106 protein-coding genes, 1 pseudogene, 4 CRISPR repeat arrays and 2 riboswitches (2 of these 113 only partly in view) are annotated in these 115,343 nt (G+C 30.1%); of the genes and pseudogenes, 23 read left to right on the top strand and 84 right to left on the bottom strand.

The features are described 5' to 3' along the window. A protein-coding gene (locus ACZ41D_RS03855; protein WP_464152617.1) for a TetR/AcrR family transcriptional regulator crosses the window boundary here: on the top strand, nucleotides 1-247 show its 3' end. 359 nt of this gene lie to the left of the window's left edge; the window shows 247 of its 606 coding nt (coding positions 360-606); its start codon lies beyond the left edge, outside the window; it ends in the stop codon at nucleotides 245-247. 65 nt (nucleotides 248-312) lie between these two features. Beyond that, nucleotides 313-630: a MazG nucleotide pyrophosphohydrolase domain-containing protein gene (locus tag ACZ41D_RS03850; protein WP_464152616.1), complete on the top strand. Its 318-nt coding sequence runs from the start codon at nucleotides 313-315 to the stop codon at nucleotides 628-630. A 105-nt stretch (nucleotides 631-735) separates the two neighbouring features. Then, nucleotides 736-2,849: a CRISPR direct-repeat array (repeat unit 30 nt; unit sequence GTTTCAATTCCTTATAGGTAGAATACAAAC). Nucleotides 2,850-3,034: 185 nt separating this feature from the next. Here the strand turns inward: ACZ41D_RS03850 and cas2 are convergent. The 8 genes from cas2 to ACZ41D_RS03810 form a co-directional block, all read right to left on the bottom strand. Then, the gene (gene cas2, locus ACZ41D_RS03845; RefSeq protein WP_464152615.1) at nucleotides 3,035-3,298 is read right to left on the bottom strand and encodes a CRISPR-associated endonuclease Cas2; all 264 of its coding nucleotides are present in this window, start codon (nucleotides 3,296-3,298) and stop codon (nucleotides 3,035-3,037) included. Nucleotides 3,299-3,310: 12 nt separating this feature from the next. After that, nucleotides 3,311-4,303: a type I-B CRISPR-associated endonuclease Cas1b gene (gene cas1b, locus ACZ41D_RS03840; protein WP_464152614.1), complete on the bottom strand. Its 993-nt coding sequence runs from the start codon at nucleotides 4,301-4,303 to the stop codon at nucleotides 3,311-3,313. Nucleotides 4,304-4,316: 13 nt separating this feature from the next. Continuing rightward, the gene (gene cas4, locus ACZ41D_RS03835; protein WP_464152613.1) at nucleotides 4,317-4,817 is read right to left on the bottom strand and encodes a CRISPR-associated protein Cas4; all 501 of its coding nucleotides are present in this window, start codon (nucleotides 4,815-4,817) and stop codon (nucleotides 4,317-4,319) included. Nucleotides 4,818-4,838: 21 nt separating this feature from the next. Then, the gene (cas6, locus tag ACZ41D_RS03830; protein ID WP_464152612.1) at nucleotides 4,839-5,579 is read right to left on the bottom strand and encodes a CRISPR-associated endoribonuclease Cas6; all 741 of its coding nucleotides are present in this window, start codon (nucleotides 5,577-5,579) and stop codon (nucleotides 4,839-4,841) included. Between the two features lie 259 nt (nucleotides 5,580-5,838). Next, entirely contained in the window at nucleotides 5,839-8,154 is a 2,316-nt protein-coding gene (gene cas3 / locus ACZ41D_RS03825) for a CRISPR-associated helicase Cas3' (protein ID WP_464152611.1), read from the bottom strand. Between the two features lie 15 nt (nucleotides 8,155-8,169). Further along, complete coding sequence (gene cas5, locus ACZ41D_RS03820; protein WP_464152610.1) at nucleotides 8,170-8,886, bottom strand: CRISPR-associated protein Cas5; 717 nt, start codon at nucleotides 8,884-8,886, stop codon at nucleotides 8,170-8,172. Nucleotides 8,887-8,896: 10 nt separating this feature from the next. Next, nucleotides 8,897-9,778 carry a type I-B CRISPR-associated protein Cas7/Csh2 gene (gene cas7b / locus ACZ41D_RS03815; protein ID WP_464152609.1) on the bottom strand — a complete coding sequence of 294 codons (882 nt, stop codon included), beginning with the start codon at nucleotides 9,776-9,778 and terminating at the stop codon, nucleotides 8,897-8,899. Further along, nucleotides 9,762-11,714 carry a TIGR02556 family CRISPR-associated protein gene (locus tag ACZ41D_RS03810; RefSeq protein WP_464152608.1) on the bottom strand — a complete coding sequence of 651 codons (1,953 nt, stop codon included), beginning with the start codon at nucleotides 11,712-11,714 and terminating at the stop codon, nucleotides 9,762-9,764. Before ACZ41D_RS03810 ends, cas7b begins: the two co-directional genes overlap by 17 nt. Before the next feature lie 81 nt (nucleotides 11,715-11,795). Continuing rightward, a CRISPR array of direct repeats spans nucleotides 11,796-14,590; the repeat unit is 30 nt; unit sequence GTTTCAATTCCTTATAGGTAGAATACAAAC. A gap of 238 nt (nucleotides 14,591-14,828) precedes the next feature. On the opposite strand from ACZ41D_RS03810, the gene ACZ41D_RS03805 reads away from it, so the two are divergent. After that, complete coding sequence (locus ACZ41D_RS03805; RefSeq protein ID WP_464152607.1) at nucleotides 14,829-15,710, top strand: alpha/beta fold hydrolase; 882 nt, start codon at nucleotides 14,829-14,831, stop codon at nucleotides 15,708-15,710. A gap of 29 nt (nucleotides 15,711-15,739) precedes the next feature. Here the strand turns inward: ACZ41D_RS03805 and prxU are convergent, their stop codons facing one another. The 11 genes from prxU to ACZ41D_RS03750 all read right to left on the bottom strand — a co-directional run bounded on the left by prxU (nucleotide 15,740) and on the right by ACZ41D_RS03750 (nucleotide 33,835). Continuing rightward, a complete protein-coding gene (gene prxU / locus ACZ41D_RS03800; protein WP_464153111.1) occupies nucleotides 15,740-16,351 on the bottom strand; it encodes a thioredoxin-dependent peroxiredoxin in 612 nt (203 codons plus the stop codon). A gap of 226 nt (nucleotides 16,352-16,577) precedes the next feature. After that, the gene (locus ACZ41D_RS03795) at nucleotides 16,578-17,633 is read right to left on the bottom strand and encodes a DmpA family aminopeptidase (RefSeq protein WP_464152606.1); all 1,056 of its coding nucleotides are present in this window, start codon (nucleotides 17,631-17,633) and stop codon (nucleotides 16,578-16,580) included. Nucleotides 17,634-18,420: 787 nt separating this feature from the next. Then, nucleotides 18,421-23,481: direct repeats of the CRISPR family, unit length 30 nt; unit sequence GTTTCAATTCCTCATAGGTAGAATAATAAC. A 98-nt stretch (nucleotides 23,482-23,579) separates the two neighbouring features. After that, nucleotides 23,580-25,348: a CRISPR direct-repeat array (repeat unit 30 nt; unit sequence GTTTCAATTCCTCATAGGTAGAATAATAAC). Between the two features lie 552 nt (nucleotides 25,349-25,900). Continuing rightward, entirely contained in the window at nucleotides 25,901-26,242 is a 342-nt protein-coding gene (locus ACZ41D_RS03790) for a hypothetical protein (RefSeq protein WP_464152605.1), read from the bottom strand. A 40-nt stretch (nucleotides 26,243-26,282) separates the two neighbouring features. Further along, a complete protein-coding gene (locus ACZ41D_RS03785) occupies nucleotides 26,283-26,441 on the bottom strand; it encodes a hypothetical protein (RefSeq protein ID WP_464152604.1) in 159 nt (52 codons plus the stop codon). 69 nt (nucleotides 26,442-26,510) lie between these two features. Continuing rightward, nucleotides 26,511-28,223 carry a Na+/H+ antiporter NhaC family protein gene (locus ACZ41D_RS03780; protein ID WP_464152603.1) on the bottom strand — a complete coding sequence of 571 codons (1,713 nt, stop codon included), beginning with the start codon at nucleotides 28,221-28,223 and terminating at the stop codon, nucleotides 26,511-26,513. 326 nt (nucleotides 28,224-28,549) lie between these two features. After that, a complete protein-coding gene (gene fabF, locus ACZ41D_RS03775; protein ID WP_464152602.1) occupies nucleotides 28,550-29,785 on the bottom strand; it encodes a beta-ketoacyl-ACP synthase II in 1,236 nt (411 codons plus the stop codon). Between the two features lie 88 nt (nucleotides 29,786-29,873). Then, complete coding sequence (acpP, locus tag ACZ41D_RS03770; protein ID WP_464152601.1) at nucleotides 29,874-30,104, bottom strand: acyl carrier protein; 231 nt, start codon at nucleotides 30,102-30,104, stop codon at nucleotides 29,874-29,876. 33 nt (nucleotides 30,105-30,137) lie between these two features. After that, the gene (gene fabG, locus ACZ41D_RS03765) at nucleotides 30,138-30,881 is read right to left on the bottom strand and encodes a 3-oxoacyl-[acyl-carrier-protein] reductase (protein WP_464152600.1); all 744 of its coding nucleotides are present in this window, start codon (nucleotides 30,879-30,881) and stop codon (nucleotides 30,138-30,140) included. Nucleotides 30,882-30,891: 10 nt separating this feature from the next. Further along, the gene (gene fabD, locus ACZ41D_RS03760) at nucleotides 30,892-31,836 is read right to left on the bottom strand and encodes an ACP S-malonyltransferase (RefSeq protein WP_464152598.1); all 945 of its coding nucleotides are present in this window, start codon (nucleotides 31,834-31,836) and stop codon (nucleotides 30,892-30,894) included. Between the two features lie 43 nt (nucleotides 31,837-31,879). After that, the gene (fabK, locus tag ACZ41D_RS03755; protein ID WP_464152597.1) at nucleotides 31,880-32,821 is read right to left on the bottom strand and encodes an enoyl-[acyl-carrier-protein] reductase FabK; all 942 of its coding nucleotides are present in this window, start codon (nucleotides 32,819-32,821) and stop codon (nucleotides 31,880-31,882) included. An 18-nt stretch (nucleotides 32,822-32,839) separates the two neighbouring features. Beyond that, nucleotides 32,840-33,835, bottom strand: a complete 996-nt coding sequence (locus ACZ41D_RS03750) for a beta-ketoacyl-ACP synthase III (protein ID WP_464152596.1) — start codon at nucleotides 33,833-33,835, stop codon at nucleotides 32,840-32,842. A gap of 184 nt (nucleotides 33,836-34,019) precedes the next feature. Here ACZ41D_RS03750 and fabZ point away from each other — a divergent pair, with 184 nt between their 5' ends. Further along, entirely contained in the window at nucleotides 34,020-34,442 is a 423-nt protein-coding gene (gene fabZ / locus ACZ41D_RS03745; protein WP_464152595.1) for a 3-hydroxyacyl-ACP dehydratase FabZ, read from the top strand. 56 nt (nucleotides 34,443-34,498) lie between these two features. Here the strand turns inward: fabZ and ACZ41D_RS03740 are convergent, their stop codons facing one another. Continuing rightward, nucleotides 34,499-34,918, bottom strand: a complete 420-nt coding sequence (locus tag ACZ41D_RS03740) for a PPC domain-containing DNA-binding protein (RefSeq protein ID WP_464152594.1) — start codon at nucleotides 34,916-34,918, stop codon at nucleotides 34,499-34,501. A gap of 221 nt (nucleotides 34,919-35,139) precedes the next feature. On the opposite strand from ACZ41D_RS03740, the gene ACZ41D_RS03735 reads away from it, so the two are divergent. Continuing rightward, nucleotides 35,140-35,934 carry a methyl-accepting chemotaxis protein gene (locus ACZ41D_RS03735; protein ID WP_464152593.1) on the top strand — a complete coding sequence of 265 codons (795 nt, stop codon included), beginning with the start codon at nucleotides 35,140-35,142 and terminating at the stop codon, nucleotides 35,932-35,934. 40 nt (nucleotides 35,935-35,974) lie between these two features. On the opposite strand, the gene ACZ41D_RS03730 is transcribed toward ACZ41D_RS03735, so the two are convergent. The 28 genes and pseudogenes from ACZ41D_RS03730 to ACZ41D_RS03595 all read right to left on the bottom strand — a co-directional run bounded on the left by ACZ41D_RS03730 (nucleotide 35,975) and on the right by ACZ41D_RS03595 (nucleotide 64,142). Further along, nucleotides 35,975-36,364, bottom strand: a complete 390-nt coding sequence (locus ACZ41D_RS03730; RefSeq protein ID WP_464152592.1) for an ROK family protein — start codon at nucleotides 36,362-36,364, stop codon at nucleotides 35,975-35,977. After that, nucleotides 36,361-36,537 (bottom strand): annotated as a pseudogene (locus ACZ41D_RS03725) (ROK family protein); the annotation flags it as partial. The pseudogene ACZ41D_RS03725 and the gene ACZ41D_RS03730, both read right to left, overlap by 4 nt. Before the next feature lie 167 nt (nucleotides 36,538-36,704). After that, complete coding sequence (locus ACZ41D_RS03720) at nucleotides 36,705-37,244, bottom strand: 2-oxoacid:acceptor oxidoreductase family protein (RefSeq protein ID WP_464152591.1); 540 nt, start codon at nucleotides 37,242-37,244, stop codon at nucleotides 36,705-36,707. Next, nucleotides 37,245-37,991 carry a thiamine pyrophosphate-dependent enzyme gene (locus ACZ41D_RS03715; protein ID WP_464152590.1) on the bottom strand — a complete coding sequence of 249 codons (747 nt, stop codon included), beginning with the start codon at nucleotides 37,989-37,991 and terminating at the stop codon, nucleotides 37,245-37,247. It lies immediately after the preceding gene. After that, complete coding sequence (locus ACZ41D_RS03710) at nucleotides 37,991-39,052, bottom strand: 3-methyl-2-oxobutanoate dehydrogenase subunit VorB (RefSeq protein ID WP_464152589.1); 1,062 nt, start codon at nucleotides 39,050-39,052, stop codon at nucleotides 37,991-37,993. Before ACZ41D_RS03710 ends, ACZ41D_RS03715 begins: the two co-directional genes overlap by 1 nt. A gap of 30 nt (nucleotides 39,053-39,082) precedes the next feature. After that, nucleotides 39,083-39,310, bottom strand: coding sequence for a 4Fe-4S dicluster domain-containing protein (locus tag ACZ41D_RS03705; protein WP_464152588.1), 228 nt, complete (start codon nucleotides 39,308-39,310; stop codon nucleotides 39,083-39,085). Between the two features lie 77 nt (nucleotides 39,311-39,387). After that, entirely contained in the window at nucleotides 39,388-40,062 is a 675-nt protein-coding gene (locus ACZ41D_RS03700) for an ATP-binding protein (protein ID WP_464152587.1), read from the bottom strand. Between the two features lie 29 nt (nucleotides 40,063-40,091). After that, nucleotides 40,092-41,168 (bottom strand): butyrate kinase, encoded by a 1,077-nt coding sequence (gene buk / locus ACZ41D_RS03695; protein ID WP_464152586.1) that lies wholly within the window; start codon nucleotides 41,166-41,168, stop codon nucleotides 40,092-40,094. Between the two features lie 17 nt (nucleotides 41,169-41,185). Beyond that, on the bottom strand, nucleotides 41,186-42,091 hold the full coding sequence (gene ptb / locus ACZ41D_RS03690; protein ID WP_464152585.1) for a phosphate butyryltransferase: 906 nt from the start codon (nucleotides 42,089-42,091) through the stop codon (nucleotides 41,186-41,188). Then, nucleotides 42,084-43,175: a butyrate kinase gene (gene buk / locus ACZ41D_RS03685; RefSeq protein ID WP_464152584.1), complete on the bottom strand. Its 1,092-nt coding sequence runs from the start codon at nucleotides 43,173-43,175 to the stop codon at nucleotides 42,084-42,086. The genes ptb and buk (ACZ41D_RS03685) overlap by 8 nt, the downstream gene beginning before the upstream one ends. Nucleotides 43,176-43,437: 262 nt before the next feature. Then, a complete protein-coding gene (locus tag ACZ41D_RS03680; RefSeq protein ID WP_464152583.1) occupies nucleotides 43,438-45,159 on the bottom strand; it encodes a sigma 54-interacting transcriptional regulator in 1,722 nt (573 codons plus the stop codon). A gap of 52 nt (nucleotides 45,160-45,211) precedes the next feature. After that, nucleotides 45,212-46,432, bottom strand: a complete 1,221-nt coding sequence (locus ACZ41D_RS03675) for a CdaR family protein (RefSeq protein ID WP_464152582.1) — start codon at nucleotides 46,430-46,432, stop codon at nucleotides 45,212-45,214. Further along, entirely contained in the window at nucleotides 46,413-47,246 is an 834-nt protein-coding gene (gene cdaA, locus ACZ41D_RS03670) for a diadenylate cyclase CdaA (RefSeq protein WP_464152581.1), read from the bottom strand. The genes ACZ41D_RS03675 and cdaA overlap by 20 nt, the downstream gene beginning before the upstream one ends. A 97-nt stretch (nucleotides 47,247-47,343) precedes the next feature. Continuing rightward, complete coding sequence (locus ACZ41D_RS03665; RefSeq protein WP_464152580.1) at nucleotides 47,344-48,564, bottom strand: CapA family protein; 1,221 nt, start codon at nucleotides 48,562-48,564, stop codon at nucleotides 47,344-47,346. Between the two features lie 74 nt (nucleotides 48,565-48,638). Further along, nucleotides 48,639-49,346: a PrsW family intramembrane metalloprotease gene (locus ACZ41D_RS03660; protein ID WP_464152579.1), complete on the bottom strand. Its 708-nt coding sequence runs from the start codon at nucleotides 49,344-49,346 to the stop codon at nucleotides 48,639-48,641. 143 nt (nucleotides 49,347-49,489) lie between these two features. Beyond that, complete coding sequence (ptsP, locus tag ACZ41D_RS03655; RefSeq protein ID WP_464152578.1) at nucleotides 49,490-51,202, bottom strand: phosphoenolpyruvate--protein phosphotransferase; 1,713 nt, start codon at nucleotides 51,200-51,202, stop codon at nucleotides 49,490-49,492. 14 nt (nucleotides 51,203-51,216) lie between these two features. After that, on the bottom strand, nucleotides 51,217-51,480 hold the full coding sequence (locus ACZ41D_RS03650; protein ID WP_464152577.1) for an HPr family phosphocarrier protein: 264 nt from the start codon (nucleotides 51,478-51,480) through the stop codon (nucleotides 51,217-51,219). Between the two features lie 100 nt (nucleotides 51,481-51,580). Beyond that, nucleotides 51,581-53,593 carry a BglG family transcription antiterminator gene (locus ACZ41D_RS03645; protein WP_464152576.1) on the bottom strand — a complete coding sequence of 671 codons (2,013 nt, stop codon included), beginning with the start codon at nucleotides 53,591-53,593 and terminating at the stop codon, nucleotides 51,581-51,583. 137 nt (nucleotides 53,594-53,730) lie between these two features. Continuing rightward, nucleotides 53,731-54,555 (bottom strand): Cof-type HAD-IIB family hydrolase, encoded by an 825-nt coding sequence (locus ACZ41D_RS03640; RefSeq protein ID WP_464152575.1) that lies wholly within the window; start codon nucleotides 54,553-54,555, stop codon nucleotides 53,731-53,733. Between the two features lie 282 nt (nucleotides 54,556-54,837). Further along, entirely contained in the window at nucleotides 54,838-55,455 is a 618-nt protein-coding gene (locus ACZ41D_RS03635) for a DUF5317 domain-containing protein (RefSeq protein WP_464152574.1), read from the bottom strand. Then, nucleotides 55,445-56,731 (bottom strand): HD-GYP domain-containing protein, encoded by a 1,287-nt coding sequence (locus tag ACZ41D_RS03630; protein ID WP_464152573.1) that lies wholly within the window; start codon nucleotides 56,729-56,731, stop codon nucleotides 55,445-55,447. Before ACZ41D_RS03630 ends, ACZ41D_RS03635 begins: the two co-directional genes overlap by 11 nt. A 207-nt stretch (nucleotides 56,732-56,938) precedes the next feature. Next, a complete protein-coding gene (locus tag ACZ41D_RS03625; protein WP_464152572.1) occupies nucleotides 56,939-57,565 on the bottom strand; it encodes a hypothetical protein in 627 nt (208 codons plus the stop codon). 100 nt (nucleotides 57,566-57,665) lie between these two features. After that, nucleotides 57,666-59,579, bottom strand: coding sequence for a ribosomal protection-like ABC-F family protein (gene abc-f / locus ACZ41D_RS03620; RefSeq protein ID WP_464152571.1), 1,914 nt, complete (start codon nucleotides 59,577-59,579; stop codon nucleotides 57,666-57,668). Between the two features lie 223 nt (nucleotides 59,580-59,802). Beyond that, entirely contained in the window at nucleotides 59,803-59,934 is a 132-nt protein-coding gene (locus ACZ41D_RS03615) for a hypothetical protein (protein ID WP_464152570.1), read from the bottom strand. A gap of 170 nt (nucleotides 59,935-60,104) precedes the next feature. Then, entirely contained in the window at nucleotides 60,105-61,604 is a 1,500-nt protein-coding gene (locus ACZ41D_RS03610) for an IS1182 family transposase (RefSeq protein ID WP_464152569.1), read from the bottom strand. 105 nt (nucleotides 61,605-61,709) lie between these two features. Continuing rightward, nucleotides 61,710-62,507 (bottom strand): metal ABC transporter permease, encoded by a 798-nt coding sequence (locus ACZ41D_RS03605; RefSeq protein ID WP_464152568.1) that lies wholly within the window; start codon nucleotides 62,505-62,507, stop codon nucleotides 61,710-61,712. Beyond that, the gene (locus tag ACZ41D_RS03600; protein ID WP_464152567.1) at nucleotides 62,500-63,252 is read right to left on the bottom strand and encodes a metal ABC transporter ATP-binding protein; all 753 of its coding nucleotides are present in this window, start codon (nucleotides 63,250-63,252) and stop codon (nucleotides 62,500-62,502) included. Before ACZ41D_RS03600 ends, ACZ41D_RS03605 begins: the two co-directional genes overlap by 8 nt. Before the next feature lie 11 nt (nucleotides 63,253-63,263). Continuing rightward, complete coding sequence (locus tag ACZ41D_RS03595; RefSeq protein ID WP_464152565.1) at nucleotides 63,264-64,142, bottom strand: metal ABC transporter solute-binding protein, Zn/Mn family; 879 nt, start codon at nucleotides 64,140-64,142, stop codon at nucleotides 63,264-63,266. A gap of 168 nt (nucleotides 64,143-64,310) precedes the next feature. Here ACZ41D_RS03595 and ACZ41D_RS03590 point away from each other — a divergent pair, with 168 nt between their 5' ends. From ACZ41D_RS03590 to ACZ41D_RS03565, 6 genes are all read left to right on the top strand, one after another. After that, nucleotides 64,311-64,478 (top strand): spore coat associated protein CotJA, encoded by a 168-nt coding sequence (locus ACZ41D_RS03590; protein ID WP_464152564.1) that lies wholly within the window; start codon nucleotides 64,311-64,313, stop codon nucleotides 64,476-64,478. Between the two features lie 14 nt (nucleotides 64,479-64,492). Next, nucleotides 64,493-64,753, top strand: a complete 261-nt coding sequence (locus tag ACZ41D_RS03585; protein ID WP_464152563.1) for a spore coat protein CotJB — start codon at nucleotides 64,493-64,495, stop codon at nucleotides 64,751-64,753. A 13-nt stretch (nucleotides 64,754-64,766) separates the two neighbouring features. Beyond that, a complete protein-coding gene (locus ACZ41D_RS03580) occupies nucleotides 64,767-65,339 on the top strand; it encodes a manganese catalase family protein (RefSeq protein WP_464152562.1) in 573 nt (190 codons plus the stop codon). A gap of 201 nt (nucleotides 65,340-65,540) precedes the next feature. Next, nucleotides 65,541-65,816 carry a FeoA family protein gene (locus tag ACZ41D_RS03575; protein WP_464152561.1) on the top strand — a complete coding sequence of 92 codons (276 nt, stop codon included), beginning with the start codon at nucleotides 65,541-65,543 and terminating at the stop codon, nucleotides 65,814-65,816. A 12-nt stretch (nucleotides 65,817-65,828) separates the two neighbouring features. Further along, nucleotides 65,829-66,608: a FeoB small GTPase domain-containing protein gene (locus ACZ41D_RS03570; protein ID WP_464152560.1), complete on the top strand. Its 780-nt coding sequence runs from the start codon at nucleotides 65,829-65,831 to the stop codon at nucleotides 66,606-66,608. Then, on the top strand, nucleotides 66,605-68,002 hold the full coding sequence (locus tag ACZ41D_RS03565; protein ID WP_464152559.1) for a nucleoside recognition domain-containing protein: 1,398 nt from the start codon (nucleotides 66,605-66,607) through the stop codon (nucleotides 68,000-68,002). The genes ACZ41D_RS03570 and ACZ41D_RS03565 overlap by 4 nt, the downstream gene beginning before the upstream one ends. Nucleotides 68,003-68,065: 63 nt before the next feature. Here ACZ41D_RS03565 and ACZ41D_RS03560 read toward each other — a convergent pair whose 3' ends face one another. Then, the gene (locus ACZ41D_RS03560) at nucleotides 68,066-68,488 is read right to left on the bottom strand and encodes a metal-dependent transcriptional regulator (protein WP_464152558.1); all 423 of its coding nucleotides are present in this window, start codon (nucleotides 68,486-68,488) and stop codon (nucleotides 68,066-68,068) included. Nucleotides 68,489-68,727: 239 nt separating this feature from the next. Here ACZ41D_RS03560 and ACZ41D_RS03555 point away from each other — a divergent pair, with 239 nt between their 5' ends. Both ACZ41D_RS03555 and ACZ41D_RS03550 read left to right on the top strand, forming a co-directional pair. After that, the gene (locus tag ACZ41D_RS03555) at nucleotides 68,728-69,276 is read left to right on the top strand and encodes a manganese efflux pump MntP (RefSeq protein ID WP_464152557.1); all 549 of its coding nucleotides are present in this window, start codon (nucleotides 68,728-68,730) and stop codon (nucleotides 69,274-69,276) included. A 143-nt stretch (nucleotides 69,277-69,419) separates the two neighbouring features. Further along, nucleotides 69,420-69,653, top strand: a complete 234-nt coding sequence (locus tag ACZ41D_RS03550; protein ID WP_464152556.1) for a small, acid-soluble spore protein, alpha/beta type — start codon at nucleotides 69,420-69,422, stop codon at nucleotides 69,651-69,653. 85 nt (nucleotides 69,654-69,738) lie between these two features. Here ACZ41D_RS03550 and ACZ41D_RS03545 read toward each other — a convergent pair whose 3' ends face one another. The 4 genes from ACZ41D_RS03545 to ACZ41D_RS03530 all read right to left on the bottom strand — a co-directional run bounded on the left by ACZ41D_RS03545 (nucleotide 69,739) and on the right by ACZ41D_RS03530 (nucleotide 71,869). Then, nucleotides 69,739-70,248 carry a ferritin gene (locus ACZ41D_RS03545; protein WP_464152555.1) on the bottom strand — a complete coding sequence of 170 codons (510 nt, stop codon included), beginning with the start codon at nucleotides 70,246-70,248 and terminating at the stop codon, nucleotides 69,739-69,741. A 91-nt stretch (nucleotides 70,249-70,339) separates the two neighbouring features. Further along, nucleotides 70,340-70,711: a fluoride efflux transporter CrcB gene (gene crcB / locus ACZ41D_RS03540; protein ID WP_464152554.1), complete on the bottom strand. Its 372-nt coding sequence runs from the start codon at nucleotides 70,709-70,711 to the stop codon at nucleotides 70,340-70,342. A 100-nt stretch (nucleotides 70,712-70,811) separates the two neighbouring features. Then, nucleotides 70,812-70,955: a hypothetical protein gene (locus tag ACZ41D_RS03535; protein WP_464152553.1), complete on the bottom strand. Its 144-nt coding sequence runs from the start codon at nucleotides 70,953-70,955 to the stop codon at nucleotides 70,812-70,814. A 149-nt stretch (nucleotides 70,956-71,104) separates the two neighbouring features. Beyond that, a complete protein-coding gene (locus ACZ41D_RS03530) occupies nucleotides 71,105-71,869 on the bottom strand; it encodes a L,D-transpeptidase family protein (RefSeq protein ID WP_464152552.1) in 765 nt (254 codons plus the stop codon). A 334-nt stretch (nucleotides 71,870-72,203) separates the two neighbouring features. On the opposite strand from ACZ41D_RS03530, the gene ACZ41D_RS03525 reads away from it, so the two are divergent. After that, nucleotides 72,204-73,025, top strand: coding sequence for a CsxC family protein (locus ACZ41D_RS03525; RefSeq protein WP_464152551.1), 822 nt, complete (start codon nucleotides 72,204-72,206; stop codon nucleotides 73,023-73,025). A 120-nt stretch (nucleotides 73,026-73,145) separates the two neighbouring features. Continuing rightward, nucleotides 73,146-73,985: a CsxC family protein gene (locus tag ACZ41D_RS03520; RefSeq protein ID WP_464152550.1), complete on the top strand. Its 840-nt coding sequence runs from the start codon at nucleotides 73,146-73,148 to the stop codon at nucleotides 73,983-73,985. Between the two features lie 9 nt (nucleotides 73,986-73,994). On the opposite strand, the gene arcC is transcribed toward ACZ41D_RS03520, so the two are convergent. After that, entirely contained in the window at nucleotides 73,995-74,927 is a 933-nt protein-coding gene (gene arcC, locus ACZ41D_RS03515) for a carbamate kinase (RefSeq protein WP_464152549.1), read from the bottom strand. A 326-nt stretch (nucleotides 74,928-75,253) separates the two neighbouring features. Continuing rightward, a complete protein-coding gene (locus tag ACZ41D_RS03510; protein WP_464152548.1) occupies nucleotides 75,254-75,397 on the bottom strand; it encodes a hypothetical protein in 144 nt (47 codons plus the stop codon). Between ACZ41D_RS03510 and ACZ41D_RS03505 the strand changes: the two genes are divergently transcribed. Then, nucleotides 75,351-76,199 (top strand): [Fe-Fe] hydrogenase large subunit C-terminal domain-containing protein, encoded by an 849-nt coding sequence (locus tag ACZ41D_RS03505; RefSeq protein ID WP_464153110.1) that lies wholly within the window; start codon nucleotides 75,351-75,353, stop codon nucleotides 76,197-76,199. The two genes, ACZ41D_RS03510 and ACZ41D_RS03505, sit on opposite strands and share 47 nt — an antisense overlap. Nucleotides 76,200-76,310: 111 nt before the next feature. Here the strand turns inward: ACZ41D_RS03505 and ACZ41D_RS03500 are convergent, their stop codons facing one another. Together ACZ41D_RS03500 and ACZ41D_RS03495 are read right to left on the bottom strand one after the other, a co-directional pair. Continuing rightward, nucleotides 76,311-77,678 (bottom strand): MATE family efflux transporter, encoded by a 1,368-nt coding sequence (locus ACZ41D_RS03500; RefSeq protein WP_464152547.1) that lies wholly within the window; start codon nucleotides 77,676-77,678, stop codon nucleotides 76,311-76,313. Between the two features lie 106 nt (nucleotides 77,679-77,784). Beyond that, nucleotides 77,785-78,561, bottom strand: a complete 777-nt coding sequence (locus ACZ41D_RS03495; protein WP_464152546.1) for an ECF transporter S component — start codon at nucleotides 78,559-78,561, stop codon at nucleotides 77,785-77,787. A gap of 122 nt (nucleotides 78,562-78,683) precedes the next feature. Between ACZ41D_RS03495 and pdxR the strand changes: the two genes are divergently transcribed. Then, nucleotides 78,684-80,096 (top strand): MocR-like pyridoxine biosynthesis transcription factor PdxR, encoded by a 1,413-nt coding sequence (gene pdxR / locus ACZ41D_RS03490; protein WP_464152545.1) that lies wholly within the window; start codon nucleotides 78,684-78,686, stop codon nucleotides 80,094-80,096. A gap of 25 nt (nucleotides 80,097-80,121) precedes the next feature. On the opposite strand, the gene ybaK is transcribed toward pdxR, so the two are convergent. After that, complete coding sequence (gene ybaK / locus ACZ41D_RS03485; RefSeq protein ID WP_464152544.1) at nucleotides 80,122-80,610, bottom strand: Cys-tRNA(Pro) deacylase; 489 nt, start codon at nucleotides 80,608-80,610, stop codon at nucleotides 80,122-80,124. 168 nt (nucleotides 80,611-80,778) lie between these two features. Here ybaK and ACZ41D_RS03480 point away from each other — a divergent pair, with 168 nt between their 5' ends. Continuing rightward, nucleotides 80,779-80,901 (top strand): hypothetical protein, encoded by a 123-nt coding sequence (locus ACZ41D_RS03480; protein ID WP_464152543.1) that lies wholly within the window; start codon nucleotides 80,779-80,781, stop codon nucleotides 80,899-80,901. A 241-nt stretch (nucleotides 80,902-81,142) separates the two neighbouring features. Then, nucleotides 81,143-82,336, top strand: a complete 1,194-nt coding sequence (locus tag ACZ41D_RS03475; protein ID WP_464152542.1) for an MFS transporter — start codon at nucleotides 81,143-81,145, stop codon at nucleotides 82,334-82,336. Between the two features lie 136 nt (nucleotides 82,337-82,472). Here ACZ41D_RS03475 and ACZ41D_RS03470 read toward each other — a convergent pair whose 3' ends face one another. Both ACZ41D_RS03470 and ACZ41D_RS03465 read right to left on the bottom strand, forming a co-directional pair. Beyond that, nucleotides 82,473-83,039: a glycerol-3-phosphate responsive antiterminator gene (locus ACZ41D_RS03470; protein WP_464152541.1), complete on the bottom strand. Its 567-nt coding sequence runs from the start codon at nucleotides 83,037-83,039 to the stop codon at nucleotides 82,473-82,475. A gap of 80 nt (nucleotides 83,040-83,119) precedes the next feature. Beyond that, nucleotides 83,120-84,493, bottom strand: a complete 1,374-nt coding sequence (locus ACZ41D_RS03465; protein ID WP_464152540.1) for an NAD(P)/FAD-dependent oxidoreductase — start codon at nucleotides 84,491-84,493, stop codon at nucleotides 83,120-83,122. A 232-nt stretch (nucleotides 84,494-84,725) separates the two neighbouring features. On the opposite strand from ACZ41D_RS03465, the gene ACZ41D_RS03460 reads away from it, so the two are divergent. Then, complete coding sequence (locus tag ACZ41D_RS03460) at nucleotides 84,726-85,826, top strand: AI-2E family transporter (protein WP_464152539.1); 1,101 nt, start codon at nucleotides 84,726-84,728, stop codon at nucleotides 85,824-85,826. Between the two features lie 53 nt (nucleotides 85,827-85,879). Here the strand turns inward: ACZ41D_RS03460 and lpdA are convergent, their stop codons facing one another. The 5 genes from lpdA to gcvT all read right to left on the bottom strand — a co-directional run bounded on the left by lpdA (nucleotide 85,880) and on the right by gcvT (nucleotide 91,805). Beyond that, complete coding sequence (lpdA, locus tag ACZ41D_RS03455; protein WP_464152538.1) at nucleotides 85,880-87,283, bottom strand: dihydrolipoyl dehydrogenase; 1,404 nt, start codon at nucleotides 87,281-87,283, stop codon at nucleotides 85,880-85,882. A 29-nt stretch (nucleotides 87,284-87,312) separates the two neighbouring features. Beyond that, nucleotides 87,313-88,773, bottom strand: a complete 1,461-nt coding sequence (gene gcvPB, locus ACZ41D_RS03450) for an aminomethyl-transferring glycine dehydrogenase subunit GcvPB (protein WP_464152537.1) — start codon at nucleotides 88,771-88,773, stop codon at nucleotides 87,313-87,315. Beyond that, nucleotides 88,770-90,116 (bottom strand): aminomethyl-transferring glycine dehydrogenase subunit GcvPA, encoded by a 1,347-nt coding sequence (gcvPA, locus tag ACZ41D_RS03445; RefSeq protein WP_464152536.1) that lies wholly within the window; start codon nucleotides 90,114-90,116, stop codon nucleotides 88,770-88,772. Before gcvPA ends, gcvPB begins: the two co-directional genes overlap by 4 nt. Nucleotide 90,117: 1 nt before the next feature. After that, the gene (gcvH, locus tag ACZ41D_RS03440; RefSeq protein WP_464152535.1) at nucleotides 90,118-90,501 is read right to left on the bottom strand and encodes a glycine cleavage system protein GcvH; all 384 of its coding nucleotides are present in this window, start codon (nucleotides 90,499-90,501) and stop codon (nucleotides 90,118-90,120) included. A 197-nt stretch (nucleotides 90,502-90,698) separates the two neighbouring features. Next, nucleotides 90,699-91,805 carry a glycine cleavage system aminomethyltransferase GcvT gene (gcvT, locus tag ACZ41D_RS03435; RefSeq protein WP_464152534.1) on the bottom strand — a complete coding sequence of 369 codons (1,107 nt, stop codon included), beginning with the start codon at nucleotides 91,803-91,805 and terminating at the stop codon, nucleotides 90,699-90,701. Between the two features lie 179 nt (nucleotides 91,806-91,984). After that, a riboswitch (glycine riboswitch) is annotated at nucleotides 91,985-92,062 on the bottom strand. A 2-nt stretch (nucleotides 92,063-92,064) separates the two neighbouring features. Continuing rightward, a riboswitch (glycine riboswitch) is annotated at nucleotides 92,065-92,158 on the bottom strand. Nucleotides 92,159-92,371: 213 nt separating this feature from the next. Between gcvT and ACZ41D_RS03430 the strand changes: the two genes are divergently transcribed. Further along, the gene (locus ACZ41D_RS03430) at nucleotides 92,372-93,505 is read left to right on the top strand and encodes an aldo/keto reductase (RefSeq protein WP_464152533.1); all 1,134 of its coding nucleotides are present in this window, start codon (nucleotides 92,372-92,374) and stop codon (nucleotides 93,503-93,505) included. An 80-nt stretch (nucleotides 93,506-93,585) separates the two neighbouring features. On the opposite strand, the gene ACZ41D_RS03425 is transcribed toward ACZ41D_RS03430, so the two are convergent. From ACZ41D_RS03425 to ACZ41D_RS03395, 7 genes are all read right to left on the bottom strand, one after another. Next, on the bottom strand, nucleotides 93,586-95,046 hold the full coding sequence (locus ACZ41D_RS03425; RefSeq protein ID WP_464152532.1) for a 4Fe-4S dicluster domain-containing protein: 1,461 nt from the start codon (nucleotides 95,044-95,046) through the stop codon (nucleotides 93,586-93,588). Between the two features lie 18 nt (nucleotides 95,047-95,064). Continuing rightward, nucleotides 95,065-96,237 (bottom strand): SpoIIE family protein phosphatase, encoded by a 1,173-nt coding sequence (locus ACZ41D_RS03420; RefSeq protein ID WP_464152531.1) that lies wholly within the window; start codon nucleotides 96,235-96,237, stop codon nucleotides 95,065-95,067. Next, nucleotides 96,234-97,958: a [Fe-Fe] hydrogenase large subunit C-terminal domain-containing protein gene (locus ACZ41D_RS03415; RefSeq protein WP_464152530.1), complete on the bottom strand. Its 1,725-nt coding sequence runs from the start codon at nucleotides 97,956-97,958 to the stop codon at nucleotides 96,234-96,236. Before ACZ41D_RS03415 ends, ACZ41D_RS03420 begins: the two co-directional genes overlap by 4 nt. Before the next feature lie 2 nt (nucleotides 97,959-97,960). Beyond that, a complete protein-coding gene (locus tag ACZ41D_RS03410; protein ID WP_464152529.1) occupies nucleotides 97,961-98,206 on the bottom strand; it encodes a (2Fe-2S) ferredoxin domain-containing protein in 246 nt (81 codons plus the stop codon). Between the two features lie 420 nt (nucleotides 98,207-98,626). After that, on the bottom strand, nucleotides 98,627-98,962 hold the full coding sequence (locus ACZ41D_RS03405; protein ID WP_464153109.1) for an N-acetylmuramoyl-L-alanine amidase: 336 nt from the start codon (nucleotides 98,960-98,962) through the stop codon (nucleotides 98,627-98,629). A 44-nt stretch (nucleotides 98,963-99,006) separates the two neighbouring features. Then, entirely contained in the window at nucleotides 99,007-99,348 is a 342-nt protein-coding gene (locus ACZ41D_RS03400) for an N-acetylmuramoyl-L-alanine amidase (protein ID WP_464152528.1), read from the bottom strand. A gap of 131 nt (nucleotides 99,349-99,479) precedes the next feature. After that, a complete protein-coding gene (locus ACZ41D_RS03395) occupies nucleotides 99,480-99,920 on the bottom strand; it encodes a hypothetical protein (RefSeq protein WP_464152526.1) in 441 nt (146 codons plus the stop codon). Nucleotides 99,921-100,302: 382 nt separating this feature from the next. Here ACZ41D_RS03395 and ACZ41D_RS03390 point away from each other — a divergent pair, with 382 nt between their 5' ends. Both ACZ41D_RS03390 and ACZ41D_RS03385 read left to right on the top strand, forming a co-directional pair. Beyond that, nucleotides 100,303-101,685, top strand: coding sequence for an ISLre2 family transposase (locus ACZ41D_RS03390; protein WP_464152524.1), 1,383 nt, complete (start codon nucleotides 100,303-100,305; stop codon nucleotides 101,683-101,685). Between the two features lie 57 nt (nucleotides 101,686-101,742). Then, nucleotides 101,743-102,216, top strand: a complete 474-nt coding sequence (locus ACZ41D_RS03385; RefSeq protein WP_464152523.1) for an MATE family efflux transporter — start codon at nucleotides 101,743-101,745, stop codon at nucleotides 102,214-102,216. Nucleotides 102,217-102,259: 43 nt separating this feature from the next. On the opposite strand, the gene ACZ41D_RS03380 is transcribed toward ACZ41D_RS03385, so the two are convergent. From ACZ41D_RS03380 to ACZ41D_RS03325, 12 genes are all read right to left on the bottom strand, one after another. Continuing rightward, complete coding sequence (locus ACZ41D_RS03380; RefSeq protein ID WP_464152522.1) at nucleotides 102,260-104,113, bottom strand: ABC transporter ATP-binding protein; 1,854 nt, start codon at nucleotides 104,111-104,113, stop codon at nucleotides 102,260-102,262. Next, complete coding sequence (locus ACZ41D_RS03375; protein WP_464152521.1) at nucleotides 104,110-106,260, bottom strand: ABC transporter ATP-binding protein; 2,151 nt, start codon at nucleotides 106,258-106,260, stop codon at nucleotides 104,110-104,112. Before ACZ41D_RS03375 ends, ACZ41D_RS03380 begins: the two co-directional genes overlap by 4 nt. A gap of 29 nt (nucleotides 106,261-106,289) precedes the next feature. Then, nucleotides 106,290-106,739, bottom strand: a complete 450-nt coding sequence (locus tag ACZ41D_RS03370; RefSeq protein WP_464152520.1) for a MarR family winged helix-turn-helix transcriptional regulator — start codon at nucleotides 106,737-106,739, stop codon at nucleotides 106,290-106,292. A 246-nt stretch (nucleotides 106,740-106,985) separates the two neighbouring features. Then, on the bottom strand, nucleotides 106,986-107,198 hold the full coding sequence (locus tag ACZ41D_RS03365; protein WP_464152519.1) for an aspartyl-phosphate phosphatase Spo0E family protein: 213 nt from the start codon (nucleotides 107,196-107,198) through the stop codon (nucleotides 106,986-106,988). A gap of 891 nt (nucleotides 107,199-108,089) precedes the next feature. After that, nucleotides 108,090-108,401, bottom strand: coding sequence for a PTS fructose-like transporter subunit IIB (locus ACZ41D_RS03360; RefSeq protein ID WP_464152518.1), 312 nt, complete (start codon nucleotides 108,399-108,401; stop codon nucleotides 108,090-108,092). Nucleotides 108,402-108,453: 52 nt separating this feature from the next. Continuing rightward, on the bottom strand, nucleotides 108,454-109,509 hold the full coding sequence (locus ACZ41D_RS03355; RefSeq protein ID WP_464152517.1) for a PTS fructose transporter subunit EIIC: 1,056 nt from the start codon (nucleotides 109,507-109,509) through the stop codon (nucleotides 108,454-108,456). A 148-nt stretch (nucleotides 109,510-109,657) separates the two neighbouring features. Then, nucleotides 109,658-110,329 (bottom strand): fructose-6-phosphate aldolase, encoded by a 672-nt coding sequence (gene fsa, locus ACZ41D_RS03350; protein WP_464152515.1) that lies wholly within the window; start codon nucleotides 110,327-110,329, stop codon nucleotides 109,658-109,660. Nucleotides 110,330-110,348: 19 nt separating this feature from the next. Continuing rightward, nucleotides 110,349-110,810 (bottom strand): PTS sugar transporter subunit IIA, encoded by a 462-nt coding sequence (locus tag ACZ41D_RS03345; protein WP_464152514.1) that lies wholly within the window; start codon nucleotides 110,808-110,810, stop codon nucleotides 110,349-110,351. Then, on the bottom strand, nucleotides 110,791-112,830 hold the full coding sequence (locus ACZ41D_RS03340) for a BglG family transcription antiterminator (RefSeq protein WP_464152513.1): 2,040 nt from the start codon (nucleotides 112,828-112,830) through the stop codon (nucleotides 110,791-110,793). Before ACZ41D_RS03340 ends, ACZ41D_RS03345 begins: the two co-directional genes overlap by 20 nt. 219 nt (nucleotides 112,831-113,049) lie before the next feature. Beyond that, complete coding sequence (locus tag ACZ41D_RS03335) at nucleotides 113,050-114,183, bottom strand: Gfo/Idh/MocA family protein (protein WP_464152511.1); 1,134 nt, start codon at nucleotides 114,181-114,183, stop codon at nucleotides 113,050-113,052. A 3-nt stretch (nucleotides 114,184-114,186) separates the two neighbouring features. After that, nucleotides 114,187-115,125: a 1-phosphofructokinase gene (pfkB, locus tag ACZ41D_RS03330; RefSeq protein ID WP_464152510.1), complete on the bottom strand. Its 939-nt coding sequence runs from the start codon at nucleotides 115,123-115,125 to the stop codon at nucleotides 114,187-114,189. An 11-nt stretch (nucleotides 115,126-115,136) separates the two neighbouring features. Then, nucleotides 115,137-115,343, bottom strand: the final stretch of a protein-coding gene (locus tag ACZ41D_RS03325; RefSeq protein WP_464152509.1) for a type I phosphomannose isomerase catalytic subunit. It continues 768 nt past the right edge of the window; 207 of the gene's 975 nt are visible here — the last part of the coding sequence; its start codon lies beyond the right edge, outside the window; the stop codon is at nucleotides 115,137-115,139.

Genomic DNA, 115,343 nt, shown 5'->3' with positions numbered 1-115,343 from the left:
AAGAAAATTTTATTTCGATTATGGTATAGATAATTTCATGCAATCGAATATTGATAAATTATACAAAGATAAAGAAAAAGGATTACTTAGAGACGATGTAGACATAGAGTTTGTTTCATACTTATTTACTACATTAGAATACAATATTATAAAGTATTTTGAATTTAAAAATATCTCTGATAAACAAGAAAAAAATAGGATTATAGAAAATTTTATAGAAATGGCTTTTAGGAGCATTTATAAATGATATTGTTTAAATAACAATATAGGATTTACTAATAGAAGTAAAATATAAAGTTTAAGGAGGAAAATATGAACTTACTTGAAATACAAGATTTGATAAAAAAGTTTACTGAAGATAAAAATATAAATTCACCAGTTAGTGTTAGAGTTATAGACCTAGCTTCAGAAGTAGGTGAACTGTCAAAAGAAGTCTTAAAAGGTACTAGCTACGGTAATAAAAAATTTGAAAAAACTAAAGAATGGAATAGTGAAATTGGAGATGTATTGTTTTCTTTAATTTGTATTGCTAACGAAACAGAAACTAATTTAGAAGATTGCCTAAAATACGTACTTAATAAATATGAAAATAGATTCGCTAATAAAGGAGATTTAGGTTCTGGAAGATAATATTAGTTCAAAATAACTGCATATATAAGCTTTAAATTGAAAATCAAAATAAGGAAGGAAAATATTGAAATATTTTCCTTCCTTATTTTATTACCTTTTTCCATTAATACAATTCCTTATAGGTAGAATACAAACTTGCCCATGCTTCCAGCTTCAGTAAACCTTCACTGGGTTTCAATTCCTTATAGGTAGAATACAAACCAAAAAGATGGAACAATGCTTTGCCCTGAAATACTTTCGTTTCAATTCCTTATAGGTAGAATACAAACCATGCTTTACCCTTTCTTGCATTTCTGTGTGCTAATTGGTTTCAATTCCTTATAGGTAGAATACAAACAAGAGCAGCAATAAAGAATTTATTCCCAAAGAAGTATTGTTTCAATTCCTTATAGGTAGAATACAAACAATCATACCGCCTAACAAACTAATATCATTTTTATTGGTTTCAATTCCTTATAGGTAGAATACAAACAATTAAACGATACTATCGACAATGCAAACATTGCAAAGTTTCAATTCCTTATAGGTAGAATACAAACCTTGTCCCTTCTCTTTACAAAAAACTTAAAATAATTTGTTTCAATTCCTTATAGGTAGAATACAAACGAAGCAGGTTACATTGAATATCGGAATTTATCACAAGAGTTTCAATTCCTTATAGGTAGAATACAAACAAACTTGCAGAAATGAGAGAAATACAAACCTTTGAAAGGTTTCAATTCCTTATAGGTAGAATACAAACGGATTTATATATCCAATTTTCTTTAATTCAACAGAGTTGTTTCAATTCCTTATAGGTAGAATACAAACGGAAAAACTTCTAACTTAATTATTGAACAAACTTTGAAGTTTCAATTCCTTATAGGTAGAATACAAACAATTGCAATCAAGAATAATATATTTGAAGATTTTGCAGGTTTCAATTCCTTATAGGTAGAATACAAACTCTCCTGGCGGTATCATTTTTATGTTGTTTTGCTCTGGTTTCAATTCCTTATAGGTAGAATACAAACTTCAGTGACCTGTTTTTGCATTTTTGGAAGGAGGCGGAGTTTCAATTCCTTATAGGTAGAATACAAACTGGTACGATAGCGTATACACATACGTAGAAACACAAGCTGTTTCAATTCCTTATAGGTAGAATACAAACCATCATCAGGTGGTACTGTATTGCCTAATTCATAATCAGCGTTTCAATTCCTTATAGGTAGAATACAAACTGGGACATCTGATAGTAAAAAAATATCGTCATCATGTTTCAATTCCTTATAGGTAGAATACAAACTATGTTGTAATTTGGTATACTAGGTTTTTCTACTGCAAGTTTCAATTCCTTATAGGTAGAATACAAACTTTTGTTCTGTAATCGGTTCTATAACAAATCGAGTCAAGTTTCAATTCCTTATAGGTAGAATACAAACTCCGCAATAGCAATATCAATATTGTCTTCTATTACCTTGTTTCAATTCCTTATAGGTAGAATACAAACCCTAAATGACCATAATTTTCTTTAGTAAAATAAGTTTGTTTCAATTCCTTATAGGTAGAATACAAACTAGATCCAAAAGCAATTGTTGATATACAGAATCAAAGTTTCAATTCCTTATAGGTAGAATACAAACCATTACCAACTTTTTTGACTACTTCATAAAAGTCTTGTTTCAATTCCTTATAGGTAGAATACAAACAATATTTACCCAATACAGGCACAGCAACTTGTGCATTGTTTCAATTCCTTATAGGTAGAATACAAACATTTCAAAGTTACATATGCAGATGGAAGAATAGAAGGTTTCAATTCCTTATAGGTAGAATACAAACGAAAATTCAATTATGATAACCAAACGATACATAGAAAGTTTCAATTCCTTATAGGTAGAATACAAACAATTTCAAGAAGAGAAGGTAAAGATTGAATAACAGCGTTTCAATTCCTTATAGGTAGAATACAAACATCTCTCATTGGACATTTTTTAGCTTTCTTATCATTGTTTCAATTCCTTATAGGTAGAATACAAACTGGTAATAGTAAAACATTAGATATATATAAAGATGAAAGTTTCAATTCCTTATAGGTAGAATACAAACCCACCGGACGGAAAGTTTACATATATCCCTTTATCAGTTTCAATTCCTTATAGGTAGAATACAAACAAGTGCTACTGGAGATGCCAAGGACCTATTAAAGCGTTTCAATTCCTTATAGGTAGAATACAAACCCATTTAGGTATTGGTTTTACTATATTTTATATTTTCTATACATTTTAGAAAAATCCTTCTTTTTCATTAAATTTTTAATTAATTGTTGATATTTCAATGAAAACTGACAAAATAAAATTGTCGTCGATCCCCAGGGGTTTTTACGCTATCTAGGGTCGACGACAATTTTATTTTCTCAAATATGTTACAATATATTTTCTTCTCCACCTTTTTTTATTCCCATAGTTTCAAATTCTGAATACTTGGTACTTCTAAATTTATATATCATTACTGAATCTTTATCTTCGTTTATTATTCTACTAAGTTCTAACTTTAGTTTAATCAAATTTGCATCAGTTATTTCGCCTTCAAATACTGAATTTTGTACCCAATATAAATATTTTCTACAAGTTTTTAATACTTTTGCTACTCTTTTTTGCTGCACATCATATACGAGAATAACAAACATATCCCCACCTCATTACCATCTTGATACATATGGGATATATTCTTTTTCTCCCAATAAATGTTTTTCCAATTTATATAATTCCATTCTTATCAATCTTCTATATGAAACACTTCTTCCTAGTTCTCTATGCTTAATAGTAGTTTTAAGCCTTTTATCGAATTCTTCTATGAATTTTTTTCGTCCTCCTTCATTTAGTATTATTCCTCCCATGTCTTTTTCAAAATCTTTATCAGTTATCATCTTTTTTGATATTAGAGTAAATATTATCCTATCAATTATAATAGGTTTGAAAACCTCAGCTACATCTAAATTTAATGTAAACCTTCTAAAATTTGTAGTATGTAAATAACCTATTCTAGGGTCTAAATGTGTCTTATATATTTCTCCTAAAACAAGGACATACAAAAGTGAATTCCCAAAACTAATTAACGAGTTTAGATGATTTTTAGGTGGCCTCCTTGTTCTCTGCTCAAAGATAAAGTTTTCATTATCTATTATTTCATCGAATGCTTTATAGTAAGTATCTCTTATATTCCCTTCAATAGCCATCAATTCATTTATATTTTTGCAAAGGTTAATTCGACTACTCAATAAATCTATACTATTTTCAACATCAGTAAGTTCCTTGCCCCTATTTTTATAATACTTTATTATATTTAACATATTTTTACTGCTTCCTTCAACAAATTTAGCAGCAATTAATAGCCGCTTATCTTCATCAAGATAATGCTCAGACTGTTTCAATATAACATATCCCGAATTTAAATGTTCCCTAGGATAATATGTTCCTACATAATACCCATAATAGTTAAAAAAATGCAACAATATCTCTTTTTGTGACACAAATTCAAGAAATCTTTTGTTTAAATCTACTTCCCCAAATATAAAAAAGTCACTTATATCTTCTATGGGAATATATTTCTTTCCTCGTTCTGTTTCAAAATACAAGGTATTATTTTTCCGCTTTAACTGTCCATCATTAAATATATAAATGGTTTTTTTCATTTACTCACCTCGTTTAAGACCAACAAAATTCATTGTAAGCACATTTCTTACAAAGACTTATTTTTTTAGGTTCCTGTGGCAATGGTTCATAAATGATTCTTAATATATCTTTTTCAACAAATTCAAGTTTATCGATAATGTCATCAGTTAAAACTACTTCTTCCCTTTTTTTCTCTTTAGGAAACATAAGTATCCCTGTACCTTCTATCCCTTGTTTTTTTAATTCCCAAAGATAATAAGCAAGCTGCATTTTGGCACTTTCTTTATATTTTGAGCTTTTTTTAACTTCACCAACTACTACTTGTCCATCTTTTTTATGAAGAATATCAACTTTTATATGACCAAAAGATATTTCTTTTCTTTCTCTCATATATGTATTCTCATGTAAAAATCTACCTAAATCTATATATTCATTTTCTTGATCAGGTATTAGATTACGAGCCATAAGCCATACTTCTCTTTTGCAAATGTAATAATACCATATCAAAGTCCCATTTACTTTTATATCCTCCATTGTTTCACTCCTAGATTGCAATTATTTATTAATTTCAAAACACCCAAATCCTTGAGCATTTTTGCTTCCTAATCCAGTATCATATGCAAATCTAATAGCTTCAGGACTAGCTATCAATTGATATTCTCCTATCCATCCTTTTATAATAAATTCTTTATATTTAGTTATAATCTGTTTTGTCTTATTTTCATTTAAAGGTTGTATATGAAAACGGGATTTTTCTAAATCTTTACCATAAAAAGATTCATACTTTTTAAGTAAGTTTTGATAAATAAGTTTATCAAATACGTCATCATCAGGTTTATGATATATAGTTTTTTTCTTTCCATAAACTTCTACTGTACTATAAGTTACCATAGGTGAAAGCATTGTTATAGGTACACTTTCAGTATTAATCTCAGGTTTATATGCCGATATCTCCTTAAGCACAATATCAGTATTACCTAAAAAAAGAATATCTTTTTTTAGTAATGTACTACCAAAATCATTGATAAAATCATCTAAAACTGATGATACAACAATTGTTATTGGTGAAATAAAATTTATCGTTTTGTTACGACTATTTATTTCAAACTTTCCATTTATCCTAGAAAAGGTGAATAATTTAAAATTTCTTTTTTCATATTTATAGCCTTCGTCATGTAAAAATTTTCTAAAAATCCTATCTGATATGTTTTCATAAATAAATCCTTGAATAATATGATTATAATGAATAGGAAGAGTAAGTTTGTCCTCAAACGAAAGTTTCATTTTTAGTCTCACAATTATCCTCCTAACTTTTAACCTTTATAATTAACCTTTATAATTAGAGGAAATTGCAAAATTTCTTGAATTGCTTTATTATGTGATTTCCTCATTGTACTTGGTAATATATTCTACATATAATATTAATTTTCCTTCTTTGTAACAATTTTGTGATATAAACTTTCAATATGATCCCAGTTTTACTTGGGATAAAAATTGAAAAACTCATCCCAATGGATTGTTTTAGTTTCCATTTGGATGAGCAAAATAATAATCTTTAAAAAATCAAGCAATCATCATTTTCTTCCCTTTTAAAACCTGTTGTATCAACATAAAATTGTTCAATACCTTCTCTAGGTAAAAATATCATTCCTCTTTCTACTGCAAAATCTTTGAAATATTTATTTGGAATTGACAATATATAATTCTTCATATCTTTTCGTATATCTAAATAGAGTTCCCTTTTTTCATTGAAGTTTTTTATTTTGGACAAACTTAGATATTTCTCATAAGTTTCTTCAGCTACATCATCATATATAAAAAACACATCTATGTATGTCGGGTTATTTTGAATTAGAGAAAATCTATTTAACGAATATTCTCCCTCAGAAAAGTCTATTGTTTTTATTGATTCTATATACTTCCTAGATTCTTCTTTTGACTTGTTTTGTTTTATCATATTAAAATACTCATTTATAAACTTAAAATATTCTTCTTCATCAATTTTTTCCTTGCCTTTAAGGAGTCTTTCTGAAATATCTATTAAAGTATTCCCGTACACATATTTTGCATAACTTTTCCCTTTTTCATCAATTATAGAGTATACATGCACATCACCTATTTCATTTTTATTATTTCTATTACACCTTCCTGCACACTGAATTATCGAATCTATTGGTCCGATATCTCTTATAACCATATCAAAATCTAAATTTACTCCTGCTTCAACTACTTGAGTTGAAACAAGGATTATCTTATCATTATTTTTAAGTCTTTCATCTATTTCTTCTATTCTCTTTCTTCTATGAATAGGAAGAATATTAGTTGATAGATAATATACTTCTCTATCAATTTGCTCTAATTTTTTATAAACACTTAAGGATTCTTTGATTGTATTACAAACTATCATATAAGATTTTTCTTCTAAATTCTCAATAAATTTATCAGTAAATTCATCTATAGTAACTTTTTCTATTTTAGGTATCAATCTAGTTCTTTTAAAATATTTAAAATATTTTTCACTATCTTCTAATAATTCTAATGAATCTGTTAATATAAATGGTTTTGTAGCTGTCATAATAATTATCTTTACATCTAAATATTCACATGCTTTTCTCAAAATATAATCTACTAAATCAAAATATTTTATATCTATAGCTTGAATTTCATCTAATATTATTATTGAACCTTTTATTGAATTAAATTTTTTAAGCATCCTATTTCTTGTGCCAATTAAAGTCTCCAAAAGCTGAACAAATGTAGTAACTACTACTCCACTAGACCAATTTTCAATTAATAACTCAGCTTCTGTCTTAGTATAATCTCTATATTCACTTTCATATTCTACAGTTGATAAATTATGGTGTTTAATAATATAGCTGCTATAATTCTTTTCAAAATTTTTTATGCCCTTATTAAATATATCAAATAATACACCATAATTTTGTTCTATAATTGAAGTAAAAGGCAGTGAATATATTATCTTTCTGTCATCTCCAAGTAATTCTTTAAGTTTTAGTGCTGCAAAAAATCCTGTAATAGTTTTACCTGTACCCGTTGGAGCAGTTATAGAAAATGTATTATAATTTTTATAATTCCTCTCAATATTTTCTAATACTTTTTCAAATATTTCTGTTCTAATTTTATCTATAAATTCTGTTGATTTTCCAAACTTATTTTCTCTTACAGTATTTAATGTTCTATAATTAGCAAATTTCTCCTCAGGAATAAAAGTATTTGAAGCACTTATTTTATCCGCAGAAATCAATGCTGAATACAATATCTGATGGACAAAGTAATTTTTTTCTGATTTTAATCCTCTAATAGATAAAAGGTCTAATTTTTTAAGTTTACCTAAAGTTTTTTCTACAACGCAATCCTCATATATAAATTCTTCAAACTCATTTAATATCCCTAAATTTTTCATGTCCATTTTTATAAATTCTATATTATTTTTCATATCCTCAATTTGTTGATATGCTATATCTATTTTTTCCAATACATTTATAGGAAAATTAGTTCTAGATATTTTTTTGAATTTATCAGGAAGATTTACTGAAAAACTTTCTAGGTTTCCATGATGGTGTAATACCGTATTATATATAATTAAAGGAAGGATATTACCTTCCCCAAATTGTCTTAATCCTAAGTAGCCACTAAATACTGCAGATATAAAACCATGATTTGATAAACTAGTTTTTTTCTTATTTTTTAAGTATTTTTGAAAATAAGAAGTATATTTTCCAAAATCATGACATAATGCAACTATTTCATAAGCTTTTTTATATTCATTTGGAACTTGATCTATGGAAATGTCCCTTACCTCTGTTAAGTGTTTGATCATTGTTTTTTCAGGATGAGAATAATATTTCATATATACCACCTTTGTTTATAAAAAAACTATATTTTCTCCATTAGAAAGCTTAATATATTCTCCAATAATTTGTACTTCCAATGGTTTTCCTTCTTCTTCATAAATATAAGTTGTAACTTCTTCAATTAGCCTATTATTTCCAAAATCTCTCGGCATTCTCTCTTTAATCAAAGACCCTTCAAATTTTTCTATATTTATTTTTTTTATTTTATCACTCTTAATAGCTGTAGAAATTACCTCATATCCCTCATTGTTAACTTTCTTATACTCTACTTCGTCTATATATTCAATATAACAACTAAAAGGAGCACTTCCAAAATATAAAGGATATACTGGCTTGTTTCTATATATTCTTTCTTTTATTTCATTAAATATTTTTTCATCTTCATGAGTTAGATAAAATCTATATCGTATATTTTCATCTCCTGTTAAAAGTTCAAAGGGAATTTGAGTATGAGATTTTGGAAGAATAATTTCTCCAATTCCAGTAGCTTTTATATAATTTAAAGATTGCATTATTTTTCTAATCTTTCCCATATTTCTAACTGCTAAATGCAAATTATCTGAATTTAATATCTCATAATAGCTATCTCTTTCATAGCCCAACAAAGCTCCAACCATACCTTCAATAGTTGTTCTAGGAGGTATTGAATAAGATAACGAAGAAGAATTTGTGTAGAACTTCCTAAAATGTGCAAATTTACCCCACAAATCAAAAATTACGATTTTCATATCAATCACCCTATTTTACCTGAATTAGTGGTAGGTCTTTAAAAGCCTCCTCAAAAGCAACCTTTTTATTATTTAATATTAAAGCTAAGTTTTCGTCAGCAAAGTAATATATACCATTAATTTTATCTTTATTTTCTTTAAATAAATCAACTAATCTATCTACTGTTAAAGAACATTCAGTAATATCTCTAACATTTGAAACATTTTCTTGCAGCTTAATATAATCTCTATAATCTCCTAAAATAGTTTCACTATCTTTGTATTCTACTCTAATATATAGTCTTGGGTATTGTCCTATTTTACTCCTAGTCGCAAGATTTGGAATAGCATGTTTCATAGCTTCATCTAATAAAATCAAGTCTTCATCCTTTAAATTCGTCTTCTCTGCTCTCTTTCCACTTATTACCCCTGAAAAAGCAATCAATGAATATTTAACTCTAAAGTCTTTACCTATTGTACCTTGTGTAGCTGTATTGCTAGTTGAAAAATGAGAAGTAATACTTGCTTCAAGAAGTTCAACTTTATTTAATGAATATCCCCAATTAAATTGAATAGGTCCAATAAATGTTTTATTGTCTCCTTTAACAGTCATAGTTGCTCCAAACATTCTTACATCAGTTAAATTTTCTAAAATCCATTCATTTGATGAATCCTTTAAATCCTTTATTCTCTTGTCAGCTGTTACATATTTATCATCTACTCTCCTAACAAATATATCATGACCTTTTAGCATTAAGTAATCTCTAATATAGCGCTTTAATCTTAAATCTGATACTAAATTCATCTCCCTTTCATAATCCATACGTGGTCTGTTTTCTTCATCTGGATCTCCATTAGGATTAGTTAATTTTGCATCATATAAATATAATATTTCATTATTTTTCACTGTCATTATAATCTTCCTCCTTTTTCTTTAACATTGGCATTGCTGTTGCATAAGAATATCCTGAAAGTACATAAAATAAGCTCTCGTCCTTATTTAATTTCCAATCATTAATATTTTTATCTAACAATCTTTTCATATCAAAAAAAGTTACTTCATTATATTGTATAATTTTTTGTCCATTTGAATCTTTTTCTTGATTTAATTTATTAAATACATCTTTTGTGAGTCTTATAATTTTTGATCTATCTAAACCATTAAAATTAAGTTTATTAAGTATTGGCTTATTTCCTTCATCTGTTTTTTTGTATTGAGCATTTCCTATTTCTCCTATTAGATATCCTAATAAAAACATTGCTGTTTCTTGCTCGTCATATCCCAGTTTTTCAATATAATTTTTTATAGAATCTTTCACCTTCAATTCTGATACGTCCAATCCTTTTCCCTCCTTCAAGCATCCCATATATTCAAGGAATTTAATATACATGTTAGCTCTTATTACATAAAATTCTAAAACTTCGTTATTAGGATTAATATTGTATGAACCTTTAGAAAACCTTATAATTTTAATACATTCAATCAAATTATCAATGAGGTGTTTTTTGTTTAATTTTTTGCCAGTTAATATAGCATCATAAGTTTCTAGCAAATCTCTATACTGAGTGGCTTCTCCTTTCCTTGTCCTTATAGGAGTCATATAATAAATAGATGTTAAAGTAATAGCTCCTTTATAGTCTTGTCCTAGAACATTAACAAAATCTCTTCTTGCCTTGTCTGAAGCATGTCTAACTTTTTCAAAGATAGAAGGGTTTACATCTTTTATGAGCCTTTGTATCTTTGTAGCTTGTTGACTACTCTTAAAAAATATAAAGTTCAATAAAAAGTAGCTATCTTCATCTCTCAAATCTAATGAGCCATCTATTTCATTTCTTAATTTACTAATACCTTCATAAGATTTTACCGTATTAAAAGAATTAGTTATTTTTTTTGTAGCAATATTTAATTCACTTTCATCAAGAGGTTCTCCGTAAATAAATTGAGGAATTATGTATACATCAAAAGCTGCGAGTCTAGTTTGTAAGTTGTTCAAAATATAATTCTCGCCTGCTAAAAATTTAAACATACAATCTGAACACATTTGCATATTTTTATAGTAGTTGCTTTTAGTTACATCACTAGCAAATATTATTTGATTAGTAGTATAATATTTAATCTTCATTTTTGTCATATTTGATGTTACATTTTTATTGTTACCACAAATACTACATACTCCTGTATTTTTCTTTCCTCCTTTTAATCTTTTTGATTCTACTACTACATCACGATATTTTTTAAAATTCGATATTGGCTCTCCATCAATAAATATAGTATACAAACCTATATCATTTGGGTTTATGTCTTTTACATCTTTTAAATACTTTTCAAACTCTCTCTTTTCTGCTTCTAAAAGCTTTTTACCTAATTTTTTTTCATCATTTACTTGATCCTTTATTTTTTTAAAAAGTTCATCCATAGTAATATCTATAATACCACATTTATTCAAATTTAACGCATATCGATATTTTGGTTTTAATTCATCTCCAAAATCTACATAAAAATCCTTAAATACTTTCTTAATCTTTGCATTCAATTCTTCTCCAAAATCTATATTTGATAAATTATAAACAGTTTCAGTTAAATGATAATTACTAGATTTACTAGATACATACCATTGTGGTGCATTAGGCCCATCAGCTGAACCAACAAAAGAATATTTATGAGCAGTATGTTCATCCATCTCTTCTGCTACATCAATATCTAATTTATTTTCATCAAGTAAAAAATTAAACTTTAATACATTTAGCTGTTTGTTTTTTTTAGTAGATTGCAAGTCTTCTATAAAATTTGAAATTATATCATCTGATTTTAATAGTGCTTGTCCTATTTGGATTATTCCTTCAAGCATCTTTTCACCTCCTCTTTAATTTTTATAAAAAATAGTATTTATTTTAATTAATAGAAAAAATAACTTGAAAATTAATAAAATACTTTTATTCCTCATAGGTAGAATACAAACAGTGGTGAATGTACTGGAAGTTGTACAGGAACTTGTAGGTTTCAATTCCTTATAGGTAGAATACAAACTGATTAGTTTAGATATTGATAAATTTATAAATAAATTGTTTCAATTCCTTATAGGTAGAATACAAACTCATTAAACCAATCACAAAAAATAACTGCAAAGAAAGTTTCAATTCCTTATAGGTAGAATACAAACCATTGTATAGCACGTGCCTTACAGCATTTTTATCTCCACGTTTCAATTCCTTATAGGTAGAATACAAACCAGATTTTAATATGTTGTTTGCAGAAAGTGAAAAGCAGTTTCAATTCCTTATAGGTAGAATACAAACTATACGAGGTGATTCAAATCCAGATGATTTAGCAGTAGTTTCAATTCCTTATAGGTAGAATACAAACTATTATATCACAGAATATTAAATATATATGATATTGTAAGTAAAGTTTCAATTCCTTATAGGTAGAATACAAACAAGGGTATAAATTATGCGGTATTCCTTTTATTGATATGTTTCAATTCCTTATAGGTAGAATACAAACGAATAATAAGCAAAGATTTAAAAAAATAGCAACCTAAGTTTCAATTCCTTATAGGTAGAATACAAACAAAACTACTCTTGCTGCAAAGATAGTGCAAAAAGAATAGTTTCAATTCCTTATAGGTAGAATACAAACTTCCCAAATACCGTCATGAATACTTTTCGAAAAATTAGTTTCAATTCCTTATAGGTAGAATACAAACCTAAAACAATGGAATTGGATATGCACGACCACAATATAGTTTCAATTCCTTATAGGTAGAATACAAACGGAAAGGCTGGTAATGTAGTTTTTCCTGAAGGAGTACAGTTTCAATTCCTTATAGGTAGAATACAAACAATATTGCAAGGATAAAGGATTTACTAAAGAAGAATATAGTTTCAATTCCTTATAGGTAGAATACAAACGGCGACACGGCAACAGGTTATGAAGAATATAAAGAAGAGTTTCAATTCCTTATAGGTAGAATACAAACTATTATAGTATACTATAGATGTCGAAGTCAAGGGTCTAGTTTCAATTCCTTATAGGTAGAATACAAACCGGCTCTCATCCATATCAAAATATTGAAAATTAAATTGTTTCAATTCCTTATAGGTAGAATACAAACGCCTAATGGCCACGGCAAACCCATTATATATATTAATGTTTCAATTCCTTATAGGTAGAATACAAACCCTTTTCTTCTCCTAATTCTTTTATAGATATTACTTGTTTCAATTCCTTATAGGTAGAATACAAACAATTTATTAAATGTTATTGAAGAAGTAAAGCAAACTATGTTTCAATTCCTTATAGGTAGAATACAAACTCTTTATTATCTTTCCATGACCTACTATCTAAAAAAGTTTCAATTCCTTATAGGTAGAATACAAACACTGTTAAAAAAGTATTATCACCTACCAACAACTCTGTTTCAATTCCTTATAGGTAGAATACAAACTAAAAAACCTAGAAATATATCCAATTAGATATATCTAGTTTCAATTCCTTATAGGTAGAATACAAACGCTTTTGTTGCCTTGAGGAGGACGATCCCTCAAGGCGGTTTCAATTCCTTATAGGTAGAATACAAACTCTACCTTTATCATTACACCAACTTATTGCATATACATGTTTCAATTCCTTATAGGTAGAATACAAACCTTGTGCTTCGCACCCAGCCAAACCTCATATTTTTTTGTTTCAATTCCTTATAGGTAGAATACAAACGAACCATCTACAGCGTCAATACATGCCCAATCATCTAGTTTCAATTCCTTATAGGTAGAATACAAACTTTTAATTAAGCTGTAGGGGTGTTTTGTCCCCTACAGGTTTCAATTCCTTATAGGTAGAATACAAACATTAAAAGCACTCTTGAGGGCACGTACGATTAGGAAACCGTTTCAATTCCTTATAGGTAGAATACAAACCTAAAACAATGGAATTGGATATGCACGACCACAATATAGTTTCAATTCCTTATAGGTAGAATACAAACGGAAAGGCTGGTAATGTAGTTTTTCCTGAAGGAGTACAGTTTCAATTCCTTATAGGTAGAATACAAACGGGGAATTTCACCCCTCTATTTTATTTAGTTTTTAGTTTCAATTCCTTATAGGTAGAATACAAACCACTAGGTCCAACTGTATTTTCTTGTTGATATCCAAACAGTTTCAATTCCTTATAGGTAGAATACAAACAATATTTCTTTTGCATACAAACCTACCTTATCTTTGGTTTCAATTCCTTATAGGTAGAATACAAACCCAGTATCTCCTGAGCCAGTATCTCCAGTATCATCTAGTTTCAATTCCTTATAGGTAGAATACAAACCGGCATAAAAATTATACCAGAACCAAATGATTGGGATAGTTTCAATTCCTTATAGGTAGAATACAAACTTGAAGAAACATCAACAAATGATATCAAATCAGTAGTTTCAATTCCTTATAGGTAGAATACAAACTGAGTTTGATTCATCTTGGTTATTATACCAAGAACAATGTTTCAATTCCTTATAGGTAGAATACAAACTCTATTTTGGAGTACACATTTTTATAGTTTGGTAGATAGTTTCAATTCCTTATAGGTAGAATACAAACCATGATGGAACAGATCTAAGTTGGTCTATTATTGCTTGTTTCAATTCCTTATAGGTAGAATACAAACCAACAAATCATATGGTAAAAAGCTTAGTTACTAGAAGTTTCAATTCCTTATAGGTAGAATACAAACCCATTTGGGTATTGGTTTTACTATATTTTATATTTTCTATACTTTTTATTAAAGTCCTTCTTTTTTTATCAAATTTTTAGTTAATTGTTGATATTTCAATGAAAACTAACAAAATAAAATTGTCGTCGATCCCCAGGGGTTTTTACGCTATCTAGGGTCGACGACAATCAATTTACTAATGTTGTAAGGAATCTATATATTTAGTATAGTATAATAAATATATACAAACAAGAAAGAGATGATTAAAGTGTATAATATTTCTAGGGAAAATGTTATTTTTGAAAAAGGTGATGGGAATAGTTTGTACTTTAATAGTCCATTTCCTTCTGGAAATGAATATGTTGATAAAGGAAAAGCTCTGCTTTATAAAGGTTATAAATCAGAAGGTATTGTATTTGTACATGGTTTAGGTAGTAGAAATTTTGAATATTTAAAGTACTATCCAAAAAATCTAGTAAAGTACGGTTATACAACGATAATGCTTGTACTTCCTTATCATTTTGAAAGAATGCCAAAAGATAAAAATATATCTTTTCTTTCAGGTACTTCAAATGATATAGAAAAAAGATTTTACCAATCAGTAGCAGATGTATTATCTTGTGTTGATTATTTATATAGTATAGGTATAAAAAAGGTACATATTATAGGGTTTAGTTTTGGTGGGATGATAAGTACAATAGCTAAAGCTATTGATAACAGACTTGATAAAGGAATATTTATAGTTTCTGGAGGTAACTTCTTGCATATCACTTGGAAAAGTGTTGCTACAAAGATATTGAGAGTACGCTATGAAGATGAAGATAGCTGCAGTATAGAAAAATGTCATAAACTGCATGATAACTTTGATAACATAGTAAAAGATTTTAATAGCTTAAATGATTTAAATAATCTACCTAGCTGTTTTAGATATGATCCTTCACTTTTTGCTAAAATGATAGATCCCAATAAAGTAATTATGATAAATGCAATGTTTGATCCATTTATACCTAGAAAAGCTTCTGAAGATTTATGGGATAAAATGGGACATCCTAAAAGATACTGGTTGCCTTCTGGACATTTGACCTCTCATTTATGGTTTAAAAGATTTATTCTTAAGAAAATCATAGAATTTTTGGAATAAATTAAGAGAGCATTATGCTCTCTTAATCATTATTTATCAAATGCTTCGTCCACTTTCCAAACCTTCCATACATTACCTACTAAATCTGGTCCTGGTTTTAATGTAGTTTTACCTGGTTTCCATCCAAAAGGTGTAACTTCTGCTCCATTTGTAGCTCTCACTAATTGGAATGCTTTTATTTGCCTTATAGTTTCTTCTACATTTCTTCCAACTGGTGGTGTAAGTACTTCAAACCCTTGTACTATACCATCTGGGTCTATAATAAATCTACCTCTTGTTTCTACTCCACTATCTTCATCATATACTCCATACATTTTGCCTATACTTCCATCCTGATCTGATAACATTGGGAATGGTATATCTTTGCCGATCATCTTTGATAATTCATGTTCATTCCAAATCTTGTGAACAAATACTGAATCTACACTAATTGATAAAACTTGTACATCTAATCCTTTCAATTCTGGATACTTTTCAGCAACTGCTGAAACTTCTGTAGCTCAGACAAAAGTAAAATCTCCAGGATAAAAACAAAGCAATACCCATTTTCCTCTATAATCTTCTAGATTAACATTGATAAACTTGCCTTCATGATAAGCTGGAGCAGTAAATAGTGGTGCTGGTTTACCTACCTTTAACATTTTTTGTTTCTCCTCCTTAATAATATTTTCTGATGTTTCATTAGAAGTTTTTATTTGTTGATTATCTAATTCAGGTCTCGCACATCCTACTTTTATTTCCTTTGTCAAGTGAACACCTCCTATAAAATTTATCTATAATCTCTAATCCCATTATAGATATTCTTATTATATTTATACCAATTAAAAACAACTCGAAACAAAATTTCCAATATTTTTTAACTTATATTTATTTATCAAGTATTTGCTCAATATAATCTTTTAAACTTTCTACTTTATTTCCTCCATATCCTTTTACTCTATTAGCAGTTACCATTGAATTTAACACTGCTTCTTCACAGGCTTCTGCTACTGCTCTAAAAAGCAAATCTATTTTACTTTCATTTATTATATTTATACCAACTATATCATTTTCTTTGTCATAACTAATATTATTTGCAGTAGTAAAACCTACTACTATTTCACCACTACCATGTCCAATAAATGAGCCTAGCCTCGCCAATCCAACACCTGCTCTTTTACATACTCTTTTTAGCTGTCTACTCGATACAGGTATATCTGTAGCTACTATTATAATTATTGAACCTTTATCTGATTTTTCTTGAACATTTACATTTTTAGATATTTCTTTTCCAATACTATTACCATTTATCATAAAATCTTCTAATTTACCATGGTTTGATTGAACTAAAACACCTAATGTATATTCTTTTCCATCTAATTTGACTATACGTGATGCAGAACCTATACCACCTTTTAAATTATGACATGTCATACCTTTTCCTCCGCCTACATCTCCCTCTTGGAAGTCAACGCAACTATTTTTTATAGCACGAAACACATGCTCCTTTTTTACTGCTCTTTTTTTTATATTGTTCAGTTTGCTATCATTGCACTCACATACTACAGGATTTATTGAATACATATCTATATTATCTTTTTCGCATTCATTTATCATGTATTCTACAATTGCGTCATGTACAATACCTACATTTAATGTGTTAGTAAGTGCTATAGGTGTCTCTAATGTTCCTAATTCATCTATCTGAATTAGACCAGTGGTTTTACCAAAGCCATTTAACACATATGTTGCAGCAATCAGTTTGTTTGCAAATATATTTTTCTCTTGTGGTATTATAACTGTAACTCCTGTCTTGTTCTCTTCTGTATCTATAGTACAATGACCCACCTTAACTCCTTTTACATCTGTTATTTTATTTAATTTTCCTTTTGGTAATTTACCAATTTTTATGCCATAATCCTCAATTCTCCTTTGATTTAACATCTGTTTCCCCCCCAATTTGTATTATTTTCATACCTTATACCAAATACAAATAAAGCATAGGCTTACACAATACAAGCCTACGCTTTATTACTAATCCACTATAATTCTATTAAAACTCTAAACTCCATTATATGAAAGATAAGTGGGAAATGATTTCAATTCCACTGTGGTCCGATTAAAACTTTCTATGGTAATTATGGTTTTATATCCAAGAAAGATATTTCAATTCCACTGTGGTCCGATTAAAACAGTATATAATATAGTCAAGAAAATAAATTTTTTAAGGATTTCAATTCCACTGTGGTCCGATTAAAACTCTTTAATATGATTAAATTCAAATGTTTCGTGTGGATTTCAATTCCACTGTGGTCCGATTAAAACCTTGTAAGCGTAGTAGACAAGATATACATATATGGAAATTTCAATTCCACTGTGGTCCGATTAAAACCCATCAGTTTGGTGTAAAAATGACCATTTATATTTTTATAGATTTTCATTTTAAAAAATTACTTCTAGTACTTATCAGGGTTTAAAGGTAATTTCGATTTGTCGACCCCTAGAAATTTTTGCATCACCGAGGGTCGACAAGCTATTCTTCAGTGTCATTTCTATTCCTACTTTAAAATATTTCTACATTTTATTTAAAAATCCTTCTTTATTTTCATTATATATTCAGCTAGCTATTATTAATAAAATATAAAGTAATTATTGTTTTTCAATTATATAGCTTCCTCATAAGTAGAATAATCACCATTCCTGTAAACCTCAGTTGGTCATTAGATCAACTGTTTCAATTCCTCATAGGTAGGATAGTAACCATTACCAGAAAAAATTTCCGTTGCAACCCTCTTTTTGTTTCAATTCCTCATAGGTAGAATAGTAACGTGGGGCTTGTTTTAAAATAGATGATATGGAGGAGAATGTTTCAATTCCTCATAGGTAGAATAGTAACCTTGTCTGCCGTAAATACATATTCAGGAACAACTTTGTTTCAATTCCTCATAGGTAGAATAGTAACAAGGCATGAAAAAAGATTAGAATACCTAGACGAAGAATGTTTCAATTCCTCATAGGTAGAATAGTAACAAGGCATGAAAAAAGATTAGAATACCTAGACGAAGAATGTTTCAATTCCTCATAGGTAGAATAGTAACGTCGTTATAAGCAATATGTTTTGTTTACCTATAGTGTGTTTCAATTCCTCATAGGTAGAATAGTAACTCAATATCAACTTCACTATCTGAATCATCCATTTTATCGTTTCAATTCCTCATAGGTAGAATAGTAACCAATTGTTTTACATGGTTACCAAGTGAAATATATACTTGTTTCAATTCCTCATAGGTAGAATAGTAACTCTTTTTCTATAACTTTTTTAGTTTTTATGTTATGTTGTTTCAATTCCTCATAGGTAGAATAGTAACAAACTAGAGAAAGCTATTCTCTAGTATAGGACACTAGTTTCAATTCCTCATAGGTAGAATAGTAACAATATTAAGCTGTATAATCCACTTTCGTTAATTAAGGTTTCAATTCCTCATAGGTAGAATAGTAACAAGTGGAGGTGGAGTAGATGAAACTTAAAAACAAAAGTTTCAATTCCTCATAGGTAGAATAGTAACTTTGGTAACCGCTACCTCACTTCGTATATTTTCCTCGTTTCAATTCCTCATAGGTAGAATAGTAACTCTTAACTGTTTCGCCGTTTATGTTTTTTTGATTAGCGTTTCAATTCCTCATAGGTAGAATAGTAACAAGAATTCTAGTAAGGAACTCACTAAAACAGAAGCAAGGTTTCAATTCCTCATAGGTAGAATAGTAACATATGAGTAAAATTATATACTTAAATAAAAAAGAAGAGTTTCAATTCCTCATAGGTAGAATAGTAACACTCAAAAATCAAAAAATCAATTGCACGTCAAAGAGATGTTTCAATTCCTCATAGGTAGAATAGTAACCACCTAATACAGATAAAGCTAGCAAAATTGACAATTGTTTCAATTCCTCATAGGTAGAATAGTAACTATTGTACAATCCTAAAACAAAGGAAATATATACACCGTTTCAATTCCTCATAGGTAGAATAGTAACCAGATAGTGAAGAATTTGAAGAATTTGAAACTTGGCGTTTCAATTCCTCATAGGTAGAATAGTAACCTAATATACTTAATCAAGAAAACATAACAGAAACAGCGTTTCAATTCCTCATAGGTAGAATAGTAACAAGAATATGACATTAGATGAATTGCCTAAATTTATTAAGTTTCAATTCCTCATAGGTAGAATAGTAACCTAAAAAAATAGGAACAGAAAAATATATACCAAGTAGTTTCAATTCCTCATAGGTAGAATAGTAACCTAAAAAAATAGGAACAGAAAAATATATACCAAGTAGTTTCAATTCCTCATAGGTAGAATAGTAACTTTTTTTATTTATTTTTTCTATATATAGTATTTCAACAGTTTCAATTCCTCATAGGTAGAATAGTAACGTAGCAAAAAAATATTAATTAGGAGGGTTAAATATGAGTTTCAATTCCTCATAGGTAGAATAGTAACTATTGTATTTAAATTATTAGCATCTTTTATCCATTCGTTTCAATTCCTCATAGGTAGAATAGTAACGCTTCGCAGTCCTTCCAAGTTTCAAGGCGTTCATTGTTTCAATTCCTCATAGGTAGAATAGTAACATAAAATAAAAATAGGAGAATTCACATTTGTTGCAGAGTTTCAATTCCTCATAGGTAGAATAGTAACCTGAATAATGATACTTCTAATACTACAGCTGTTCCTGAGTTTCAATTCCTCATAGGTAGAATAGTAACTAGACACACGTCGTATATATGACGTGTTGGTATTCCAGTTTCAATTCCTCATAGGTAGAATAGTAACAGCATTATTTGCATTTCCTAGAAGTGGTCATGGCTTGTTTCAATTCCTCATAGGTAGAATAGTAACGGACATGAAGGACACATAAGAGGACACATAAGAGGACAGTTTCAATTCCTCATAGGTAGAATAGTAACATATGTACTCACAAAAGAGTACGAACCATTTTATGTGTTTCAATTCCTCATAGGTAGAATAGTAACTAGAAATAAATACATAAAATTGCTTGACAATACATACAAGTTTCAATTCCTCATAGGTAGAATAGTAACAGTGGTAAGCATTTAAAAAGTAAAAATGCTTATTACAAGTTTCAATTCCTCATAGGTAGAATAGTAACTTGTATTTAAATACAAGCTTGGGTACTATTAGTGGAGTTTCAATTCCTCATAGGTAGAATAGTAACCATATCCAGCAGATAAATCTACAAGAATATCACTTATGTTTCAATTCCTCATAGGTAGAATAGTAACTTCTTCTTCATCTACTGCATATACATAGCTACTTGCGTTTCAATTCCTCATAGGTAGAATAGTAACAAGAAGTTCTCTGTTTAAAGCACATTGTATGGCTTTGTTTCAATTCCTCATAGGTAGAATAGTAACCAGGTTTCTATGAAAATGTTGAAATTGATTGGAATTGTTTCAATTCCTCATAGGTAGAATAGTAACTGTTTTTCATCATCCCAAAATTCAGGTTTTGATATCCGTTTCAATTCCTCATAGGTAGAATAGTAACTATATAAGTAAGTAGGTGTTATGTGTGATATTAGAAATGTTTCAATTCCTCATAGGTAGAATAGTAACCATAGAAAATGAATATAGTTATTATTTAGCGTATAGACAGTTTCAATTCCTCATAGGTAGAATAGTAACTGACGAAGATTTACCAGAAATGCCTTTATAATATGCAGTTTCAATTCCTCATAGGTAGAATAGTAACAGGCAACGTTCGCAAATATCTCCTTCTTTGAATGATTCGTTTCAATTCCTCATAGGTAGAATAGTAACTCAAGATGGAGTAATTAAGTCAAATAGTTTAAGTAAAAGTTTCAATTCCTCATAGGTAGAATAGTAACACCTATTATAATCGAATATTCGTTTAAAGATTGTCCTGGTTTCAATTCCTCATAGGTAGAATAGTAACTATACTATAATAGAAGGAAAAAACAAGGGACAACCACAGTTTCAATTCCTCATAGGTAGAATAGTAACACAAATGAACTAAATATCCAAATCCAAAAGAAAATCCAGTTTCAATTCCTCATAGGTAGAATAGTAACGAATTAGGGCATGGGAACAGCAAGAAATAAGTAGTCGTTTCAATTCCTCATAGGTAGAATAGTAACTATGGATATGTATTACCACTCAGCCATATCCAAGAACCGTTTCAATTCCTCATAGGTAGAATAGTAACTTTATTTTATAATAACATATTCCGCCAAACAGCCAGGTTTCAATTCCTCATAGGTAGAATAGTAACAAGGTACTATCTTACGCCATACATAAAGAAATGTAGGTTTCAATTCCTCATAGGTAGAATAGTAACATGAAGTATTAGAAAACATTATTAAAAATGAAATAGAGTTTCAATTCCTCATAGGTAGAATAGTAACCAGCGCCACAGAGAGAGAAGCATCGATAGCATTCTTGTTTCAATTCCTCATAGGTAGAATAGTAACCATATTTAGTTTGTTTATTTTCAATACATTCTACATGTTTCAATTCCTCATAGGTAGAATAGTAACTGTTTCTGACATGATTCCAATTTGGATGGAATATGGCGGTTTCAATTCCTCATAGGTAGAATAGTAACTATGCAGATTGCTTACATTTCTTTTTGAGTATTGGGTTTCAATTCCTCATAGGTAGAATAATAACCCTGCCTTTTCTGCAAGAAAAAAGAGCCTATTGGCTCTGTTTCAATTCCTCATAGGTAGAATAATAACGATGTTCTCCCATGCACTTCACTTCCGAAATCAGCAGTTTCAATTCCTCATAGGTAGAATAATAACCCTATAATACCACCTACAAAGAAGAACCCTAATGTTAAGTTTCAATTCCTCATAGGTAGAATAATAACCAGCCTGGGTTACATCGATTTGTTTTCCTGAAGATGGTTTCAATTCCTCATAGGTAGAATAATAACTCCAGCTTTATGGCTTCATTTACATGGTCATCAGTTAGTTTCAATTCCTCATAGGTAGAATAATAACCCAACTCCAGCAATATTTTTACTATCAATATTTTTGCGTTTCAATTCCTCATAGGTAGAATAATAACGTATTAAAATATTTTTCAGCGTTTACAGTTTGTTGCAGTTTCAATTCCTCATAGGTAGAATAATAACGATAAAATTTATGAAGATTTAGTTTGGGAAGGATGGAAGTTTCAATTCCTCATAGGTAGAATAATAACCTTCAGAAAAAACTGCTATAGAGGTAGTTGAGCAGCTGTTTCAATTCCTCATAGGTAGAATAATAACAAGGAGATGATTGAAAATGGAGAAAATACATCAATGGAGTTTCAATTCCTCATAGGTAGAATAATAACATTAATTATGCTGAACAATCTTTAAGATTATTATTTATGTTTCAATTCCTCATAGGTAGAATAATAACGTTCATATCTTGTCAAGACTTTTTTTGATTTTTTTAGTTTCAATTCCTCATAGGTAGAATAATAACTTTCAGTTAACGCTTAATGACAAAAAGCTTGGTGGGAGGTTTCAATTCCTCATAGGTAGAATAATAACCTGGATCCGTGAATGGCTTTAGGTCCATGGCCTCTTGTTTCAATTCCTCATAGGTAGAATAATAACCCTTTTTGCTTCTGCTTCCATGTTGGCCATGCAGTTCTGTTTCAATTCCTCATAGGTAGAATAATAACCATGCTTTCATCAGAAAATAGATATAGATCTTCCAGTCTCCGTTTCAATTCCTCATAGGTAGAATAATAACTGTGCCTATCAAAGTTGATAGTTAGTTGTCTATTAAGCTCATCTATCCTTTTCTTTATTTCTTGTTGGATCCTTCTTAGTCTTGCCTCATCAAATGGACGTTTCAATTCCTCATAGGTAGAATAATAACGAAAAAGTTGCTAATAAAAAGCTACATAAAAAAGAAGGTTTCAATTCCTCATAGGTAGAATAATAACAGTAAGCATGATAATGATAAAAAAGAAAAAGTTGCTAAGTTTCAATTCCTCATAGGTAGAATAATAACTTGAGAGACTACTAGGAGAAACAGCTAGACAAGAAGCGTTTCAATTCCTCATAGGTAGAATAATAACGTGGTAGTTTCTTAGATATACTTGATGTTATGGGTTGTTTCAATTCCTCATAGGTAGAATAATAACTATTTAATACTTCAAAGTTTCCCCCTTTTACTTGTTTTTTGTTTCAATTCCTCATAGGTAGAATAATAACTGGTTGAAAAAAGGTTAAGAGAACAACAAAATTATAGTTTCAATTCCTCATAGGTAGAATAATAACTTGAGCAATTAGAAAAATTGTATTACAATTTATTAGAGTTTCAATTCCTCATAGGTAGAATAATAACACTGAAACATCTACAATTATGCAAGGTAATAGACGGTTTCAATTCCTCATAGGTAGAATAATAACAAGAGTCAGAAAGCGAATTAATGAAAAAAGCTGAAAAGTTTCAATTCCTCATAGGTAGAATAATAACTCTTGGTTTAGAACAGGTATCATATTATATATATCTTGTTTCAATTCCTCATAGGTAGAATAATAACTTGGATGATCAGCCTCAAAATTTTATACATACTTTGCTGTTTCAATTCCTCATAGGTAGAATAATAACATAATTTTAATTGGAAATATGCACATGTTTGCAATTGTTTCAATTCCTCATAGGTAGAATAATAACACGAGAAGGGTAAAGGCAAAGATAAAAAACAGTATGGTTTCAATTCCTCATAGGTAGAATAATAACAACCAGAACTATAGAAGGAATATCAGCAGGATCCTAGGTTTCAATTCCTCATAGGTAGAATAATAACTACATGGCCCTGATTTCCTGTTCCTGGTCTAGCCTGTTTCAATTCCTCATAGGTAGAATAATAACCATATCCGTTTTCCTCTAAAAATATAATCATTGCCATGTTTCAATTCCTCATAGGTAGAATAATAACCTTTGTGTAAGACACTCGGGTACAAATCTTTCCCATGTTTCAATTCCTCATAGGTAGAATAATAACTTAATTCCCCAACCTTTTTCATGAAGTTTATATGCTAGTTTCAATTCCTCATAGGTAGAATAATAACAAGTCTTTTCTTCATTTTTAATGCGGTCTTTTTCTTGTTTCAATTCCTCATAGGTAGAATAATAACAAGGAACATTTACTTATAGGACAACCAGGGTTACTGGGTTTCAATTCCTCATAGGTAGAATAATAACCTGAAAAGGTTATTCCATTAGATTATGACGAATTTAGTTTCAATTCCTCATAGGTAGAATAATAACAGAACAACTAATGAAAGTATATTTAGGGGAGGCGTAAGTTTCAATTCCTCATAGGTAGAATAATAACTCTATTCGTAAACTTCATGATGAACAACTTGAACAGGGTTTCAATTCCTCATAGGTAGAATAATAACTGCTACCAGTTAGGAGGGAATAAATATGCATTATTATGGTTTCAATTCCTCATAGGTAGAATAGTAACTTGGTTCTTCTAGCTTAATATTGCCTCCAACAACAGAAGTTTCAATTCCTCATAGGTAGAATAGTAACGTTTAACCTCACCAGTTGTTTCTTGTACTGTTACAAAGTTTCAATTCCTCATAGGTAGAATAATAACCCATTACATACATTGATTTTATCAAGTTTTTAATTTTTTGTCAATTTTATTTTTACCATAATTTTCTTTAGATTTTACATCTTAGAAGTGAGTGTATCCATTGTAAAAACTTAATTCTAAGACAATTTAATTCAAAATATAAAATGTCGTCGATCCCCAGGGGTTTTTACGCTATTGGAGGTCGACGACATTTATATTGCACTATGAGTTTGTTAATTTTGGATTATTCGGCTGAAACCACCTTACAGGAAATATATTTCAATTCCACTGTGGTCCGATTAAAACGCAAACCACAGGATAGATGATTTAGAGGAAATTACGAGTTTCAATTCCACTGTGGTCCGATTAAAACCCATCATATTACTGTAAAAATAGACATTTGTATTTTTGAAGATTTTAATTTTTAAAAATTACTTCTAGCATTTATCACGGTTTGAAAGCGATTTTAGTTTGTCGACCTCTAAGGGGTTTTGCATCACCGAGGGTCGACAAACTGTTTTGTTCTCATAAATTATATTTAGTAAAATATTCTACAGATAAATCAAAAATCCTTCAACAAATCAATTTACTTAACACTACTAGTATCTTGATGCAGTTATCTCCATCTACTTTTTCACTATATACTTGCAGCTCATTTAATGCTTCTTCATCATATCGTTTTGAATCTTTACATGATATACACATCAAAGATGAATCTTTTGCTGCTATTACATCTAACTCACTTTTTACATCATCTATATCTTTAATACTCTTAATAACACTATATGTAATTAGTTCTAGCCAATAACCTGATACTAATAGTATACTCTTTCCTTGTTTTGATTTAAAGTCTATCATTATACGTTTGTGCTCACAACTATATTCTATTAAATGTGCGTCAGCTAAAAGTTTCAAAAATGATACGATATTTAAAACTTCATTTATACTTAGTGATTTAAGGTAGTTTAGTAATATTATCTTTAGACATTTTCAATATTTTATCGTCTTCTACGTCTATATATATACAATCAATTCCTAATTTGTTTGCTATATTATAAAAGTACAAACTCATTAGTTTTGAACCACCGCTGATATTTATAACAATATTCTCCAAAGTTTATGTCTTAGAAAATTCTATAGTATTTTAAAAGACCATCCTGCATTAGATGGTCTTTTATTTATATTATACTTGTTCTTTTATTGCTTGCTTCAAATCTTCTTCTTTAACACTCTTACCTAGGAAATGGACAACGCCAAATACCAATACTGCACCAATAACCAACACAAGCAATACTGGTAAATCAAATAGTCCTACTAATAAGTATCCAATCATAGATATTAATCCACCAGTTATTGCATATGGGATTTGAGTTTTTACATGATCCAAGTGGTCTACAGCTGAAGCCATAGATGACATAATAGTAGTATCTGATATCGGTGAACAATGGTCTCCAAATATTCCACCTGAAAGTACAGAACTCAATGTTGCAATTACTAGTGATTCACTTGCCAATCCTGCTAAAACATAGCTATTTGCCAATGGTACTGCTAAAGGTATAACTATAGCCATAGTTCCCCAAGAAGTACCCGTTGAAAATGATACTAAGCAAGATATTAAGAATACTATTATTGGTAATATCCATCCTGGAACACTTTCTGAAACAATTCCGACTAAGAAATCCGCTGTACCTACTTCACCTGTTACGCTACCCAATGACCAAGCTAACACTAATATCATACAAGTAATCACTAATGATTTTGCTCCTTCTATCCATGAGTCAAAAGCTTCTCCTAATGTTAGTATTTTTTGTGAAATTCCCATAATCATAGCTACAATACTAGAAGTTACAGCACCCCATATAAGTACAACACTAGCATCTGCATATCCGAAGCTTTCTCTTATTCCTTCCCAAGTAAATGCATTTATGTTCATTCCATCATTAATTGCAGCTACATAACCATTGTACCATAGTCCTGCAAAAGATACTACTACTAAAGTTACTATAGGTACAACAGCATTTCTAGCCTTTATTTTGCTCATATCTTTAAGCTCCATTTTAGAAATTTCATCAGAAGCCATAGGTTTTGCTTCATCACTTAAAAGTTTTCCTGTTAATCTAGATCTTTTTTCTGCATCATACATTGGCCCATAATCTTTTTTCAAAAGCGCAAGTGCTAAGACTAAAACTAAAGCAAAAATATTATAGAATGTATAAGGTATAGTTTTTAAAAACACTCCATATATATTTGCTTGCAACCCTATCGAATCATATACATTTTTCATTACACCTATTTCATATCCTACCCATGTAGAAACTAATGCCATACCAACAACTGGAGCTGCAGTTGAATCAACTATGTATGCAAGTTTTTCCCTTGATATTTTCAATTTATCAGTTAACGGCCTCATAGTTGGTCCTACAATAAGAGTATTGGCATAATCATCGAAAAACACTAATATTCCTAATAGCCATGTTGACAATTGTGCACTTCTAGCAGTTTTAGCCTTTTTAGCTAATGCATCTGCTATTGCTTTAGTACCTCCCATTTTTGCTACTACACCAACCATGCCTCCAATAGTAAGAGTAAAAATTAATATTGCAGCATTCCATGAATCTGCTGCTGAACCCAACATAAAATGGTCCATAGTCCTAAGAAAAGCATAAAAAGGATTCCATCCATTTAGCATTAATGCTCCAACAAAAACTCCAAGAAATAAAGACAATAATACCTGTTTAGTAATGAAAGCTAAAGCGATAGCTAATACTGGAGGCAATAATGACAGCCATCCAAAGTCTGGTATTTCTGTTTCTACAGCTGATGAAAAAGCTGGTATAGTAATAATTAAAGTAAAAATTAATGCGAGTAACAATACTTTTAATAACTTCTTTTTCACAAAATCCCTCCTTTAATATTTGGTTTTAAAAACATTTAACCTCCTTCCTACACAATTTTATTCTGTGCTGTATTTTATATTCTAGGTATTTTAAAAAAATCCTGCGTGAATTTTCTGAATATTTTGACTACTTTTGTCGTTTTGTATTTCATTTCTTCTAGCCTAAATTACTTTCATTTATATTAATTTATTATCTTTTATTAACATTTATTCCTCAATTAGGCTTATACTTTTAAATACTCCCCTAAATACAATTTAGGCTATAGAATATTTATAAAACCAAATTCTATAGCCTTGTAAAATAAGTCTTGTTATTTATATTATTCTTAAATTTTTTTAAATATGACAGTACCATTATGTCCACCAAAACCTAGTGAATTAGAAAGTGCATAATTAACTTTCTTCTCTCTATACCTATTAGGTGTATAATCAAGATCACATTCAGGATCTGGATTTTCATAATTTATTGTTGGTGGTATTTTGTCATTTTTAACTGCAAGTACGCTAGCTATAGCTTCTATACCTCCTGATGCCCCCAATAAATGACCTGTCATGGACTTTGTAGAACTTATTGCTAATTTTTGTGCATGTTCTTTAAATACTTTCTTTATTGCTAAAGTCTCTAACTTATCATTAAGATGAGTGCTTGTGCCATGTGCATTGATATAGTCTATACTATTATAATTAATACCTGCGTCATTAATAGCTATTTCCATCGCTTTTGCTGCTCCATTTGCTTCTGGATCTGGTGCAGTAATATGATATGCATCAGATGTAGCACCATATCCAACTAATTCAGCATATATATAAGCACCTCGTTTTTCTGCATGTTCTAAAGATTCAATAATTAAAATACCTGCTCCTTCTCCCATAACAAATCCATCTCTTTCCTTATCAAAAGGTCTACTAGCTTTTTGTGGATTATCATTATTAGTTGACAATGCCTTCATTGAGCAAAATCCAGCTATTGATATAGGAGTTATAGCTGCTTCACTTCCTCCTGTTATCATGATATCAGCATCTCCTTGCTGGATAACTTTAAATGCTTCCCCTATAGCATGAGTAGCTGATGCACAAGCTGTAGTAATAGTTGCAGTAGGTCCCTTTGCACCAAGCGCCATAGAAATATAACCTGGAGCTATATTGGATATCATCATAGGAATAAATAATGGGCTTACTCTTTTTGGCCCCTTTTCCATGAGCTTGGTATGTTCATTTTCAAGAGTTTCTATGCCACCTATTCCTGAACCTAATATAACACCAAATCTTTCCTTATTTATATTGTCAAGATTAATATTTCCATCTTCAATAGCCATCTTTGTTGCTGCTACTGCAAATTGTGTAAATCTATCCATTCTTTTTGATTCTTTTTTATTAATATAATCACCAGGAATAAAATCTTTTACTTCTGCTGCTATTTGTGATGCATAACCTGTAGTGTCAAATCTTGTTATTTTAGATACACCAGATATCCCACTAAGTAGTGCATTCCAGTACTTTTCCTTTCCTATCCCTATAGGTGTTATACATCCTAATCCAGTTACTACGACTCTTTTTTTCATTCTTCCCCCTCCTTAAATGAAAACGTGAAAACGGGGGACGGTTCCTATGATATATGAAATATATCATAGGAACCGTCCCTATGATATATTATTTTTTGCTGTCAATGTATGATACGATATCTCCTATGTTTTTGAATTTTTCAGCGTCTTCATCAGGTATTTCTATCCCAAATTCATCTTCTATGCTCATCATTATTTCTACTGCGTCTAATGAATCAGCTTCTAAATCATTCATAATTGAAGTTTCAGCATTAATTGTACTTAAATCTTCTATAGCTAATTGTTCTCCTATTATTTTCTTTACTTTTTCTAATGTCATAATTACATACCTCCTATATTTTATTATAATAATTTACATTACCATTCCACCATCTACATGTATCACCTGTCCTGTGATATAGCTAGCTTTTTCAGAGCATAAAAATGCTACTACATTAGCTATATCTTCAGGTTTCCCATACCTTTTCATAGGTATAGCATTTAGCATTTCAGCTTTGATTGAATCAGAAAGTTCATCTGTCATATCTGTTTGTATAAATCCAGGAGCTATTGCATTTATATTTATATTTTTTACTGCTAGTTCCTTAGCAACTGATTTAGTAAATCCTATAATTCCTGCTTTTGAAGCACTATAATTTGCTTGACCAGCATTTCCTGTAATACCAACTACTGAAGCTATATTTACTATTTTACCATATTTTTGTCTCATCATATCTCTTATTACTGCTTTAGTACACAAAAATGTCCCTTTTAAATTTATATCAATTACCTTTTGCCAATCTTCAATTTTCATTCTCAAAAGAAGCGTATCCTTTGTTATACCTGCGTTATTTACTAATATATCTATACTGCCAAATATTTCTTTTATACTCTTTATCATGTTATTTACTTCTTCCTCTTTTGATACATCTGCCTTAACAGCTATTGATTTTACATTATATTTTTGTATTTCTCTTACCACTTCTTCCGCTAATTCCTTATTGTTCGAATAATTAATAGCTACATTTGCTCCCTGTTTTGCTAGCTCTAATGCAATAGCCTTTCCTATACCTCTTGACCCACCTGTAACTAAAGCATTTTTACCTGCTAGTTCCATTCTCTACCTCCTAATCGAAATATTTAAGTGTATCTTCTAATGTCTCCATATTTTCAACATGAAGAGTTGTCACTTGTTTATTGTTTTTCTTAGCTATTCTTTTAGTAAATCCAGTAAGACTCTTGCCAGGTCCTATTTCAATAAATGTATCTACTCCCTTATCCATCATAAGTTCTACAGATTCTTCCCAGTGAACCGAACTGCTCACTTGATTGACTAGATTAGGTATAACTTCATCTTTTTTATGTAACAATTTAGCATCTACATTTACTACAACAGGTTTTATAGGTTCAAATATATCTGCATTTTCTAAATCTATTTTTAGCCTTTCTCCTGCTTCTTTTAGAAGGCTTGAATGAAATGGTGCACTTACAGGTAAAAGGACTGCCTTCTTAGCACCAGCTTTTTTACATTCCTCTACTGCTTTTTTAACTGCTTCTACTTCCCCTGATATTACTATCTGACCTGGACAATTATAATTTGCAACCTCAACTACACCTATATCTTTACTTTTTTCAATACATTTCTGTACATCTTCCTTTTCAAGTCCTAGTATTGCAGCCATCGTACCTACTCCTATTGGTACAGCTTCCTGCATATATTTCCCTCTATTTTTAACCAATTTAACTGCATCGAAAAATTTAAATGACTCTGCCTTTACTAAAGAAGCATATTCACCTAAGCTTAATCCTGCAGTATAATCACAATCTATACCTTTTTCTTCTAACACTTTCATTATTGAAATACTAGTAGTTAATATTGCAGGCTGAGTATTTTCAGTTTTAACGAGGTCTTGATCTGGTCCTTCAAAACAAAGTTTTTTCATATCCATATGAAGTGCATCGCTTGCTTCTTCAAATATTTGTCTAGCTGTAGAATAATTATCATGTATTTCTTTACCCATTCCTACATACTGAGCTCCCTGTCCAGGAAAAAGAAAAGCTATTTTCCCCATTTAATATTCCCTCCTTCAAACTTTTGAATGTAGTAATTTGAAATTATTTACTATCCATTAACTTCAAAAGTCGTTTCTCAGCGTCATTGATTATTTCTTTTATTATTTCTTCACATGGCTTTATATCATTTACCATAGCAACTGATTGACCTGCCATTACTGAACCATTGTCCGTATCTCCATCTATAACTGCAAGCTTTAACTTACCTGTTCCAAACCTGTCTAATTCTTCCTTGCTTATACCCTTTTTTTCAAGATTTAGAAATTCTTTTGTAAACTTGTTTTTTAAAGCTCTTACTGGATGTCCTGTACTTCTTCCAGTTACTATCGCATCTCTATCTTTTGCTGATATTAGTTTTTTCTTATAATTTTCATGTACTTCACACTCTGTAGAACATACAAATCTTGTTCCTATCTGTACTCCTTCAGCTCCCAATGATAAAGCTGCTAAAAATCCACGTCCATTACTTATCCCTCCTGCTGCTACAACAGGTATATCTACTTGGCTAGATATATTAGGAACTAATACCATAGTAGTAAGTTCACCTATATGTCCTCCTGCCTCTGTTCCCTCTACTATTAATCCGTCAACTTCTAATCTTTCCATTCTCTTAGCTAAAGCCAAAGAAGGTACTACTGGGAATATCTTTATTTCCTGTTCCTTTAGCCTTGCAATGTATTTTCCCGGGTTTCCAGCTCCAGTAGTTACTACATCAACCTTTTCTCTGCATACAAGGTCCATAACTTCATCCACATAAGGAGATAAAAGCATGATATTTACTCCAAAAGGTTTATCTGTAAGTTTCCTAGCTTTGTATATCTCTTTTTCCACTACATCAGCAGGAGCATTTCCTGCTGCTATTAGTCCTAATCCACCAGCATTTGAAACAGCTGCAGCTAATTTTGCAGTAGCAACCCACGCCATTCCTCCTTGAAATATGGGATACTTTATATTAAGCATGTCACATATTCTACTATGAAACATTAGATCACCTCTTTTACATTATTTAGACCATTTTATAACATTTGAAGCCCAAGTTAAACCAGCACCAAAAGCAACTAACACTAATACATCACCTTTTTTTATCATGTTCTTCTTCAACGCTTCGTCTAACGCCATAGGTATTGATGCAGAAGACATATTCCCATATTTATCTAGATTAACTAGTACTCTATTCATATCAATTTTAAGTCGCTTTGAAGCAGATTCAATTATCCTTATATTTGCCTGATGTGGTATGAGGTAATCAACATCTTTTAGTTCAATTCCAGCAATTTCTATTGCTTTTAATGCTGCTTTAGGCATAGTCCTAACAGCAAATTTAAATACCTCATTACCTTCCATATGTACGTAATGTAATCTCTTTTTTACAGTTTCAAGTGAAGCCGGCATTCTTGAACCTCCTGCAGGTTGTGTAAGAAAATGTCCGCTAGCACCGTCTGCACCTAAATATGAAGATAATATTCCAAACCCGTCTTCTACTTCACTTAAAACAGCTGCTCCTGCTCCATCACCAAAGAGTACACATGTATTCCTGTCTTCCCAATCTAGTATTTTACTTAAAGTCTCTGCCCCTATAACAAGTATGTTCTTATACATCCCTGACTTTATAAAGTTACTTCCTACAGTTAGTGCATATAAAAATCCAGAACACCCTGCAGCAATATCAAATGCAGCAGCTTTATCTGCCTTAAGATTCTTTTGCACTATACAAGCAGTTGAAGGAAATGCCATATCTTGTGTAGCCGTTGCAACTATTATTAAATCTATATCTTCCATTGTAATGTTTGCATCTTCTATGGCTTTCTTAGCTGCCTCTGTCGCTAAATCTGATGTAGCTGTCTTATCATCTGCTATTCGTCTGTAACTTATACCTGTCCTAGTCTTTATCCACTCATCAGATGTATCTACCATTTTTTCTAAATCAAAGTTACTTAATATCTTTTCTGGTACATAGGTTCCCATTCCTATAATACCGACTGATATATTCTTTCTCAATTATATCCCCCCTGATCAAAATATTTAAATCGTACTAATTTATCATTGAATTAAATACAAACTTATGTTACAATCTATCCATAGGTTCTAGTTTTAGTACCTAGTATTAATATGTAGTATATATTATTTTTTTAAAAAAATCAAGAGAATTATTTATACAATTTTTTTCTAAGGAGTGAGAAAAATGTTGGGTATAAAAGAAATACAAGACATTATTCCACATAGGTATCCATTTTTACTTGTAGATAAAGTAGAAATTGTCGAAAAAGGGAAAAAAGCTATAGGTTATAAAAACGTAACTATGAATGAATATTTTTTTCAAGGTCATTTTCCTAAAGAACCAGTAATGCCTGGAGTACTTATCATAGAATCTTTAGCACAGACAGGTGCTGTTGTTATATTAAGTTTAGAAGAATTTAAGGGAAAAACAGCCTATTTTGGCGGAATAAATAAGGCAAGATTTAAGAGAAAGGTAGTTCCTGGAGATACGCTTAAACTTGAAGTAGAAATAATTAAAATGAGAAAATCAATAGGTATAGGAAAAGCAGTAGCTACAGTCAACAATGAATTAGCAGCAGAAGGTGAGCTCTTATTTGCAATAAAATAAATTTCCCCCTATCATAATAAAATAGTGACAGAAAATTATTTTCTGTCACTATTTTATTATAACTTAAACACGTTCAATCCTGAATTTTCATCAAACTCTCTTTCTATTTCCTCATCTACTACATCAACAATTAATTCACAAGTTCCAGAAATCCAAGCTTCGTTTAAATGCCCTCCATGTGCATTATATTGTTCATCTGCTACAGTTATATGTAGATGAAGATATACTTCTCCATTGCTTGTTGTAATATTGCCAGTTAGATTTGTAATTTCATGCTCACCTTTTAACTCAATATTATGATACTCTTTAGTATTTGTATTAAATAATCCAATTGTTACTCTATCAGCTGCTCCTATTCCATATACAGAACCCAATTTAACATTATTTTCTTGGCAAAATTTTTTAAGTGAACTAACTACTTCTTCCCCTCTATCAATCCTTACGAAATACTTGTTACCTATTTTTTTTGACCTCATACTAACACTCCTTTATAACTTTCTTGATAATTATTATATCATTAAAAAACTCAAAGAAAAACAATGCTTCTCTAAAGATAAAAACGATTTTAACAAGATACAATTTTTTATTACAAATTTTATATATAGTTTCTGAATATTTATAGTAATTATCACAATACAATACAATTTTATGATATTATAAAAAGTGTATTTATTAATTAATATATTGGAGGGATAAAATGAATATTGCAATAGTGGGAGGAGGCAATGGTGGTAAATCAATATTAGAATCTTTTTCAAAGATAGATGATATAAACGTATCTATTATCATCGACAAAAACATTAATGCACCCGGAATAGTTCTAGCTAAAGAATTAGGAAAAAAATATTCTCATTCCATTGATGATATTGATCATAATAATACGGATATGATCATCGAAGTAACTGGGTCAGAAAAGGTTGCTAACTTACTTAATGAAAAATACGGTGGCAGCTGTAAAATCATTGATTCTAAAAGTGCATACCTTATTATGGCTCTAATAAAGCAAGATATGAAAACACTGGACAAGCTTAATCTTCATATAGAAGCAATTAATGAAACTTCAAAAGTAGTCGAAGAAAAATTAGAAGACATATCTCAATCTATAAATAACATAAGCAACATAAGTGAACGTTTAATACATACAACTAAAAAGTCAGAAAAATATATAAAAGAAACTGACGAGATAATTAGGTTTGTAAACAACATATCTAAACAAGTAAAAATATTAGGCCTAAATGCCACCATTGAATCTGCCAGAGCTGGAGAACATGGAAAAGGATTTTCTATAGTTGCTAATGAGATACAAAAACTTGCTGAAAATACTCAAAATTTTGCAACTCAAATATATGATATATTAGGCAATTTGTCCGCAGAAATTAATAAAATCAATGGGGAAGTAGATAATTTAAATAATCTTTCTCAAATACAATTAGATGCTTCTAAAGAAGTAAGAACAGCAGTTAAAAAACTTCATGATGAGACTTTAGTATAATTAATGTTACACGACAGAGAATAATCTCTGTCGCATTTAATTATTTATATTGCTTTCCAAGCATTGTGGCTCCAATTATTCCAGCTGTATTCCTCATTTCCGCTAATACAATTTTACCTATTGGTAGTTCTTTATAATGCTTAGCCTTTTCTACTTCTCGTATAACTAAATCTAATAGATACTTTCCTGCATTTGCTACTCCCCCACCTAATACGATTATCTGTGGATCTAAAATATTTATTAAGTTAACAATTCCAATACTCAAATATTTAACAAACCTTTCCACAATTTGATTAGCTATATTGTCCCCTTCTTTAGCACAATCAAAAATTACTTTTGCATTTAATTTGCTTAAATCTCCTTGTACTTTTTTGTATATTAAACCCTTATCTTCTTTCTCTTTAAATAATTTTTTTGCATATTTAATCATATGCAGTGGATGATGAACATGTCAAATTCTTGTTGTAACATTTTTCTCAAAGGTACATTTCTCCATTTAAGATTAACACTGAATATTACATTTCCATCTTTATCAGCTAATCCTGGAATTCCTATGCCTATACTCTTAATGTCATCCTTTGTTAGCCCATATTCATCAATTAAGCTTGGTACCGCCCAGGTCTACACCAATATACACAACTTTTCCTCCATATTTTAAAGTTAATAACATCGTAAACCATAAGACTATAAAAAGAGTAAGCAGCTTTAGCCCTTTAAGATATTGAGCCTCAGCTGCTTAAATTTATTACTACTAAAGCAACTTTTTTAATCTATTTTCTTATTGCTTCTGCACCTTTTTCAAGTGCTTGTTTATTTAATGGAATTAAATGAGCTTTTCTTTCTCCAAATACCTTTTTAAATGCTTCAAGAATTGATTCAAACTTTACCACTTTTGTTAATTCAACATATGCACCTAACATTATCATGTTTGCAACTTTGCTATTACCCAATTCATCAGCTAATTCATTTGCAGGTATATAATAAGCATTTATATCTTTTCTTTCAGATTTTCTGTCTATAAGTGAACTATTTATGAACAAATTACCTCCTTCTACTACATCATCTTCAAATTTATCTAGAGAAGGTTTATTCATAACTATTGCTGTAGTAGCTTCTGTAACTATTGGTGAACCAATAGGATCATCTGAAACCATTACATTACAATTTGCAGTTCCGCCACGCATTTCTGGGCCATAAGATGGAAGCCATGAAACATTTTTGTTCTCAATCATTCCAGCATATGTTAATAACTGACCCATTGACATAACTCCTTGACCACCAAATCCTGCTATTACAATTCTTTCCTGCATTTATTCCACCTCCTCAGGAGTACGATAATTTCCAAGAGGATAATAAGGAATCATATTATCTTCCAACCATTTTAATGCTTGAGTTGGTTGTAATCCCCAGTTTGTAGGACATGTTGACAACACTTCTACTATACCAAATCCTTTACCTTCTAGCTGAGTTTTAAAGCATTTTAATATTGCTTTTTTTGCTTTTCTAATATTTGCAGGACTATTTACAGCAACCCTTTCTACAAACTTAGCACCATCAATAGTTGCAAGCATCTCTGCTATCTTTATTGGTTTACCGCAATGTGCTTCATCTCTACCATAAGGAGCAGTAGTAGCTTTTTGTCCTACTAATGTAGTTGGAGCCATCTGGCCACCAGTCATACCATATATAGCGTTATTAATAAATATTGTTGATATCTTTTCTCCACGATGTGCTGCGTGAACTATCTCTGCAGTACCTATTGAAGCTAAGTCACCGTCTCCTTGATAAGTAAATACAAATCTATCAGGAAGAACTCTTTTTATACCAGTAGCAACAGCAGGAGCTCTTCCGTGAGCAGCCTCGTGCATATCACAATTAAAATAGTTATATGCAAATACTGAACATCCAACTGGAGCAACTCCTATAGCTTTATCAAGTACTCCTAATTCTACTAATGCCTCTCCTACTAATCTATGAACAATTCCGTGAGTACACCCAGGACAATAATGAAATGGAACGTCAGTAAGCCCTTTAGTCTTTTCAAATACTACTGCCATTATTTTTCACCTCCATATAATTTCTTCGTCTCTGCAATTATATCGTTTGGAGTAGGTACCATACCACCCATTCTTCCATGGAAACTTACAGGAAATCTTCCCTTTACCGCAATTTTTACATCATCAAGCATTTGACCAGAGTTCATTTCTACAGTCAATACACCTTTGCATTTATCATTTATCTTATCAAATGCATCATAAGGGAATGGCCATAATGTAATTGGTCTTATTAAACCTACCTTCATTCCTTCTTTTTCCATCTTATCTATTGCTGTCTTAGCTATTCTTGAAGTTGTTCCATAAGCAGCTATGACAACGTCTGCATCTTCAATATTATAAGTTTCAACTTTTACTTCATTTTTAATTATTTCTGCATATTTTTTTTGTAGATGAAAATTATGTTTCTCTAATTCTTCTGGATCTATATATAAAGAATTTATTATATTTGGTTTTCTCTTTCCACCAGTTCCAGTAGTTGCCCAATCCTTAGGAGGTAATTTTCTCCTCTTTGGTTCCTTAAATTCAACAGGTTCCATCATCTGTCCTATCATTCCATCTCCTAATATCATAACAGAGTTTCTATACTGGTCAGCTATATCAAAACCTTCTATAATCAAATCAACAAGCTCTTGTACATTTGAAGGTGCTAGTACTACCACCTTATAATCTCCATTTCCACCACCTCTGGTAGCTTGGAAATAATCTGTTTGAGAAGGTTGTATACTTCCTAAGCCTGGACCTCCTCTCATAACATTTACTATTACACAAGGTAACTCTGCACCTGCGATATATGATATTCCCTCCTGTTTAAGTGATATACCAGGACTTGAAGATGATGTCATTACTCTTGCTCCAGCACCTGCCGCTCCATATACCATATTTATTGCTGCAATTTCACTTTCAGCCTGTAAAAACACTCCCCCTATTTTTGGTAACTCTCTAGCCATATACTCAGGGCATTCGCTTTGTGGTGTTATTGGATATCCGAAAAAATATCTGCATCCAGCTTGAATAGCTGCTGCACCAATAGCTTCATTACCTTTCATTAATACTTTAGCCATCTTATATCTCCCTCCTTTAAAATTTATTCATTACTCAGTTATTCTTTCCACAGTTATCGCTACATCAGGACATATAGTTGCACAATTTGCGCATCCTATACACTTTTCCATCTCCTTAACAGTAGCAGGATGATAACCTTTTACATTAATCGTTTTAGGATCTAATATTATTATTTTAGTAGGACAAGCTGTAGTACATAATCCGCATCCCTTACAAATATCTTGGTCTATAGTAACTTTTCCCCTAGCTTTTGCCATAATTCAACCCTCCCAATTGATATTATTTTATTTAATTAGAATGTAGCTTGTTGTACAATCTAATTTATGCCATTAAATCAAAGCATCCATTCTTCCCTCATATACATCTTAATAGGGAATATTTCTCCTTCTATGTCTTTTGGCAGTTCTTCAGCTACTTTTTCTATTGCAGCAACATACTTTATAGGTATGCCAAGTTTTTGTGAAACCTTTACCGCTAACTCTTGCCCATTTAATACATCTTGAACAGTAGTACTCTTTAGCAGATGAGTATTATTCACTATACCTGTTACTCTCGCATTAGCTACAGCTTCAATTTTTTTTAAATATTCTATTGCTTTTTCAACAGTTTGAGTTTCTGTTCTATTAGCATTAAGTATAAAAAACATATCATATTCGCCATCTTTAAAATACTCTTGGTATCTACCTAATGTTCTTGCTCCGGCAGGGTCCCCTCCTACATCAAGAATAGCTTCCCACTCCTTATTTTGAAGAGGTCCATATACCTCTGCAGATATTGCAGGTACGTCAACAGCTGGAGCATGAATAGATCCACCAATAACTTTAATCCCTGCTTTTTCTAACATATCGGCTTTTTCTCTGCTTCTGAAATAAAGATTCACTACATCTAAATCTGCAAGAGCTATCTTATTTTTAATTTTAGCTAATTTTAATGCGTAATTTACCGCAAATTCAGTTTTACCACTTCCATAATGACCAGTTACTATTCTTATTCTCTTATCATTGAGCATAATACCTCTCCTTCGAGATTCAAAACTTGTTAATACTCCTTAGCTTTTTCTTCTCCTTTTAATACTCTTATTGCACCTTGAGCTAATGCTAAAAGTTCATCTTCACCAGGATAAACGAATACTTTAGATATAAAGCTAACCCTTTCTTTTATCCATTTAGTAAATAAATCATCATAAGCAATTCCACCAGTAATAACTATTCCATCTACGTCTCCTTCAAGAACTGCTGCACAACTACCAATTTCCTTAGCTACTTGGTAAGCCATTGCTTTATATATCAGCTCTGCCTCTTTATTACCATTATTTATCATTTTTACTACTTCTCTAGCATCATTAGTATTTAAATATGCAACTAATCCTCCATTACCTTTAATTTTCTTTTTCATTTCTTCAAGAGTATATTTATTAGAATAACATAGTTTAATCAAATCTCTTACTGGAAGTCCACCTGTCCTTTCAGGAGTGAAAGGACCTTCTCCATCTAAAGCATTATTTACATCTACTACTCTACCTTTCTTATGTGCTCCAACAGATATTCCACCACCTAAATGTGCTACAATTAAATTAAGCTCTTCATACTTTTTCCCAAATTTTTCTTTAGCTACTCTTCTAGCAATAGCTTTTTGATTTAAAGCATGAAATATACTTTTTCTTTCTATTTCTGGCATACCCGAAATTCTTGCTATGTCATCTAGTTCGTCAACTACAACAGGATCAACTATATATGAAGGTATATTTAACTGAGATGCTATTTCATATGCTAATATACCTCCTAAGTTTGAAGCATGCTCTCCCATAACTCCTACTTTCAAATCTTTAAGCATAGCATCATTTACTTTATAAGTTCCTCCAGGTATCGGTTTTACCAACCCACCTCTTCCAACTACTGCACTAAGCTTAGTTATGTTAATACCTTTTTTGTTTAAAGTCTCAAGAATAATATCCTTTCTAAATTTATATTGGTCAAATACTGTATCATATTTTGATAATTCCTCTGAAGAATGCCTTAATGTTTCTTCTAATACTGGTTTTTCATTATCAAATATAGCAATTTTAGTAGAAGTAGATCCAGGATTGATTGCCAATACTCTATAAACATCAGTCATTTTATACGCCCCCCTCCTTACTTTTTAGCAGCCATTAATACTGCAAGAGCTATTGAATTTAATTTTGCTTCATCGCTATCTGCCCTAGAAGTCAATACTACAGGTGCTTTAGCACCTACTATTACACCTGCATTTTTAGCATTGCCTAAAAAAGCTAGCGATTTATACAAGACGTTGCCGCTTTCAATATTTGGAACTAAAATAATATCTGCATCTCCTGCAACAGGATGATTTATGCCTTTATGCTTTGCAGCCTCTTTTGATATAGCATTATCCAGTGCAAATGGTCCTCCTACAATACAACCAGATATTTCACCTTTATTATTCATTTCTTCCAATTCTTTTGCATCTACTGTAGCAGGCATTTTAGGATTTACCTTTTCTTTAGCGCATACTACTGCAACTTTAGGTTCATTTATGTCAAGAGAATGAGCAACAAATACCGCATTTTCAATTATCTGTTTCTTTTGATTTAAATCTGGTGCTATGTTCATAGCAGCATCTGTTATAAATAAAATCTTATGATAAGTTGCAACATCAAATACTGCAACATGGCTTAAAATCTTTCCTGTTCTAAGTCCTATTTCTTTATCGAGTACAGCCTTCAAAATTATTGATGTATCTACTAATCCTTTCATTACTATATCTGCTTTACAATTACTTACAAGTTCAACAGCCTTACGAGAAGCATTTGTCAAATCTTTTTCATCAATTATGTCATATTCATTTAAATCCATACCTATGTCGCTGGCATCTTTAGTAATTTTTGCTTTATCTCCAACAAGAATAGCATTAGCTATCCCATTTTCATGTGCTGCTTTAACAGCAGATAAAACTTCTTTGTCCTGAGCAACAGCAACAGCTAGTGTCTTAGGCCCCCTTTCTTTTGCTAAACTTAAAACTCCTTCAAAGTTATTAATCATCTATTTTCACCTCTTCTTCATAAATTTTTACATTTTCTATACCATTTATTACTCTTAATGCTCCATTATTTAATGCTTCCATCTCAAATTCACCAGGATATATTGTTATTGGAGCAATAAATTTTACCATTTTTATAATTTTATCAGTAATAATCTTAGAATAAGCTAGTCCACCAGTTAGTATTATTCTATTTACTTCTCCATTTAATACAGTAGCCATTGCACCTATTTCCTTCGATATTTGATAAGCCATTGCATTTAAAATAAGTCCTGCTTTCTCATCTCCAGCCTTATATCTTTCTTCAGCTTCTCTAGCGTCAGTAGTACCTAAATATCCAGCAAGTCCACCTTCCCCTTTTAACTTTTTTTTCATTTCTTTAAAAGAATACTTTCCTGAATAACACATTTCAACTAAATCTCCTACTGGTAGACCTCCTGTTCTTTCTGGTGAAAACGGTCCCATTTCACTTGCATTATTTACATCTACCATCTTGCCCCTCTTTACAGGTACTACGGATATTCCACCACCTAAATGTGCTACTATTAAGTTTAAATCATTTATGCTTTTTTTAAGTTCCTCAGCAAATTTATACGAAACAGCTTTTACATTTAGAGCATGTATTAATGATCTTCTCTGTATTTCAGGTAATCCAGATATTCTAGCTATATCATCAAACTCATCTACAGCTACTGGATCTACTATATATGCATTTATGCCTTCCATATCTGCTATTCCTTTAGCTAAAATTCCTCCAAGATTTGAAGCATGCTCACCTTGGATTCCAATTTTCAAATCATCTATCATCTTATCTGTAACAATATATGTCCCACTAGGCATAGGCCTTAACAAGCCACCCCTACCTACTACAGCAATTAACGAAGAAAGGCTAATATTTTCCTGTTTTAACCAGTCTAGGATTAAGGAAATTCTATATTCATATTGATCAATAATGTGTTCAAAACTTTTTAAATCTTCCATTTTGTGAATAATTTTTTTTGAGTTAAGTTTTTCCTTATCCTTAAATAATGCAACTTTTGTTGAAGTTGAGCCAGGATTTATCACTAGTATATTTTCTCTTTGCACACTTTCACCTCTCTACTACCCTTATATTTAATATTCAAGATTTATAAAATTTCATAATACCATAATCATAATGCAATAAACATGCCATATTTTATAATAGTACATACTATAATTTTAAATTCCTTTAATTTACTATTTTTTCTACATAATTTTATTTAATACTATAAATAAATTGCATATTCTTGGATATGAAAATGTTTTTATGCAAAATTTTTCATGCAAATTATTGCAAATATTATTTATTCGTGCAAAATTTTGCACTTTACGTTACTATATTATACTTTTTCATTTTGTAATAAAGATTTCTTATAGATATTCCCAATACATTTGCAGCCTTAGTTTTATTATAATCATATTTTTTTAATGTTTTTATAATAAAATTTTTCTCAGCTTTTGCTAATACATTTTTAAGATTTAAATCATCTTCTTCTGAATCGATGTTTTCTATATTTGTAAAAATTGCCTCTTTATGAGTAAAAAGTGATATCTGAGGAAGGTGTCTATTTAATATCACATTTTCATTGCGTTTCATATTTATTATCGCTCTACCTATAACGTTTTCTAATTCCCTAACATTTCCTGGCCAATCATGTTCTTTTAATGTCTCTACTGCTAATGGAGATATATCACTTACATTTCTACCGTATTCCTGATTTAATTTTTTTATGATGTTCAATACAAGAATATATATATCATCTTTCCTATGTCTTAATGGTGGTATTTCTATTGGAATTACATTTAGCCTATAATACAGGTCTTCTCTGAACTTTCCTTGTTTTACTGCTTTTTCTAAATCTATATTTGTTGAAGCTATTATCCTTAAATTTACAGGAATAGGTTTAGTACCTCCTACTCTTACTATTTCTCTTTCCTGTATTACTCTTAAAAGCTTTACTTGGGTACTAGGAGTTATTTCTCCTATCTCATCTAGAAAAATAGTTCCACCACTTGCTTCTTCAAATAATCCTTTTTTACCACCTTTTTTTGCACCAGTAAAAGCTCCTTCTTCATAACCAAAAAGTTCACTTTCTAATAATGTATCACTTAACGCAGCACAATTAACTCTAACAAACTGATTATATTTTCTCGAACTAGCATTATGTATAGAATGTGCAAACATCTCCTTGCCTGTTCCGCTTTCTCCTCTAAGCATAACAGTAGCTGGAGTGTCAGCTGCTTTTTTTGCTTTTTCTATAGCCTCAAGAATTAATTTATTGTTTCCTGCTATATCATCAAAAGTATACTTTGCTTCTAACTTACGAATAATTCTCTTTGCATCTGTAAGCTCATTATTAAGTTGTATTATTTCTGTAACATCATGTAATATAGCAACACTTCCCTTTAATTTTCCATCGACAAGGATTGGTGCAGCACCTGCCAATACATCTACTTTTTTAGAACCAACTTTAAGTCTTGCATTGGATATTGGTTTTCCTGTAGCTAGTACCTTTCTGTGTATACTTTCTCCTTCAGCTATATCTACTTCAGCTGGTTTTCCTATTACATCTTTTTCACTTAACCCTGTAACTCTTGAATAAGCTGGATTTACCATAACATTTATACCTTTTTCATCTACAACTGATATAGCATCCTGAGTGGAATATAGTATTGCTTCAAGCATACTCTGTATTTGTTTAAGTTCTGATATTTGTAAAACCAAATCCTTCATATCGCTTATATCACGAAATATTTCTACAGCTCCAATTAGTTGCCCTTTATCATCAGTAATAGGTATCCTATTGACAATGACATCTAAATCCCTTACACGGCTTTGAATATTTAACTCAGTATTACCTGTCATTATGGTATTTACTAACTTACAATCTGGTAAAACATCTAAAATATACATACCTAAAACTTTAGAAGGATTTAAGCCAGTAAGTTTTTCTGCAGTTTTATTAAATAAGGTAACTATTCCTTTATTATTTACCGCTATAATACCATCATGAGTATTATCGAGTATTTTTCTCATAATATTATTCATAATCATTCCCTCACTTATAGTAATAGGAGAGATACAACTATCTCCCCTATTATTATTCGTCATCTCTATTTATTAAATTAATGTTAATACTATCTGGATTAATAGATACTAATTTTATATCATCAGAACTTAAAGCATTTAATTTTACTTCATGTTCTCCAGCTTCTAAATCTTTAAGATCTACGTTTAAATCAACGTCTTCATTTGATATATTTTGTATAACACTTTTTGCACCACTTACTTCAACAGTTATCTTATCTGGAATAGTTTCTTCATCAATTATTAATTCAGAGCTTAGATTGAAAATAATTACATCATCAAATGTATAATCTAGTACAGTATTTACTACTTCTTCAACATTTATAGTAGCAACAACGCTTACAGGTTCGACAAGTTCTACTCCATCAGGTAAAATTAATTTAGCTTCTTCTTGTATTCCTTTAGTAGTATATCCTACATCAATGGGAGAAGTTTTAATCGACTCTATTTTTTGCAATACTTCCTCCGTACCCTTAATTTTAACTGTTTTAGGATTTACTTCTACATTAGTAATCGTATAGCCATTTAAAGGCTCACCTGTTGTTTGAACTTCAATATTTACATCTTTCGTTTGAAGTACTGGTATAGATACTTCAACTATGTTAGGCTCTTTTACTATGCCTTCTACCTCGTTTCCATCTTTATCTAATGCCATGATAGGAGAACTTTGAGTTATATAGCTATTTTGGCCTGTAATATCTACCGTGGCAACAACTTGATCTACCTTATCAGTCCACGATTCAGGTCCTTTTATAAATATAGTACTTGGTTTTATCGTTTTATCTCCTAAAGCTGTCATAGGTTCAGCTTTACCAGTAATCTTAAGGGTAATAGGTACTTCTCTAGAAACTATCTTATCACATTCAAATAATACTTCTTTAGGATAATAATCCACAATCTCAAGATTTTCTATATCTTCCACATAAATATTTACTTTATTAGATCCTTCTCTAAGGCCTCTAAGGTCAGCATATGCTCTTATACTGTCTTTAGATGTATTTAATACATCATTATTCCTTCCTTCTACTTTTACAGAAACACTAACCTCTTTAGGACTCATAATCATTAGCCCAGATTGCTGTACTTCATCTATATTTGTTAATTCTACGTTTATATCATTATACTCTTTTGTAACCTTTGGATTAACTTCCCCCATAACATAAACCCAAAGAATTACAGCAATAATTATAGAAAAAATTCTAATAGTAAGATTATTATTTTTGGATTTGCTCATCTTTATGCCTCCACTTTGCGAATATACTATTCTTTTGATTATCCGGCTTATACATGTCAAGTAGTATCTGTCGTAATGTTTTTATATCTAAATACCTAGTAAGAGTACCATCCTCAGCTAATGATATTCCACCTGTTTCTTCTGAAACAACTATTCCTAATGCATCTGATCTTTCAGATATTCCTAATGCAGCTCTATGTCTAGTCCCTATTTCTTTGCTTAAATTCATATTATCCGTTAAAGGTAAAAAGCACCCTGCTGCTTTGACAATATTATTTTTAATAATTACAGCACCGTCATGAAGAGGGGTATTGGGAATAAAGATATTAATTAAAAGTCCACTAGACACTTTTCCTTCAATTATTGTACCAGTTTCAACAACCTCGTTTAATCCTGTTTTCCTTTCCAATACTATCAATGCTCCAATCTTTTGCCTTGACAGTGAACCTACAGCATCAACTATCTCATCAACAAGGTGATTTATAGATTCATCTTCTATCTCAATTAAAGGTTTAGTAAAAAACCTACTTCTCCCTATGTACTCTAGCCCCCTTCTTAACTCTGGTTGAAAAACAATAAGGAAGGCTAAAACTCCTACAGTCATAGTCTTATCTAATATCCAGTAAATAGTAAATAACTGCATCCACTCACTTACTTTAGTGGCAATAAGCAATACTACTATTCCTTTAATAAGCTGTTCTGCTCTAGTACCCCTTATAAGAACAAAAAGCTTATACATAGCAAAAGCAACAATGATAATATCGACAATATCTCGTATTCTAATATTTAAAAATAAATCTTTTAAGTATTGCAACCCGTTACACCTCTGCATATTAATTTTAAAGCTCTAATTTTGTATCTTTAATAAAATTATATAATAAATAGCATTTATTTCAAATAGATAAAGAGAATTATTTTTTTTGCCAATTATCCATTATTTCCATCGTGTTTTCATAAGATTCGGTTATTCTGCCCAATACTTCTGTTACAAGTTCATCATTTTTTTCGTAAACATATTCATTTGTGGGTAATATTTGATGCTTAAACACTTCACCATCTCTATATCTATTTACCCATGTTGGAATATATTCAATATCTACGATATTAGTCTTATCATCTTTAACATTTTTTTCTAGTTTTATTCTTACTATTAATCCATCCTCTGTGTACTTGTTATTTATAGTTTCCCTTCTCTGATTTGACACAAAGTTGCCCATTGAATATATAATAAATTTCTTTTCTCCATTTTTATCTATAATCTTAGATTTTTGAACGACATGTGGATGACTTCCTAAAATTATATCTGCTCCCCAATCAATCATTTTATCTCCTAATTCTATTTGTTCTTGAGAAGGATTTCTTTGATACTCATTCCCCCAGTGAAGAATAACGATTATTTTGTCTGCTCCTAATTCTTTGGCAGATTCAATATCATTTTTTATTTTTTCTTCATCTATTTTATTTACCATATAACTTAATTCTTCTTCAGTTAGTAAACTTTCTAATCCATTACAACTATAGGTATATGACATAAAAGCTAATTTAATTCCTTTTATATCCTTCATAAATACCCTAGTAGAAGGCTTTTCTTTATAAGTCCCAATATTTTCAAGCCCATATTCATGTATATTATCAATAGTATTTATAATTCCTTTTTTACCTTTATCAAGACAATGGTTATTAGCAGTAGATAATAGATCAAACCCTGCATTTTTAAGAGCAAGTATAGATTCCTTAGGAGTATTAAACGTAGGATACCCTGTATAACCAAATTCGTGACCTGCAGTAACAGTTTCAAAATTACAAAGTGCTAAATCTGCATTTTCAATATATTTTTTTATTTTTTCAAAAGTAGGCTCAAAATTATATGTTTTATCCTCAGGGTTATAAGCTCCTTTAATTTGTGAACTGTGAAACATGACATCTCCAGCAGCTGCAATAGTTATTTGTATTTTTTCTGGTATAATATTTTCTTCTTCTAATTGATTATATAAATATTCAACATCCTTCCTTGGACGATTATATAAAATGTCCTTGCTTGTCCCATAATTTCTTAAAAAGAAGCCCGCAAAAAATAAAATAACAAAAAATACTACTATTATTATTGTTAATGAGTTATTTTTTTTAACCATAATACATTCTCCTAAGAAATTAATTTGTCAAATAATTTTAACACTATCACAGTACTTATTCAATATGTTTTTAATTATTCCTTCTCATCTTTTATTCTGTTATGATTTAATTTTGATTCTCTCATATACTGTGTCAACTTTGCTTGGTTGTTCCACCAAAGATATATCAAATAAGGCACAAAAATAGCACCTAATATTGGAATATCAGCCATAATAATAAAATCAAATAACCCATGGAGAAACATAGGAACGTATAATGACTTGTGTATATAGCTTCTTTTTTCTATTTCATCAGTAGAAAATTTAGCTAAGGATAGATAATATCCCATAGCTACAGCAAATAATCCATGGGCAGGAACCGATAATATTCCTCTATATAAGCCAATATAAGGATTATAACTAAATCTATAAACAACGTATATGATATTTTCCACCGTAGCAAAACCCATAGATGAAAACAATGAATAGACTATTCCATCTAACTTTTCGTCAAAGTTTTTATTGTTATAAGCAAATCTTAATACTACTAATCTTTTAAAATATTCTTCAGTAAACCCTGCTATTATAAATGCTATATAAGCTATACCCAAAATTCCAGAAAAAATATTAAAAGCTGACAGTAATCTTTCTGTAAAAATAGCAGGGATTACAGATATTGCTCCAAAGATAAATGTCTTCATAAGAAGAGATAAAGGTTCTCTATCGTATCTATCACTTAAGTATATTCCCAGAGCAATAGCGATACCTGGTGTAATAGCTATTATAAATAATCTTGTCGTCAATTATATCATCCTTTCAACAATTTATATGGTTATTATTTGAAATACCTTACACTTTGATACCTATTTTAATTTTAAAATTTTTTATAATTATATTTTACTTCATTTCTAAAAGAAAAGCGACGATAAACTCGTCGCTCACTTATTTATATTATGATATTGTCGTCAATAAATTTTTCAACATCTTCAGCTGTAGGTAAGTTTATTGCTTTTTCAACCAAAACCTTCATTTCTTTTTGAGATATATTTTTAATTATCCATCTTGCTTTTAATATAGATATTGGGCTCATACTAAATTCGTCTAACCCCATACCGATAAGTAGCGGTATCATCTTAGGATCTCCTGCTACTTCGCCACACATACCTACCCAAATGCCTTCTTTATGTCCATTCTCAATAGTTTGTTTTATTAATCTTAAAAGAGCAGGGTGAAATTGATTATATAAATAGGATATATGCTGATTTCCTCTGTCGACAGCTGTAGTATATTGTATTAAATCATTTGTCCCAATGCTAAAAAAATCAACTTCTTTAGCAAAGATATCTGACATAACAGCTACAGCAGGTATCTCTACCATTATTCCTACTTCTATTTCTTCGTTAAAAGGTATCTCTTCTTTTCTAAGTTCTTCCTTTGCTTCATTTAATACTCGTTTTGCTTCCCTCAATTCTTCTATGCTAGATATCATAGGAAACATTATCTTTATATTTCCATATGCACTAGCTTTTAATAATGCCCTAAGCTGAGTCTTAAATATATCTTTCCTGTCAAGGCACAATCTTATTGCCCTATAACCTAAAAATGGATTCATTTCCTTTGGAAGTTCTAAATATGGTAAATCTTTGTCACCGCCAATATCTAAAGTTCTTATTACTACAGGCTTACTACCAAGCCTTTCAGCTACTTCTTTATATGCTTCAAATTGTTCTTCCTCACTAGGAAGTTTGTCTCTATCCATATATAAAAACTCTGTTCTAAATAATCCTACACCTTGCCCATCGTTTCTAAGCACTCCATCTACATCTTTAGGCGTTCCTATATTAGCTGCTAATTCTACTTCAACACCATCTTTAGTAATGCTTTTAGCTCCTATTAAATTTCTTAATTTTTTCTTAAATTCATCTTGCTGCTTTTTCTTCTCCTGATAACAAGCTATTTCATCTTCAGTAGGATTTACAATAACTATGCCTTCTTCCCCATCCAATATAATTGTATCACCATCATTTATATCATTTGTTATTGTATTTAATCCAATTCCAACTACTGCTGGTATTTCAAGAGTTCTTGCCATTATTGCAGAATGAGAAGTTCTACCTCCAATTTCAGTAATAAATCCAAGAACTTTTTTCTTATTCATTTGAGCAGTGTCTGATGGAGTTAAATCTTCAGCTACTATTATGACCTCTTCTTCTAACATTGATAAATCTGTCGACTTCACTCCCAATAACTCTTTAATAACTCTGTTACTTACATCCTTTATGTCTGCTGCTCTTTCCTTCATATATTCATTATCCATAGATTCAAATATACTAATAAAATTATCTGTAATTTCCTTTAAAGCCCATTCTGCATTCACTTTATTATCTTTTATTTTATTTTCAACACTACCAAAATATTCAGGATCATCTATTATCATTTTATGAGCCTCAAATATCTGTGCTTCCTTTTGCCCTATTTCCTTTAAGGTACGTTCATAAAGTTTTTCTATATCCTTCTTACTTCTTTCCCTTGCGTCTTTCAGCCTTTTTAACTCTGCTTCTACGTTTTGTATTTCTTTTTTATTTACCTCAATTTTAGGTTCTCTTTTTATTAATGCTTTTCCTATTACTACTCCTGGTGAAGCTCCAATACCTTTCATTAAATGTATGCCTCCTACTCTCCAAAATTACTATCTATAAGTTTTTTTAACGCCTCTACTGCTTCCTTTTCATCTGGACCATCTGCTACAATCTCTATTTTGTCATCTTTAGCTGCTCCCATACTCAAAACACCCATAATACTCTTTGCATTATATTCTTTACCATCTTTTATTACTTTTATTTCTGAATCATAGCTTGATGCTTCTTTTACAAATAAACTTGCTGGTCTAGCATGTAACCCTGTTTCATTTTTTAATACTGCCTCAATTTTATACATAATTTATACCTCCTAATTAATTTTATTTTTTACTTAAATATATTAAACGAAGTTGCATAATACAGTAAAAGAATCATGCAATCTTCCAATATATAATATTTTATTTTTTTGTAAGAATATTAAATATCTCAGCTGAATTATCACAATGTCTTATATCATTTAAAAAATATTCATTATTAAGAATAGAATAAAATTTCTTAAAAAAAGTTTTAATGAAATTGCTGGAGTTAAAATTTAAAGCTAATAAAAATACTATATCTACCATATTTTCAGACCAATTTATAGGTTTATTTAAAGTAGCTACTGCAATGCATGGTTTTTTTACATATTCTTCATTTCCATGTGGAATAGCTACCCCTTTTCCAACTGCAGTAGATGTAATGTTTTCCCTTTCTATAGCTGTGTCAATAAAATCAGGCTCAATGTATCCTTCTCTTATAAGATTATCTCCCAAAAACTTTATTATCTCTTCTTTTGAGCTGACTTCCAATCTAGGAAATATCAATTTTGTACTAAATAAATCATTGATCCTATTCTCAAAGATTTCTTTGCTAAATTTTTTAGTATTTTCAATGTTACTAATATATTTTTTTATTCTTTCAATATCTTCTTGCCTAACAATAGGGTTTATCTGTAATACAGGTTTAAGCTTATACTCTATTGGCACAGTAGAAATGATAAAATCAAAATCATTATCATTAACCCTTTCTAAATCGTGAGAAGAATATACATTCACTATTTCCAAGTCATATACAGATTTCTTTAATCTTATCGCAACAAGCTGAGCAGTTCCTATGCCACTATTGCATACTATTATTACTCTAGTCTTAGTTTTTTGTCTTTCTAATGCAGCACCTATATGAATAGCAATAAAACCTATCTCATCCTCGCTGATTTTTATCCCATAATATTTTTCAAAAAGAACGCTTGTAGCCCACGAAGCACCAAAAACACTAGGATAGTTAATCTTTATGTCATTCAACAATGGGTTATTAACATCAAGGCCATACTTAAACCTGTTTATAGTAGGCTTAAGGTGCAAAGCAAGTCCAGTAAGTAAATTTTTATCTTTGCTAAAGTCTACTGATAATATATTACCAATAAGAGAAATTACTTCCTTGGTAAAATCTACAATATCTTTATCAATGTTTTCCAAAACTTGCTCCATGCCTTGCTCTTTATAATTTTGCTGTCTTTTTGAACCAAGTAAATGATAAGTAATATATCCTATCTCATCATCAGTAACAGTGATTTTATATTCATGCTTTATTATATCGTATATCCCACAAGCAATTTTATATTCTCTTACTTTCTTTAAATATTTTAATTCTTCACTATTAATTGTAACCATGTTTCCAGTTATTAATCTATCTACACTTATTGCCAGATGAATCAATAATTCATCAAAAGCCTCATCAGTAAGCAAAAAATTCAAGTTCTTCTCTGCTTTATTTAATATACTCACTATCTTGTCTAAATCGACATAATCAAATAAATCTTTTATTTGATTATGTCGATTACTTTTGCAATGTTTTCTATAATTATAATCAGGATTTAATATAATCTTATTTTCTTCTCTATATTTTTCTAATGTAATTAGAAACTCCCATAAAGCTTTTCTCCAATCTATTTCTTTTCCATTTACTTCAATTCCATAATTTTGTTTTCTAATTACATTTAACCGATATTTGTGCAACCACTCTTCAACATTTTCTAAATCCTTGTAAATCGTTATCCTACTAACGTATAATTCATTAGATAGTTGTTGCATAGTAATAGAAGTATTAGATTTTAGAAGCCTTTTTATAATATATAATTGTCTTTCTTCTGATGAAAAAGGTCGGATATATTTTTTTCTTTTATTTAATTCATTCCTTAATATTTCTTCTTTCTCTTTGCTTGTCTCAATCCAAATTCCAACTCTAGGTTTCTTTATTAATTTACCTAAGCAATTGTCCTTTAAATATTCTTCAATAATTTGTAAATCATTTCTTATGGTCCTATTTGATACTGTCAATTTATTAGCTATCTCATCTACAGTAATGCTGTCTTTAGTATTAAGCAAAATTTTAATTATTTCTCCACATCTCTCGTTTGGAAAGGCTTTCAACATAAGCACCTCATAATTATTATTTAATAAATGTGGCAATATATTATTTTTATATTATTATAATATCATATATTATCGCTATATACTATAATTTAAATGTAATATTTACTGTCATATTAATGTGGCAATTATATACTATTTTATAGAGATAACAGTTTTTCAATAGCTTTAGCTACCCCATCATTATCATTAGTATCTGTAACAAATTTTGCCATATCCTTAATGTATTTTTCACTATTTCCCATTGCAATAGGAAATCCTGCGAATTGAAGCATACTCGCATCATTAAAACTATCCCCAATAGCAGCAACTTCTTCTCTATTAATATTAAATTTTTCAGACAACCTTTTTAAGGCTTCTCCTTTTGAAACATTTTTATTCATTATTTCCATATTATTCGAACTAGAAGCCGATATTTCCAAATTCTTATCTTCACTAAATATTTTTTTAAGCTCCATAAGTTTATTACTGTCTTCTTCTAAAATAAATAATTTATAAATACTTGGTCTTTCTTTCTGTAAAAATTCAATATGATTTTCTATAACTTTAATATTAATTTGATTTTCAAGATTTTTAATACCACCTCGTTTGTAATAATATAAATAGCTATTGTTTAGATTTCCAACAAAAAAATCCTTTTTCCCATAATAATGAAAATATATGTTTTTATCCTCCAATATTTTTATAGCTCTAATACAATCTTTTATTTCTATAGGATTTTCATATATCACTTCTTCAGTTATGTGATCTACAACAAAAGCACCATTACAGGATATTATTGGAGCATTTATTCCCAACAATTTTGCATAATATCTAGCAGACGTATATATCCTTCCTGTAGATATTACAATGTTAATCCCTTTTTCTTTTGCTTTCCTTAGCATCTCCCTTGTTTTCAATGACACTTCATTTTTAGTACTCAAAAGTGTACCATCCATATCTATTGCTATCAACCTTATACTCATATAAATCACCTCTTATATTAGTGTTATTAACATTGATATAATTTACTTAAATAAGAAAATTATATAAAAATATTTTATTAAATTATAACCTTATTATAGCTGTACATGTTCCTCAATTATTATTCCTTAATACTTTACCCAAAAAAGTGCTTAAAACCCATAACAAATAATGTCATATTCATAATTATTCCTCCCCTCTAAAATTCAAAACTTAAACTCTATTCACCTGAATAATAGGAAAACCTTTTTGCACAATAAAAATAGCTTGAAAAAATTTTCAAGCTATTTTTTAATGCTACTTCTATATCCCGGTTGTATCATTTTTCCTTTACTTCTAAACATTCTATTTTTTATCATTGCTTCTTGAATAAAGAAAAATACACCTAATCCCAAGAAAATATCCCCTATACTAACCATTTTAGGCAAAGGATACGGCTTAGATAAAGGAATAATATCCCCTAAAATAGGTAACACAGTGGTATCATTTATTACAGTATGAGTTATTATCTGATTATTCTTCAACATCATTGCTTGTTCTGACAACCCTGCACTTATCATCTTGGACGCTGAAACTGGCATTTGTCCGCCATTTAACATTATTACAACAAAATTTAACACTGTTCCAATAAATATTAATATTACGCTCTTTTTATCAAAATTTAAAATTAAGCCAATAATGATTAGTATATATGATAAACAATGTATATATATGAAATAATCTTCTAATATTTTTACGGCAAAATCTATATTTTTTACCTTTAATAATACAGATGTAAACTCTAGTATAAATCCAATAATAAATAAATACCATCCTCTTACATGTATATTACCTATATTTTTTATCTTTCCTTTTCTTATTTTACCTATAATAAGAGATGTACCCATAGACTCAATTAACATCTAATAACACTCCCCTGTCTATTTCATCATTTATAATTTTTACAAAAGCATTAGCAATCTCTGGATTAAATTGTGTACCAGCATTTGATTTAATCTCTTCAAGTGCTTGTTTAACTGTAAGTGCATTTCTATATGGTCTATCTGATGTCATAGCATCAAAAACATCTGCTATAGCAAGTATAGAAGATTCTATAGGTATTTCATCGCCTTTTTTCCCTTCAGGATAGCCTGTCCCATCATATCTTTCATGATGATACTTGATTATTTCGCTAATTTCTTTTAAGAAACCTATGTCTTTTAATATTTCTGCACCAATAATTGGATGCTTCTGTATTTCCTTATACTCTATTTCAGTTAGAGTACTAGGTTTTCTCAATATACTATCGTCTATTCCAATTTTACCTATATCATGCAGTAAAGCTGCTGTTTTTATATCCTCAATCTTTTTCTCAGGAAGTTTTAAAGCCTTAGCAAGCTTTATAGAATATTCTTCAACTCTCGCCTCATGTCCACTTGTATATGGATCTTTAGCTTCCATAGTTTTAGTTAAGGCTAAAATAGTATCCATATAAGCTCTTCTCATATCCATATATAATTTAAATGAATACCTAGCAAGAAGTAGTGGCCCTAAAAATAGTAGAACAGCACCTGCCCCATAATTAATATATGCTAAAGATATAATTATACCTAATGTACCTATAGAAAAAAGGCTGGGAACTAACTCCTTAATATTTTTTATCCAAATATACCAGAAATTTGATTTTGATAATATGGATAATAGTTTACTAATTAACAATGTATTTACAATTAAATATGTACACATAAGAGCTAAAATTGGAATAAGTGAAAAATTTAAGCTAATTTCACCTATGTGTCCTCCAGCTTTTAAATAAACAATACCTGCTAATCCTGCAGTAATACCATATTGCGAAGTATTAAACAATGTTTTAGCAATAGGTCTATTAAATAAATGTTCTACCCCACGTTTTGAATCCTTAACAAATCTAAAAAGAACTCCTAATCCATTAACTATATATGCTACAAGAGGTCCACCTAAGATAATTGCAGAAAGGCTTATTGCAAATCCTACTGAAGCCCCTTCTCCATTTGGCAATGGAATAAGCAAAGACTCGACAATTATTGAAATCACTATGAAAAAAAGTAATGTATTGATATCATTTATATCATAATTTTTTATAAGATATAAACCAAAAATACAAAATAATATAGTTATGACAGCCACATATACTTCTATCTTTTTTGGCTGTTTAGCCACTTTATTCCCTCCTTGTATAAGTAGGCCGGTTAAAATAACTTAAATTAATACCAAGATAAATTTGCACCACTAGCTAATACTAATGCTAGTATACTAAGTAAAATAACTAAAGCTTTTTTCATTGAATATAGCCCCCTTTTGTATTATTTTCTGCTGATCCGCTAATTTCAGCAGGCTATATTCGCTACGCTAAGTAAAAAAACCGGCCTAGCTTTCATAATAATACTTAACAATCCTTCTATTTATAGCGTCAAGAGTAGACTTAACAACTGCTTCTCTTATATCCTTATTAATAAATGCACAACCAGAAAGTAATTGTTCATTTGAATTTGCTATGAAATTAATAGCTGTTACCACAATCTCTCTGTGAGCAATATTCATTACTCCTACATCTTCTAAAGCAAAATGTCCTTTAGTACCTAAAAAGTTTTCAACTGCCTTAAGTGTAGCAGAAGAAAGAAGTCTTTGTGAATTCATAATAGTATTTATGCCACAATCTTTTCCTTCATATTCTCCGTCATCACTTTCAAGCACAACTTTAACTTCAGCCATTGTTTCTAATGTAGTAAAATTGATGCTTTTTAGTTTAAGACGAAAATCTTTATTTATAGTTGGCTTTTCATATATTTGAGCAATACTAATTTTCTTATAATCAATGTCTAACCCAAATTTTGACATTAATACAGTTTGAATATCTCTCGATATTTGTTTTGGGTTTCTCTCTGTATTTGACAAAATATGAATCTCTTCTATAATATCATTATTAGCTACTATTTTGCATGAGATGACTGATTTAACTTGACTAATAAACATCTCAATCTCTTTAAAATTCATAAATATCACCTGCATACATTATTATATTTTATATATTCTATCAAATATCGTATTTTCCTCTAAATAATATTAAATATTTTCTTTTTTGTTGTTATAATATTTATTCTTCATATATTAAAGCCCATTTTTCTAATAGTATATCAACTTTCTCTTGTAATTTACATTTTTCAAGATAAATTTGATTTAATTTCATATAGTCATCACCACACCTACTCATTTCTAAATCTTTTTGAGATATTTGCTTTTCCAAATAAGTTATTTCTTCTTCTAGTGCTTTAATTTTTTCTCGATTATTGTTATTTATACGAGTTTTTTTATTTAAGTTTAAATTACTTTTTTTGTGATTTTTAGGGAAGCTTTCTTTATCACTTTTTTTAGTATCATCAGTTTTTTCTAAAGCCTTCCTCTTTTCTAGGTAATAATCATAATTCCCCAAGTAATTATTTAGTTTCCTATCTTCTATTGCTATGACTCTTTCAGCAAGCTTATTTATAAAATATCTATCATGAGATATAAATAAAATAGTACCCTTAAAACTTAATAGTGCGTCCTCTAAAGATTCTCTTGAATTAATATCAAGATGATTTGTAGGCTCATCTAAGAGTAAAAAATTTATATCCTTATTCATAAGCAAGCACAGTTTTAACCTTACTTTTTCCCCTCCAGAAAGATTTTTAACTTTTTTTAAAACATCATCACCATAAAAATCAAATGAAGCTAATATTCTACGGGCATTTTCCTCAGAAGTAATTATAGTTTCTCTAACAATATTTAAAATGCTTTTTTCCTCATCTTTAAAAAATATATTCTGTTCAAGATATCCTATTTTAACATTTGAACCTATTTCTACCTTGCCACAATTGTAATTATATTGACCTAAAAGAATTTTAATTAAGGTTGATTTTCCTGCTCCATTTTTCCCAATTAAAGCAACTCTTTCTCCATAATAAATAAAAAAATCTACATTGTCTAAAATTACATCTTCGTCAAAAGCCTTTGTTAATCCTTCAACAGTAATAACCCTTTTCCCTGATCTTAAATTACTTGAAAACTCTAAATTCATTTTTGTTTTTTCTTCAATAGGCTTTTTTATCTTTTCCATTCTTTCTATTCTCTTTTGCATATTTCTCGCCTTCTTAAACATCATTTCATTGTCTCCTCTAGCCCCCCAGTCTTTGAACCTTTTTATTGCTTCTTCCATAGATTTGATTTTATTTTGCTGGTTTTCATACTGTTTAACTTTTATTTCAATCATCTTCTTTTTCTCATTTACATATTTTGTGTAATTACCTAGATAAGTTGAAGTTTTACCTGCTTCAATTTCTACAACTTTAGTCACAACATTATCTAAAAAATATCTATCATGTGAAATAATGAGTACAGCACCTTTATAATTTTTTAAATAATCCTCTAACCATTCTATAGATTCTACATCAAGATGATTAGTAGGCTCATCTAGAAGTAAAATGTCAGGGTTTTCAAGCAAAATCTTTCCTAGCATCACCGTAGTTTTCTCTCCGCCACTTAAAGAGTTAAATTTCCTTTTGGTAAATTCGTCACTTATTTTTAATCCTGTACACACTTTACTTATTTTAGCATCAATTTCATATCCACCTTTATATTCAAAAATATGCTGAAGTTCACCATATTTTTTTAATGCTTTATCAAGATTTTCTCCACGTAAAGAATTCATTTTCTCTTCTAACAATACCATTTCTTCTTTTATACTTCTTAATTTATCAAATGCAAGATTTAATACATCATATACTTTATAACTATCAGGGAAATTCGGAATTTGGGCAAGGTATCCAATACTTGCTCCTTTTCTTATAAAAACATCACCACCATTTTTGTCTTCCATGTTACTAATTATCTTAAAAATAGTGGTTTTACCAGTTCCATTTTTCCCTAAAAGTCCTACTCTCTCTTCACTCTTAACTTCAAAAGTTATGTCGTCAAAAACTTTGTTCGCTCCATAATACTTTGATACATTTTGTAAAGATATCTCAATCATTTTACATCCTCCTTTTAAAAAATAAGCCTAAGCAAAGTAATCTCTGCCTAGGCTAATAAACGTGTATATATATTGCAAGTTCAATAAAAATCCAGAAAAATAAAGTTAAAAATTTGTAACTTGCAATTTCGAAGATGTAAAAATATACAAATAAAGCCTAAGCAGAGTATCTCTACCTAGGCTAATAATCAATAAGTACATATATATTTAAGGTAAAGATAACTCATGCCACTTTAGTTAACATAATATTTGATTTTGGACGCACTACTCCCTTGAAGCCTACTGCAATAAATGCTATAACAAATAATATTTTAGCTGCTCTGTCCATAAACATGTTAACTAATTTTTGTGACATTACCTCTTCACCTCCTCATTTTAATACCTATCATTTTATCATAACCACCTCAAAATAGCAAGTGGGTAGCAAGTAGGGACGGTTCTTGCTTGCCATAGCAAGCAAGAACCGTCAGACTGTGTGTTAATGGGTAATTATTCCAATATCACTTAACGACTTTTTATATAAATCTAGATAATATTACCAAATAATATGGGATATTTATGTAAAGAAAAGCTAATAGGTGCTATTTTGCCTGTTAGCTTTCTCATTATCTCCTTTATTCCTACTATATTTATTGCTCTTTTCATGTTATAGGCTAAAAAGGCCAAAGAGGTCTCCGTTTTTACTGACTTTAAACTTCTTGTCAGGAAATACGTTATACCAAATCCTCTTTTTATTGTCCCGAAGGGATGTTCTACTATCATTTGCCTTTGCTTGTAAAGCTCTTTGTTTTCTATGGTTCTTTTATCAACTATATCTAGAAAGTCTTGGTTTATTGATCTTTTAATTTGTCTTCCTTTCTTACTTATTGTGCATTTGTTTTTATATTCACATTTACTACATGCTTCATAGTTTGTATATACTATTTCTTTTGTGTTTTCATCTATAGGTTTTTTTCTTCTACAATAAAGTCTTTCTCCTTGAGGGCATATATAGATATTTTCTTCTTTGTCATATTTAAATTTGTCTAAATAATATTCTTTTTCTCCTGTAGAATTAGAAAATGTTTGTTTTGCAACATAGGTTTTTATATTTTCTTTTTCACATTCTTTTAAATCTTCTGCATTGTAATATCCCTTATCTGCTAATGCTTTTAGTTCTTCTACTTCAAATACTTCTTTTGCATTTTTAGCCATTTTGCTTAACATTCCATGATCTGTTGGATTGTTTATTACATCACAGTCTACTACTAATTTATGTTTACTATCTACTACTGTTTGAATATTGTAACATACATCAATACCATTGTTGTTTACAGACATTAACCTTGAATCTGGGTCTGTTGTTGAAATTTCTTTTGTTTCACCTTTTTTTATTTCTTCTTTATATTGTTCATACTTTTCTTTTCGTTCTTTGAGTTCTCTAATTCTTTCTTTGATCTCTTTTCCTGTCGGTTTACGATCTGTGGATTCTTTAGTATCATTTTCTTCTAATTCATTCATGTATTTTGCAATTTTTTCTTCTAGATATTTGATCTTACGATTTAGGCTTTTAGTGTTAAAGTTATTTTTCTTTGAATTAGATGCTCTAAATTTAGATCCATCTATAGCTACTAATTCTTTACCATAAAGATCCCATTCTTTGCATAGTGCTACAAATTGTTTAAATACATTGTTAATAGCATCTTTATTATCTTTTCTGAAATCAGCTATTGTTTTAAAGTCAGGTGTTAGTCTTCTTAGTAACCACATTACTTCTATATTTGTTTGTGTAGCTTTTTCTAATTTTCTTGATGATGTAACTTTATTCATATAACCATAAATGTATAGCTTAAGAAGGTCCTTTGGGTTATATGGAGGCCTTCCTCTATCTTTTACTATTGTATTTTTAAATCCTAATTCACCCATATCTAGAGATTGTACAAACGCATCTATTATTCTTACAGCATTGTTTTCTGTAACATAGTCATCTATATATTCAGGAAATACAATTTTACTTTTTCTATTTATTCCTTCTATATACCTCATGCTACCACCATTCTTTCTAATATTGTTAGGTTAATTGTAGCATACTTTGTCTGTATTATGTTAACCAATTATTGGACTTTGTACACAGTCTGCCGTCCCTACTTGCTACTTCTTTAGTAAGTCTATTATGAAATATGTAGCTGTTGAAAGTAATATAATTGATGCACCAGAAGAAATGTTAAAATAATATGAAAAAATTAATCCCAGTACAGAAAATATCATACCAAATATAATAGACAAAATCATAATATGTTTTAAATCATATGAAAATTGTTTAGCAATAGATGGTGGTATGGTAAGAAGCGCAATAACTAATATTATACCTACTACCCTAATAAGCACTATAATAGCTAGAGCAATAAGAATAAATAAAAAATATTCAAGTTTTGTAGTGTTTATCCCCAATACACTTGTAAATTCATCATCAAACAAATATGACTTCCAATAATTAAAAAATATAACTATAGATAATACAATAATTATATCAAGCACTATCATCATATATAAATCTAATCTAGATATTGTAAGTATATTTCCAAATAAGTAAGATGTCATATCAGGTGGATAACCTGGCATCAAAGATACAAAAACAATGCCTAATGCCATACCTGCTGACCAAAACATCCCTATTAATGCGTCAGTATTAGTATGTGATTTTCTATTTATATATGATATCCCCAAAGAAGACATTATAGCAAAAATTAACCCGCCTATTATCGGCTCTATATTTAAAAAATAACCAAGTCCAATACCTCCAAAAGAAGCATGGGCTATTCCACCGCTCATCATAACTAATCTTTTTTCAACAATTATACTACCTATGATTCCGCATACTATACTTGATAATAATGCTCCTAATAGAGCATTTTGTAAAAATTTATATTGAAAAATTGCATCAATCATTATTTATGTCCCCCTTATGCTCTCTAAATACTCTATGGGGATGACCATGAGCTATTAAATCTATATTACACCCATATGCCTTTTCAATATCATTACCAATATTTTCATTATCACCATGATAATAAAGGGTTTTATTCAAACATGCAACAGTTCCAACAAAGGAAGAAATCGCACCCATATCATGAGTAATCATAATTAAAGTTATACTTTCATTTATTTTCTTTAATAAATCATATATCTCACCTCTTGATGAGATATCTATATTAGCTGTAGGCTCATCTAAAAACAATATATCTGGCTCTGAAGCTAAAGCCCTACATATCAAAACCTTCTGAAGTTGGCCTCCTGAAAGTTGACCTATCTGTCTGTTTTCTAAATTTAATATGCCTAACTCATTCATAACATATCTAGCCTTTTCTATATCCTTATTAGTATATTTATGAAACATCTTTAAAGGACTTACCAATCTTCCCATCAATACCACATCAATAACTTTTATAGGAAATGTTTTATCAAATGAAGTAAATTGAGGAACATAACCTAATTTTGCACCTTTCCTTATTTTTATTTCACCCGTAGTAGGTTTTATTAATCCCATCATTGTCTTAATAAGTGTTGTCTTTCCTCCTCCATTTGGTCCTATAATACATAAAAATTCATTTTGCTTTACATTTAAATTTATATTCTCCAATACGCATAAATCTCCGTAGTGTACTGTTGCATTTTTAACTTCGATATCGTACATCTTCATCTCTCCTATTTTAAAGCTTTTTTTAAAGTGTCTGCTACCATTTCAAGATTATTTATATAATCAGGAGCTAAAGGAGATAATTTTTGTGTTGTACCTCCTAATTCCTCTGCAAGTGCTTTAGACTGTGCGCTATCAATTTCTTCTTGATAAAATACTACCTTTATATTCTTTTGCTTTGCAATATCAATTATTTCTTGAAATTCCTTTAGTGTTGCTTCTTTACCATGTTTTTCAACAGCTATCATTTCTAACCCATAATCATCTGCAAAATATCCGAGTGAAGGATGATATATAATGAATCCTCTCCCCTTAACGTCTTTTAATGTGTCCTTTATTTTTTCGTCCAATTTATCAAGTTTATCGATATATTTATTAGCATTTTCTATATATATATCTTTATTTTTTTCATCTATTTTACCTAATTCCTCAGCTATAGTGTCTACCATAACTTTAACTCTCTTAGGAGAAAGCCATATATGAGGGTCCCGATTTCCTTCTTGATCTTCATCAAAATATCTATGTGGATACTTCTCACCAACTGCTTGTGCTAGATCTACTATTATAACTTCCTTATTTAAGTCTCTAACCCTTGGTAAAATATTTGCCTCTTCTGCAGGTACTCCAATAGTAAAGTATATCTTAGCATTACTAAAAAGTTCTATTTCTTTTGGGGTAAGCTCATAATTTGCTGGACTATTTCCAGGAGGAATCAATGTAACTACATCTACTAAATCCCCACCAACTGCTTTAATAAAAGTTGTTTCTGGAACAATTGAAGATGCCACCACTATTTTACTATTTTCTATAGATGTTTTTTCACTACATCCAGTAAATAGCATAATTATAATTAATATTAAAACACTTATTTTAATATTTGATTTCAATTTCAACACCCCTATACATTGTTATTGCAAATAGTTTGCATTTGCATCTATGATTTATTATATCATCAGTTTAAGTATTGTCAATAAAGCTGGTATTATTCAATCACATATATATTTATCACACGTAAAATAGTATTACAGAACAATATCTTTTAGGAGGTAATAATTATGTATAGATATGATAGACCTATAACAAAGCCAACTTTAGATTTGGCAGAAGCATATGTGCCTCCCCAAGTAATGGGAAAAATTTATGGACCAAAGGAAGCTCTTAAAAAAGGAACTCTTTTTCCTGAGCTTTATATACCATATAAACCTGAAAAAAGGCATTATTAGCAGGAGGTGTCACAATGGATAGAAGACAATTAAATCTGATTAGAGAATTGATGGAAGTAGGTTTTGTATTAGTAGAAACAAGCCTTTATTTAGATACTCATCCTAAAGATGAGAATGCGTTGCGACTTCACAACACTTACTCTAAAAAGTATTCTGAACTAAAGAAAATGCATCAAGATATGTATGGACCATTAGAATACACAGGAATGAGCATGAATCCTTGGGCATATATAAATAGCCCATGGCCATGGGAAATTGACTACAGTAAATACTAAAGGAGGATAGACTATGTGGATTTATGAAAAAATACTTCAATATCCTGTAAGGGTTGATTCATGTAATCCCACCCTTGCAGCAATGATAATAGAACAATTTGGTGGGCCTGACGGTGAACTTTCAGCTGGCATTAGGTACTTAAGTCAGAGATGGACCATGCCCACCAATGAAGCCAAAGCAATCTTAACTGATATAGGTACTGAGGAACTTGCTCATTGGGAAATAATTGGAACTATAGTATGGAAGTTAGTAAAAGACGCTTCCATTAATGATATAAAAGGAACACCTTTTGAAGCACACTATGTAAATCACGGTAAAAGTCCATTTCCTCATGGTGCATCAGGAAATTCATGGACTGCCTCATATATTCAATCAAAAGCTGATCCAATAGCTGATTTGCATGAAGATATGGCAGCTGAAGAAAAAGCAAGAGCAACCTATGAGTACCTCATAAGCGTAAGCAAAGATGCAGGTGTTAACGATACTTTAAGTTTTTTAAGAGAAAGAGAAATCGTGCATTTTCAAAGATTTGGTGAAGCATTAAATATAGTTAGAAAATATCTAGAAGGTAAAAAATGCTGGTAATTTAAAATAGCAAGTAGCAAGTGGGGACGGTTCTTGCTTGCCAGGTAAAATATGGAGCAAGCAAGAACCGTCCCCACTTGCTAGTAACACTATTTTAAAAATACCATATACTATCAGTAGAAAATATTTGATTGTTAGCCTTGACTAAGTTCCAATAATTAGCCTAGGCTAACAAATCTTATATGAAAGAGGAGGATTTTTATGGATATATGTGAAAATAGCTTTGTTTTTAATGAATTTAATGAAAAGAACATAGATCTTACTAAGTTGCCTATAGGCAAAGCTGGTAAAGTTAAAGCTTTATTAAATACTGGCTTACAAAAAAGAAGATTACTAGATTTAGGACTTACGCCAAATACAATCGTCACAACTGAAAGAAAAAGTCCTTCAGGAAATCCTATAGCCTATAACATAAGAGGTGCAGTAATAGCCCTTCGCAAGGAAGAGGCAAAAAACGTAATAATAGATGTAATATAAAGGAGGTTAATCATGGGACTTACAAGTCAATCAACAGGTCTTTCACTATTAAAAAGTAAATTTGATATAAATGTTGAAGATGAAAATCAAATAGTGATTGGGCTTGCAGGAAACCCAAACACAGGAAAAAGCACAATATTTAATGAATTGACAGGATTAAATCAGCATACAGGAAACTGGCCTGGTAAAACAGTAGAAAACGCAAAAGGTACATTTAAATATAAAGATAAAAAATACTTATTAGTAGATCTTCCAGGGACGTATTCAATACTTGCAAACTCTGTAGAAGAAGAAATAGCAAGAGATTTTATATGCTTTGGAAACCCTAAAATAACGATAGTAGTTACCGATGCAACATGTTTAGAAAGAAATTTAAATCTAGTACTACAAGTAATGGAAATAACAGACAATGTTATAGTTTGTCTTAATCTGATAGATGAAGCTGAAAGAAAGGGAATAAAAATTGATATAAAAAAGTTAGAAAAAATGCTTGGTGTTCCTGTCATTCCTACAGTAGCACGTGATGGAAAAGGTTTAGATAAATTAAAAGAAACCGTAGACTTGATAGTCAATGAAAAAATTATACTTAAACCTTTTAGGTTAAAATATGACAATACAATCGAAAAATTAGTCAATGATATAGAAAAAGAATTAGAAAATCACTTAGGTAATTATCTAAATTTAAGATGGATTGCATTAAGATTAATTGATGGAGATAAAAATATTATAAACACTCTAGAAAAGCTAATAGGAAATAATATTAAGCAAAATATAGGAGGAATTTCTATATGAATGAAATATACAAAAATCCATTGGATACAATAAAGCATTTAATCGAAAATAGTAAAGCTAGCAATTCATCTCTAGGAGATAATATAGTAGTATCCATCTATAATAAAGCAGAAGAAATAGCAAATAAAGTTGTAAAAGTAGATGATAAAAGAAAGATTAATTGGGATAGAAAAGTTGATGATGTTTTAACTTCAAAAATTACTGGATATCCTATAATGTTATTATTGCTAGGCTTAATATTTTGGATAACTATAGAAGGTGCAAACTATCCATCTCAACTTTTATCTAATTTACTTTTTGGTATTGAACCTAAAATATCAGCTTTATTCATAAATATAAATGCTCCTGAATGGCTGCATGGAATATTAGTACTAGGAGTATATAGGACTCTTGCGTGGGTTATATCTGTTATGCTGCCTCCTATGGCTATATTTTTCCCAATGTTCACTTTATTGGAGGATTTAGGCTATTTGCCTAGAGTAGCATTTAACCTTGATAATTTTTTTAGAAAAGCAGGAACCCATGGAAAACAGGCGTTAACCATGAACATGGGTTTTGGATGTAATGCAGCAGGAATAACTGCATGTAGAATCATTGATTCACCTAGAGAAAGGCTCATCGCTATAATAACTAATAATTTTGTTCCATGTAATGGAAGATTTCCAACACTTATAGCTATATCAATAATCTTTATGGGAGGAATGGTTTCTTCAGGGTATAGTTCTATTATTGCCTCATTATCTGTAGTAATAATGATACTAATAGGCATATATACAACACTAATTATCTCAAAATTTTTATCAAAAACTTTCTTAAAAGGTATACCATCGTCATTTACATTAGAACTTCCACCATATAGAAAGCCTCAAATTGGCAGAATATTAATTCGTTCATTATTAGATAGAACACTATTCGTATTATATCGTGCAATAATCGTAGCTGCACCTGCTGGTGCTATAACGTGGATATTTGCAAATACTATGATTGGTGATGTAAGCCTTTTAAATACATGTGCAGGATTTTTAGACCCCTTTGGAAAACTACTAGGATTAGATGGCTTTATAATTATGGCATTTTTACTTGGTTTGCCTGCTAATGAAATAGTATTACCTATATTAATAATGAGCTATATGTCCAAAGGTGCAATGTTAGAATTAGAAAGCCTTGAGGCACTTAAAAATCTATTGTTAAGTAATGGATGGACTTGGATTACTGGTTTAAACTTCATGCTTTTTTCTCTATTGCACTTTCCTTGTGGAACTACACTTCTTACAATTAAAAAGGAAACTAATAGTATAAAATGGCCTATTTTCACTATTGCATTAACTACAACTGTAGCAATAATAGTAACCTTCGGAATAAATATGATTGCAAATATTGTACACTTAGTATAATTAATTTATCGAATTCTCATGAAACAGGGTATTATTTCCCGAGAAATAATACCCTGTGTACTGTTAATCATCTATTATACTTTTTATGTCGAACCTCTTAAATTCCTCAAGTACAACCTCATTTTTATTTAAAAAAGCAACTAATTTTTCTATAGCTTTTATAGTAGATACTGTCAAATAATGTTCCATAGCCTCTGCCTCGTCTTTTACATCACAATCCGAACCAATAATTTCTACAAACTGTCTTAAAATTTTATTTCTATTTACTAAAAATTTACCTTTCTTCTTTCCCTTTTCTAAAACTTCAATCTTTTCATATGGATTATAGACGATATATCCAAAATCATGTAGCTTCTTTAAGCCTTTTACTACAGAAGGCATTGAAACCCCTAGGGAATCAGCTATATCTTTTATTCTTATTTCTTTTTTATTTAAAGAAAGTCTATATAACTCCTCTAAATAATCTTCCAAGCTTGGAGATAACATACAAGCCCCCCTCTTTCTAAATATATTTAAAAAAAAGATTTTTATGAAAGGGATATTTGTTTTCACCAATTTCCTCAAGTATGAGATTGCATATTTTCTACACACTCAAAATTTTGACCTTGTAATAATTATGCAATTTTATCAAATTATAATTATTTAATTTTCATAAACATAATAATTAATTAAGTAAAGAAATGCACAATTGTAATAAGCCTCAAAAAAATTTTGGAGGGATATCTTTGCCTTTTTCAGATTTAATGATGATTTCTATCGCATTGGGTTCGGATGCTTTTGGAGTGGCTTTATCATTAGGCTTTAACAAAAAAATAAATAGGTATAATGCTCTTGCCTTTGTAATATCTTTTAGTTTTTTTCAATTCTTATTCGCATATATTGGTGGATTATTAGGAAATGCATTTAATAAACATATTTTTGCCATTCCTTCTATTGGAGGTGGATTAATAATTCTAACTTTAGGAATAATAATGATAAATGAAGGTATAAAAAGAAATGAAAATATAATAAAAATTAATCTGTCTGCAATAATTATATTAGGTATATGTGTAAGCATAGACGCTTTACTAGCTGGTTTTTCAACCTTAAATATAATTAAATTCAATTTGATATTGTTATATAGTTCATTAATTATAGGAATTACTACCTTTAGTATGTGTATCATTGCATTTACCATAAGTAAATATTCTAAAAAAATTTATTTTATTAATAATTATTCTAGTATAATAGGAGGAATTATACTCATAATTTTAGGTATAAAAATGATTTTATAAAAATTTACATATAGAGTATATACTAGGGAAAACTTGATGTTCTATACTAATGATAGATAAAATTACATGTTTTATTGCTTAAGAATCTACACATAATACTAATGCAAGATAATAATTAACAATTATGAAAGGAGTTGAAATTAGTGAATAATACTACAAATAAAAGAACTGGTACATCTAACAGAATATTGGTTCCTGAAGCTCGCCAAGCATTAAATCAAATGAAAACTGAAATAGCTAGTGAACTTGGTATGAGCAACTATGAATCAATGGATAAAGGAAACCTTCCATCAAGACAAAATGGTTATGTTGGTGGATACATGACTAAGAGATTAGTAGAAATGGCTCAAAGAAATATGGGAGGAACTACTAGGTAAAGTATTTATTAAATAAGTTTCAAAGCCAAAAGCCATAACTAATCAATCTTTGATTAGTTATGGCTTTATTTTACAGCTTAAAATATTATTCTGTAGCTGGTGGAGTAAATACTCTTTGGGATAATTCTTGGTCTAACATAAAAATACCATGACTGTTATCTCCCAGTCTTTCTAGTTTTTTAAGTATCAATTTCATAGAACTTTGTTCTTCTATCTGTTCATCTACAAACCATTTAAGTAAACTAATAGTTGCATGTTCTTTTTCTTCAGTAGCTATGTCCATTAATTTGTATATTCTACTGGTAACAAATTTTTCATGTTCTAAAGCTGATTTAAACACATCGACTAAAGACTCATAATCATTTTTAGGTTCCTCTAAACCAAGTATTTTTACTCTCCCGTCCATTTCATTAATGAAGTTAAAAAATTTCATAGCATGGAATTTTTCTTCTTCTGCCTGAACCATAAAGAAATTTGCAAATCCATCTAAATCTTGGTCTGCACAATATGCAGCCATAGCTAGATAATAATGTGCTGAATACAATTCAAACTTAATTTGTTTATTTAATTCATTTAACAACCTTTCTGATAACAACTCTATTCCTCCTTAATGATATAAATATCTCTTTAATATATGTGTTTAACTATATTTATTATTTACCCAACTCTTATTTATTTAATCATATTTATATCATTTTAACCAAATTTTTTCCAGCTATAACTCCTATAATTCCAAAAGATAAATTTAATAATACATTTATCATAGCAAAAATAGGATTGCTAGAAATAAAATCTACTGTTTCATAGCTAAATGTAGAAAAAGTACTAAGACCTCCTAAGATACCTGTAACCAACAATAATTTAACATTATCTGGAATATTCCACGTTCCTAAACTTCCCTCAGCAATAAATCCAATAAAAAAGCAAGCAATTATATTTGCAATAAAAGTCCCATACGGGAAATTATTTCCTAATATTTTTGCTGACCACCCACCTATTAAATATCTAAAAATTGCTCCCAAAAATCCTCCTATACCAACAAAAAGTATTTTATTCATTTTTTTCCTCCTCTTCAAAAAAATACAAAACTCCTACCTTAATTTCTATTAAAGTAGGAGCTATCAGTCGTTCCCAATATTATATAGGTAAGCCCCATTACTAGTTATTTAAATACTCTCTAATAATACAACCTCTTTTTTTCATCATTAGTTTCCAAAAAATTTCATGAATTACAGTTTTAAATTCCAACTCATCCCTATATAATATTCTTCCCTTTTTTATTTCATATGTTTTACATACCATAATATCAACCCCTAACACAACTATTTAGAGTATAAATATTATAATCTAAACTACAGCTCATAATTATATACTCATCTCGTAAAAATGTAAAGTGAATAATTGTTTATTTTTTGTTAAATATTACTATACACAAAATTAGGTATTACACTCTATTCCATAAGTATAATACCTAATTTTTTATATACATTATAATCTATTCTGTCAATTTGAGGCAAATTATTATCTTTTAGAAACTTTAGCAATGCACTTTTCAAACCATCACCATATATCCCATCTATAGAACCATAATAGTATCCTTTCATTTTCAATCTTTTCTGTACTTCTTGAACATCAGCTCCTCTATCCCCAGGTTTAAGTACACGAAAACCATATCCAAATGGTCCAAAATAACCCTTCACTAAAGCAACTGTGGTATTATACTTTACCATACTATACAATTCTTCTATATCTTCATTCCTCATTCTTATACAACCGTGAGAAGCATTGTAACCTATACTATTAGGTTTATCAGTACCATGTATACCATATTGTCCCCAGGGTACATTTAGTCTCATCCACCTTGACCCAAATCCCCCACCCCATTTTGCCTTTTCTATTATTTTAAATGTACCTATTGGTGTAGGAGTAGAAGGTTTACCTGTTGCTACTACATATTTTTTTATAACTTTATTAGTATCCATATCTATGAGATAAAGCAGCTTTTTATCAATCTCTATTAAGATTGTAAGATTATCATAGTTAGGATGTGTATCTAATTGGCCATTCTCCCATTGTGCGTACTGGTAGTATAACTCAGCATATTCTTTCTCTTCGTCAAATTTATTCATAATATTCATTACATGTATTTTGTCTCCCAACATTACAACAATAAGCACACATATATAACTAATGAGTATAACTTTAAACCGCTTCATTCCATCCCCCCTTACCTAATAATTATATGCAAAAAAAATCAAAATATTTTGATTTATACTACCTTAAAAATGAGCTTTCAACGTAACTTACTCAAACATTTCCTCATTATAATATTCAAAATATGCTTAAATACTGAAATAAAGAAAGTTAATCATTCATAGGTTTATTTTAAAAGATAAAACTTGTTTTTCTCAAACAATTAATTCTACTTTTTTGTAACCTAAACTCTATAACAGAATATTATAAATAATAGAAAACATATCATAATTACTATGTTCTTAAATTTTTCAAATTAGTTATTACATAGATAATAACGTTAAAAGGAGGAGAAATATGATTCGATTAAGTAAAGAACAAATAGATGGAATAAGCCTTACAGATACAAAACCTCAACGTGTAGAAAATATAAAGCCTAAAAAGAAGTTCAATCCTAAATGTTTCAGTGAAATTGTAGATTGCTGTGTAAATAAGCAAGTTAATATAACGGGATTAGTTTCTGGAGTAATAGCAAAAATCGCAGTAGTACTTGCTCAATTTACAGTACAAATTAATATACATTCTTCTGTCAACCTCCCAGGATCTATTAAAGAAATAAAAGATATCAAGAAAAAAATTAAAGTTAGTCAGTGTAGTTTATTGCAAGACACAAATATGTTATTTATACGAGGATTTATACATAAGATTATTGATTACACTACCAATTCAAAATGCAATAACAATATTGATAATGAGAACATTCATCAATTAACCATAGATATTCCATTTAAATGTACCACTCCAATTACATTTAACGGAATTGAACCTGAACCTTTTGTGGCTAGTAACATTAAAGAATATGCACTTTTCAATAAAAACAATAGAATTTCCATGGAAATAAACGAAGAAAATATCATGCTTTGTAATGATTCTACTGAAATAAGTAAAGTTAGCCAAGAATACTATAACGAAGCACCTTATTGTGAGCTAATAAGCAGCAAAATAATTAACCATGATAGTTGTATAAAATTCAGTAATAATGCATCTGAACAGGATAAAAAAGAAGAAAGCAATATTCTTGAAGAAAAAAGTGTTTTGTATATCACATTAAAAATACTCCAAAATCGCCAAGTAGCTATCCCCCCTTCAACAATAATACCTGAATATGAAGATAAATAAAATAATTTATAATTTTTTTGAAAAGTAATGAACTAATTTTGGACACCTGAATACTATGTACTAGGATATAGGACTAGATGTTTAGCCATATCCTAGTAAATAGTTACAGGAGGTAATAAGATGTCATCAAATGGACAATATGGTGTAAAAATAATTTATGGCAAACCTACTACTACAGTAGTCGATAGTAAAGTTTCTAAATCTGTTTGTACTAAAGTTACTGGTGGCACATTAAATAATTGTGTAAACACTTCAAATACAATAACAGGTTTGACTGAAGGAGTAACCGCAAAAATCCCAGTAGTTCTTGCTGAACTTACACTGCAAGTAGATGTTGATTCTATAATAGAACTACCAGAGTATGTATACGAAATTAAAGATATAAAAAAACATTTGAAAATAACCCAATGTTTATTATTACAAAACACTAATATACTATTCATAAAGGGTTTAGTTAGAAAGAACATTCAATATGCTACACGTAGTTGTTCAAATAAAGAAGGATTCTGTGGAAATATAAAACATTGCACTATTGATGTACCATTTAAATGCTCAACTCCAATTACTTTTAATGGTATTGACCCACAACCAGTCATCAATAGAACTTCTTCTGAATTTGAATATCTAAGAGAACAAAATATATCCGGACCAAACTTTGCAGAAAAAGATAAGCTATTATCAGGAGACCTCTCAGAATTTAACCAAGAAAGCACTGAATATTTCAATGAACTACCATACTGTGAATTAATTAGCAGTAGAATAGTTGAATTTAATGAATTCTTAAACCCAACACATCCACACAAAACTGAAATGCCTTTTGAGGAAAAAAGGTTTAAGAAAATAGAAGAAAAAATGGTAATATTCCTAACACTAAAAATACTACAAAAACGTCAAGTGTCTATTCCTCCAACAAGTATAAATGGAATTAATGACTGTGCAAATAATAAGGAGACCAAATAGGTCTCCTTATTATTTTGATATAACAGTTCCACTATTACCTTCAAGTGCTTCTTTTGCTTTTTCCAATGATGATATAATTGCTTTTCTACCTTCTTTAGATTCTGCAAATTTTATTGCAGCCTTTACCTTTGGCAACATACTACCTGGAGCAAAGTGTCCTTCTTCAATATATTTATAAGCTTCATCTACACTCATATAATCTAGTTCTTTTTGATTTGGTTTTCCAAAGTTTATAGCTACTTTTTCAACAGCTGTAAGTATAACAAGATAATCTGCATCTAATATTTCTGCTATTTTTTCACTAGCAAAATCCTTATCTATTACTGCAGGTACTCCAATTAATTCATTTTCTTCTTTTACAACAGGTATTCCACCGCCTCCAACTGTTATTACGACATGTCCATTATCTACAAGAGTTTTTACTGTTTCCTTTTCAGCTACATCTACTGGTATTGGTGATGGTACAACTCTTCTCCAACCTCTACCTGCGTCCTCTTTCATAACATATCCTTTTTCTTGCTGAAGTTTTTTAGCCTCTTCTTCAGTATAAAAAGCACCTATTGGCTTAGTTGGATTTTGAAAAGCAGTATCATTCTTATCTACAATAACCTGAGTTATAACTGTCGCTACTGGAATATTCAACCCTCTGCCAAGCAATTCTGCTCTTATAGCATTTTGCAAATGATAACCAATATATCCTTGACTCATTGCCCCACATTCAGGGAAAGGCATTTCTGGAGTATTTGCTTGAGTTTTCGAAGCAGTTTCCATAGCCAAATTTATCATTCCTACCTGTGGTCCATTCCCATGGGCTATGATAACTGAATTTCCTTTTTCAATTAAATCTACTATTGGTTTAGCTGTATTTTTTACAAGCTTAAGTTGTTCTTCTGGTGTTTTTCCTAAAGCATTTCCACCAAGAGCTACTACAATTTTTTTCATGTTCTCTCCTCCCTTAGAAGTATTTAATTGTTTATTTTTAAGTATAATATAATATTACCATTAGTTAAAAATTTACTCAATCCTATTTAATCATTTAAAGAAATTATATATTATTAAATTTCCTAAGTTTAAATTTTTGTAAGACTTTTTTCCTTATAAATTTGATTAAAAGTCTGAAAAACTGAACTTAAAAAACTCATAATTTGCAAAATATTAATCCTGTAATAATTATGCAATTTCCTCAAGTAATAAAATAATACAAAATGCTAAATAATAAATATAAAAAATGAGGAGGTAATAAACATAATAAATAAATTCGGAAACCATCAAAAATTATATGAAGAATTATTTAAAGAACTAGAAAAAGATACACCTGTATATGCTACAGTTGCACCTTCTATTGTAGGGCAATTTGGAGATAATATTACCATAGGGCAAATAAGATCTGGGCTAAAAAAACTAGGTTTCAAAGATATGGTAGAAGTAGCCTTGTTTGCAGATATACTTACTATAAAAGAAGCATATGAATTTAATCGTTTAGTAAAAAGTAAGGAAGACTTTTTTTTAACAAGTTGTTGCTGCCCAGTATGGATTAACCTTGTTAGAAAAAATTATCCTAACCTCTTTAAGCATATGTCTCTTTCCGTATCTCCTATGATTGCTTCTGGAAGGATATTAAAAAGGCTATATGAAAATGCAAAAGTCGTTTTCATTGGACCTTGCATAGCAAAAAAAACTGAAGCTAAAGAACCAGAGCTAAAAGGAGATATAGATTTTGTCCTTACTTTTCGTGAGTTAGATGAAATATTTAATGTTCTTAATATTGATCTTAAATCATTACCAGATGATGCAAAAGATGAGTCATCCTTTGGCGGAAGAGCCTATGCTCGAACTGGTGGTGTAAGCTTTTCTGTAAAAACCGTAGTAAATAGAATAGCACCTAAAAGGTTGATTAAATTTAAACCTAAAAAAGTAGATGGAGTAAGAGACTGTAAAAAAATATTAGATGATTTAGCTATGGGTAAAAATATTAATGCGAATTTTATAGAAGGCATGGGATGTAAAGGCGGCTGTATAGGAGGGCCTAGAACAAATATAAATGTAGATAAAGCATTAAATATAGTAAATGAATTTAGTGAAGATTCACTTATTATGACTCCATTTGACAATACTAATATTATTAATATTCTTAAAAGATTAGGGTTTGAAAAATATGAAGATATAGAAAAAAATAAAGAACTTAATAGTCTTTTGACCAGAAATTTTACGTAATACAAAAAATATAACCTAATAAGTGAGAAAATAACATAACTGAGGAAATTGCATAATTACTACAAGGTCAAAATTTCTTGAATTATTTTATTATGCAATTTCCTCAAGTTATTAAACTCTATTGATATACAAATGTGAATTTTTCTTTAAATAAATTATAAACCAAGTAGTTAGTATGATTCCCTTCATAACACTGCTTATACTTATACTCCACCACACTCCGTTTAATCCAAGAAGATTTTCATTTGACAATAGCAAAGCCATAGGTATACGAAGACCAGTAAATATTATTCCTACCAATGTAGGAGGAATAGTTTTGCCAAGCCCTCTAAAAGCACCTGCAGTTCCAATTTCCATACACATAAAAAACTGAGATACTCCTAATATTTGAAGATAAATTATCCCTTGTTTTAATGTTTCTTTGTCATTTGGTATAAAAAATGAAAAAATAGACTCTGCACCAAAAATTAAAAGAATAGTAGCAAACACTCCTACAGTTCCAACCATTTTAACAGCTGTATAATATCCCTTATAAATTCTATCCCATTTTTTAGCACCATAATTTTGTCCTATAAATGTACTAATAGCAGTTGAAAAACCTTCTGCTGTCATCCATGATATAGATTCAATTTGTGAACCTATCTTTTGAACAGCTATAGGTATTGGCCCCCATTTAGCAATTATTCTTGCGATAATCATAGCAAATATTGAAAAAAGTCCTTCTTGCAACGCAAATGGAAAACCAAGTTTTATAATACTTTTTAAATACTTAATATCCATCTTTTTAAATAAATTAAACCCATAAAATAATTGATAAAATTGCCTTATAACCACAATAAAAATACAGGTTACAACTATTTGTGAAAAAACTGTAGCTACAGCTGCACCTCTTACCCCCATAGCAGGAAATGGACCTAATCCAAATATCAAAACTGGATCTAAAACTATATTTAAAATAAGTCCAATAGTATTAATTTTAAATGGGGTTTTACTATTACCATAACCGTTAAATATACCTGTAAACATTGGATTAATAAAGAAAAATATTATAAACAAAAATACTATTAGCAAATAATCCATAGCCATTTTTTCAACCTTAGGGTCTCCAAGGTTAAAAAAACCTATAAGTCTACTTCTAGTTAGTATAATAAAAGCACCATATAATATTGACAAGATTATACTCATCTGAATTGTATATAGAACATACTCTCTTGCAGCATTTATGTCGTCTTTGCCTATTGATTGAGCTACCCCAACCTCAGCACCTATTTTAGGTATAAGCACAAAGGCCATAGCAAGCCAAGTGAAAAAACCAGCAGTTCCTACTGCTGCGACTTCATCACTTCCCATCCTTCCAATCCATATCATATCCATCATACTGTATGCCATCTGAATAAATGAAGTTCCCATGATTGGAATCGCTAATTTTATTAATGCGTTTAATATATTACCATGTGTCAATCTATTATTGTCATGCATTACATTTACCTCTCTTTAGTAGAAATTGAATTTTTACCTTGTAGTTTTACTCAATTAACATATTAATATATAGTATAAATTATATAACGGTAAAATGTAAAGCATATTACCATTTTTGTTTTGCAATAGGCGTATTTTTTAATGCTAAAATTATAATATATGCTATAACAAGCCCAATCACAAACTGAATAATATTCCAGGGAATGCTAAAAATAGGTACGATAAAATTTCCGTATATCACTCCCGCAGCTATATAATATCCAAATACCATCCATATCCCAGATATCATCATTCCTAATAATTGGTCTATACCAAAGAGCTTCTTATCTACCTTACTAAGAAATATTGACAAAATTACAATTGCTAATGGAATAATAAAAGATACAAAAAGCAGCTGACCTTGAATTTTATCACCTAATGCTCTTAATTCATCAATAGTAGAAACAATATCTACTTTAGATAAAAGCTCAGTCCCATTATTTATTATTGTAGCACTAACCAGCTTTCGTAATATAGATATAAATATAAACCAAATAACTGCTATTATAATACTCGTAACTGTAATCTGTAGCTTTGTCTTTTTTTTATCAGATTTCCTTCCAAATATACCTACTAAACCACCCATTATTGATTTTATAATCAATGTAGGGAGTGCCCATATAGCATATCCCCCAGCAATATCTGCCATGGCCGAACCTATACCCCCTGCAATAAATCCAACATCACTTCCTAGTAATATTGCTGATATAAATATCATACTATCTCCTGCATGTATATATCCCTGAGTAAATGGAACAGGAATTCTTATGCTAAAAGTCGCTACAAATACAAGTGCAATCATTAATCCACTATATACAATTTTTTTCAATGATTTATTCACCATAATATAACCTCCAATAATAAAATTGTTTTATTTTATTTTCACTTATAATATAATAAATATGTGTACATTACAAAAGTAACAGTTTTATTATTTTTAATAAGGACAGTTTAGGAGGTGTTAATATGGTTAAATTAACTCCAAATCTAGATTCATCATTAAAAACACCCATTTATATACAACTTTACGAATATATAAAAAAAGAAATCATAGAAGGACATTTAGAATCAGGTACAAAACTGCCTTCAATAAGGTATTTAGCTAAATATCTTAAAATAAGTCGGACAACTATTGAAGCAGCATATGGACAGTTATATGCTGAAGGATATATATTAAGCAAACCTAAAGTAGGTTATTTTGTCAACATCATTGAAGATAATGCATCAGACTATAACTACAAAATAAATACCTATAAGAATACATCTGAAAAAGAAAAAGAAAATGCTAGCACAAAATATGATCTAATGAATGACTATATAGATAAAGACAGTTTTAACTTTAAACTGTGGAAAAGATATATAAATAAAGTTTTATCCTATGAAACAAGCCAATTATTAACATATGGTCATCACCAAGGTGAATATGAATTAAGATGCCAAATAGCTAAATATGTGCATCAATCAAGAGGTGTAATTTGCACTCCTGAACAAATAATAATTGGCTCTGGAACTCAAAGCCTTCTCAATATACTATGTGGAATTATTAAAAATAAATATATAAATATTGGTTTTGAAGACCCTGGATTTAATCAAGCAAGGCACATATTTAAAGATCACAATTTTAACATCATACCTATATCTATGGAAGATGATGGAATTAATTTAGATTTATTAAATAAAAGCGATGCAGAAATAGTATATATAAGTCCATCTCATCAATTTCCATTAGGATCTGTCATGACAATAAATAAAAGAATACAATTGCTAAACTGGGCAAAAAAAAATAATAGGCTTATTATAGAAGATGATTATGATAGTGAGTTAAGGTACTATGGAAGACCGATACCTTCGTTACAAGGTTTAAACGAAGGCATAAATGTCATATATCTCGGGTCATTTTCTAAAATTCTCCTACCTTCAATAAGGATAAGCTATATGATAATACCTAAAATCCTCATTAATAGCTATGAAAAGTATGGAAAAAAATATAACCAAACATCATCTAAAATTGAACAGCTTGCTCTATCCTTTTTTATAAAAGATGGTCAACTAGAAAAACATATAAAAAAAGTTAGGAAAATATATGCTAAAAAAAATCAACTTCTTATAGAAAGCATAAATGAGATAATGAAAGATAAAGTAAAAATATTAGGAAAAGAAACAGGACTTCATATTTTATTGGAAATCAGGTCAAAATTAAACCCTAAAAAGATCGTTTCATCAGCTGAAAAAGTAGGAGTTAAAGTAACATCTTTATCAAATTATTTTATCAATACAAGTCACAGCAAATATCCATTAGTTCTGCTAGCATATGGAGGCATTCCTATAGAAGATATAAAGCCAGCTGTAAGTTTACTAAATCAAGTGTGGTTTGAGTAAAAAGCACGGACACTACCCGTGTTTTTTACTTGGCTATATCCTTAAACTCAGCTTTTACAACCTTTGCCAAATCCTTCGGATTCAGTCTTATTTGAAGTCCAATTTTCCCACCACTTACAACAACTGTATCAAAATCATATACACTACTATCGATAAAAACAGGATACTCCTTTTTCATGCCTATAGGTGAACATCCTCCACGTACATATCCTGTTAATTTTAATAAATCTTTTACATGCACCATTTCAATGCTTTTTTCATTTACTATATTTGCAGCACTTTTTAAATCAAGCTCTTTTTCTACTGGAATACAAAAAACATATAGATTTTTACTTTTCCCTTGAGCCACAAGTGTTTTTAAAACCTTTTTAGGGTCTTCACCTATTTTATTTGCTACAGAAATACCATCAATCTTCCCATCAGAACTATCATATTCTTTTAAACTAAAATCTATATTGTATGATTCTAGCTTTCTTACAGCGTTAGTTTTTACAACCTTTTTTTTCTTAGCCATAAAATATCCCCTTTCCTTTTTAATTATTATGAAGTTTTCTAAATCAATTCATATTATACAATACTAAATCTAAAATTGTAAAAATACTAGAACTAATATAGTATTTTCTTGCTAAGTAAAAAAAGTTATTATATAATTATTCTATATTATTAAAAGGAGGTGTAAAGGTTGAGCTTTGTTAATATGGTTGATATTTTAGACTATTTAAATTCTGTTAAGTCTATAACACATGTTGTTAGGGTACATGGGGAAAGTGTATCCAAAAAACAATATTATGTCAACCATAAATAAGTAAAATCTTTACGAAGGCACGATAATTAGAATATTGAAATTAAATTGCAATATATTAATGTCTTAAATATAAATTGTGATATCTAGCCCTAAGTAAAATTTACTTAGGGTTTTTTTTGTATACATTTTGGGTAGGTGGGATTTATAAAAAATTGTAATATACAATTAATCAAGAAAATTGCACAATTACTGTGAAGTAAAAATTTTGCAAGTTATAAATTTTTATAAAGGAGATAATAAAATGGCATACATAGAAAAATTGAAAAGTAATATAAATAAAAACTATTTATTTGTTTTTTTAAATAATTTAGATCTAACACAAGGTATATGGATGATATACTTAGCAACAAAGGGTATGTCCTTAGTCCAGCTAGGGATACTTGAAGGCATATTTCATGTCACTTCGTTCTTAATGGAAATTCCTACTGGAGTTATTGCTGATGTTTATGGTAGAAAAGCAAGTCGAATCCTTGGTAGGTTTTTCTCATTAGTAAATATAGCAATACTAATATTTGCAAATAATTTTTATCTATTTGCTATATCATTTGTGTTTTCAGCTCTATCATATAATCTTGAATCAGGAGCTGGAGATGCATTAGTATACGATTCTCTAAAAGAATTAAATAATGAGGATAAGTATATGAATGTTGCTGGAAAGCAGGAATTATTTTTTCAACTTGGGCAATTGATATCATATATCTTAGGAGGATATTTGGCCACAAAAAATTACTACTTTGCGTTCCTTCTAACAGCAATTTTTATTATAATTACTATAGTTCAATCTTTTACTTTTACTGAACCAAATATTGAATTAGGTCATAAACAAGATGATTCTGCTTTAAAAATATTAAAGAAACAAGTAACAGATAGCTTTAAAGCAATAACAGAAAACAAGAAGATAGGTTTTTTCATAATATTTACTGAAATAATACTGGCCTTTGGGACATGCTTATTTTTCTATCTTCAAAATTATTTTAAAAATAATGGTCATACAGAATTTTATATAGGAATAGTATTTGCCCTTTCTTCACTAGCTGAAGCCTTTGCAGCTTCACAAGCTTTTAAAATCGAAAAAATAATTAAAGAAAAAGGGATATTGATAGTCATGCCCATTCTTACAACTGCTTGTGTATGGGGAATCGCTATAGGAAAATATCCTGCAATATTTTTCATAGCTATGATGGCTATAGAAGGTTTAATATATGTTACTATGAGTGATTATATAAACAAACTAATTCCTAGCAAAAATAGAACTACTATATTATCTCTTTCAAGTATGGTATTTAGTTTTTTCATGATATTCATATTTCCTTTAATAGGAAAATTGGGAGATATGTATTCATTAAATACTTCTTTTGCATTACTAGCAATAGCAGGAACAATTTTATCTATATTAAATATATACTTAATTTTAAAAATAGAAAAAAGCAAGTAAAGATGTCTATTTCATTTTTGTATGATTCTGTTTTTGATAATAGGTATAGGTATGATTGTCATATTGAAATTTATATTTATTTCTCAAAGGAAACTAGAAAAACTATGTAAAAAACTTTGGGCTGACCCAAAGTTTTTTACATATCCCATATATCATTTTTGGAAACAGAAACAGCAAATGCTCCTGCTTTCAAAGCATTTATCACATCATCCTTCGTAGATATCATTCCACCTGTTATAATTGGAGAAAGGATGTTTTCCTTAATTTTTTCAATAACACTAGGTATAATGCCTGGCATTATTTCTACAGCATCAGGCTGGTTTTCTTTTGCCATAGAAATAGCAGTATTTAATGATAAAGAATCAATTAAAAAAAATCTTTGTATAGTACATAATCCTAATGCTTTGCTGTACTTGATCAAATTACTTCTAGTAGTTATAATACCATGTGGTTTATCATCTTTACATATAAATTCCAATGCAGCATGGTCACTTCCGAGTCCTTCTATCATATCAATGTGAATAAAAACAATTTTATTACTTTCTTTCACCGCTCTTATCTTTTGTTTGAAATTCATAATATTAGACTTTAGAATAAATATTACTTCACAAGGGCTTTTTATAGCATCATTAAGTTGCTTTTCATCTCTTACTGCTGCTACTATAGGATTCTGATTGAATTTACTCCAAATAATATTATCCAAATCTACACCTCCAACTTTAATTTTGTGTCTTAAATATGATTCTTTGACCATATAAGAAAATATAGTTTATTTAATTTAAATTATAATATTCTTCCTAGCAATACTCCATTTACGCTAGCCTGCATAAGTCCTCTAGTTATACCTGCTCCATCTCCACCGACGTATAAATTTTTAATATTTGTTTCAAAATTTTTGTCAGTCTTTACTTTATTAGAATAAAACTTAACTTCAACTCCATAAAGAAGAGTTTCATCACTTGCAAGTCCTGGAGTTACATTGTCCAAAGCAATTATCATCTCATCAATATCTTTCAATAGTCTAAATGGTAAAACCAAACTCAAATCACCTGGTACTGCGTCTGTTAATGTAGGAATGATATTATTTCTGTATAGCTTGTCTTCCGTAGTTCTCCTTCCTCGTTTGAAATCACCATATCTTTGTACTAAAACCTTATTACCAGAAAGCATATTTCCAAGTTGTGCAATATGTTTGCCGTATTTAATTGGAGAATTAAAAGGTTTAGTAAAATGTTTTGAAACCAATAATGCAAAATTAGTGTTATCTGTCTTTAAAGCATCGGATTTATAACTATGTCCATTAACTACTGCTAGGTTATCATCATAATACTCAGTAGCAACTTCCCCCCCTGGATTAGAACAAAAAGTTCTTACTTTGTCGTCAAAGGTAGGAGTATAGTAAACAAGTTTGCTTTCATACATTACTTCATTAAGCTCTTGCATAATTTCATTTCTTGTTTCAACTCTAACTCCTATATCTACAAGTCCTGTCTCTGTTTCTATATTATATCTCACACACATATCTCTAAACCAAGCTGAACCTTCTCTTCCAACACTAATTATAACCTTATCTGCATAGTAGTCTTTATCAGCCCTTACACCTTTAATTTCATTATCTTCAATTATTAATTCCTTAACAGGATTCCTAAAAGACATCTCCACTCCAAGCTCTTCTAAATACTTTTGTATATCAGAGTATATGGAGTACCCTACCTCTGTACCCATATGTCTTATAGGGCATTCGATAAGCTTTAAGTTGCTTCTTATAGCCTTCTTTCTTATTTCCCTAATCTTGTCTTTTTGTTCTACGCCATATACCCTTTCATCTGCTCCAAATTTTAAATATATATCATCAACATACTTTATCATCTCAATTGTTTTAGTATATCCAATATACTCTGGTATCAATCCACCAACATCAGGAGATAAAGATAATTTTCCATCTGAATATGCACCTGCTCCTGCAAATCCAGTAGTTATATTGCATGGATTACATCCGACACATTTTTTTAATTGTCTTTTTGGACATTTTCTTTTTTCTATTGAATTACCTTTTTCCAATAAAAGTATCTTTTTATCTTTATTTCTCTTTTTTAATTCCATTGCTGCAAATATCCCTGTAGGACCAGCTCCAACAATAATCACATCATATTTCATGATTTTACCTCCTAATATAAAGATAACTTATTAATATGTTATTATAAATATTTCAAAATACATGACCATATATATAATATCATATAAATATATCCAATGTATTTTGTGTTAATAAATAAAAAAATCGTGGAGTAAACATGTCATCATCTTTCCTTTATTTTTGTAAGTAATGTTATTCAAATTATGATATAATGTTTTAAGAAGTATAATTTTAGGCAATAAATATTAAGGGGTGATTAACATAAACAAAAAACACAGCTATTTCCGCCTATTGCCTTTGCTAATAGTGTCTTTCATTTTGTTTAGGATTATTAATAATCCTAAATCCTACGATTTATTTACTAAAATAATAAATCCTTTTGTATGGGCATTTTTTATATCTTATTTATTAAATCCAATTCTTGTAGGTTTAGAAAACAAATTTAAACTTAAAAGAGTTTGGAACATACTTATAATTTATATTATGTTTTTTGGTATCATAACTTTGGTTTTTACTATAATCACACCTAGGATAGTTGAAAGTATTAAAAATATTGCAAATGATTTTCCAAATTATATTAAATCAACGGAAAAATGGATATCATCTCAACCTGATACTATTAAATACCTAGACAAATATGGAGTTATAAATTATATTGAAAAAAATATTAATACTTGGATGGAACAAATAAATCAATCACTAAATTCAGTAATAAATAAAACTATTTCTCAAGTAATAAATATAACATCTGCTGTATTTAATTTTATTTTAGGAATAGTTATTTCCATATACATCTTAAAAGATAAAGAATACTTTAAAAAACATGGAAAAAGAGTAATCTATGCATTTTTCAATCGAGAAATGGCTGAAAGTATAATTGAAAACGGAAGAGAATTAAATGAAATATTTTCAAAATTTCTAGTTGGTAAGTTTATTGATTCATTAATAATAGGCATTATTTGTTTCATTGGGTGCACTATAATAAAAACCCCTTATCCTTTGGTAATGGGAACAATAATAGGCATAACAAATATGATCCCTTATTTCGGACCTTTTATAGGTGCTATACCTGTTATCCTTATAACATTATTCTATAACCCAATTAAAGCTTTATGGGTTGCAATATTCATATTAGCTCTACAACAATTTGACGGTCTATATCTTGGACCTAAAATTATGGGGATTAAGGTTGGTCTTAGACCTTTCTGGATAATATCTGCTATAATAATTGGTGGAGGATTATTTGGAGTCATGGGAATGCTATTAGCAGTCCCATTTGCAGCATTATTTAAAGCAATGATTAAAAAATTTGTTAGCAAAAAAATTAATGATAAAAATATCATTGTTAAATAAGATAATTAAGCTACCAATTATAATTGGTAGCTTAATTTATGCTTTAAATTTATTTATCTTTTCCTAGGTGCTACATGTATAGCTTCACCTTTAAGCCCTAATACAGCTTCAACAAAAGCCTCACTTAGAGTAGGATGAGCATGAATAGTGTTTTTGATATCGTCTACATTCAATTCCTTATTTATTGCTAAAGTTCCCTCATGTATTAAATCAGATGCATGAGGACCTATAATATAAACTCCTAATATTCTGTCATCATCTGCATTTGAAATAACCTTTATAAAGCCTTCTGTTTCTCCCATTGCTAAAGCTTTACCATTTGCGCCAAACATAAATTTACTTACATTATAATTTATCCCTGATTCTTTTAACTCATCTTCAGTTGCTCCTACAAACGCGACTTCTGGAAAAGTAAATACACAATTTGGCACAATATCATGTTTATTGTGAGGATTTAATCCCATAATCCTTTCAACTACATAAATGCCTTGATGAGAAGCAACATGAGCTAACTGTATTCCTCCATTAACATCACCTATAGCATATATACCTTTTATGTTTGTCTCATAGTTTTCGTCTACTTCAATCCCTTTTTCACTATATGCTATACCAACTTTTTCAAGGTTTAATCCTTTTATTAAAGGATTTCTTCCTGAAGCTACTAACACCATATCTGCTTCAACTTCTATTTGTTTTGGTTTTGTTTTATACTGAGCTTTAACCAATAATCCGTTTTCTGTCTTTACTATCTCTTTTGCTCTAATATCAACATAGACGTCTATTCCTCGTTTTTTCATAAATGAAGGAAGTCTTCTGCATATATCTTTGTCAACATTTTTCAATATTCTAGAAGCTATTAGAGTAACTTTCGAACCCATACCATTAAAAATACTTGCAAATTCTACTCCTATTACTCCTCCTCCTATTACAACAAGCCTCTTTGGAATTTCTTTAAATTCTAATATACCGTCGCTATCTACAACTCCTTCTAAATCTATTCCCGGTATATCTGGCATACAGCTTTCAGACCCAGTAGCAATAATAATATTTTTTGCTGTTATGTCTTTTTCTTCTCCTTCATTTGTCTTTACATGAACAGTATTTTTATCTATAATAGTGCCTGTACCAGAAATAAATTCAATATTTTTATACGATGAAACTAATTTCTCTATCCCACCTACTAGCTGCTCAACGACATCTCTTTTCCTCTGTTGAATCTTATGTGCATCAACATTAAATTTCTCTACACTTACTCCAAATTGCTCTGATTCTTTCATCATGCTAATTACTTCTGCATTTCTAAATAGTGCTTTAGTAGGTATACAGCCTCTATTTAAACAGGTGCCACCCAAACGCCTGTTTTCAATAAGGCACACATCTGCACCTAATTGAGCTGCTCTTATAGCTGCTACATATCCCCCTGGGCCTCCACCAATAATAATTAAATCCTTTCCCATAACACTCGCCACCTTTGTTAATTTTTATACTAACATTCTTTCTTCCATTTTAACACAGGATTCCTTGCTGCAAAAACTTCGTCTACTCGTCGTACTACAGTGTTATGGGGAGCCTCCTTTAATGTACTTACATTTTCTTCTGCTTCCTCAGCTATTCTAATCATAGCGTCAATAAACTCATCAAGAGTTTCAAGGCTTTCTGTCTCAGTAGGTTCTATCATTATTGCTTCACTAACAATAAGAGGAAAATATATTGTTGGAGGATGATATCCTAAATCTAATAACCTCTTAGCTACATCCAATGTAGTTACTTCAAGATCCTTACCTTTAAGCCCTGCTAAAACAAACTCATGCTTACATACATTATCTATTGGAAGGTTATAATAATCTTTTAGTTTTTCCTTTAAATAATTTGCATTGAGTACAGCCATTTGACTAGCTCTCTTAAGTCCTTCTCCGCCCATAGATAATATATATGTGTAAGCTCTAACAATAACGCCAAAATGACCATAAAAACTCTTTACCTTACCTATAGAATCTGGTCTATCATAATCAAGGATATATCTATCGCCTTCTTTTTCAATCACAGGTACAGGTAAAAATTTAACTAAGTCCTTTCTTACTCCTACAGGACCGCTTCCAGGCCCTCCTCCTCCATGAGGAGTTGAAAATGTTTTGTGAAGATTTAAGTGAACTACATCAAATCCCATGTCTCCAGGTCTTGTAATACCCATTATAGCATTAGCATTTGCTCCATCGTAGTATAATAATCCTCCAGCCTCGTGTACTAACTCTGCTATTTCCTTTATATTTTTCTCAAATAATCCTAAAGTATTTGGATTTGTAAGCATCAAACCTGCAACTTCATCGTCTAGTACCTCTTTTAAACTATCAATATCAACTAATCCTTCTTTATTTGATTTTACTTCTACTACATCAAAACCGTTCATCGATGCACTAGCAGGATTCGTTCCATGTGCCGAATCTGGAACTATAATTTTCTTTCTCTTCATATCTCCTCTACTTCGATGGTATGCCTTGATTATCATAAGCCCTGTTAACTCTCCGTGAGCTCCAGCTGCAGGTTGTAAAGTAACTCTTTCCATTCCTGTTATTTCTGATAGAAATCTATCTAACTCATACATAAGCTCTAATGCACCTTGTACTGTATCTTCTGGCTGATATGGATGTATATTTGTAAATCCTTTTAATCTAGCCATATCTTCATTAATCTTAGGATTATATTTCATTGTGCATGACCCTAATGGATAAAATCCAGTATCTACTCCATAATTTTTATTTGACAGCAAAGTAAAATGTCTTATTAAGTCTACTTGGCTGACCTCTGGAAGATCTAGTTCTCTATTACTTAAATAATCCTTAGGTATAGCTTCTTCTATATCTATATCAGGAACATCACATTCAGGTAAAGAATAGGCTACTCTACCAGGCTTAGAAATCTCAAATATCAATTTATCATACTTTTTCATTCTATCCCCTCCAATACCTTTACTAGATCATCTATTTCGTTTTTTGTTCTCTTTTCAGTTACACAATAGAGGAGAGAATTTTTATACTGGGAATAGTTCTTAGAAAGATCATACCCTCCAAGTATTCCATTGTAAATTAATTTTTTATTTATCGTTTCACTACTTATCTCACTGCTTATTGCAAATTCCTTGAAGAAAGGTTTTTTAAATGTTGCCTTATATTTTCCTAGCTTTGTAATTTCCTTAAATGCATAATGAGATTTTTGAACACACTGCCGAGCTACTTCTTTAATACCTTGTTTCCCCAAAGTTGAAAGGTAAACTGTCGCTGCAAGAGCGTTTAATCCTTGATTAGAACATATATTTGAAGTAGCCTTTTCTCTTCTTATATGTTGTTCTCTAGCTTGAAGGGTAAGAACAAATGCTCTATTCCCTTCTTTGTCAACAGTCTGCCCTACTATTCTACCTGGCATTTTTCTCATCAATTTTTTACTTGCTGCCATAAATCCTAAATAAGGTCCACCATAGTTTAAGCTATTACCTAAAGATTGACCTTCGCCAACTACTATATCAGCACCATATTCTCCAGGAGATTTTAATATTCCTAGAGATATAGGATCTACACTCATTATAAGCATTGCTTTTTTCTTACTATGAGTAATTTTTTCAACTTCATCAATATCTTCAATTATACCGAAAAAGTTCGGATTTTGTACTATTACTGCAGCTATATCATCAGTTATTTCACTTTTCAAAACTTCTAAATCAGTAACTCCTTCTTTTTCTTCTACTTCAACTACTTCAATATCACGACTTTTAGCATATGTCTTTAATACAGCTATTGATTCCGGATGGACAGTTTTTGAAACGATTACCTTGTTTTTTCGTGTTTGAACTGCTGCCATAATAGCTGCTTCAGCTAATGCACTTGCCCCATCATACATAGAAGCATTTGCAACATCCATACCTGTTAAATTACAAATCAAAGTCTGATATTCAAATATGACTTGAAGTGTCCCTTGACTTATTTCTGCTTGATATGGTGTATATGCTGTATAAAATTCTGACCTTGAAATAACATGGTCTACAACAGAAGGTATATAATGATCATATGCTCCTGCTCCTAAGAAACAAACTAAATCGTCTGTACTTCTATTTTTTTTGCTTAATGCTCCTACGTGCTTTCTTATTTCTTCTTCTGACATTGGTTTTCCAATGTTTAACTCTCTCTTTAATCTAATCTCATCAGGAATATCTTTAAATAGATCTTCTATCGAATTTAATCCCAAACTATCTAGCATCTTCTTTTCATCATCAGCAGTGTTGGGTATATATGGGAACATTTTATGCCTCCTCATCACATAATTTTTCATAATCCCCTGGTGATAGTAATTCATCTAATTGTGAACTATCTTTTATCTCAACACATATTAACCAGTTTTTATATGGGTCTTCGTTTAATAAACTTGGTTCATCAATTACTTCTTCGTTTATTTCTAAAACTTTTCCATCTATAGGCATATATGAATCTGAGGCAGCTTTAACAGATTCAATTACTGCAAATGATTCTTCTTTGCTAAATTCATCATCTACTTCTGGAAGTTCAACATAAACTATATCTCCTAAATTATGCTGTGCAAAGTCTGTTATACCTATATAAGCCTTATCTCCTTCAACCTTTACCCATTCATGATCTTTTGTATAAAGCAAATCCTTCAAAATATTCATATAAATTCCTCCTTTATTATTTTATACATATTTTATACATATATTTTACTACATTTTAAAAATAAATTCATGATAATTAATAGTAATTATAAGCAAATAATTTTAACTCTTTAATTATATATACCTTACTTTTAAAATCCGTTTACCTATAAATAAATTAAATATTGTTTATTTTTTGTTAATTTGAGAAATTAAAATTATTTCTTATAGTTTTTCTTATAAAAACGTTTGTCAATAATTTCTGCTTTGACAGGTTTTTTTCTAATCATTATCTCTATTTCATTACCTAACTTTGCGTATTTTGATTCAATTAAAGCTAATCCTATATTTTTCTTTAATGTAGGTGAAAAATATCCCGTAGTAACAAATCCAATTTTTTTTCCTTCAACAAATACATCATAAAATTCCCTTGGAATACCTCTTCCTTTCATCTCAAATCCGACAAGTTTCCTTTGTAATCCTTCCTCTTTTTGTTTTACTAATGCGTCTTTACCGATAAAATTTTCCTTATTGAGTTTTACAAAGTAACCTAACCCAGCTTCTAATGGTGTAATGTCCTTAGAAATCTCATGCCCATAAAGAGGTAATGTTGCTTCAAACCTTAATGTATCTCTTGCACCTAGCCCTGCTGGTTTTAACCCAAGCCCTTTTCCTACATTTATAATTTCATTCCACACTTTTGAAATTTGGTCATTGCTTGTGTAAATTTCAAATCCATCTTCTCCAGTATATCCTGTCCTCGACACTAAACATTTTACCCCAGCAATATTTACATCTCTATTGCAATAGAAAAATTTAATTTGGGATAAATCTGTATCTGTAAGTTTTTGAAGTATCTCTTGTGCCTTAGGGCCTTGAAGTGCTACTTCAGAAATTTGATCAGAAACATTTAATATATCTACATCAAATTCAGCTTTATTGTCAAGCATCCATTGGTAGTCTTTGTCAACATTTGCAGCATTTACTACTAGATAATAGTGTTCATTAGAAAACTTATAAATAAGTAAATCGTCAACTACCCCACCATCAGGATAACACATAAAGCTATATATTACTTGGTTGTCATTAAGAGTCGAAATATCATTAGTTACTAGATTTTGAACATATTTAAATGCATCCTTTCCTTTTACCTCAATTTCTCCCATGTGAGATACATCAAAAATACCTGCTTTAGTCCTTACTGCATTATGTTCTGGTATTATTCCCTCATACTGAACGGGTAATGACCATCCTGCATAATTTACTATCTTGCCACCATGTTTTAAATGAATTTCGTAAAGAGCTGTTTTTTTAGAACTCCCCATTTTACTTCCTCCCTCCTTATTATTATTCTTTCTACAAAATTCTAAATTATAAACATATTTTTCTTTTAATTAATTATCATAACATTAATAATATGCACTAAAAAAAGGATACATGTATATCATATATCCTTTAAAATAATAAAGGGACATGATATACACATTTAGATATGTTATCATATCCCCTGTATGCAAACCTGAGAGTTTCTACAGATAATACTGTATTGCTCCTACGGTGTCATTTCTGAACTTTCCAGAGGTCCATCCAATAACGATACTTTTGCCTGAAAGATTCTATGTACACAAATACATATTGCTTCTTCGGCTCCCAAAAGGGCATCTCTCGTTACCTTCATCTGGTATAATGTTTTATTGTTGAACTCATTTTCATGATAATATATTTTTCTGAAAACTTCAACACTTTTTTTGTTATAATAAAAAAAATATGATATTATAAAAATGATAAACTTGTATAATTACTGCAAAATTTCTTAAATTATTTTATTATGCAATTTCCTCAAACCATTAAATTAAATACCTATACATCTTATTTAAAAGGAGGCGTACATATGCAATACAGGAGTTTTACTAAGGATAATTTGAATATGTCAGTATTAGGATTTGGCTGTATGAGATTACCTATAATAGATAATGACCAAGGTAAAATTGATGAAAAAAAAGCTATTGAAATGATAAGATATGCAATAGATAATGGAGTAAATTACATAGACACTGCTTATCCTTACCATAACAAAAACAGTGAAATATTAGTAGGTAAAGCTTTAAAAAACGGATATAGAGAAAAAATTAAGCTTGCTACTAAATCACCTGTTTGGCTAGTAAAAGAACATGAAGACTTTGATAAGTACTTAAATGAGCAACTTGAAAAACTTAATACAGACTATGTAGACTTCTATCTTTTGCATACTTTAAATAAAAAATTATGGAATAAGATAAATGAGCTAAAAGTATTTGACTTTGTCAAAAGAGCTTTAGATGATGGAAGAATAAAATATATAGGTTTTTCATTCCATGATAATATCGAGTTGTTCAAAGAAATAGTTGATTCATACGACTGGGATTTTTGCCAAATACAGCTAAACTATATGGATGACAATTACCAAGCAGGTATAGAAGGATTAAAATATGCTGCTTCTAAAAATATTTCAGTTGTAGTAATGGAACCAATAAAAGGTGGGAAGCTTGCTAAAAAGCCTTCAAAAGAAATAGGCGAAATATGGGAGAAAGCTAAAGTGAAAAGAAGTCCTGCAGAATGGGCACTAAGATGGGTTCTTAACCACCCAGAAGTAAAGGTTGTTTTAAGTGGTATGAGTACAATTGACCAAGTAAAAGAAAACATAAAAACTGTAGAAAATGCATTGCCTAATTCATTAACTGTAGAAGAACTAGATTTGATTAATAAAGTAAAAAAAATATACAATGAAAAAATAAAAGTTGGATGTACTGGTTGTAATTACTGTATGCCTTGCCCAAATAATGTTTCTATACCTGATGTATTTGAACTTTATAATAATGCATTTGTGTATGATGAATTAGAGAAATCACAAAAATCTTATGCAAATATGAGTAAATCAAAAAAAGATGCATCTCAATGTATAGAATGTGGGAAATGCGAGAAACAATGTCCACAAAATCTTCCTATAAGACAATATCTCAAAGAAGCACATGAAGTATTAAAATAAGTTTATTTCCAAAGTTATGATAATTGAAGTTGGATCTCTATAGAGAAATTTGTATAGTAAAAATAGATTTAAGCAAGGGTTTATTTACCCCTGCTTAAATCTATCTTACCTATTTCGAATATCCTTAGTGAATCTTGTACATTTTGTTCTAATGCCATTTTACCATATTTATCTACCTCTTTTTTATCCTTAGGTCCATGGTGTAATGATGCAGGTCCCCCTATACAACCTCCTTGGCAAGCCATTCCTTCTATAAAATTACCCTTAAATCTTCCTAATTTTGCTATTTTAAGTGCTTTATCACATTCTTTTATTCCATCACAACTAATTGGTTTAAAATCTAAATCAATTTCATTTTCTTTTATTACATGCTCTATAGCTTCTGTTACTCCTCCAGCTCTTGCAAATATTCTTCCATAGAAAGATGCATTATTTAATAGTCCATCATTACATTTTTCAAGATTTATATCTGCTGCTTCTATCATTGCAGCTAACTCTTCAAATGTAATAACATAATCAGTATCTCCTTTAATATCTTCTTCCATAATTTCTGCTTTTTTTGCAGTACATGGTCCAATAAATACTACTTTAGCTTTCTTATCCATATGTTTAATAAGTCTTGATATTGCAATCATTGGAGAAACAGTTTTTGAAATATTATCCACTAATTCTGGATAATTTTTCTTAATATAAGATACAAAAGCTGGGCAACAAGAAGTAGTAATAAAATCTTTATAATTAACCATCTCTGCAAGTTCTTCAGCTTCATGCAAAGCAACCATATCAGCCCCAAGAGCCACCTCTACTACATCGTAAAATCCTAATTTCTTAATACCACATATTACCTGCTCAATTTTAGCAAATGGAAACTGGCTTGATATAGAAGGAGCAACTATAGCATAAACATGAACATTGTCATCTTTCTTCCCTTTGTTTAATAAATCTATTACTTCTACAATACTTGACTTATCTGTAATTGCTCCAAATGGGCACTGAAAAACACAAGCTCCACATTGTATACATTTATCATTATCAATAACTGCTTTTTTATCCTTATCTATAGATATAGCATCTGCTGGGCAAGCCCTTCTACAAGGTCTTGCAACATCTGATATAGCATTATAAGGGCAAGCCTCACTACATTTACCACATTCAATACATTTATCGTAATCTATATGAGCTTTTTGACCTACATGATATATAGCTCCTACAGGACAAGCTTCTGAACATCTATGTGCTAAACATCCTCTACATGCTTCAGTTACAACGAATCTATTTACAGGGCATTCATCACATGCTGCATCTAAAACTTCAATAATATTTTTATTGTTCTTATTTCCTCCCATGGCCATTTTTACTCTTTCTTGAACAATAGCTCTTTCTTTATATATACAACATCTATCTTTCGACTTTGGACCAGGTACAAGCATCTTAGGAATTAAATCATAATTTTCTTTTAATGAACCTTTCATTGCTAACTTTGAAACTATCTTTAATACTTCAAATTTTATTTTCTGAACATTGCTTTCAAATTTTATCACTTATACCACCTCACAAAACTATATATGTATAACTTTAATATTTATCCCCAAACCCTCTAATAGTTCTTTTAACTGGTTTACAACTTTTAATTTTATACTTAAATCAATTGGTAAATCAGGATTTTGGTGAGCTGGATTTATAGCCTTGCCAACCCATAAATTCAAATGTGTACAATCCTCAATTAGCATCTTTGCTAATTTTGATGCTCCATCCTTTCGATTCAAACTGTATTGCTGATTATCTTTATAGGGGGATTTAATATACCTTTTTATCTTTTCTACAACTTTACTTAGTGTAAGTACACCTTCTGTAACTAAATCTATTCCTTCTATACTTGCAGTAGGAGGTACATCAGGATCGATAAAATCTAAGTTAGTTTTTATTTCCTTATCAAGCTCTCTAGCAATAATTGTAGCTGCAGTCCCCCCACAAACAACTTTTTTTCCATTACTCATCATAAATCTTTTAACAAACTCCTTATCGTTATCCCTATTTTTAGGTGGTCCTGTAAACAAATTAATAATTTCTGGTTTCCTAACTTTTAAAGATACAACAGTAGTATCATCACCTGGTTTATCCATATACAAAGTTCTACAAGTATCTATCAGGCTTCTAGAGATATTCTTTGCACATTTTTCTTTTGCAGAGACTTTGCATAAATATTGAGCTATATTTTTCCACTGCCAGCCGAGATTTAATACTCCTCCTACTCCAGCGTGTACTGCTCCGTCGCTTATTACAGTCAATAAATCTCCTTCTTGTAAATTAATATAGCTCTCCTTTACTACCTTCCCATTAATAATTGTTTCTTTTTTATCAATGAAACCTAGTCTACTGTTTTTAATAAAAAATATAGGAGGATTATCATATTCAGCTATATATGTTCTCCCGTCATTATAGACCTTAAGTATTGTAAAAGTAGAGTAAGCAAGATTTCTCACTTTACATACAGGTAGAGTATGGACTATAGTATCAACAGTTTCATATATACTAGCTCCTTCTTTTAGCATAGTAATAGCAATCTTTGATGTAAGAGTAGCTAATATATTTGCTTTTACTCCACTTCCTAACCCATCAGATAATACTATAATTACACTATCATCTTTTTTTATTATTTCAACATTATCGCCACAAAGTTCTTCACCATATTTATTTATGCTATCATATGAAATATCTATATATGGTTTCATTTTATATCACCATCATCTAATACAACATTTTTTAGCTTAGTAAGTATTACTTTTGTTTCAGCGGTAGTTTCACCTAATAATCCTGCAATTTCTTGCGCAACTCTCATCTGTTTTTGAATAACATCTTGTGCAGCATTTAGCGCGTTTTCCTTCACCTTTTTTAATTCATTTCTATTCTTTTCTTCATTAGTTATATCAATCATTATAACAAGAAAAACATCTTGTTCCTTAATATATAGTATATTTTGAAGCATAATAACATCATATTGAGGATAATTGACCTTTTTTAATATAATATTCTTTTCATTTTCTTTTACTTTATAAAAATCGAAATCATCTATTATTGTTGAAATTGGCTTCCCAATAATATCATCAGCTTTTATCTTAAATATTCTCTCTGACACATGGTTAAATTCAACAACCTTCATCTCGTTGTCAACAATAAATATACTATTAGGACTATTTTCAAATATTTGATTTGACAGCCTTTCTGCTTTACTTTTCATAAATGGCATACACATACTTATTTCTGCCATACCTTCATACACTGCTTGAGCTTTTTCTCTACAAGTTCCATACCCACAAGCACTGCAATTTAACTCATCTTGAGGTGTAAATTTACCCATCTTCCTCATTATAGTCTTTATCTCTTCTTCACTTGCTTTAGGTTTTTCTATAGATTTGTTTACAAATCCTTTGCTAAATAATAAATCCTCAGGTATCTTTCTCTTTTGACTATTTTCATAGTTATCTTCCGAATTAACGTATTTTTTTACTCTCAAAAATCTTTTTAAGTAACTTGTACCGTCTATCGGCATCCCCGAACCATTGACACATCCACCTTCACAGACATTAATTTCCAATAAAATTCCTTCGATTTCACCTTTATCAATTGCCTTTAGTGTTTCTATACTTTGCTCAATACCGTTGACAGTAACAACATCATATTTTTCCCTTATCCTTCCATCTACAAAACTATTAGCTACACCGCCATTTACAGGATATAACTTTCCTTTTTTAGTAGCAGTTTTGTCAAATGGTATAGGCTCCAATTTGTTTAAATCTATTTTTTCTTCTTTAAGCCAATTATCCATCTCTTCAAATGTAAGCACTGCATCTATAACGTCATCATGTTGAACATCAATCGCCTCAACTTTTTTAGCTACACATGGGCCTATAAAAGCTACGAAAGCATCTATTCCATAAAAGTATTTTATCATCTTTCCATGTGCAACCATAGGAGATACAACTGGTATCATATACTTAATTAAACTAGGAAAATATTTCTCTATCAATTCATTAGCTGAAGGACATGCTGTTGTTATAATGTTCTTTTTTGTAGATTTTTCAGTATAATCTTTATAAAGTAAAGACACTACATCTGCTCCTACGGCAGTTTCTTCTACTGCATAAAATCCTAATCTCTTTAATGCAGCAACAAATTTACCACTTTCACTTATATCAAATGCTCCAGCAAAAGAAGGTGCAACTGTTGCTATCACTTTTTTCTTTTGAGCAATAGCTTCTTTAACTTGTTCTAAACTGCTTTTTACTTTTCTAGCATTTTGAGGACATGCTAAAAAACATTGTCCGCAAGCAATACATCTTTCTTCAATAATTTCAGCTTGGTCATTTTTAAATTTTATAGCTTTTACAGGACAAACCCTTAAACATTTATAACAGTGCTTACAATTTGCTTCATTAAAATTTAAGAGGCCCAAGACTATAACCTCCCTCTAATGTACTTATCAAAAAACTCCTCTACATTATTTGCTTTAACTGATACAATTTCTCCATCATCAACTTTAACTGAAACAGCTTTTGTACATTCACCTAAACAAAATGCAGCCTTAACTGTTACTTTATCTTCTAAATGCTCATTTTTAATTATGTTTTGAAGATTTTTTATCACATTATAAGACCCTTTTAAGTGACATGCACTTCCGATGCAGACATTTATGGTTATCATTATATCCCTCCTATTTATAATAGTTAAATTTTTAACTTATTATTATGTATAAACTGCATAATAATAAAAAATCAGTATGGTCCTTTTTTTACATCATATATAATCATATATGTATAAAAATAAAGTTTTAATTTTATAATAATTATGTAAATTTCCTATTTATTTTTCTTTTAAAATTTTATATATTTTACCTCATATTTATATATATATCAATAATTTAAGTATAACTTATTGTTAATTAATTATCAAGCATTTTTATATTATTTTATTGATATAAAAACAAATCCACCTTATCCACATTATCCACATTTATTAGTGGATAACTTATGTTAACAATAGTTTGTCCAATTTTGCAATTTTTTGAGCAATATGCTTTACATAAAAAAAGTTTTCCACAATTACCAAATTATCCACAGAAATTTATTCACAATCTATACATTCATTAAAATACCTTAATATACCAATATATATTGCCCATGCCACTTTTTCTCTGTACTCACTAGTACTTAACAATACTTCTTCAGAAGGATTAGATAAAAATCCACATTCAACTAACACTGCTGGCATCTCAACTTCCCTTAGTAAGTACACGCTTTCTCTAGGTTGTGGAACTCTTTTATTCTCTTCGTCTAAAGTATTTTTTAATTCTTCTTGTATAATAAAAGCTAATTGCTTACTTTTTTCACAGTTTTTTTTATAAAAGGTTTGAGCGCCATAGTATTTAGACTGTGGAAAACTATTTAAGTGTATAGTGATAAATATATCGCCCTCACTTTCATTAGCTAATATTCGTCTGTTTCTTAAATCCTCATTCTTTTTTCTCGAACAGTCTTAGATTTTTCTGTATATAGTCCAACATCCTCTTCTCTAGTCATTATGACAATACCACCATTATGTTCTAACAATCTCTTTAATCTCAAAGCAATATCTAGATTAATTTCATCTTCTGTTTTATCTAACTTTCCAACTGCCCCTGGGTCAATACCACCATGCCCTGGATCTATAACTATAACTTTATTATTTATAGGAAGATAAAATGTTGTAATAGAATGGTCATACTTTTGTATAAAAAAAATAAATCCTATTATTATGAGAGGTAAAATAATAAGATACTTCTTTTTTATTGTGATTACAATAATCAATCACTCCTTATATGTAAATTAAGAGTTTGCTTACCTTCTTTACATATAAAATATATGAAATTTATGTATATATATTACAATTAAATAAAACCATTCCTTAAATTTATTATGCAATTTCCTCATATAAACACTTATTTTACTTTATTTTGTGACATTGACATAAATATTACTGCATAAAGCACTCCTATTACAAATATTACTGTATCTAAAATAAATGATGTATTTATTGCTAATCCAATTATTAAATAAATAATTAAGATACCCATTGTCTTTCCAAAAACACTAAAAAATCTATTACTAATTATTTTACGTTTTTCAGGTTCCATATTTTTTGCATCATTATATGTATACGATGTAATCCAATATATTCTTTCCTTTTTCTTGATTATATAAGATATAATAAACATAACTATGCAAATGTCTAAATATATTAGTTTTACTACGATATGTTCTGAATAATGTTTACTTAGTACCGCAACAGAAAACAAAATAAAAAGCATCATAAAACAAAATAGAATAATAAACGTTATGTATGTTTTAGCTTCGTAATTTATTTTATTATTTTCACTCATAACCTTTCCCCTTTCTATTTTATTATAGGAATATTCAATATACTAATTATTCGAGGAAATTGCATAAAATTGCATAATAAAATAATTTATTAAATTTTGATCTCACATTAATTATTCAATTTTCTCATTCTATAAATTTCTATTCATAATTCTATATTACTTATATTTATCCTTCAATTATTATTTCTACATTAATATAGAATAAATTTACATTTTTTATAAAATAACAAGTTTAAAGTCTTTTTCTAAGATATTATGCTAAAGTGTTGAAGCATAGTGTAAAATAATTGTAGGACATTTTAAAGATAAAAAGAACAAGAGATCCTCACTTTTTGATACAATGGAATCAGCAACAAAAAACCATTAAAAAGGAGGATCTCTTGTGAATACTATTGTAATACAAAACTGCAAAAATTTCATCAATAAAATCTTAAGTTTTATGAGCGAAACTCATACAAACAAACTAGAAGAACTAGAAACCGGGCTAGAAACCATCACCTATGACTTCATACTAAACATGATGAAAATCTATGCAGAAAGCCTTGATAAAGAGATAAAAGCGGATAAAAAATGGAGAAAACAAAATGGTCTTGTGGTAGAACGAAATAACGACAAACGAGAAATCTTAACAAAGTTTGGTATACTGACTTACAACAGAACCTACTTTTATGATAAGAAAAGTTGCACATATGTACACCTAATCGATGAGGCATTAGGAATTGATCCATATGATAGAGTATCAACTGCAGTAGCAGCAGATATGGTAGAGTACTCTAGTGATAACTCCTATGCAAAAAGCAGTCAATATGCAACCGGCGGTATTGTAAGCAGGCAAACCGTAATGAACAAAACAAGAAAACTAAATGAAGAAAAACTAAAGATAGAAACTAAAGGTCCAAAGCGAAAAGTACAAGTTCTCCACATAGATGCCGATGAAGACCATGTAGCCCTACAAGATGGCAAAAACGCCATAGTTCCCCTGATTACCATATACGAAGGCACAAAAAGAACAGCAAAACGCGGAGAATGCATAAACCCCCACCATATACACGGATTTGGCCAGGACCTTGAAGAAACATGGCTAAAAGTTGCCAACTACATTTACGATAGATATGACATAGACTATCTAAAACGCATCTATATTCACGGAGACGGAGCCTTATGGATAAAGACCGGCCAAGAATGGTTACCCAAATCCAAAATGGTCCTAGACAAATACCACCTAAACAAAGCAATTCTTGAAGCTACAGCAGGGCAAGAGCAATACAGAAAAGCGATATACAGCAGTATTTACGAAGGTGACTTGCCAAGATTTTGCAAACTGGTGGATGAACTTAAGCATAACGTCCAAAGTCCTAAAAAACGAAAGAGAATAAATCAATTTAAAAACTACATAAAAAACAACTGGGAAGCTATCACTATATACAAACAAGATGGAGTAGATGGTAGCTGCACAGAGGGTCATATTAGCCATGTATTATCCAGCCGATTTAGTTCTCGACCTATGGGCTGGAGCAAGAAAGGGCTAAAAGCCATAGCCGACATAAGGATTTATTGTCAAAATGGTGGAAAGATAACTCCCAATCATTTTACAAAAGCAAAACAACAATACAACATAAAGCTAGAGACAATTAAGAAAGCTAAGGAAGTATTTAGCAAAACCACGTATGAGAAGCTAAATAACATACCTGTTTTTAATATGGGTAAAAAGACTCCAATATCAACTATATTAAAAGGCATACAACAGAGCGGGTATGCTATATAGCTGGTTTTGTATCAAAAGGATAGGGGATACCTTTAACTTTAATTATCCTACAACAACTTGACACTATCAAACATCGGTGCTAAAAAAATGGATAGAGTAAATAAGGGAACTAGAGACGGTACTCTAATCTCTGTTGGAACTTCTACTGCAATAACTATCTTAATATTAGTATTCGGTAGAAACCTTATGGGCTTTTTTACAGATACAAAAGAATTAGTTGACTTGAGCATGCATATGATGAGAATTTTAGCTGTGGGATATATAGCAATGGCAGTAACACAAAGTCTGTCTGGAGTTATGCGTGGTGCAGGTGATACTATGACCCCTATGTGGATTTCTCTTATCACTACAGTTGTTGTTCGTGTACCAATAGCATATACTATTGCTTATTTTACTAGAAGTGAAGCATATCCTACTGGAAGACCAGAGTCAACATTTATTTCACTGCTTTTATCTTGGGTAATTGGTGCTGTTATAACTACTATTTTCTATAAAAAAGGTAAATGGCGTGGAAAAGCTCTTATTGATTAAAAACTCACCTTTGCTAATTAAAGGTGAGTTTTTTTATAGTTATTTATGCTGCAAATTGACTATTGTAAAGCTCTGCATAGAAACCTTTCCTTCTTAATAGCTCCTCGTGAGTTCCTTGTTCAATTATATCTCCATCTTTCATAACAAGGATTAAATCTGCATCTCTTATAGTCGAAAGCCTATGTGCTATTATGAAAGATGTTCTTCCTTTCATTAAATTTTCCATAGCTTTTTGGATTAATATTTCTGTCCTTGTATCAACAGAAGAAGTTGCTTCATCTAGTATAAGTATCCTAGGGTCAGCAAGTATTGCTCTAGCTATGGTAAGAAGCTGTTTTTGTCCTTGAGATATGTTGTTGGCTTCTTCATTTATAATCATATTATATCCATCTGGCAAAGTGTGAATAAATCTATCTGCATGAGCTGCTTTTGCAGCTTTTATTACTTCTTCATCTGCTGCGTCTAATCTTCCATACCTAATATTATCCATTATACTTCCAGAGAAAAGCCAAGTATCTTGTAGAACCATACCAAAATTATCTCTTAAATCTTCCCTTGTAAATTCTTTTATATCATGGCCATCAACAAGTATTTTCCCTTCATTAATATCGTAAAATCTCATTAGAAGTTTTACAATAGTAGTTTTGCCTGCTCCTGTAGGACCTACTATGGCAACTTTTTGCCCTGGTTTTATATCAGCAGAGAAATTTTTTATTATTATTTTATCTTCATTATATCCAAATCTAACATTTTCAAATGTAACTCTTCCTTTTATATTTTCTAGCTTAACAGGATTTTCTGTTTCTTCAACTTCTTCGTCTTCCTCTAAAAATTCAAACACCCTCTCAGCTGCAGCAGCAGTAGATTGAAGAATATTACTAATCTGAGCTACCTGTCTTATAGGTTGATTGAAGCTTCTAACATATTGAATAAATGAAAGAATATCTCCCACTTCTATAACTTTTCTAACTGCAAACCAGCCACCAAGTATTGAAACTGCTACATATCCTAAATTCCCTATAAAATTCATTATGGGCATCATCATACCAGAAAGAAACTGTGATTTCCATGCAGAATTATATAACTCTTCATTTATATCTCTGAATTTTTCAACAGCCTCTTCTTCTCCATTAAAAGCTTTCATTATGTTGTGTCCACCGTAGATTTCTTCTATATGACCATTAACCTTACCAAGAGATTTTTGTTGAGCTTTGAAATATTTTTGTGATTTCTTTATTACTCCCATAATTAAAACCATTGATAGAGGCAATATCAGTACAGCAGCTATAGTCATCTGCCAACTTATAGATATCATCATAATAAGAACACCTATAAGGGTTATAGCAGAAGTAATTATTTGACTCATACTTTGATTTAAAGTCTGGCTTACTGTATCTACATCATTAGTTACTCTAGATAGTACATCACCATGTGATACAGAATCAAAATACTTAAGAGGAAGTTTATTTATCTTTTCTGATATTTCCTTTCTTAATTTATACGATACTTTTTGGGAGACACCAGTTACTATAAATCCTTGTATATAGGAGAACAAGGATGATATAATATATAGCCCTACCAATAACATAACTATATTAAATATATAATCAAAGTCAATTCCTCCACCAGGAACACCTGATATCTTAGAAATTAATCCTTCATATATCTTTGTTGTAGCTTTTCCAAGTATCTTAGGTCCTGCTATAGAAAAAGCTGTGCTTCCTATTGCAAATATCAAAACAATGATAAGTTTAAATTTATATGGGCTTAAATAGTTAAAAAGCTTTGAAAAAGTCCCCTTAAAATCCTTAGGTTTTTCGAATCCTCCTACCATTGGACCCCCCATTGGTCCATGACCCCTTCTTGGTCCTTGATTTCTCATATTTTTTTCACTCATATAGCAAGTTCCTCCTCCGATAGTTGAGATAAAGCTATTTGCTTGTAAACATCACAGCCTTTTAAAAGCTCTTTATGAGTTCCTGATCCAACTATCTTTCCTTCATCTAATACTATTATTCTCTCAGCATTCTTTATGGTACTAATTCTCTGAGCAACTATTAGTACAGTGCTGTCCTTTATTTCCTCGTGCATCGCCTTTCTTAATTTAGCGTCTGTTTTAAAATCTAGAGCTGAAAAACTATCATCGAATATAAATACTTCTGGTTTTTTCACTAAAGCTCTGGCAATTGATAATCTTTGTCTTTGCCCTCCTGATACATTAGTTCCTCCTTGAGATATCTCAGTTAATATCCCTAGTTCTTTCTCATCAATAAATTCTTTGGCTTGAGCTATTTCTATTGCTTTTTGAACATCGTCATCACTTGCATCAGTATTTTTTCCATATTTAATATTACTCTCTATAGTGCCGGTAAATAATACACCTTTTTGTGGAACGTAGCCAATCCTCTCTCTTAAATCGTGGAGTTTAATATCTCTTATATCTACACCATCTAAAGTAATTTGCCCTTCAGTAACGTCATAAAACCTTGGAATTAAATTAACTAAAGTAGATTTCCCACTTCCAGTACTTCCTATAAAAGCAATTGTTTCTCCTGGTCTTGCAGTAAATGATATATCTTCAAGAACACATCCCTCTGCTCCAGGATATTTGAAACTGACATTCTTAAATTCTAAAAGTCCCTTCATATCTTGTCTAGTCTCTTTTGGATTTACAGGATCTAATATTGTAAGTTCTTTGTCTAATACTTCAGTAACTCTCTGGGCTGATACGGAAGCTCTTGGCAGCATTATTGAAACCATTGATACCATAAAGAATGACATAATTATCTGCATTGTATATTGCATAAATGCCATCATATCTCCTACCTGTATAGCACCATTTTCGATTTCATGAGCTCCTACCCAAACTATTAACAAAGTAATAGCATTCATAATTAACATCATTGTAGGCATCATAACCGTCATTAACCTTGAAACAAAGAGATGTGTTTTTGTTAAATCTTTATTTGCACCATCAAATTTATTTTCCTCAATTTTTTGAGTATTAAATGCTCTAATAACTAACATTCCGTTAAGTGATTCTCTCATTACACGATTGACTTTATCAACAAGCTTTTGCAGCTTTTTGAATCTCGGTATAGCTACAGAAAATAAAACTATAACTAAGGTAAGAATAGCCATAACTCCTACAGCAACTATCCACGCCATTGATGTATTTGTACTTAGTGCTCTAATAATACCTCCAATACCTAATATTGGAGCATAAAATACCATTCTCATCATCATTACTGTAAAAGTCTGTACCTGTTGAATATCATTAGTGCTTCTAGTTATTAATGAAGCTGTTGAAAAATCATTAAACTCTCTGTTTGAAAAAGCAGTTACTTTATTAAATACCTTATCTCTCAAGTTTCTAGCAAGGGCTGATGAAACTTTCGAAGCTAAAAAACCTACAGAAATAGACGCTGCCATACCAATAAGTGAAATTAAAAGCATAATACTGCCTATATACAAAATATAGTTTGACTGATTTTTATTTATGTCTATACCTATATCTTCATATTCAGACTTTATATAGTTAACAGCAGATTGAGATACCATACTTTCAGGTAGATTTGCAAAAGGATTATCTCCCATATTTTGTGATGCAATCCCTTGTGGTGCACCTTCTTCAACTCCTGATATAATAAGGAAAGCCTTGCCTAAAAATGAATTCATCTCATCTATAGCTTCTTCTGAATTTGTGTTTAATATAAACAAACTTTCATCTTTTAAAGCTGGATATTTTTTAACATAATCTTCATATTCTTCTTCACTTAAATTGTCTTTATCAATCATTTTATAACTATTCATTAATAAATATTTTTCTTCTTCATTCAAAAATATTTGAATCTTATCCATAGTATCAGCTTTCATTACTTCAGGTACTACGTCTTCTATGCCATTTTGTTGTATACCTATATTAACTATCTTTGACATATAGTCAGGCAAAGCAAGCTCTGTACTAGCTTGAAGAAATAACAATGCTATTACAACAATTATTGATACTACAAATGGCTTGAATTCTTTAATTAGCCTTATCATAAAACCCTCCTATATCATTTACGTTTTGTTTACTTCTTTTTTATATTATTTGCTACAAGTAGATTGTCACGCATTTGCATTAATAATCTCCGAAAAATTACTTTTTCTTCCATCGTAAAGTTTCCAAAGCACTCTTCTTCAAGATTTTTTAATACACTTATAGCTTTATTGCACGCTTCTCTGCCTTCTGGTGTAAGATAAACCCTTGATATCCTTTGATCATCTAAGTCTTGTTTGCGTTTAACTAAGTTTACTTTTTCCATCCTTTTCAACATTATAGTCAATGTAGCAGGAGCAATCCTTAATTTATCTGCTAATTCCTTCTGACTCTGACCATCTTTTTTATTTAAAGTAAATAATAAAGGTGGCTGACCTGGATATATACCTATTTTATCTAAAAGTGTATGAGTGCGAAGGTGGTGAAGCCTTAGTATTTCAATAAATAAATAATGTAAAGAATCTTTATCTATCTTTTCCATTTTTACCTCCTATTTAATTAGACGTCTAAATATATTATGTATGATATCACCTTTGTATGCTTGTGTCAATACGTATTTATATCTCAATTGTACCATTTTTTAGTTAGATGTCTAATTAAATTTGTCCAAAAAGCACCAAAAAATTAAATTTGTATCATCTACTTAATCCTCTGTGAAAAATTTTTTTCTTCTGAATCTCTATAACAAAGAAAGCACATTGTTTTAATAATCAAAAGTTAAACTTTTTTATATTTCTTCAAATTGCTTATCCCTTAAATATTTTACAATTAATTCATCTAATTTTCTGCTTAGTTCTATTACTTCTTTGCTTGTAATTTCCTTATTCTCGTCAATTACTATTTCGTTTAATTCAGCTCTAATTTTTTCTATTTCATTTTTTAAATTATCATTTTCAATCTGCTTTTGATCTTTTTCTCTATATAATTTCTTATCTGCCATTTTATCACACCCTATATATTTTTTAATCATATAATCTATTATTCTACTTCTAATTTACTAGATTTATTTCTTAATTTTTTATCACTTTTCAATCAATTTTTTTATATTAATTTAAAAGTAAATTTATTAGTTAAAAATTGGAAATCAAAAATTTAGTTATATAGATAAAAATGATAAGCAAAGAATAGATAAGCATATACCATGAAATAAAATAATTATTGATATGAACAGTCTAAAGGATTCGATAGTATATTTAGATACGCTGTAGGTAATAAAACTAACTGAATGATAAAAGAAGATAAGATAATTTTATGAAGTTAGTATTAAACTCTAAAGAACGTAATATCGAAGGGACTAGAGTTAAAATTACTAGATTAATTCTTTTCTTTACATTTCTAATATATATTATATTTTTACCCTTTTTACCCTAAAATTAAACATAAAAACACTTTTACACTTTAATTTTTCATAGAAAGATGAGATTTTAATTTTATAGTTATGCAATTTAATCAATTAATTGACCTGCTCAAAAATTAAATGTACTGGTTAAGAATACTTAGTAAAATATAGTTTCTAAACAATATTTTAAAAAAAGCAACATAACAAATACATAAATATAATATCAGAGGAAAAAAAGTCCAAAAAAAAAAATCGTACAAAAATTTAAACTTGCAAAATTTAAAATAATATTTTATTATGCAATTTCCTCTATTTATTATATTAAATATAATCACTAATATAATAAAAAATAAAAAAATTTATTCTTATGTAAAGTGGTATGATTGTTACCATGTTAAAAATCAATACATCTATAAATATTATCAATGTAATTTATACATTATAAAAGCATATAACCAGTAAAAACTGGTTATATGCAAAGTTGTATATGAATTATTTTCCTGCTATTTCCTCTAGCTTTTTCATCAAAGGAGTTGCCTTTTTTATAGCGTCTCCCACACTTACCTTTACAATTTTCTTCCCTTTAAATCTATCAACATTTTTAATTTGCATATCTTTAGTTAATAGTACAATGTCTGCTGATTGAATATCTTCTTTGGTAAGCTCATTTTCTATACCAATAGAACCTTGAGTTTCCACCTTAATATCAATGCCTTCCTGTTTAGCTGCATTCTCTAAAGCTTCTGCAGCCATATAAGTGTGTGCTACTCCTGATGGACAAGCAGTTACTGCAACAATTTTCATATATACCACCCCACTAATTAGTATTTTACCTTTTCTCAGAAAGGAATCTCAATTATTCTATTTCTAAATCTATTTCATCTAAATCATCTATAGATTCTGTAGTAGTTTGTTCTTGAACTGGTTTTTTAAGTAGGTTAACTATAAGAGCTGTTATAACTACACCTACTATTGTTGCAACTATATATGCAATTCTACCTTCTACTACTGGTAATACTATCCATCCACCCCATGGAGCATGGTTTGCAGCTCCTAGTAAAAATGCTGTAACTGAGCCAGCTGCTCCACCAATCATTATAGATGGTATAACCCTTAATGGATCAGCTGCTGCGAAAGGTATAGCACCTTCTGTAATTCCTATAAGTCCCATTATAATTGCTGCTTTACCACTTTCTCTTTCTTCTTGTGTGTACTTTTTAGGAGCTAGGAAAGTTGCTAAAGCTAATCCTAAAGGTGGTGTACATATAGCAACACCAACTGCAGCCATTATTTGTGGATGGGTACCAACCATTGCAACTGCAAAGAAGAAAGCTGTTTTGTTTACAGGACCTCCCATGTCAAATGCCATCATAGAACCTAAAATAATACCTAATATTATCTTACTAGCATCGGACATTGATGTCAACCAATTAGAAAGGCCTTCCATTATGCCTGCTATTGGAGCACCTATTACCCAAACTACTAAACCACCTACTATGAATGTACCAATAAGTGGAATTATAAAAATTGGCATTACTGAACGCATTACTGGTGGAACCTTTATCTTCTTAAGATAATATACAACTATACCTGCAATTAATCCAGCTGCAATTCCACCTAAAAATCCTGCTCCTACTTGATTTGCCAAGTATGCACCTATCATACCAGGAGCTATACCAGGTCTATCAACCATTGAAAATGCAATAAAGCCTCCTAGTATTGGTACGAATAGTGTCATACCTCCAATGCCTATATCCCACATATCCTTTAAAAATCCAGTTTCTGGAGCTGAAGGTGTCCCTGACAACATTACTGATAATGCTAATAAAACACCCCCTGCTACAACGAATGGAATCATGTAAGATACACCTGTCATAAGATGTTGGCGTGTATCTTTTAGTAATTCTTTCATAACGTAATTCTCCTTTCAATTAATAATTTAGAATAAATACTGAATGTTAAAAAAACTCATAAAATTTGTATTGATTACTTTTTTATTCCTCCTCTCCTTTGTAAAAGGTTTTCATTTTATCTAAAGGGTAAAATAACTATTTTACCCTTTAGTCATTAACCTTTTTTCCACTACCATATACTGATTCCCAATCAGATACAAACTTGTCAACACTATAATCAGTTAATGGGTGGGCCATCATATTCCTCAAAACATCTGTAGGTACTGTTATACTATGGACACCATTTTTTATAATGTCTAAGACCTGTTGAGAATTTTTAAAACTAGCTGCTAATACCTTAGTATTAAATTTGTAATTGTCAATTACGGCTATAATATCTTTAACAACATCTACCCCTTGAGCTGAAATATTATCTAGTCTATTTACATAGGGTGCTATATAACTTGCCCCTGCCTTTGCAGCCAATACAGCTTGATGTGCTGTAAATACAGCAGTTGCAGTAGTTTTAATTCCTATTTTTGATAATTCCTTGATAGCTTTAAGTCCTTCACTTGTTACTGGAATTTTAACATATATATCTTTGTGTAAAGTACTTATAAATTTAGCTTCTTCAATCATTCCTTCACAATCTTTACTTACTACTTGTGCATGGACAGTCTTGTCCTCACCTATTACATCAATAATTTCTTTTATTAGCTTAGCAAATTGTTTCTTTTCCCTTGAAACAATTGTTGGGTTTGTGGTTACACCATCAATTGATAACAAATCTGCAAGTTCTTTAATCTCCTCTACATTACCTGTATCTAAGTATAATTCCACATTAACAACTCCTTTTTTATTATGATACTTGCTTAAATACATCCTTTAATAAATTTAAAAGTTTATCTTCACTATCTATTTCTAAAATTTCTTGCCTAAAGTTTTCATTCATCAATTTTCTTGACAAAGCTGCTAATATTTTTAAATGCTGATTAGAAGCAGCTTCTTCTGGTACAGCAAGGATAAAAACTATATTTACAGGCTTACCATCTAATGAATTCCAATCTACTCCTTCTTTGATTCTACCAAAGGCTACTGTAGGAATCTTAACATATTTGCTTTTTCCATGTGGAATCGCTATTCCAAAACCTATTCCTGTAGTAGAAAGTTGTTCTCTATTAAGAACCTCTTGTAAATATCCGTCATAATCATATAATCTATTTTCTTTGTCTATAAGCTCAGCTAATTCTCTAATTATTTCTTCTTTATTTTGTCCTTTAATATCTAATTTTATAAGATTTTTATCTATTAATTTTTTCATTAATATCACCTTTCCCAATCAAAATATTATGAATTTCTTTTGAAGTTTTCCTCTTTCTTATTGAATTAAGTATTTTCTCATTATCTAGCATAGAATAAAATTTTTTAAAAAATCTCCTTATTTCATTCCCTGTTTCAAACTTTAGCGCTAAAAGAAATACAATGTCTACCTTTTCTCCTGACCAATCAATGGGAGTTTCTAATGTAGCAACTGCTATTGAAGATGTTTTAACCAGTTTTTCCTGACCATGGGGAATTGCTACACCTCTACCTACTGCAGTTGAAGTAACTCTCTCTCTTTCAATAACTGTATCTATATAATCTTTATCAACGTAATTTTCATCTTGTAGCAACTTTACAAGTTTTCTTATTACTTGTTCTTTGCTTTTAGCTTTAAGCTGAGGGCATATTAAGTCTTTATTGAATATATTTCCTTCTATTGTTTCTAATGTACTTTTATCGAATTTTCTAGTACTTTCAATATTTTTAATGTAATCCTTTACTCTCTCAATATCATTTTCTGTAACAAATACACTTATTTGTATAGTTGGTTTAGAATTGTATTTAAGTGGGATAGTTGAAATTATAATATCGAAATCAGTAGGTTTTATCTTATTAATATCATGAACTGAAGTAATATCCACAATTTCTAAATCTCTTATCTCCCTTTCTAGCCTCACTGCAACTAGTTGAGCAGTCCCTATCCCAGTACTACAAACTATAATTCCTCTAGTTTTACTGTCTAATCTTTCTAAGGCTGCCCCAATATGAATAGCTAAATAGCCTATTTCTTCCTCTGTTACCTTTGTCCCAAAAAATTTTTCAAATAAAGCACTAGTTGCCCAAGCTGCTCCAAATATACTAGGATATTTATTTTTTATTTCTTCTAATAAGGGATTTCTTAAACTTAGCCCATATTTTAGTCTATTTATAGCTGGTCTTAGATGAAGGACTAATCCAGCTAATAATTTTTCATCTCTACTAAAGTCAATTGAAAGTATATTACCAATAAGGGCTATTATCTCTTTTGTAAACTCTAATATGGTAGAATCAACATTGTTAATGATTTCCCTTGCTTCAAAAGAGTAGAATCCCTCTTGTATTTTTGCACCTAGAATATGAAGTGAAATATAGCCTATTTCAGGTTCTGGTATATTTATACCAAACTCTTTTTCTATCCTATTGGCAATCCATGAAGCTATTTTGTACTCCTTATGACTTTTAATATTATTTAATTTCTCTGAACTCATCTTAATATCCTTATTGTTCCTTATCCTTTGAATACAGATTGCTATATGCACTAATAACCCTGCAAAGGCTTCATCTGTCAACAAAACATCCATTTTATTTTCTGCTTCACTTAAGATTTCTTCTATTTTTCTAATATCTATTTTAGGAAATAGTTCCTTTATATATAAATAATCTTTGTAACCTATTTTTTGATTTTCTTGTATATCCTTTTCATTTGATAACAATTTTTTTATTTCTTCATCGTTTTTTAATAATATTAGTAAATCGGCTGCTGCTTTTCGCCAGTCGTTTTCCTTGCCAACAACTTCTATACCATAATTTTGTCTTCTTTTAAGCCTTAAATTATATTTGTTCAGCCATTTTTCAACTTCTTCAAGATCCTTGTAAACAGTAACTCTACTTACATATATCTCATCAGCTAACAACTGTGTTGTTATAAATCCCTCTGAAAGAAGTAATCTTTTTATAATATATAATTGTCTATCCTCAGATGAAAAAGGTTGAATATAACCTTTTCTTTTATTCATTGAATTTCTTATAAGAAGTCTCTTTTCTTGATTTGCCTCAAGCCATATTCCTACTCTAGGTTTTTTAACAACCCTGCCAAAATTATTTGATTCAAAGTAAGATTCTATCTCCTTTAAATCGTTTCTCACAGTCTTATTAGAAACATTTAATTCTTTTGCAATCTCATTTATGGTTATTGGTTCAGATGTATTTAATAATATATTTATTATTTCCCAGCACCTTGTATTGGGAAACTTACTCATTATACACACCTCATTATTAAAGGATAGAATATCTAATATGGCAATTAGGAAACTAACTACTTTGTTTTTATATTTTCATACTATCATTTGAATATTGTATTTTCAATGGTTTAGACTATATAATAACTTACAGATTAATGTGGAAAAAGTTTGCTTATATAGTGGAAAACTAGATAATTAGGAAGAAAGGCAATTGAAAGTTAACCATTCAATTGCCCATTAATTAATTTCATCTATTGTTACAACCCTATTACCTTCATTAGCAGAAATGTATCCCATTTCTATTATTTTTTGAGATTTATATCCTTCTTCTAAATTTGGAGTTTCATTGTACTTAATACATCCTTCATTTATATTAAGCATAAAATTAAGCATACTTGATAAATGAGCGTTAATAAACCATCCCATATCAAATTTACTACCAGGATATATACTTTTATGATATTTGCTAAATTCACTTATTCTCTCAATATTACCCATTAATAATCTTCCCTTTTCATGTATAAATATTTCAGGATAATCAGGATACAAAGTAGTTATTTTGACCTTACCTTTAGTACCATATACCTCAAAAACAGTTTCTTCTCTTAAATCTGAAGAAATTCTAGAGACTTCTAAGGTTCCATAGGCACCATTTTCTAGGGTCATATCTAAAAGAGCCCATTCATCAACATCCACCTTTACCATTTCACTTTTAGTTGCATCCTTATATCTTTCTTTAAAATATGTGCTAGTTTTCCCTCTAACCTCTTTAACCTCACCTAATAAAAACCTTACTAAATCAGCCATATGAATACCTAGATCCATTAGAGCTCCTCCACCTGACATTTTTTTGTCTAATCTCCACGACATAGGGCGTTCACTATTTAAATATCCCTTATGATATAAGGTAGCTCTGAAATTTAATATATCCCCTAGTTTCCCTACCTTTATATAATCCCTAGCCAATACTACCGCAGGCATAAATCTATACATAAGGGCAACTTGATTTATTACTCCCTTTTCTTTGCAAAGATTTACTAACTTTCTCCCTTCATTTATATCTTTGGATACTGGTTTCTCCATATATATATTTTTTCCAGCTAATACTACTTCTTTACCCTGTTGAAAATGCATAAAATTAGGTGTACAAAGGTCTACCATCTCTACTTCCTTCGAAGAAAGAAGTCCCTGCAATTTATCAGTTTCAAATTCAAACAAACCTAAGTCTGTTTTGCCTTTTCTTGTGGATATTCCTATTAATTTGGGCTTAATAGGAAGATTGTTAAATACCAAATTCATTGAATTCATTGTTATAAGATGTATTTTAGCTATACCACCTAGCCCAACAATTCCCACTCCTATTTCTCTCAATTGTTACACTCCTTTTCTCTCTAATATTTTAATTCTATCGATAACTGTTTCTACTTCTTCTAAAGTAGCTGCCCTTGTACCTTCCTTTGTAACTGCTATCACAGAAGCTGCAATTCCTAATCTAAATGCTTCTTTTATTGTGAGACCTTTACTTAATCCTACTGTAAAACCAGCAACTAGAGAATCACCTGCTCCAACCGTACTTTTTACTTTAACCTTCGGAATTTCTCCTTGTAAAACTAAATCTTTTCCTACTAAAACTGCCCCTTTACTTCCCATAGAAACACATATAAGCTCTATTCCACTGTCAATTAATTCATTACACACTTCCACTATCTCATTAATTGTTTCAAGTTTTGTAGCTACTATTTCTTCTAATTCATGTATATTAGGTTTAATCATATATGGATTGGCCATAATCCCCTCTTTTAAATATTCGCCACTAACATCTAAAACAACTTTACATTCTTTTTGGCAACCTATTTCTGACAGCGTTTTGTAAATATCTGTACCAATACCTTTAGGCACACTTCCAGATAGCACCACAATATCTCCTTCATTCAATACCTTTTCATAAGTATTTAAAAATTCTTTTAGTTCAAATTCAGTTACCTCTCTTCCTTTTTCATTAATATCTGTTGTATCTCCAGTTTTTAAATCTACAATTTTTAAATTTGTTCTAGTTTCTGATGCAACTTTAGTAAAGTCACTATTAATATCATTATCCTTTAATGAATCTTCTATAAATTGTCCACTTTTTCCACCAATAAACCCAAGGGCCAATGTCTTGCAATTTAAGTTTTTTACTACCCTAGATACATTAATTCCTTTTCCCCCTGGGTCCATGACACTATATTCAAGTCTATTTACTTCACCTTTTTTAAAGTCTTCTATATAAATAGTCTTATCTATAGCAGGATTTAATGTTACTGTTATTATCAAATTTAGCCCTCCTATTCAACTATATCTAATATTTCTCTTTCAACCTTTTCTACGTCCGGCACATAACTCTTAAGAAGTTTTAATTGTCCCCTAATCTCATATTTACCTAAGGTGGCTGGTATTAAAACACTATCTCCCATATTTATATCCACTGTGCCATTTGAATAGTATATTTTACCTTTTCCCTCTACACATGTGTAAATATAAAACCTCTCATT

Source organism: Brassicibacter thermophilus (assembly GCF_055378355.1).
Note: the sequence above shows the minus strand (reverse complement) of the source record. Positions and strands in the feature narration are given on the sequence as shown.

Excerpts from the sequence above, each read along its gene's own strand:
- ACZ41D_RS03850 (WP_464152616.1), top strand. The coding sequence starts at position 313 with ATGAACTTACTTGAAATACAAGATTTGATAAAAAAGTTTACTGAAGAT.
- cas2 (WP_464152615.1), bottom strand. The coding sequence starts at position 3,298 with ATGTTTGTTATTCTCGTATATGATGTGCAGCAAAAAAGAGTAGCAAAA.
- cas1b (WP_464152614.1), bottom strand. The coding sequence starts at position 4,303 with ATGAAAAAAACCATTTATATATTTAATGATGGACAGTTAAAGCGGAAA.
- cas4 (WP_464152613.1), bottom strand. The coding sequence starts at position 4,817 with ATGGAGGATATAAAAGTAAATGGGACTTTGATATGGTATTATTACATT.
- cas3 (WP_464152611.1), bottom strand. The coding sequence starts at position 8,154 with ATGAAATATTATTCTCATCCTGAAAAAACAATGATCAAACACTTAACA.
- cas5 (WP_464152610.1), bottom strand. The coding sequence starts at position 8,886 with ATGAAAATCGTAATTTTTGATTTGTGGGGTAAATTTGCACATTTTAGG.
- cas7b (WP_464152609.1), bottom strand. The coding sequence starts at position 9,778 with ATGACAGTGAAAAATAATGAAATATTATATTTATATGATGCAAAATTA.
- ACZ41D_RS03810 (WP_464152608.1), bottom strand. The coding sequence starts at position 11,714 with ATGCTTGAAGGAATAATCCAAATAGGACAAGCACTATTAAAATCAGAT.
- ACZ41D_RS03805 (WP_464152607.1), top strand. The coding sequence starts at position 14,829 with ATGATTAAAGTGTATAATATTTCTAGGGAAAATGTTATTTTTGAAAAA.
- ACZ41D_RS03795 (WP_464152606.1), bottom strand. The coding sequence starts at position 17,633 with ATGTTAAATCAAAGGAGAATTGAGGATTATGGCATAAAAATTGGTAAA.
- fabF (WP_464152602.1), bottom strand. The coding sequence starts at position 29,785 with ATGAAAAAAAGAGTCGTAGTAACTGGATTAGGATGTATAACACCTATA.
- acpP (WP_464152601.1), bottom strand. The coding sequence starts at position 30,104 with ATGACATTAGAAAAAGTAAAGAAAATAATAGGAGAACAATTAGCTATA.
- fabG (WP_464152600.1), bottom strand. The coding sequence starts at position 30,881 with ATGGAACTAGCAGGTAAAAATGCTTTAGTTACAGGTGGGTCAAGAGGT.
- fabD (WP_464152598.1), bottom strand. The coding sequence starts at position 31,836 with ATGGGGAAAATAGCTTTTCTTTTTCCTGGACAGGGAGCTCAGTATGTA.
- fabK (WP_464152597.1), bottom strand. The coding sequence starts at position 32,821 with ATGTTTCATAGTAGAATATGTGACATGCTTAATATAAAGTATCCCATA.
- fabZ (WP_464152595.1), top strand. The coding sequence starts at position 34,020 with ATGTTGGGTATAAAAGAAATACAAGACATTATTCCACATAGGTATCCA.
- ACZ41D_RS03740 (WP_464152594.1), bottom strand. The coding sequence starts at position 34,918 with ATGAGGTCAAAAAAAATAGGTAACAAGTATTTCGTAAGGATTGATAGA.
- ACZ41D_RS03735 (WP_464152593.1), top strand. The coding sequence starts at position 35,140 with ATGAATATTGCAATAGTGGGAGGAGGCAATGGTGGTAAATCAATATTA.
- ACZ41D_RS03730 (WP_464152592.1), bottom strand. The coding sequence starts at position 36,364 with ATGATTAAATATGCAAAAAAATTATTTAAAGAGAAAGAAGATAAGGGT.
- ACZ41D_RS03720 (WP_464152591.1), bottom strand. The coding sequence starts at position 37,244 with ATGCAGGAAAGAATTGTAATAGCAGGATTTGGTGGTCAAGGAGTTATG.
- ACZ41D_RS03715 (WP_464152590.1), bottom strand. The coding sequence starts at position 37,991 with ATGGCAGTAGTATTTGAAAAGACTAAAGGGCTTACTGACGTTCCATTT.
- ACZ41D_RS03710 (WP_464152589.1), bottom strand. The coding sequence starts at position 39,052 with ATGGCTAAAGTATTAATGAAAGGTAATGAAGCTATTGGTGCAGCAGCT.
- ACZ41D_RS03705 (WP_464152588.1), bottom strand. The coding sequence starts at position 39,310 with ATGGCAAAAGCTAGGGGAAAAGTTACTATAGACCAAGATATTTGTAAG.
- ACZ41D_RS03700 (WP_464152587.1), bottom strand. The coding sequence starts at position 40,062 with ATGCTCAATGATAAGAGAATAAGAATAGTAACTGGTCATTATGGAAGT.
- buk (WP_464152586.1), bottom strand. The coding sequence starts at position 41,168 with ATGACTGATGTTTATAGAGTATTGGCAATCAATCCTGGATCTACTTCT.
- ptb (WP_464152585.1), bottom strand. The coding sequence starts at position 42,091 with ATGATTAATAACTTTGAAGGAGTTTTAAGTTTAGCAAAAGAAAGGGGG.
- ACZ41D_RS03680 (WP_464152583.1), bottom strand. The coding sequence starts at position 45,159 with ATGAATAATATTATGAGAAAAATACTCGATAATACTCATGATGGTATT.
- ACZ41D_RS03675 (WP_464152582.1), bottom strand. The coding sequence starts at position 46,432 with ATGAGCAAATCCAAAAATAATAATCTTACTATTAGAATTTTTTCTATA.
- ACZ41D_RS03665 (WP_464152580.1), bottom strand. The coding sequence starts at position 48,564 with ATGGTTAAAAAAAATAACTCATTAACAATAATAATAGTAGTATTTTTT.
- ptsP (WP_464152578.1), bottom strand. The coding sequence starts at position 51,202 with ATGAAAGGTATTGGAGCTTCACCAGGAGTAGTAATAGGAAAAGCATTA.
- ACZ41D_RS03650 (WP_464152577.1), bottom strand. The coding sequence starts at position 51,480 with ATGTATAAAATTGAGGCAGTATTAAAAAATGAAACAGGGTTACATGCT.
- ACZ41D_RS03645 (WP_464152576.1), bottom strand. The coding sequence starts at position 53,593 with ATGTTGAAAGCCTTTCCAAACGAGAGATGTGGAGAAATAATTAAAATT.
- ACZ41D_RS03640 (WP_464152575.1), bottom strand. The coding sequence starts at position 54,555 with ATGAGTATAAGGTTGATAGCAATAGATATGGATGGTACACTTTTGAGT.
- ACZ41D_RS03635 (WP_464152574.1), bottom strand. The coding sequence starts at position 55,455 with ATGTTAATTGAGTCTATGGGTACATCTCTTATTATAGGTAAAATAAGA.
- ACZ41D_RS03625 (WP_464152572.1), bottom strand. The coding sequence starts at position 57,565 with ATGAATTTTAAAGAGATTGAGATGTTTATTAGTCAAGTTAAATCAGTC.
- abc-f (WP_464152571.1), bottom strand. The coding sequence starts at position 59,579 with ATGATTGAGATATCTTTACAAAATGTATCAAAGTATTATGGAGCGAAC.
- ACZ41D_RS03615 (WP_464152570.1), bottom strand. The coding sequence starts at position 59,934 with ATGTCACAAAAATTAGTTAACATGTTTATGGACAGAGCAGCTAAAATA.
- ACZ41D_RS03610 (WP_464152569.1), bottom strand. The coding sequence starts at position 61,604 with ATGAGGTATATAGAAGGAATAAATAGAAAAAGTAAAATTGTATTTCCT.
- ACZ41D_RS03605 (WP_464152568.1), bottom strand. The coding sequence starts at position 62,507 with ATGATTGATGCAATTTTTCAATATAAATTTTTACAAAATGCTCTATTA.
- ACZ41D_RS03600 (WP_464152567.1), bottom strand. The coding sequence starts at position 63,252 with ATGTACGATATCGAAGTTAAAAATGCAACAGTACACTACGGAGATTTA.
- ACZ41D_RS03590 (WP_464152564.1), top strand. The coding sequence starts at position 64,311 with ATGTATAGATATGATAGACCTATAACAAAGCCAACTTTAGATTTGGCA.
- ACZ41D_RS03585 (WP_464152563.1), top strand. The coding sequence starts at position 64,493 with ATGGATAGAAGACAATTAAATCTGATTAGAGAATTGATGGAAGTAGGT.
- ACZ41D_RS03580 (WP_464152562.1), top strand. The coding sequence starts at position 64,767 with ATGTGGATTTATGAAAAAATACTTCAATATCCTGTAAGGGTTGATTCA.
- ACZ41D_RS03575 (WP_464152561.1), top strand. The coding sequence starts at position 65,541 with ATGGATATATGTGAAAATAGCTTTGTTTTTAATGAATTTAATGAAAAG.
- ACZ41D_RS03570 (WP_464152560.1), top strand. The coding sequence starts at position 65,829 with ATGGGACTTACAAGTCAATCAACAGGTCTTTCACTATTAAAAAGTAAA.
- ACZ41D_RS03565 (WP_464152559.1), top strand. The coding sequence starts at position 66,605 with ATGAATGAAATATACAAAAATCCATTGGATACAATAAAGCATTTAATC.
- ACZ41D_RS03560 (WP_464152558.1), bottom strand. The coding sequence starts at position 68,488 with ATGTTATCTCCAAGCTTGGAAGATTATTTAGAGGAGTTATATAGACTT.
- crcB (WP_464152554.1), bottom strand. The coding sequence starts at position 70,711 with ATGAATAAAATACTTTTTGTTGGTATAGGAGGATTTTTGGGAGCAATT.
- ACZ41D_RS03535 (WP_464152553.1), bottom strand. The coding sequence starts at position 70,955 with ATGGTATGTAAAACATATGAAATAAAAAAGGGAAGAATATTATATAGG.
- ACZ41D_RS03530 (WP_464152552.1), bottom strand. The coding sequence starts at position 71,869 with ATGAAGCGGTTTAAAGTTATACTCATTAGTTATATATGTGTGCTTATT.
- ACZ41D_RS03525 (WP_464152551.1), top strand. The coding sequence starts at position 72,204 with ATGATTCGATTAAGTAAAGAACAAATAGATGGAATAAGCCTTACAGAT.
- ACZ41D_RS03520 (WP_464152550.1), top strand. The coding sequence starts at position 73,146 with ATGTCATCAAATGGACAATATGGTGTAAAAATAATTTATGGCAAACCT.
- arcC (WP_464152549.1), bottom strand. The coding sequence starts at position 74,927 with ATGAAAAAAATTGTAGTAGCTCTTGGTGGAAATGCTTTAGGAAAAACA.
- ACZ41D_RS03500 (WP_464152547.1), bottom strand. The coding sequence starts at position 77,678 with ATGCATGACAATAATAGATTGACACATGGTAATATATTAAACGCATTA.
- ACZ41D_RS03495 (WP_464152546.1), bottom strand. The coding sequence starts at position 78,561 with ATGGTGAATAAATCATTGAAAAAAATTGTATATAGTGGATTAATGATT.
- pdxR (WP_464152545.1), top strand. The coding sequence starts at position 78,684 with ATGGTTAAATTAACTCCAAATCTAGATTCATCATTAAAAACACCCATT.
- ybaK (WP_464152544.1), bottom strand. The coding sequence starts at position 80,610 with ATGGCTAAGAAAAAAAAGGTTGTAAAAACTAACGCTGTAAGAAAGCTA.
- ACZ41D_RS03475 (WP_464152542.1), top strand. The coding sequence starts at position 81,143 with ATGGCATACATAGAAAAATTGAAAAGTAATATAAATAAAAACTATTTA.
- ACZ41D_RS03465 (WP_464152540.1), bottom strand. The coding sequence starts at position 84,493 with ATGAAATATGATGTGATTATTGTTGGAGCTGGTCCTACAGGGATATTT.
- lpdA (WP_464152538.1), bottom strand. The coding sequence starts at position 87,283 with ATGGGAAAGGATTTAATTATTATTGGTGGAGGCCCAGGGGGATATGTA.
- gcvPB (WP_464152537.1), bottom strand. The coding sequence starts at position 88,773 with ATGAAAAAGTATGATAAATTGATATTTGAGATTTCTAAGCCTGGTAGA.
- gcvPA (WP_464152536.1), bottom strand. The coding sequence starts at position 90,116 with ATGTTCCCATATATACCCAACACTGCTGATGATGAAAAGAAGATGCTA.
- gcvH (WP_464152535.1), bottom strand. The coding sequence starts at position 90,501 with ATGAATATTTTGAAGGATTTGCTTTATACAAAAGATCATGAATGGGTA.
- gcvT (WP_464152534.1), bottom strand. The coding sequence starts at position 91,805 with ATGGGGAGTTCTAAAAAAACAGCTCTTTACGAAATTCATTTAAAACAT.
- ACZ41D_RS03430 (WP_464152533.1), top strand. The coding sequence starts at position 92,372 with ATGCAATACAGGAGTTTTACTAAGGATAATTTGAATATGTCAGTATTA.
- ACZ41D_RS03420 (WP_464152531.1), bottom strand. The coding sequence starts at position 96,237 with ATGAAACCATATATAGATATTTCATATGATAGCATAAATAAATATGGT.
- ACZ41D_RS03410 (WP_464152529.1), bottom strand. The coding sequence starts at position 98,206 with ATGATAACCATAAATGTCTGCATCGGAAGTGCATGTCACTTAAAAGGG.
- ACZ41D_RS03395 (WP_464152526.1), bottom strand. The coding sequence starts at position 99,920 with ATGAGTGAAAATAATAAAATAAATTACGAAGCTAAAACATACATAACG.
- ACZ41D_RS03380 (WP_464152522.1), bottom strand. The coding sequence starts at position 104,113 with ATGAGTGAAAAAAATATGAGAAATCAAGGACCAAGAAGGGGTCATGGA.
- ACZ41D_RS03375 (WP_464152521.1), bottom strand. The coding sequence starts at position 106,260 with ATGATAAGGCTAATTAAAGAATTCAAGCCATTTGTAGTATCAATAATT.
- ACZ41D_RS03370 (WP_464152520.1), bottom strand. The coding sequence starts at position 106,739 with ATGGAAAAGATAGATAAAGATTCTTTACATTATTTATTTATTGAAATA.
- ACZ41D_RS03365 (WP_464152519.1), bottom strand. The coding sequence starts at position 107,198 with ATGGCAGATAAGAAATTATATAGAGAAAAAGATCAAAAGCAGATTGAA.
- ACZ41D_RS03360 (WP_464152518.1), bottom strand. The coding sequence starts at position 108,401 with ATGAAAATTGTTGCAGTAACTGCTTGTCCATCAGGAGTAGCACACACT.
- ACZ41D_RS03355 (WP_464152517.1), bottom strand. The coding sequence starts at position 109,509 with ATGAAAGAATTACTAAAAGATACACGCCAACATCTTATGACAGGTGTA.
- ACZ41D_RS03345 (WP_464152514.1), bottom strand. The coding sequence starts at position 110,810 with ATGAAAAAATTAATAGATAAAAATCTTATAAAATTAGATATTAAAGGA.
- ACZ41D_RS03340 (WP_464152513.1), bottom strand. The coding sequence starts at position 112,830 with ATGAGTAAGTTTCCCAATACAAGGTGCTGGGAAATAATAAATATATTA.